Here is a 109,937-nt window from a genome sequence, read left to right as displayed (position 1 = left end):
CAGTAACTGGCGGATCTCCTCCAGCGAAAAACCTGCCGCCTGTGCCCCGGTGATGATCTCCAGGACCCACTCGGTGTCAGGTGCGTAGTCCCGATACCCATTGGCTTTGCGCTCGACGGATCTGATCAGGCCTCTCGCTTCGTAGAAGCGGATGCGTGAAGGCGCCAATCCGCTGATTTTCGCCAGTTCGCCAATTCTCATATTCCCACCCAAAAAAACATTGACCTTGAAGTTGACTTTAAACCTAAAGTTATTTGGCGACCAAGCAGCGCAAGCGTCGCCCCATGACTCAAGAGCTATCTTGCCGAACGCCAACTTTTGACTATCGCCAAACGGCACCGCTATTCGGCATCCAACCAAACCCCCCACCCCATTTGCCAGTAAACTCTCCCCCCTCACGCCGCTCTCCTCTTCCCTGCGGCTCACCTGATTGTTTGCGGAGTTTGCCTTGCGTCTGTTTCACACCTCCGACTGGCACCTGGGGCAGAACCTCCATGGCCAGGAGCGCGATTTCGAGCATGCCTGCTTTCTTGAATGGCTGTTGCGTCAGCTGGCGCTGCACAGCCCTGATGTGCTGCTGATTGCCGGCGATATCTTCGACACGGTCAACCCGCCGGTCAAAGCTCAGGAGCGGCTGTATGACTTTATTGTCAGCGCCCATGAACAGCAGCCCGGCCTGACCATTGTGATGATCGCCGGCAACCATGACTCAGGTTCGCGCATCGAGTTGCCGGCGCCTTTGATGCGGCGTCTGCGCACCCATGCCCTGGGCCGGGTGCTGTGGCTGGATGATGGGCAGTTGGACAGCGAGCGTCTGTTGCTGCCGTTGCCGGATGCCAGCGGCGCGATTGCCGGTTGGTGCCTGGCGCTGCCGTTCCTGCGGCCGGCGGAAGTCACGGGGCCGCACCTGGGCGACGATTACCTGCGGGGCATCGGCCAGGTGCATGAATGGCTGATCGCCGCGGCCAACGCCAAGCGCCAGCCGGGCCAGGCGCTGGTCGCCATCAGCCACGCGCATATGGCCGGTGGCTCGGTATCGGAAGACTCCGAGCGCAGCCTGATCATCGGCAACGCCGAGGCCCTGCCCGCCAGTCTGTTCGGCCCCAGCATCAGTTACGTGGCCCTGGGGCATTTGCACAAGCCGCAGAAGGTCAATGGCGAGGAGCGCATCCGCTACAGCGGCTCACCGATTCCGCTGTCGTTCTCCGAGATCGGCTACCAGCACCAGATCCTCGATATCCAGCTCGACGGCGAGACCCTGGTCAGCGTCGAGCCGCGGCTGATCCCGCGGGCGGTCAACCTGCAACGCCTGGGCCCGGCGCCGCTGGCGGAGATCCTGCTGCAACTGGCCGAGTTGCCGGACATCGACCTGCTGGCCGAAGAACAGCGCCAGCCCTGGCTGGAAGTGCGGGTGCGCCTGGACGAGCCGCAGCCGGACCTGCGCCAGCAAGTGGAAAGCGCCCTGCAGGGCAAGGCCGTGCGCCTGGTGCGCATAGCCGCCGAATACGCCGGCCATGGCGGCCGCGAGGGCGACGACGGCGCCGCGCAACTGGTGGAGCTGGACCAGCTCAGCCCGCAGGACCTGTTCAGCCGCGCCTGGCTGGACAGCTACGGCAGCGAGGTGGACGAACAGACCCTCAAGGACTTCGCGCAACTGCTCCAGGAAGTGCAGCACGAGGAGGAGCAGCCATGAAGATTCTTGCCATCCGCCTGAAGAACCTGGCCTCCCTGGCCGGCCCCTTTGAAATCGACTTCACCGCCGAGCCCCTGGCCAGCGCCGGGCTGTTCGCCATTACCGGGCCCACCGGCGCCGGCAAGAGCACCCTGCTCGACGCCCTGTGCCTGGCGCTGTTCGGCGCGGTGCCGCGGCTGAACAATATCGGCCGCGAAACCAAGGTGCCGGAGGTCGACAGCGAAATGCTCACCAGCGACCCGCGCACCCTGCTGCGCCGCGGCACCGGCAGCGGTTACGCCGAGGTCGACTTCGTCGGCATCGACGGCCATCGCTACCGCGCCCGCTGGGAAACCAACCGCGCCCGGGACAAGGCCAACGGCAAGCTGCAGGCCAGCAAACAGAGCCTGCACGACCTGGACAGCAACCAACTGTTGGCCAGCCAGAAGCGCGACTACGAGCAATTGATCGAAGCCAAGCTGGGGCTCAACTTCGAGCAGTTCACCCGCGCGGTGATGCTGGCCCAGAGCGAGTTCAGCGCCTTTCTCAAGGCCGACGACAAGGAACGCAGCGAGCTGCTGGAAAAGCTCACCAACACCTCGATCTACAGCCAGCTCGGGCGGCGCGCCTACAGCAAAAGCAAGGACGCCGAGGAACAGCACAAGACCCTCAAGGCCCAGGCCAGCGGCATCACCCCGCTGGAGCCCGAGGCCCGCGCCGAACTGGACCAGCGCTTCGATGCCGCCCAGCAGCAGCTCAAGGCCCAGCAGGCGCAGCTCAAGCAGCTGGAGCTGCAACACGGCTGGCTCAAGGAATTGCAGCAGTTGCAAGACCAGCAGCAGAGCGCCGCCGAGCAACTGCAACAGGCGCAAATGGCCTGGGAAGGCCTGGCCAGCGAACGGACCCGGCTGACCCGCCTGGAGCAGCTGGCGCCGCAACGCCATCAGTTCGCCCGGCAGGTGGAACTGAACCAGCAACTGACGCCGTTGCGCGAACAGATCCAGCAACAGCGTCAGCAACAAGGCGCAGAGCAACAACGCCAAAGCGAACTGGAGCAACAACTGAGCACGGCCCAGGCCGCGCTGCTCGGCGCCCAGGAACAGCAAAACACCAGCGCGCCGCTGCTGCGCGAGGCCTTTGCCGAGCAAAGCACCCTCGCCCACCTGGGCAAGACCTGCGGTGAAGCCGGCGCACTCAAGGACAAGCTGCAACTGGCCAGCGAGCAAGGCCAGCAGGCGATCCAGGCCATGCTCGAACAGCAGCGCCTGGTGGGCGAACGCTTGCAGCGGATTGCCGAACAGTTGGAACACAGCGCCCATCTGGCGCCGCTGAGCGATGCCTGGAACGCCTACCGCGATCGCCTGCAACAGCTGATGCTGGCTGGCAACCGGCTGAACAAGGGCCAGGAAGAACTGCCCGGCCTGCAACAACGGGCCGCCAGCGCCGCGCAGCAACTGGCCGCGCAACGCGATGAACTGCAAGTGCTGTACAGCGAAGCCGGCGCCGAGCCCCACGCGGTGGCCGAACAGTTGCAGATCCTCAGCGACCTGCTGCAGGACAACCGCAAGCAACAGCGCGCCTTCGAAGAACTGGCGCGGCTGTGGGCCAGCCAACAGGAGCTGGACAAACGTGGCGCGGAACTGGCAGACAAGCAGCAGGCCGCGGCGCGCCAGCGCGAAGAGCTGAACCGGATCGGCCTGCAGAGCAAGGCCGAACTGACAGTCGCCGAACAGACGCTGACGGTGACCCAGCAACTGCTGGAACGCCAGCGCCTGGCACGCAGTGCCAGTGTCGAAGAGCTGCGCGAACAGTTGCAGGACGATCAGCCCTGCCCGGTCTGCGGCAGCCACGAGCATCCCTACCATCAGCCCGAGGCACTGCTGCAGAGCCTGGGTCGCCACGACGAAAGCGAAGAAGCCAACGCGCGCAAGGCGGTGGATGAACTCAAGGAAAAACTCGCCGAGCTGCGCAGCCAGGTCGGCGGCCTGATCGCCCAGCAGAAGGAATTCCTCCAGCAACAGGAACACCTGGCAAGCCAGCAGCAGGCCCTGGCGCCAAGTATCGAAGCCCATCCGTTGTCGGCGGCGCTGCTCGACCAGGATGCCGGCAAGCGCGATGCCTGGCTGAACCAGCAACTGAGCCAGTTGAACCAGAGCATCCAGCAGGACGAACAGCGCCAAGGCGCCCTGCTGAAACTGCAAAAGGACGCTGGGCGCCTGCAACAGCAACTGCAAGCAGCGATCGAAGCCAGCCACGAGGCCACGCACCACCTGACCCAACAGCAACAGCAGCTGGGCGCGGATCGCCAGCGCCTGGAAGAAGAGCTGTCGGCCTTCGCCACCCTGCTGCCGGCCGATACCCTCGAAGCCCTGCGCAACGACCCGGCCGCGACGTTCATGCAGATCGACCAGCAGGTCATGCAGCGCCTGGAGCAGCTCGACCAGCAGAAGGAAGAAGCGCAAGAGCAGCAACAGCGCCAGCTGGCCCTGGACAAGGAACAGGACCGCCAGCAGACCCGCGCGCAGCAACTGCAAGCCGCCCAGGAACAATTCAATACCCTGGCCGAGCAACAGCAAGCAGCCCGCAGCAAGCTCGCACAACTGCTGGGCGAACACAGCAGTGCCGAGCAGTGGCAGCAGCATCTGGAACAGGCCGTGGAACAGGCGCGCGCCGCCGAGGTGCTGGCCAACCAGCAGTTGCAGGAAGTCCGCCGCCTGCTGGTGCAGCTGGGCGCGGAACTGCAAGGCAAGGAGGAGCGCCTGCTGGCCCTGGAGGCCGAGCAGCAGGAACTGGGCAGCAAGATCGCCGACTGGCGCCAGCAGCACCCGGAGCTGGACGACGGCGCGCTGGAGCAATTGCTCAGCCTCGACGACCAGCAGGTCGCCGCGCTGCGCCAGCAGTTGCAAGAGCGCGAAAAGGCGGTGGAACAGGCCAGGGTCCTGGTCACCGAACGCGAGCAGCGCCTGCACAGCCATCAGGCCCAGCACGACGGCCAGCTCGACGCCGAACAACTGGCCAGTGCCCTGGGCGAGCTGCACAACCAGCTGGCCGCCAGCGAACAGCTGAGCGCCGAACTGCGCGCCCAGCAGACCGAGGACCAGCGTCGGCAAGACGCCAACCAGGCGCTGGGCGAACAGATCGCCCAGGCCTACAGCGAATGGCAGCGCTGGGCGCGGCTCAATGCCTTGATCGGTTCGGCCAGCGGCGACACCTTCCGCAAGATCGCCCAGGCCTACAACCTCGATCTGCTGGTGCATCACGCCAACGCGCAACTGCGCCAACTGGTGCGGCGCTATCGCCTCAAGCGCGGCGGCAGCATGCTCGGCCTGCTGGTGATGGACACGGAAATGGGCGATGAACTGCGCTCGGTGCATTCGCTGTCCGGCGGCGAGACCTTCCTGGTGTCCCTGGCGCTGGCCCTGGGCCTGGCGTCCATGGCTTCCAGCACGCTGAAGATCGAATCGCTGTTTATCGACGAAGGCTTCGGCAGCCTCGATCCGGAATCCCTGCAACTGGCGATGGACGCCCTCGACGGCTTGCAGGCCCAGGGGCGCAAGGTGGCGGTGATTTCCCACGTGCAGGAAATGCACGAACGGATCCCGGTACAGATCCAGGTACGGCGCCAGGGCAACGGCCTGAGTACCCTGGAGGTGAAATGAATACGTTGTATTCGTTCCGCCGCTGCCCCTACGCCATGCGTGCGCGCCTCGCGCTGCGCTACAGCGGGGTGCCGCTGGAGATCGTCGAAGTCAGCCTCAAGGCCAAGCCGGCGGCGATGCTGGCGCTGTCGCCCAAGGGCACGGTGCCGGTGCTCAGCGTTGACGGCCGGGTGATCGACGAAAGCCTGGACATCATGCGCTGGGCCCTGGCCCAGCACGATCCGCAGGACTGGCTCTTGAAGGACGATGGGCCGGCGCAGCACCGGATCGACGCGCTGATCGCGGAAAACGACCAGATGTTCAAGCTGCACCTCAATCGCTACAAATACGCCGAGCGTTATCCCGAGCAGCCGATGGAGCATTACCGCGGCCAGGGAGAAGTATTTCTACAGCAGTTGGATGGACTGTTGAGCCAGCGCGATTACCTGCTGGCGGATCATCCAAGCCTGGCGGACATGGCTCTGGCGCCGTTCGTGCGGCAGTTCGCCCATGTCGACCGCGAGTGGTTTGCGCAGACGCCTTACCGGCATTTGCAGCGCTGGTTGCAGCGGTTCCTGGAGTCGGAGCTGTTCACCCAGGTGATGGCCAAACCGCCCTTGTAGCCGCTGCCGAAGGCTGCGATCGACCGGAACGGGCGTAGCGATCTCCCGACCGCAGGAGGTCCTTCGGACCTATCGCAGCCTGCGGCAGCGGCTACAGGGTTGTTCCTCGAATCAGGCCAGCACACTGCACATCTGCAACGCCGAGCAATCGACGCTGAACGGGCCGAAGAACGCGGCCTTGGGTTTGGCTGGCGGGTTGCCGGCCAACAGGCCCAGGGCCTTGGCGGTTTCGATGTTGTGGGCGATGTTGTGATTGCATTCGATGGCCCGGGCCAGCGAGCCCGCCGAGCCCTGCCCTATCCCCAGCAAGGACGCGCCATTGGTCATGAACGCCAGGACGGCAATGACCCAGAACCTGCGTCCTTTCATAGCAGCGCCACTCCCGCATCCGCAGGGTGTTCGGCGGCTTGCGCGCGGTGCTCGAACTGGATGGCCGGGTAAGCGACCTGGATCGGCGGCTGCACTGCCGACGGGGTCTGGGCCGAGAGGCTGACCAGGAGGACCATGGCCAGGTACAGGCCAATGGCGACATAGGCGCCGCGCTTGGCAGAGGTGAGGATCGAGTGGGCCATGGTGGTCTCCGTGGGCATATTTGCGTGCCCACAGAATCCGTTAAAAGCGCCCGCCGCAGAAACAACCTCGGTGCATAGTCACCATCAGTTGGATTGATCGTGAATCCGCGGCCAATCAATCCTCAAGCAGGGTCAGCATGCGCTCGCGGGAGGTTTCCGGCTCGCCTTCGACGGGCTGGGCAGCCGAAAGAATCGGGGTGGAATAAAGGAACAGAAGAACCACTGCCAGACGCATCGCCATGCTGTCGATCCTTGGAAAGGAGGAGTCAATTAATTAGCGTCAAATTTAAACATATGGCGATATGACATTACCAAGCTAATTTGCCTGGCAAGAGGGAAAACGTCGCATACAGGTGATGCAGGAGCGACATCACTGCCGGTCCGCTGGATGAACGAGTCCATCCAGGGAAGCCAGTGACTTCGCTCCTGCATACCTGGGCGTTGCGGGGAATTTCAGTGTTGGATCTTGTGATCCAGCGCGGCGTAGAAGTTGGCGCTCTGTTGCAGGTATTTCTGGGTGTAGGTGTTGGTCGCGGATTTTTTCTCGCTGATTTCCACGTTGGCGCTGGCTGGCAGGGCCACGGTAGCGGAGATGGCGGAAGCGGCGATCACGGAGAAGAGATTGAAGTTCATTGGGTAACCCTCGTATGCAGTCGGCTTGTTTGCCCGGAAGCCTTGATGCGCCGGGCCGTGAAGCAAAACTACGCCCGAGGGTTGGCGGGTTGAAATCTTTTCCAGCAGTAGCAGATATCAGCGTCATTAATAGAAAGGCTCAGGCCCCGTCAACCGGGGCCTGTGGCTTATTGACGCACCAGGAACTTGATATCGCTGGGTGAATCGAACGGCAGTTTCTGCACGGTCTTACCGAGGAAACCGGTCTTGGCGTCGCGCTCGATCACCACGATTTCGTTGCTCTTCTGGTTGCCGATCAGCACGTACTTGTTGCTCGGATCGAGGCTGAACTCACGAGGGTGATCGCCCTCCACCGAACGGCGCTGGATCTCCTTGAGCTGGCCGGTGGCTTCGTCGATGGCGAACACCAGCAACTGATTGGCCGTGCCGCGGTTGCTCACGTACAGGTACTTGCCGTCTTTCGAGGCATGCAGCGCGCCCGCCGCCTTCTTGTCCTTGCCACCACTGGTCAAGTCGAGGATCTGTTTCTGGCTCAGCTTGCCGTCCTGGTAATCGAACATCACCACCTGGGCGCTCATTTCCAGGGTCAGGTAGGCGTGCTTGCCATCGGCGCTGAACAGCAGGTGGCGTGGGCCGCTGCCCGGCGGCAGCTCGACGAACGCCGGCTCGGCCGCGGTCAGGGGGCGTTCGACGTTGGCCTTGGGGTCGTAGCGGTAGACGAAGATCTTGTCCGCGCCCAGGTCGCTGGCGAACACGAACTGGCCGTCCGGCGACGACACCACCGAATGCACGTGGGCCGCCACCTGGCGCTCGGGGTTGACCCGGCTGCCTGGGTGGCTGCTGAGCTGGACCACCGGCGACAGCTTGCCATCGGCGCTGACCGGCACTACCGCGAGGCTGCCGCCCGGATCTTCGACCACCGAATAGTTGCTGACGAACAGGTAGCGGCCATCGCCGCTCAGGCTCGAATGCGTCGGCTCGTTGCCCAGGCTCTGCACCTGGTTGATCGGGTTCAGCTTGTGGCCCTTGGCTTCGATGCCGAAGCTGCTGACCCGGCCGATCGGGTCGGCTTGCCCCGGCCCGTTCTCGTTGACCACGAACAGCTGCTTCTGGTCCTTGGACAGGGTCAGCCAGGACGGGTTGGCGCTCTTGACCACCTGCAGCGGCTTGGCGTCGATCTTGCCGGTGCGGCCATCGAACTTGAGGCGGTAGATGCCTTCGCTCTGGCCCTGGGTGTAGGAACCGACCAGCAGTTCCTGGGTCTCGACCGGCGCGGCCTGCACGGCCATGGCGCCGACACTGCCAGCCATCAGCAGTGGCCAGAAGTTACGCATCCTCATGTTCATCCTCCTCATCGTTACGGGCACTGAAAGCACTCATGCACACCAGGCGGTGCTCACCGGAATCGCCGACGATGGTCCAGCTCTGCAGGGTATCGTCGAAGGTCGCGGCGTTGACCTGGGCCAGGCTGAAACTCCAGCGCTTGGCCGCGCGGCCGTCCATGCATTCGATCAGCAGCTGTTGGTCATCAAGGGTGAAGTCGAAGGCATGCAGCCCATCGATTTCCAGCATGTCGCAGGCTTGGAGGGCAGTCAGCAAAGTGTCTGTAGCGGCAGTCATGGTCGTCAGTCAGCAATGGAAAGCGGCCATGATAGCGGGTCCAGCGCGGCGCGGCTGTAGTGGCATTGCAAAGTTCGCCATCTACTGCCCCCTGTAGCCGCTGCCGCAGGCTGCGCCAGGGCCGAAGGCCCTCCTGGGCCCGGAAGACCGCTGCGACCGTGCCGGTCGATCGCAGCCTCGCGGGCTCGGCAGCGGCTACAGGCCATGGAGACGGGCAATAAAAAACCGCGACCTGGGTCGCGGTTTTGGTTGATGCCTCGAAGCTTAGTGGGCAAACAGCGAGTTGCCCTTCTGCCCCGCCAGTTTCTCCGGCTTGATCAGGAACCGCGCCAGCGCCGGCAGCAGCCACAGCGCGCCGAACATGTTCCACAGGAGCATGAAGGTCAGCATCAGGCCCATGTCGGCCTGGAACTTGATGGCCGAGAAGATCCAGGTAGCCACGCCGATGGCCAGGCACAGGCCGGTGAACAGCACCGCCTTGCCGGTGGATTTCAGGGTCTGGTAGTAGGCTTCCTGCAACGGCAGGCCGGCACGCAGGAAGCTTTCCAGGCGGCTGTAGATGTAGATCCCGTAGTCCACGCCGATCCCCACCCCGAGCGCCACCACCGGCAAGGTCGCGACCTTGACGCCAATACCCATGAACGCCATCAGCGCGTTACCCAGCACCGAAGTCAGCACCAGCGGCAAGACGATGCACAGGGTTGCCGCCCAGGAGCGGAAGGTGATCATGCACATCACCGCCACGCAGATGTACACCAGCACCAGGATGGTCAGTTCCGAGCGCTTGATCACTTCGTTGGTGGCCGCCTCGATCCCGGCGTTACCCGCCGCCAGCAGGAACTCCAGGCCCTCCTTGTTGTGCTCCTTGGCGAACTCCTGCACCGCATGCACCGCGCGGTCGAGGGTCTCGGCCTTGTGGTCGTTGAGGAAGATCAGCACCGGCGCGAGCGAGCAGTTGTTGTTGTACAGGCCGTCGGCCCGGGCGATGGAGTTGTTCAGCACATCCGGGTTGCGCGACAGGGTTTCCCATTTCAGGTTGCCCTCGTTCATGCCCTTGATCATCTGCTTGGACACGGTCACCAGGGAAATCGCCGACTGCACGCCCTCGGTGTTCTGCATCTTCCACATCAGCTCGTCGATCGGCGCCATGGCTTCGTAGCGCGAGCAGCCTTCGGAGGCGGTCTTGACCATCACCACCAGCACGTCGGAACTGGTGGAGTAGTTGTTGATGATGAAGTTGTTGTCCTTGTTGTAGCGCGAGTCCGGACGCAGTTCCGGCGCGCCCTGGTCGAGGTCGCCGATCTTCAGGTTCTGGCTGTACCAGAGGCCGCCACCGAAGGCCAGCAGGGCCAGGAAGATCGATACCGGGGCGACTTTCGGGCTGGCGAAATTCGACAGCAGGCGCCAGAACGGGTGCTCGCGGGTGGCGTCCTTCTTGCTGCGCTCGATCGCGCGCTTGCTGATGCCGACATAGGAAATCGCCACCGGCAGCAGGATCAGGTTGGTGAACACGATCACCGCCACGCCGATGGACGCGCCGATGGCCAGTTCGCGAATCACCCCGATGTCGATGATCAACAGGGTGATGAAGCCCACGGCGTCGGCGAGGATCGCGATCATCCCCGGCAGGAACAGCTGGCGGAAGGTGCGCCGGGCCGCGGTCAGGGCATTGTCGGCACCGCTGGATTGCAGGGCGATACCGTTAATTTTCTGCACCCCGTGGGAAATACCGATGGCGAAGATCAGGAACGGCACCAGCATCGAATAAGGATCGAGGCCAAAGCCCACGGCATGCATCAGGCCCAGCTGCCAGACCACCGCCACCAGGGTGGTGATGAGCACGGCGATGGTGCTGCGGATGCACCAGGTGAACCAGTACAGCAGCACCAGGGTGATCAGGAAGGCGACGCCGAAGAACATCACCACCATGATCAGGCCGTCGATCAGGTCGCCGACCTTCTTGGCGAAACCGACGATATGAATCTTCACATTGGGGTTCTGCGCCTCGAACTTGTCGCGGATCTTTTCCTCAAGCTCGTGGGAGAACTTCTGGTAGTCCAGGGCCAGCAGCTTGCCCTGGTCCTGCGGGTCCGGGTAGGACTCCAGCAGCGGGATGTCGACGATGCTCGACTTGAAGTCGTTGGCCACCAGGCGCCCGACCTGGCCCGACTTGAGCACGTTGTTGCGCAGCAGGTCGAGGCTGTCGGCCGAGCCGTTGTAGCTCTGCGGGATCACTTCGCCGCCGGCGAAGCCTTCCTCCGTCACTTCGGTCCAGCGCACGCTGGGGCTCCACAGCGACTTGAGGCCCGAGCGGTCGACGCCGGAAATGTAGAACACCTCGTCGTGGATCTGCCGCAGCGTCTCCATGTACTCCTTGGTGAAGATGTCACCGTCCTTGGCTTCCACCGAGATGCGCACGGTGTTGCCCAGGTTCGCCAGGTCGTTGCGATGCTCCATCATCTTCTCGATGAAGGGATGCTCGAGCGGGATCATTTTTTCGAAGCTGGTGGACGGCTTGATCAGCGTGGCCTGCCAGAACAGGAAAACGCTGACCAGCAGGCAGATGACGATCACTGCCGGGCGGTTGTTGAAAATCAGACGCTCGAGAAACGTCGCCTTGTCGGTTTGATGACTGCTCATGGAAGTGTTCCCGCCTTCTTATTATTTGGCCCGGCTTGCTTGCCCTGATTATTTTCCGAGATCGGCGCCATTCGCCGAGGTCGAGCGCACACCGCCCTGCCCCGCCAGAATCAGGTTGCCATTGCCGGCCGCCGTCACCGCTGCCAGGGAGATCCGGTCCGGACGGTTGTAGACGCTGAAGGTCAAGCCGTTGTCGGTGCTGCGCACCACGCTGCCGCCGTTGCCGACGATCACCAGCGAACCGTCGTCCAGCAGCGTGGCGCCGGACAGGCCGAACTCCAGGCTGCCGCGGGCCGCCTTGAGCTCGACCTGCTCCCAGGTGCTGCCGAAATCGGTGGAGCGATAGAGGTTGCCGCGCAAGCCGTAAGCCAGCAGCGTGGCGGGCTGGGCGGTGCCGATCACGCCGAAGAACGAACCTTCATAAGGGCCTTCGAGGCGTTCCCAGGTCTGCCCCCAGTCGGCGGAGCGGAACATGCTGCCCTGTTCGCCAACGATGAACAGGCCGGAATCCTTCACTGCGGCAATGGCGTTGAGGTGGTACTGGTCTTCGTTGTCCAGGCGGTCGCTGGCGTCTTCCCAAGTTTTACCGCCGTCGGTGGTGGCCAGCAGCGCGCCGTAGGCACCCACGGCAAAACCGTTGCTGGTGTCCTGGAACCACAGGTCCAGCAGCGGCGCTTCGCGCTTGAGGTCTTCGAATTGCTTGGTCCAGGTCAGGCCGCCGTCTTCGCTGGCGAGCACCTGGGCATCGTGGCCGACGGCCCAACCGTGCTTGGCGTCGACAAAGTACACCGCGGTCAGCAGCTGCCGGGTCGGTACCTTGGCCTGGGTCCAGGTCTGGCCCTGGTCGTCGGAATAGAGAATGTGCCCGCGATCGCCAACGGCGACCAGGCGCGAACCGGCATGCACGACATCGAGCATCAGGCCCTTGCTGGCCTTGGTCGATTCGGTGGAATAGACAGTGTCCGCCGCGGACGCAGCGGCCTGGACCGGGGCCGGCAACAGGGCGACCCCCAACAGCGAGAGCGCTGTAGCCAGCAACGCAAATCTGCGCAAGGCCGGCGGGCGGCAGGAACTCACACCCATGACAGGCTCACTCATAGACCTTTCCCCCATTTATTATTGTTAGGTCGTTCAACCTTTACAGGGCGCCGTTCGGGGCATGGGATCCAGGACACCGTCCTGAAACCTGCAATCTAGAGCCCCTTCGGAAGCTGACCTATCCTATCGGGCTTTAGAAACGTCTGACAATCGACGCCACGTTATCTTTTGTTAACCACCGTACCCTGCCTGGAACCTGACTGCTCAGTCGATACTGAGGCAACGTACGAAGCGTAGCTGAGGCTGGAACACCAACGCCGCGGACTGCGCCCCTCGATCCCCAAGCATGCCGCGCAAAGACTGATTCAGGCCATGGGCTGCGTCCCCTGGCTTTGGCTATGATTGAGCTGCGTGGTCTGCAAGCCGGACGTCAGGAGTGAGCCATGATTGCCATACGCGAGGCGTGGAAAGCCGGATTGCTGGGACGCGCGCACTGGGCCCGCAACCTGGTGTCCGGGGTGATTGTCGGCGTGGTGGCGCTGCCGTTGGCCATGGCCTTCGCCATCGCCTCCGGGGTCAAGCCTGAACAGGGGATCTACACCGCCATCGTCGGTGGCCTGCTGGTGTCGCTGTTCGGCGGCAGCCGCTTGCAGATCGCCGGGCCCACCGGGGCCTTTATCGTGATTCTGGCCGGTGTCACCGCCAAGTACGGGGTCGACGGCCTGCAACTGGCGACCATGATGGCCGGGATCATCCTGTTCCTGCTGGGCATCAGTCGCCTGGGGGCCCTGATCAAGTTCATCCCGGACCCGGTGATACTCGGCTTTACCGCCGGGATCGGGGTGATCATCTGGGTCAGCCAGTGGAAGGACTTCTTCGGCCTGCCCGCCGTCGGCGGCGAGCACTTTCACCAGAAGCTCTGGCACCTGTTGCAGGCCCTGCCCGACCTGCACCTGGCCACCACCCTGCTGGCCCTGCTCAGCCTGGCGCTGTTGTGGGGCGTGCCCAGGGTCGCGCAACTCAAACGCCTGCCCGCGCCCCTGGTCGCCATGACCCTGGCCACGGCCCTGCAGTCACTGTTCCAATTCGACGGCGTGGCCACCATCGGCAGTGCCTTCGGCGGCATTCCCCAGGGCTTGCCGGCGCTGCAGCTGCCCGAGATCAGCCTGCCCCGGGTGCTGGATCTGATCGGCCCGGCCTTCGCCATCGCCATGCTCGGCGCCATCGAATCGCTGCTCTCGGCGGTGGTGGCCGACGGCATGGCCGGCACCCGCCACGACTCCAACCAGGAACTGATCGGCCAGGGCATCGCCAACCTGGCCACGCCGCTGTTCGGCGGATTCGCCGCCACCGGCGCGATTGCCCGCACCGCGACCAATATCCGCAACGGCGGCAGCAGCCCGCTGGCGGGCATCGTCCACGCGCTGGTCCTGGTGCTGATCATCCTGTTTCTCGCGCCGCTGGCGGCCAATATCCCGCTGTGCGCCCTGGCCGCGATCCTGTTCGTGGTGGCCTACAACATGAGCGAGCTGCACCACTTCAAGCGCATGGTGCAACGGGCGCCCCGGGCGGACGTGGCGATTCTGCTGGCCACCTTTACCCTCACGGTATTCAGCGACCTGGTGATCGCGGTGAATATCGGGGTGATTCTGGCGATGCTGCATTTCCTGCGGCGCATGGCCTCCTCGGTGGAGGTGCAACAGGTGGTGGAACAGGACCTGCAGCACGAGCTGCACGGCAACGGCCAGCTGCATCTGCCACCGGGCGTGCTGATCTACACCATCGAGGGGCCGCTGTTCTTTGGTGCCGCGGAGACTTTCGAGCGGGCGCTGGCGCAGACCCACAGCGACCCGCGGGTGCTGATCATTCGCCTGAGACACGTGCCTTTCATGGACATCACGGGCTTGCAGATGCTGGAGGAAGTGATAGGCCAACTGCACAAGCGCGCGATTGTGGTGAAGCTGTGCGAAGCCAACCTCAAGGTCCACACCAAGCTTGAGCGGGTCGGCATCCTGCACGCCATCGGCTCGCAGAACTATCACCCTGACCTGAGCAGCGCCCTGACCACCACCCTGTAGCCGCTGCCGCAGGCTGCGAACGGCCCGCAGGGACGCAAGAGGCTGGACGGGAGATCGTCAGGCAAGCCCCTGCGGGGCTTTTCGCAGCCTCGCAGGCTCGGCAGCGGCTACAGCTGTCGAGCCTACATAGGCCCAAGCCCGGGGTCAGGCGAGGCTTTTGCTCACGACCTCAAAGACATCGCTGGACAGCTCGCCGGAAGCGCGGATGCGTTCCAGCTCGCTTTTCATCAGCGCCTGGCGGGCGCTGTCGTATTTGCGCCAGCGGGTCAGCGGCGCCAGTTGCCGCGAGGCGATCTGCGGGTTGAAGCCGTTGAGCTGGATCACCAGGTCGGCCAGGAAGCGATAGCCGGAGCCGTCCGCGGCGTGGAAGTTGATCAGGTTCTGGCCAGCGAAGGCGCCGATCAGCGCGCGCACCTTGTTCGGGTTCTTGATGTTGAACGCCGGGTGCTGCATCAGGGCCTTGACCCGCTCCAGCCCGCCCGGCAGCGTGCTGCCGGCCTGGACGCTGAACCACTGGTCCATGACCAGGGCGTTGTCCTTGAAGTGCTCGGCGAACACCGCCAGGGCCTTGGCCTTCTCGGACTCGAACGGCGAGTTGACCAGCACCGCCAGCGCGGTCAGGCGCTCGGTCATGTTGTCGGCGGCGTCGAACTGTTCGATGGCGGCCGCCAGCACTTGCGGTTTCTCGGTGAGCATCAGGTACGACAGCGCGATGTTTTGCAGGGCGCGGCGAGCGAAGTGCGCGGACTCGGCCACATAGTCGGTACTCCGGGAGACCTCGCGATTGTCCTGGTAACGCTTCCACAGCGCGTCGAACAGGCTATCGGCCAATTGCTGGCGAGCGAACTCGCGCGCCGCGTGAATGGCCTCGACATCCGCCACTTCGCTGATTTCGGTCAGGTAGGCCTCGCCCGGCAGCGAAAGCATTTCCGCGACCATGGCCTGGTCCAGGCTGTCATCGGCCAGCAGCGTAGCCAGCGCGGTGACCAGACGCTGGTCCAGCACCAGCGCCTGGCCCTGCTGATGCTGGGCAATCAGGTCTTGCAGCACCTGCACCGCCAGTTGCTGGCCGGCGTCCCAACGGTTGAAACCGTCGCTGTCGTGCTGCATGAGGAACATCAGCTGGTCGCGGTTGTACGGGAAGCTCAGCTTCACCGGCGCCGAGAAACCGCGGAGCAAGGACGGCAATGGCTGTTCGGCGATGTCGACGAAGGTGAAGGTCTGCTCGGCTTCGGTCACCGAGATCACCCGCGAAGTGCCTTGCGCGGCGGCTTCGCCAGCCAGGCGCAGGGCAATGGCCGCGCCCTGGGAGTCCAGCAGGCCCAGCTCGACCGGAATCACGAACGGCAGTTTTTCCACCTTGTCCGGGGTTTGCGGGCAGCTCTGGCGGAAGGTCAGGCTGTAGGTCTTCGCCGCCGCGTCATAGGCCTCGCTGACCGCCAGGCGTGGGGTGCCGGCCTGGCTGTACCAGCGCTTGAACTGGCCCAGGTCGATGCCGTTGGCGTCTTCCATGGCCTTGACGAAATCGTCGCAGGTCACGGCCTGGCCGTCGTGGCGTTCGAAGTACAGGTCGCTGCCCTTGCGGAAGCCTTCGGCGCCCACCAGGGTGCGGATCATGCCGACCACTTCCGAACCCTTCTCGTACACGGTCAGGGTGTAGAAGTTGGAGATCTCGATAAAGCTTTCCGGGCGCACGGCGTGGGCCATGGGGCCGGCGTCTTCGGCGAACTGGTGGGTGCGCAGGTAGGCCACGTCCTGGATGCGCTTGACCGTGCGCGAGTTCATGTCCGAGGAGAAGCCGGCATCGCGAAATACCGTGAAGCCTTCCTTGAGCGACAGCTGGAACCAGTCGCGGCAGGTCACGCGGTTGCCCGACCAGTTGTGGAAGTATTCGTGGGCGACGATCGCCTCGACCCGCTGGTGCGCGGCGTCGGTGGCGGTTTCGGCGCGGGCCAGCACGGCGCTGGAGTTGAAGATGTTGAGGCCCTTGTTCTCCATGGCGCCCATGTTGAAGTCGTTGACCGCGACGATCATGAAGATGTCCAGGTCGTACTCACGGCCGTAGGTCTGTTCGTCCCAGCGCATGGACTTCTTCAGGCTGGTCATGGCGTGCTGGCACTTGTCGATGTTTTCCGGCTCGACGTAGATGCGCAGCGCGACTTCACGCTGGTTCATGGTGGTGAAGCTGTCCTCGACGCACCACAAATCGCCCGCCACCAGGGCGAACAGGTAGGCCGGCTTCATGAACGGGTCTTCCCAGGTCGCCCAGTGCCGGCCGTCTTCGCCCGGCCCGCTGGCGATCGGGTTGCCGTTGGACAACAGCACCGGGTAGCTGTGCTGCTCGGCCACCACGGTGGTGGTGAACTTGCTCATCACATCCGGGCGGTCGAGGTAGTAGGTGATCTTGCGAAAGCCCTCGGCCTCGCACTGGGTGCAGAACATGCCGCCGGACTTGTACAGGCCTTCCAGGGCGGTGTTGCTTTCCGGGTGGATCTTGACGCTGGTGTCGACGGTGAAGGATTCGCTGGTCGGCTGCAGGGTCAGGTGGCTGGCGCTCAGCTGGTAATCCGCGGCCGTCAGCTCGCGATCGCCCAGGGACACCGACAGCAGCTCCAGCTGCTGGCCGTCGAGCACCAGCGGCGGCAGGCCGGCGCCATGCGCCGGGTTGCGGCGCATCACCAGTTGCGCATGGACCAGGCTGTGGTCCTCGAACAACTCGAAGGTCAGGTGCGTTTCGTCGATCAGGTACTCGGGCGCCTGATAGTCCTTCAGGTAAATCATCTTCGGTTGTTCGGTGCGCATGCGGCGAATCCTTCTACTGATGCACGGCGAGCTGGTAGGCCGTGTATTTACGAATATTGATCACGCCGGTATCGAAGATCAGGTATTGGCCCTTGATCCCCAGCAGCGTGCCTTCGGCAATCGGGTTCTTGTCCAGGTTGAAGCTGACGATCTTGGCCGGGTACTGCTTGACCGGGTAGCGGATCTCGATCGGCTCGACATCGCTGACCGGTTGGATCGCCTGCAGGCCGAAGCGTTCCTGCAAGGCGCGCAGGCCCTCGGCGCAGGAAGCGAACAACTGGTCGCGCACTTGCGCCAGGTCCACCGCCTCGGCGTCGCCCTTGAGCAAGGCGCGCCAGTTGGTCTTGTCGGCCACCTGGGTGCGGAACAGGTCCTCGACGAAACCGGACTGCTGGCGGGTCGCCACGCGCATGATCGGCAGCGCCTGGCTGGCGCCCTGGTCGAGCCAGCGGGTCGGCAACTGGGTGGCGCGGGTGATGCCGACCTTGATCCCCGACGAGTTGGCCAGGTACACCACGTGGTCGGTCATGCAGAACCGTTCGCCCCAGGACGGCTCGCGGCAGGTACCGGCGTCGTAGTGGCAGCGTTCCGGGCTCATGATGCAGATATCGCACTGGGCCAGCTTGGTCATGCACGGGTAGCAGTAACCCTGGCTGAAGCTGGTCTTGGTCTTGCGCCCGCAATGGGTGCAGTGGATCGCCCCCAGGTATTCCAGGCGCACGGTGCTGCCGATCAATGGATTGACCGGCACCTCGGTGTCGCCAAGGCGAAAGGCATACTGCACGTCCGCCCCGTCCAGGCGCGCCGACATTTTACTGATGGAGCCACGGCCGATCTCGATCAATGGATGGCATCCGACTTGAACAGGATGTTCGGCACTTCGATCGACTTCGACGCACACTCTTGCGGGCCCATGTAGCCGGTGCGCTGCTCTTCGGGCAGGTTCTGCATTTCCCAGGCGATCATCGCCTGCAGGGACAGCTCGCGCTGCTCGGCGGTGAGCTTGCGGCCATCGGACCATTTGCCGATCTCTACCGCCAGTTTCAGGCTCTGGTAGATGTCCGGGGTGATGTTTTCAATCATTTCAACAAACGACGACATAAGCGGTCTCCAGCATTAGAGGGCCAGTTTACGGCGACTGTACAAGCCGCCCAACAAACCTGTGAGGCATCCGACGAGCAACCCGCCGACGTGGGCGGCGTTGGCGATTTCACCGAAGCCGATCACCGAGATCAGCCCCGACAGACAGATCAGCAACCACACCAGCATCATCGCCAGGACTCCGCGAGGCAGGCGATAGGCCGGGTTGGGCGACAGCAACTGATAGATCCAGCAATGCCCGAGCAGGCCGTACAGCACGCCGGACAAGCCGCCGAACAGGCTCGGCCCGCTGAACAGGTATTGCGCGTAGTTCGACACCAGGCTGAACAGCAGCGTCAGGCCCAGCAGGTTGATGCTGCCCTGGCGCTGTTCGATGCGCCGCCCCAGCTCCCAGTACCACATGCCGTTCATGGCGATGTGCAGGAAGCCGAAGTGGATCAGCATCGGCGTGACCAGGCGCCACCACTGCCCCGCCGCCAGGCTGTCGGCCAGGGGCGTGAACTGGACGTAGTCGCCGACCACGCGAAATTCCAGGAAGGTCAGCCAGCGCAGGGTGCCGAGGTTTTCGCCGAGCAGGGTCAGGGCCCCGACGATCAGGCTCAGCAGCAGGATCAGCGCGGTGGCCGGGCTACGGCGCAGTTGCTCGACGAACCCCGGGCGACGCATGGCGGCGCCGGCCTCGGGGATGTCCAGTTGCTGCTCGGGGTCGCCCGCCGGAAACCGCTCGTACAACGAACGCACATCCTCGCTGATGGCGTCCGGCACCCAGAGCACCTGCTCCCCCGCTTCCTCGCTGACCCGGTGCGGCACCTGCATGCGTTGCAACAGTTTGACGAAGCCACTCAGGTCCACATTCAACGGCAGACGCAATACTGCAACAGCACTCATGGCAAGGACTCCTCCGGCCGCTCGACATAGACCCAGACGAATTTATCCGGGTCCAGGCGGGTTTCCTGGTCCAGGCGATAAGCCACCAGTTTGCCGTAGAGCACCGCGCTGTAATCCAGGCAGGCCAGGTTCGAGCGAATCGGCGCCGGTTTGCCGCTGCGCCAGTAATGGCCGACGAACAGCAGCGGCTCATCGACGCCGTAGCGCAGCAGGTTGTTTTTCTCCGCCGAGGACAGCGGCGTGCGGGCCACCGGCTCGGGCAGCGCATCAGGCTGGAACACGATGTCGCCGTAGGTCTGCGGGTCGTCTTCCCAGAACTTGGTGCGGAAGAACGAACGGGTCAGGCCATCGCCGCTGGTCATGGTCAAGCCATGGGGCAGGCGCATGTCGGTGCCGCGCAGCAGGCGGTCGAACACGTTATTGGCGAAACTGCCGGGGATCGCCGAGGCCTGGAGGAAGTGCTCGTCGATGCAGCCATCGGGGTATTGCGCCCGCAGCGGCTCGATCAGGCCGGCGTCCCAACAGGCATGCACCACGCGAAAACGCCCGGCGTCGACGAACAGCGGCATCTTGTAGAACCAGGCGAGGAAATCGTGCCAGTCGTTGGGGTACTGCTCGAATTGCGCCAGGGTCTCGTTGATCAGGCGGGCGTGGCGCGGCGTGTGTTCGCGCACGAAGTGCCTGCCGCCGCCGGGCGGTGCCGGGGTGACCCAGCCCAGGGCGTTGAACTCATGGTTACCCATGACGCACAGCGCCTGGCCGGCCTCGACCATGTCGTGGACGATGTGCAAGGCTTCGCGGATCCGTGGGCCGCGGTCGATGATGTCGCCGAGGAACACCGCCATGCGCGACGAATGCCGCCAGACGCCGCCCTGCTTGCGATAACCGAGCTTGTCCAGCAGGTGCTCAAGGGTCAGGGCGCAACCGTGCACGTCACCGATCAGGTCGTAGCTACGCGCGGGATCGAGCATCAGTCGCCTCCACCACCCAGTCGACTGCCCCAGCCGAGCTTGGTCCGGCAGACCTCGTAATAGTTGTGGTCCAGCGGGTGGATCAGGCGCAGTTTCTGGGCCTTCTTGCTGACGGTGATGGTGTCACCGGGGGCACAGGTGAAATGGTTCTGCCCGTCGCAGGAAACCTGCGGGTAGATCTGCATATCCTTGGACACGACGATTTTCAGCTCGCTGTTGCCATCGACCACGATCGGCCTTCCCGACAAGGTATGGGGGTACATCGGCACAATCACAATGGCGTCGAGCTTGGGATGCATGATCGGCCCGCCGGCGGACAAGGCGTAGGCGGTGGAGCCGGTCGGCGTGGCGACGATCAGGCCGTCGGCCTTCTGGCTGCAGACGAACTGGCCGTCGATGTAGATCTCGAACTCGATCATCCGCGTCGACTTGCCCGGGTGCAGTACCACATCGTTGAGCGCATCGCCCTGGCCGATGGCTTCGGCGTGGCGCCGTACTTCGGCCTGCAGCAGGAAGCGGTTTTCCACCAGGTAGTGGCCATCGAGGACCTCGGCGACCTTGACTTCCAGCTCGTCCGGACGAATGTCGGTGAGGAAGCCCAGGCTGCCGCGGTTGATCCCCAGCACCGGAATGTTGTGGCGCGCCAGGGCACGGGCCGCGCCCAGCAGGCTGCCGTCGCCGCCGACCACGATCACCATGTCGCAGACTTCGCCCAGCAGCTTGCGCGAGGAGGTCTGCAGGCCGTGGCCGGGCAGGACTTCGGCGATGGTGTCTTCGAGGATCACATGCAGGTGGCGGGCGAGCAGAAACTTTTTCAGTCGGCGAACTGTGTCCAGCACCTGCGAACTGCCCAGGCGACCGATAATGCCGATATTGCGAAATTGCTCCATGGGGCTCCTGCAGGGGTTCTGGGACGGGCAAAGCAGAGATTATGGGCGAAAGCCGGCCATAGACAAAATCCTTTCAGCCTCGACGTTAGGCGCTATGCTCGCAGAATGATCCTGTTTCCCGGCTTGCTCGACCTCCCCCGCCAGTTGCGCCACCCCGAAGTGCGCGACCTGGCCTGGGTCATCCTCGCGCCGCCGATGCTCGACGAGACCCCCTGGCCGCAGCGCCATCCACTGGCCGGCAGCGACTGGGTGCAGGCGCCGCAGCTGCTGGCGCACTGGCTGCGCCAGCTGGACCAGGACGGCCGTGCCCTGCGCCGCTGGCTGGCCCTCGGGCCGACCAAGCGCCTGGGGCTCTACTACGAACGCCTGTGGCAATTTGCCGTACAGCACGCGCCCGGTGTCGAGCTGCTGGCGGCCAACCTGCCGATCCGCCGCGCCGGCCACACCCTGGGCGAACTGGACATGCTGCTGCGCGACCGCGACGGCATCCACCACCTGGAACTGGCGATCAAGCTCTACCTCGGCCCGCAATCGGGCAACGGCGCGGACACCGCGTTATGGCTGGGCCCCGGCTGCCACGACCGCCTGGACCGCAAGCTGGCGCACCTGAACGAACACCAGCTGCCGATCTCCGCCCGGGCCGACAGCCTGGAGGTGCTGGCGGCCATGGATATCCAGGACTTCAGCGCCCACCTGTGGCTCGGCGGCTACCTGCTCTACCCCTGGCCCGGCACCACGCAACCGCCCCGCGGCGCCCACCCGCAGCACCTGCGCGGGCGTTGGCTGCATCAGCGCGACTGGCCGGCCTTTATCGATCAAAGCCCGCCCGGGCGCTGGCAACCCTTGCCGCGCCAGGCCTGGCTGGCGCCAGCGTCCTACCCGGCGGAACAAACCTGGAGCGCTCCACGGCTGCAAGCCTGGCTGGAGGAACTCGACCCGCACGCTCCGGCGCAATTGCTGGTGCGCCTGACGGAAAACCGCGCCGGCGATTGGGAAGAAGCCGAACGCCTGTTTCTGGTGGCGGACCTCTGGCCGAATGTGCCGGGGACGGGTTGAGCCGCCCTCAGAACGTCAGTCCCCTCACATCACCGACAAGCGCACGGCCAGCGCCGCCAGGGTCACCAGCAACACCGGCAGGGTCAGCACGATGCCGACCTTGAAGTAGCGGCCCCAGCCGATATGAATGTTCTTGCGCTCCAGCACATGCAGCCAGAGCAAGGTGGCCAGGCTGCCGATCGGGGTGATCTTCGGCCCCAGGTCGCTGCCGATCACGTTGGCGTAGATCATCGCGTCCTTGACCAGGCCGCTGGCCTGGCTGGCGTCGATGGACAGCGCGCCGATCAACACCGTCGGCAGGTTGTTCATGATCGATGACAAGACCGCGGTCAGCAGCCCGGTGCCCATGGCCGCGCCCCAGATGCCGTAGTCGGCGAAGCGGTCGAGCCAGCCGGCCAGGTGCGTGGTCAGCCCGGCATTACGCAGGCCATACACCACCAGGTACATGCCGAGGGAGAAAATCACGATCTGCCACGGCGCTTCCTTGAGTACTTTGCGGGTGGAAATCTTGTGGCCCCTGGCCGCGATGCCCAGCAGCAGGGCCGCGCACACCGCCGAAATCGCGCTGATGGGAATACCCAGCGGTTCCAGGGCAAAACACCCCAGCAGCAGGATGATCAGCACCCACCAGCCGGCGATAAAGGTGGCCTTGTCGTGGATCGCGCTGGCCGGCTGTGCCAGCTCTTCGGGGTCGTAGGCCTGTGGAATATCGCGGCGGAAGAACCACAGCAACACCGCCAGGGTCGCCGCCACGCTGACCAGGTTCACCGGCAGCATCACCGCGGCGTACTGGTTGAAGCCGATGTTGAAGAAGTCCGCGGAAACGATGTTCACCAGGTTCGACACCACCAGCGGCAGGCTCGCGGTATCGGCGATAAACCCGGCGCCCATGACGAACGCCAGGGTCGCGGCCCGGGAGAAGCGCAACGCCAGCAGCATGGAAATCACGATCGGCGTGAGAATCAGCGCCGCCCCGTCGTTGGCGAACAGCGCCGACACCAGCGCCCCCAGCAACACCATGAAGGCAAACAGCCTGCGTCCGCTGCCCTGCCCCCAGCGCGCGACATGCAAGGCGGCCCAGGCGAAAAACCCGGCCTCGTCGAGCAGCAGGCTGATGATGATCAAGGCGACGAAGGTGCCGGTGGCGTTCCAGATGATCTGCCAGACCACCGGGATATCCGTCAGCTGCACCACCCCGAACAGCAACGCCAGCACCGCGCCGAACACCGCGCTCCAGCCCACGCCGAGGCCCTTGGGCTGCCAGATCACCAGGGTAATGGTCAGCAGGAAAATCAATGAAGCAGTCAGCATGCCGGGCAGCCTTGAGCAGGAAAAGTGAAGGTGATGAGAATTCAGCAGCAGCGCACAGGGCGATCGATCATGGTCTGCAGGCGTTGCAGGTCAGCCTGCAGCCAGGGGCTGTTGGCCTGCAGCGTGTCCTGCAGCAGTGTGGTCACCCAGGGGGCCAACTGCGGGTGCAACCGGTAATAGATCCATTGCCCCTGGCGGCGGTCGGCCAGCAGGCCGCAACTGCGCAACAGCGCCAGGTGCCGGGAGATCTTCGGCTGGCTCTGGCCCAGGGCGGCGGTCAGCTCGCAGACACACAACTCGCCTTCGCGGGTCACGAGCAAGGCGATGCGGCTGCGGGTTTCGTCGGCAAGCGCCTTGAACAGCTCGGCGGGATTGAGAGAGTCGGACACCAGGGCCACTCCAGGCATTGGGAGCGGCGAATATATGAATATTCAGATATGCGGTAAAGCGCTTTTACCATGGCAAGCGGAATATCCATCACCCGCGGGAGCCGGTCGGCCGGCTCCCGCGGTAGCAGGATCAGAGCTTTTTATGCTGCTCGACCCACTGGGCGTAGGCATTGATGAAGTTCTGCAGGAACGGCTTGACCGACTCGGACAGCTTGCCCGCCTCGTCGAAGGCCGAACCGGCGCCGCTCAGGTAGGCTTCCGGCTGCTGCATGCATGGCACATTGAGGAACACCAGGGACTGGCGCAGATGATGGTTGGCGCCAAAACCGCCGATGGCGCCCGGGGATGCGCTGATCACTGCCCCCGGCTTGCCGCTCCAGGCGCTCTTGCCGTAGGGGCGCGACCCCACGTCGATGGCGTTTTTCATCGGCGCGGGAACCGAGCGGTTGTATTCCGGAGTGACGAACAGCACGGCGTCGGCTGCACTCACCTGTTCACGGAAAGTCCTGTAGGCTGCCGGTGGATCCACATCGATGTCTTCGTTGTAAAGCGGCAGATCGCCGATCTCGACAATCTTCAGCCGCAGGTTGACCGGCGCCAGTTCCGCCAGGGCCAGCGCCACTTTCCGGTTGATCGAGGCCTTTCTCAGGCTGCCCACCAGCACTGCAATCGTGTAGACGTTGCTCATAGCGAATTCCCGACTTCTGGTTGAGGAGGCTGGTAGTTATAGATGATCCACCCCGCCCACAGCCACCCGTCAAAGGAAGTTCCGTGAGCTTTTCCAGGCTTCACGCTGCTGTACGCCAACTGCAATCAGGGCCGCGGACTATTTTTTTTCCGCCGCTAAACTTAGTTCGCCCAGGCACGGTCTACAGGACCGCAAATTGAGTGTTTTATCTCCAGAGGCTCTAAAGATGGCAGCAGTACTCGTCGGACAATTTCATGCAAGGGACGCGGAAGGCCGTGTCTATTCGGTGCATGAGTTCCAGGAATCCACCCCCTCGCCAGAGGGCATCGCCGGCTCGGAGCCTGTCACCACCTATCGCCTGGCCATTGGCGATCGCGTCAACAAAATGGACGACAACCAGTTTCTCCTCGTGCAATCGGGCATCACCCTCATTCGCGAACCCGAGACCATCCTTCCTTCATAACGTACCGTTATGAGCAGAAGTCATAGGCGCGGACATGGGTTAGGATTCAGTGTGAATCCCCCACCGGCTGGACATGGACTTCAAGCATGCGTTTACGTCATATCGAAGTGATTCAGGCGCTCCTGCAAACCGGACACCTGGGCACGGCCGCCGAGCTGCTGCAATTGCCGGTGGCCGAGGTGGAAACGATCCTGCGCGACGCCGAAAGCCAATCGGGCTTCATGCTCTTCGCCAGTGTTCGCGGACGCCTGCAAGCCACCCGCGAGGCCCGCGAGCTACAGCCGGCGATCGCCACCCTGTATGACGCCTTCGAACCCGTGCAACGCCTGGCCGACAGCCTGAAGCAATACCAGGCGCCGCCCTTGCGCATCATCGGCACCCCGCCCCTGGCCCAGCAACTGTTGCCGCAGAGCATCGCCGCCCTGCGCCGGCGCTTTCCCGACACCCCGTGCCACCTCGCCAGCCAGGCCACCCGCGACATGGTCAAGAGCCTGTTGCTGCGCGAAGGCGACCTGGGCCTGAGCCTGCACAACCCCGATCACCCCGATATCCAGTGCGTGGCCCTGGCCCAGGGCAAGCTGCAATTGCTGGCGCCCCACGGCTGGCTGCAACCGAAGCAGAAGTACATTTCCCTGCAGGACCTGGCGGGCCAGGCCATGGTCGGCCTCGAAGGCCAGGACCCGCTGAGCGTGGCCCTGGACAGCAAGCTGCAGAACCTGCGCCCGAGCCCGACCATCCACACCCGAGTGCAAACCCACCAGATGATGCGCAGCATGGTCGAGGCCGGCGAAGGCCTGGCGATTGTCGACCCCTTCACCGCCCTCGGGGCGCGTGAGGGCGGGCTGGACGTCTGCCCGCTGTCGCCACCGATCCCGGTCACCCTCTATGCCCTGACCCGCGGCGGCAGTCCATCCTCGCCAACTCTGGAGGCGCTGCTGGAAACTCTCACGGAAAAGGCTGAAGGGATGCTGGCCGGCTAGGTCCCGGCTTGCCGTGCCAGCTCGTCGTTGAACAGCCGATACCAGAAAATCGCCACCTCGGCCGTGGTCGGATCGATCCCGCGGTAACGCAGGTGATCGATGCCGCCCACCACATAACCGCAGCGCTCGTACAAGCGGCAGGCCCCCAGGTTGTTGTTCTGGGTCTCGAGCATGATGCCCGGCAGTTTTTTCTTGCGGCTCCAGAACTGCGCCACATCCAGCAGGGCCTTGGCCACCCCGTGGCGCCGCGCCGGCGCATGCACCGCCAGCTCGTCGATATGGGCGTAACCGTTCCAGTTGGTGCTGACCACCACATGGCCGACCGGTTCGTCATCCAGGTAGGCCATGAACACCGCGCTGTCCGCGGCATCGCGATAGCTGCTGAACTCTTCGGGGTCGATGCCGTAGCACTTGCGGTACGGGGTGATGGGGTGCAACGGCCACTTGGCCACCACCTGCCCGCTCTGTGCCTGGGCATAGGCGCTGACTTCGAAGCTGAAATCGCTGCCCCAGACATACGCGGCGAAACCGTCGTCGGCAACGCGCACCGACAGGCCGGGGTACTTGGGATTGATCATTGGCTGCATAGCGGGAAACGTCCTCAAACCTTGATGCAATCGACGGTGTACTGCCGCCCATTGCCTTCGTCTTCATGCTGCAATCCATGCACATCCGCGACAAAGCCGGGAAAGCTGCTATCGAACGTACGGGCGAAAGCCAGGTAATCGATGATCGAGCGGGTCGACTCGGTGAAGCGCTCGCCCGGCATGATCAGGGGAATACCCGGCGGGTATGGCACCAGCATCACCGCCGCCACCCGCCCGGCGAGGGCATCGATGGACACCGCCTCGACCTCGCCCCGCACCAACTGATCGTAGGCGTCGGCAGGCTTCATCGCCACCTCCGGCAGCACGGTGTACATGCGCTTGAGGTGCTTGGCCGTGGCATTGCTGCGGTAGCAGGCATGCAACTGATCGCACAGATCGCGCAGGCCCATGCCCTGGTAGCGCGCCATGTCCTGCTGGGCGATGCTCGGCAGGCAGGCGGCGAGGCTGACGTTGGCGTCGTAGTTGCGCTTGAACTCCAGCAACTCGGTCAGCAGGGTGCTCCACTTGCCTTTGGTGATGCCCATGGAAAACAGCACCAGGAACGAATACAGGCCGGTTTTTTCCACCACCAGCCCGCGTTCCCAGAGAAACTTGCTGACCACCGCCGCCGGGATCCCGCGCTCGCTCAGGGCACCGCCGGCGGTAAGCCCGGGCATCACCAGGGTGACCTTGATCGGGTCCAGCAGCACATAGTCGTCGGTCACCCCGGCGAACCCGTGCCACTCGCCTTCCGGCTCCAGCAGCCAGTCCGCGGTGCTGACCCGGTCGATGCCTTCCACCCGCTCCGGTTGCCAGATGGAAAACCACCAGTCGTCGGCGGCGATGTGCTGGCGCAGGTTGGCCAGGGCCCGGCGGAAGCTCAGGGCCTCGTCGAACATTTCCTGCAGCAGCGAGCGCCCCGCCGGCCCCTCCATCATCGCCGAGGCCACGTCCAGCGAGGCGATGATGCTGTACTGCGGCGAGGTGGAGATGTGCATCATGAAGGCTTCGTTGAAGCGGTCGCGGTCCAGCTGCCGGGCGCCGCCGTCCTGCACATGGATCATCGAGGCCTGGCTGAAGGCCGCCAGCAGCTTGTGGGTGGAATGGGTGGTGAACACCAGCGGGCTGTCGGCGCTGCGCGAGGTGCCCATGCCGTAACGCCCCTCGAAGAACTCATGGAAGGCCGCGTAGGCGTACCAGGCCTCGTCGAAATGCAGCACCTCGACGCTGTTGCCCAGGCTCTGCTTGATCAGCTCGGCGTTGTAGCAAAGGCCGTCGTAGGTCGAGTTGGTGACCACCGCCAGCTTGACCTTGGGCGGCCGCCCCTGGGTCAGCGGGTTGGCGTCGATCTTGGCCTGGATCGACTCGCGGCTGAATTCGCTCAGGGGGATCGGGCCGATGATCCCCAGTTCGTTGCGCTCCGGGCAGAGGAACAGCGGGATGGCGCCGGTCATGATGATCGAGTGCAGCACCGACTTGTGGCAGTTGCGATCCACCAGCACCAGGTCATCGCGACCGACCATGGAGTGCCAGACGATCTTGTTGGCGGTCGAGGTGCCGTTGATCACGAAGAAGGTGTGGTCGGCGCCGAAATTGCGCGCCGCCCGCGCCTCGGCTTCCGCCAGGGGCCCGGTGTGATCGAGCAGCGAACCCAGCTCCGGGACCGACACCGACAGGTCCGAACGCAGGGTGTTTTCGCCGAAGAACTGGTGGAACGCCTGGCCCACCGGGCTTTTGCGATAGGCCACGCCACCGCCGTGCCCCGGGGTGTGCCAGGAATAGTTGGAGTCCGCCGTATGTTGCACCAGCGCCTTGAAAAATGGCGGCAACAGGCCATCGAGGTAATTGCGCGCCGCCCGCGCCACCTGGCGCGCCAGGAACGGTACGGTGTCTTCGAACAGGTAAAGAATGCCGCGCAGCTGATTGAGCTCGCTCATGGCGTCGGCCGGGGCGTTTTCCAGGGTCACCTGTTCGCCCAGGGCGAAGATCGGCAGGTTCGGCGCGCGCACCCGGGCCAGGCGGATCAGCTCCACCATGTTCTGCAGCAAGTGGGTGTTTTCCCCGGCGCCTTCGGCGGCGATCAGCATGCAGGCCAGACCGTGGTGGGTCGAGGCCACCAGCCGCCCTTCGGCGTAGTCCACCGCGGAAAAGATGCTGAAGCCTTCCTGCTCCAGTTCCCTGGCGATCCCCCGCACCCGGTCGCCGGCGACGGTGTCGGCCTTGATGTCGCGATGCACGATAAGAACGGGGAATTTCAGGTCTTTGTACATGGCACCAGGCATCCTGAGGCGGCGGACAAGGGTCCGCCAATCACCTCAGGGTAGAAGCTCGGGGGCCGGCGCGGAACCCCGTCAACGACCTCCTGTAACAAAAGGTCGCCCACGAACAACTACTGCTGCTGGGCCTTGGCTTCGGCCAGCTGGGTCCAGAGCGCCGGGGCACCGGCGGATTTGGCGATGATCTCGAGACGCACCTGGTGCTCGGCCAGTTCGGCTTCGCTGGCGCGAATGATCCGCCCGCGCTGGCGATCCGCCGACAGACGCCGGATTTCGCTGGCACTGTTGCCCGAACCTTCGCTGCCGTTGCCGTCCGAGGCGTTGCCGGCCAGGGACAGGCTGGTCTGGCCGCCGGTCATGGTCAGGTAGACGTCGGCGAGAATCTCCGAGTCGAGCAAGGCGCCGTGCAGTTCACGGCCGGAGTTGTCGACGTCATAGCGCTTGCACAAGGCATCGAGGCTGTTGCGCTGGCCGGGGTGGCGTTCCCGGGCCATCAACAGGGTGTCGAGGATGGTGCAGTGCTGGGTGATGTCGGCGCGGTCGTGCTGGCCCATCAGGGCGAATTCGTTGTTGATGAAGCCAACGTCGAACGCCGCGTTGTGGATGATCAGCTGCGCGCCCTGGATGAACTCGAAGAACTCGTCGGCGACTTCGGCGAAGCGCGGCTTGCCCACCAGGAACTCGTTGGTGATGCCGTGGACGCCGATCGCGCCCTCGTCGCTCTCGCGATCCGGTTGCAGGTAGACGTGGAAATGCCGACCGGTCAGGCGCCGTCCCATCAACTCGACGCAACCGATTTCAATGATCCGGTGGCCGTCGGTCACCGGCATGCCGGTGGTTTCGGTATCGAGTACAACAGATCTGTTGGCCATCAGGGGTCAGTTCTCAACGGTGGAAGTCTTTCAAGGCGCGGGATTTTAGCACGCTCTCGCGGCATGGCACGCATGGCGGATTCGCCTGGCCCCGGCGTGCGCAGTTTTTAACAATCATTCGCAAAGCTCATGCAGTTCGCCGCGTGGCGGCTTGTTAGGGTGCCCGACGATATTTTCAACGGACCTCGCCCTGTTATGACCCCCTGCAAAACCCGCCTGACCTTGCTGCTCTGCGCCTGCCTGTTCGCCGACATCGGCCAGGCCACCAGCCTGGTGATCAGCACCGACATCACCATGAGCCTGGCCTTGAGCACAACCGAAGGCAGTTCGAAAGCCACCAGCTCCTTCAAGGACGACAAACTCGTGCTCGCCGCCAGGACCGATGCCGCGGCCTTTGTCGCCAGCGCTGGCGAGATCCGCGGCGCCCAGCTGGAAGCGGCCATGCGGCACATTCGCCAGACACTCGGCAACCCACGATACTCCGACCTGCAACTGGCCAGCGCCATCCTTACCCTTTGACCGTCCCGGAACAGGATCACTAATTCACCCCGCGCATTACGCGTTTCTTTAACTGAGCGAGGTCATTGCGCTACCGTACGGCCCACTCAGGCGGGCGGGGGCTGGCCCCCGGCCTTGCGCTCATTTCCAGGAAACCGCCCTCCCATGCTCGAGACTCGACAGATGCTCCCACTGCTGCTGGCCTCGGCCTTCATCAGTGGCTGTTCTTCCCTTCCGGCAACCGACAGCGACGCCGGGCCACGACCGTTGATCGTCGCCCATCGCGCCGGCGCCGCGGACTTTCCCGAGAACACCCTGCTGGCCATCGACAACGCCCTGCGCAACGGCGTCGACATGCTCTGGCTGACGGTGCAACTGAGCCGCGACGGCGTGCCGGTGCTGTATCGACCGGCGGACCTGAGTGCCAATACCCCGGCGTCCGGCGCGGTCAGCGAGAAAACCCTGGCGCAGTTGCAAACACTGAATGCCGGCTGGAACTTCAAGCAGACCGCGGCCGATGGCCAGGTGACCTTTCCCTATCGCTCCCAGGCGGCGACCATCCCCTCATTGCAGCAGGCGCTGGCGGCGATCCCCGGCTCGGTGCCAGTCATTCTCGACATGAAGGCCCTGCCCGCCGCGCCCCAGGCCAAGGCGGTCGCCCAGGTGCTGGAGCAGCTGCATGCCTGGAACCGGGTGCTGATCTACTCCACCGATGCCAGCTACCAGCAGGCGTTCGCGCACTATCCGCAGGCGCGGCTGTTCGAGTCCCGGGACAACACCCGGGATCGACTGGCCAGCGTCGCCCTGGCCCACAGCTGCACGGCACCGCCGGCGCCAGACAGTTGGGTGGCCTTCGAGTACCGGCGCCCGGTGCAGCTGGTCGAGGCCTTCACCCTGGGCGAGGCCCGCTCCAAGGTCGATGCCCGGCTGTGGACGCCCGCCGCGGTGGATTGCTTCCAGTCCCGGGGCAAGGTGCGGATGCTGGCGATCGGGATCAATACGGCCGAGGATTACCAGGCGGCCGCCTGCCTGAAGATGGACGCGGTGCTGGTGGATTCGCCCCGCGCGATGCGGGAAGTGAAGCAGCGGCTCGAACGGCCGCTGCGCTGCAACTGACTACAAGCTCAACGCATCAGGCCTGCTTGTAACCGCGCACCTCGTCGACGCCGCGGTTGGCCAGTTGGTCGGCCCGTTCGTTGCCGTGGTGGCCGGTATGGCCGCGCACCCATTTCCAGGTGACCTGATGGCGGTTGACCTGCTCATCGAGCTGCTGCCACAGGTCGGCGTTTTTCACCGGTTCCTTGGCCGCGGTTTTCCAGCCGCGCTTTTTCCAGTTGGCCATCCACTCGTTGATGCCTTTCATCACGTACTGCGAGTCGGTGACCAGCACCACCTGGCACTCGCGCTTGAGCTCTTCCAGACCGCGGATCGCCGCCATCAGCTCCATGCGGTTGTTGGTGGTGTTGGCCTCGCCACCCCAGAGTTCCTTCTCCACGCCCTTGAACACCAGCAGTGCGCCCCAGCCTCCCGGGCCAGGATTGCCCTTGCAGGCGCCGTCGGTGAAGATTTCTACGCTATCGCTCATGCCAGACTTCCAATCGAAAATACCTGTGGCTTGCCGATCGTCGATCGACAACGCCCAAGCCGGGCAGGTTCGGCCCGGCTGAATTAAAGAGGGGGTTCGCTGTGCCGGCGGTTGACCTTGGCCATCGGCAGCGGCACCAGCTTGCCCATCGGCTCGCGGCGTACCTGGCGCACCGGGCGCAGGCCGACCACTATCTTGCGCGCCACCAGCAGGTAGAAGCCGCCGCCGGACAGTTGCCAGTCCCCGGCCTTGCGCTCCCAGCCGGCCAACCGAGCCTGCCAGGCCGCCGAGGCAAGCGGCGGACGATAGCACCCGAAGCGGCGTTTCTCCAGCGCGAAGCCCAGCAGGTTCAACCAGTCGGCGACCCGCGACGGGGAAATGCAGCGCGCCTTGCGCAAGGCGTCATGGGCGAACGCATGCCGCAGGCCCCAGCTGCTCCAGGGATTGATACCGACGATCAACAGATGCCCGCCCGGTCGCACGGCGCTGGCGGCTTCGCGCAGCAGGCCGTGGGGCGACAGGCAGAAATCCAGGCCGTGCTGCAGCACCACCACATCGGCAGCATGCTCGCTGAGCGGCCAGGCCTGCTCCTCGCAGACGATCTCGACACCGGGCAGCGGCGCGCCCAGGCGGACATTGCGCTGCACCTGGGGCGCCGCCGGCGGGGTTTGCGCCGACGGGCCGTAATGCACCAGGTAGCCGCCGAAGAAGCGCCCCAGCTCGTCGTCGAGCATGCGCCGTTCTTCATCCAGCAGAAATTGCCCCAGTGGCCCGGACAGCCACTCACGGGCGGCACTGATCAGGGCCAGCCAGTCAGGATCGGCCTGAGCGAACGCTTTATCGGTCATTGCATTCTCCAACCCGCCAAGAAGTTCTAAGATGCGCCAATGTTTTCCGCTTGGCGACTCCAACGATGATACAGATCAGTGCCCTGCCCGCGTTCACCGATAACTACATCTGGTTGTTACAGGACCACAGCCATCAGCGTTGCGCAGTGGTCGACCCGGGTGACGCCGCACCGGTGCAGGCCTGGCTCGCCGAGCATCCGGGCTGGGTGCTGAGCGATATCCTGGTGACCCATCACCACCACGACCATGTCGGCGGTGTCGAACAGCTGAAAAAAACCAGCGGCGCCAAGGTCTGGGGCCCGGCCAACGAAAACATCCCGGGGCGCGACGTGGCCCTGAACGACAACGATCGGGCCCGCATCCTTGGCTGGGACTTCGACGTCTACGCGGTGCCCGGGCACACCCTGGGGCATATTGCCTACTACCATCACGGCCTGCTGTTTTGCGGCGACACCCTGTTCGCCGCCGGTTGCGGGCGCCTGTTCGAGGGCACGCCGGAGCAGATGCACCATTCGCTGAGCCGCCTGGCCGCGTTGCCCGCGGACACCCTGGTGTACTGCACTCACGAATACACCTTGAGCAACCTGCGTTTTGCCCAGGCGGTGGAACCGGATAACCCGGACATCGCCGAGCGCCTGCGCAAAGTCAGCGAACTGCGGGAAAACGGCCGCATGACCCTGCCCTCCACCCTGGCCCTGGAAAAGCTCACCAATCCTTTCCTGCGTACCGGTGAAACATCCGTTAAACAAAAAGCGGACGAACGGAATGGCCTCGATAACCGGGCCCAGAGTGCGGTTTTTGCTGCCTTGCGGGCTTGGAAAGATAAGTTCTAAGCAGGTTGCGGGTTGGTACGAAAATTCTGAATGGTTGACCGCACCGGGTGCGCTTTCTAGAATCGCCCGACATTTTTGCCCGGAACTTACTTCCAGCCAATGTCGTCATCTATTCGTAAATCCATCAATTCAGACGCATTGACGCGGTTGGCTCAAGCCATCGCGGTGGCTGTGTCCGCCACCCTGGCGGGCTGCCAAAGCACGAGCCACGTCCCGCAAACCGACGCTTCGCACACCCAGAATTTCAACGCCCGCATCAAGCAGAAACCCATCTGGCTGAATGAAAAACCCAGCCCGCAATTGCCCCAGGACGTCTGGGCGCGCATGCGCGAAGGTTTCCAGTTGCAGGAAGGCATCGGCGTCAACCCGCGCATCGAACAGCAGCGCCTGTGGTTCGCCAGCAACCCCTCGTTTCTCGAGAATGCCAGCGAACGCGGCAGCCTCTATATCCACTACATCGTCGAACGCCTTGAAGAACGCAACATGCCGCTGGAGCTGGCCCTGCTGCCGGTGATCGAGAGCGCCTACAACCCGATGGCCTATTCCCGGGCCGACGCGGTGGGCCTCTGGCAGTTCATCCCGTCCACGGGTCGTTCCTTCAACCTGCGCCAGACCCGCTTCTACGATGGCCGTCGCGATATCACCGCCTCGACCACCGCGGCCATGGATTACCTGACCCGCCTGCACGACATGTTCAACGGCGACTGGCTGCTGGCCCTGGCGGCCTACAACGCTGGCGAAGGCACGGTCAGCCGCGCCATCGAGCGCAACGAGAAGCTCGGCCTGCCCACCGACTACTGGAACCTGCCGCTGCCGTCGGAAACCCAGGCCTACGTGCCCAAGCTGCTGGCCCTGTCCCAGGTGGTGCTGGCGCCGGAAGCCTATGGCGTGAACCTGAACCCGATCGCCAACGAACCCTACTTCCAGGTCGTCGAGATCAACCAGCGCATGGACCTGTCCAAGGTCGCCGCGGTGGCCAATATCGACGAAGACGAGCTGTTCCAGCTCAACCCGGCCTTCAAGCAGCGCACCACCATCGACGGTCCCCAGCATCTGCTGGTGCCGACGTCCAAGGCGCAACTGCTGAGCGCCAGCCTGTCGACCATGAAACCCGAAGAGCTGATCAGCCAGCGTTCGTTCAAGCCGGTGTTCGAGGGTGCCGACAGTCGCGAAATGGCCCAGGCCAAGCGCAACTATCGGGTCAAGCGTGGCGATAACCTGTCGCAGATCGCCAAGGCCAACAAGGTCGACGTCAAGGACCTGCAACGCTGGAACAAACTCAGCGGCAAGCAGCTCAAGGTCGGCCAGACCCTGGTCATGCAGGACACCCGCAAAGCCAAGGGCAGCAGCAAGACCAGCGCCAAGACTTCCGGCAAGAAGACTCTGGTCGCCCGCGCCGACAAGAAGTCGACCCAGTACAAGGTCAAGCAAGGCGATTCGCTGTATATGGTGGCCAAGCGCTTCAACGTCGAGATGCAGCACCTCAAGCGCTGGAATCCCCGCGCCGGCCAGGCCCTCAAGCCAGGCCAGATGCTGACCGTCTACCTGCCTCACTGATCTGCAGCTCCTGGCGCAGGCCCTCCTGCGCCAGCAAGATCGCCGCGACCGTACCGGTCGTTCGCAGCCTGCGGCACCGGCTACGGATTGCGCTGTATCCAGCGGCGACAAGCAAATGTCGTGACCAGCCCGGGGCGGCCTTTTTCCTGTCGATACAAGCTGTTACTGTACGGAGCACAAAGCCCAAGCCGCCTGGATCGGATCTCTGACTTGATGCGTCCCCTCCTCCTGTCCCTAATCAGTCTGGCCTTGAGCTTTCCCGCAAGCGCAACGATCACTGAAAGTCATGGTTACGCGCAGTTCGGCACGCTCAAGTACCCCGCCAAGTTCACCCATTTCGACTGGGTCAATCCCGCCGCGCCCAAAGGCGGGACCTTGCGGGTCATGGCGTTTGGCACCTTCGACACCCTCAACCCCTACACCTTCAAGGGCAGCAGCCCGGTTTCCACGCCCAACTTCCTGCAATACGGGGTCAACGAGCTGAACGAGCCGCTGATGGTCGGCACCGGCCAGTACGCGCCGTCCGGCGACGAGCCGACTTCCAGCTACGGCCTGATCGCCCGCTCCGTCGAATACAGCGAAGACCGCAGCTGGGTGGTGTTCAACCTGCGCCCCGAGGCGCGCTTCCACGATGGCCAGCCGATCACCGCCTACGATGTGGCGTTTTCCTATCGGCTGTTGCTCAAGGAAGGCCACCCGCAATACCGCACCAACCTGCAGGAAGTGCAGCGGATGGACATCCTCGGCCCGCAACGCATTCGCTTTGTCTTCAAGCGCTCCGGCAACCCGCTGCTGATCCTGCGCCTGGGCGAACTGCCGGTGCTGCCGCAGCACTATTGGAAAGATCGCGACTTCAAGGCCACCACCTTCGAGCCGCCTCTGGGCAGCGGCCCCTACCGCATCACCCGGGTGCAACCGGGGCGCTCGCTGCTGTTCGAGCGGGTCAAGGACTACTGGGGCAAGGACCTGCCGGTCAATCGCGGCTTCAACAATTTCAACAAGGTCGCGGTGGAGTTCTACCGCGACAGCGACGTCGCCTTCGAAGCCTTCAAGGCCGGCGAGTTCGACATCTACATCGAACACCAGGCGAAGAACTGGGCCAACGGCTACAACTTTCCCGCGGTCAATCGCGGCGACATCATCAAGGCCCAGGTGGCGCACCAGATCCCGACCCAGACCCAGGGCCTGTTCATGAACAGCCGCCGGGCGATCTTCGCCGAGCGCAAGGTGCGCGAAGCCCTGGGCCTGATGTTCGATTTCGAGTGGACCAACCGCACCCTGTTCAGCGGCGCCTACAAGCGCGCGACCAGCTACTACCCCAACAGCGAGTTCTCCGCCACGGGCCTGCCGGTCGGCCATGAATGGCTGCTGCTCTCGCCCTACCGCGAGCAGTTGCCCGCCAGCCTGTTCACCCAGCCCTTCAGCCTGCCGCAGACCGACGGCCGCGGCATCCCGCGGGCGACCCTGCGCCGGGCCCTGGGCCTGCTCGCCGAAGCTGGCTGGAAGCTCAACGGCCAGCGCCTGCTCGACAGCAACGGGCAGCCGCTGCGCTTCGAGCTGCTGCTGGTCAACCCGAACCTGGAACGGATCCTCCAGCCCTACGTCGAGAACCTGGCCAGCATCGGCATCGACGCGCGCCTGCGCACCGTGGACCGGGCGCAGTACAAGCAGCGCCTGGACCAGTTCGATTTCGACATGATCCTCATGACCCTGAACCAGACCCTGAGCCCGGGCCTGGAGCAATGGCAGTACTTCCACTCCAGCCAGGTCGGGGTCAAGGGCAGCAAGAACTATGCGGGCATCGACAATCCCATCGTCGATCACCTGCTGGAACGCCTGCTCGCCGCGCAGAGCCGCGACGAGCAACTGGCCGCCGGTCGGGCCCTGGATCGGGTGCTGCTGTGGCAGCACTACATCATCCCCAACTGGTACCTCAACTATCATCGCCTGGCGTACCGCAACCGGTTCGCCTTCGTCACCACGCCGCCCTACCAACTGGGCCTGAGCGCCTGGTGGCTGAAGTCTCTGGAGAAAGCCCAATGATGCCCCTGCGTGCCCTGCTCCCGTGGGCCGGCGGCGTGCTGCTGACGGGGATCGCCTGCCTCGCCCAGGCCGCCCCGCAACACGCCCTGACCCTGTACAACGAACCGCCGAAGTACCCGGCGAACTTCAAGCACTTCGCCTACGTCAACCCGGACGCGCCCAAGGGCGGCACCTTCCGCGAGTCCGGCTTCGGCGGCTTCGACAGCCTCAACCCGTTCATCAACAAAGGCGTGCCGGCGGACAATATCGGCCTGATCTACGACACCCTGATGCGCCAGAGCCTGGACGAACCCTTCACCGAGTACGGCCTGATTGCCGGACAGATCGAGAAAGCCCCGGACAACAGCTGGGTGCGTTTCTACCTGCGCCCCGAGGCGCGCTTCCACGACGGCCATCCGATCCGCGCCGAAGACGTGGTGTTCAGCTTCCAGACCCTGATGCAGGCCGGCGCGCCGATGTACCGCGGCTACTACGCCGACGTCGAGGACGTGATCGCCGAAGACCCGCTCAAGGTGCTGTTCAAGTTCAAGCACACCAACAATCGCGAGCTGCCGCTGATTCTCGGGCAGCTATCGATACTGCCCAAGCACTGGTGGGAACACCGCGACTTTTCCAAGGGCAACCTGGAAATCCCCCTCGGCAGCGGCCCGTACAAGGTGGTCGAGGTCAAGGCCGGACGCTCGGTGCGTTATGAGCGGGTCAAGGATTACTGGGGCAAGGACCTGCCGATCAACCGCGGCCAGTTCAACTTCGACGTCATGGCCACCGACTATTACCGCGACAACACCGTGGCCCTGGAAGCCCTCAAGGCCGGCCAGTTCGACTACTGGCTGGAGACCAGCGCGAAAAACTGGGCTAACGCCTACAACATCCCGGCCGTAGCCGAAGGCCGGCTGATCAAGGAACAGATCCCCAACGGCAACCCCACCGGCATGCAGGGCTTCGTCTACAACATCCGCCGCCCGCTGTTCCAGGATGTGCGAGTGCGCAAGGCCCTGAGCCTGCTGCTGGACTTCGAATGGACCAACAAGCAACTGTTCAACGGCGCCTACACCCGCACCCGCAGCTACTTCGAGAACTCGGAAATGGCCGCCACCGGCTTGCCCGACGCCGACGAACTGCAGATTCTCGAACCGCTGCGCGGCAAGATCCCCGACCAGGTCTTCACTGAAGCCTTCCAGCCCTCGGTGTGCGATGGCAGCGGCATGATCCGCGCCCAGCAGCGCCATGCCTACCAGCTGCTGCAGGAAGCCGGCTGGCGCATCGTCGACGACAAGATGGTCGACGCCCAGGGCAAGCCGGTGGTGATCGAGTTCCTGCTGGCCCAGACCGAGTTCGAGCGCGTGCTGCTGCCGTTCAAGCGCAACCTCGCGGACCTGGGGATCGACCTGGTGATCCGCCGGGTCGACGTTTCCCAGTACATCAACCGCCTGCGCTCGCGGGACTTCGACATGGTGGTCGGCGGCTTCCCGCAATCGAGTTCGCCGGGCAACGAGCAGCGCGAATACTGGAAGTCCTCCAGCGCCGACAACCCCGGCAGCCGCAACTTCATCGGCCTCAAGGACCCGACCATCGACGCCCTGGTGGAAGACCTGATCAACGCCGACTCGCGCAAGAGCCTGGTGGCCCATGCCCGCGCCCTCGACCGGGTGCTGCAATGGGGCTACTACGTGATTCCCAACTGGCACATCAAGACCTGGCGCGTGGCCTATTGGGATCACATAGGCCACCCGAGCGTCTCGCCCAAGTACGACGTCGGCATCCAGACCTGGTGGATCAAGCCCGACGCCAAGCCGGCCGTGACCCCGGACACCCACTCGCAGGCCGCCCCCGACGGCGTGGAGCAATAAGATGCTGGCTTACATTCTGCGACGCCTGCTGCTGATCATCCCTACCCTGTTCGGCATCCTGCTGATCAACTTCGTGATCATCCAGGCCGCGCCCGGCGGCCCGGTGGAACAGATGATCGCCAAGCTCGAGGGTTTCGAAGGCGCCACCAGCCGGATCGCCGGCGGCGGCGCCGAAGTCTCGGTGGCCGGGTCCAGCTACCGCGGGGCCCAGGGCCTGGACCCGGCCCTGGTCAAGGAAATCGAGAAGATGTACGGCTTCGACAAGTCGGCGCCGGAACGCCTGTGGATCATGATCAAGAACTACGCGACCCTGGATTTCGGCGACAGCTTCTTTCGCGACGCCAAGGTGGTCGACCTGATCCGCGAAAAGCTCCCGGTGTCGATCTCCCTGGGGCTGTGGAGCACCCTGATCATGTACCTGGTGTCGATCCCCCTGGGGATCGCCAAGGCCACCCGCCACGGCAGCCACTTCGACGTCTGGACCAGCTCGGCGATCATCGTCGGCTACGCGATCCCGGCGTTCCTGTTCGCCATCCTGCTGATCGTGATGTTCGCCGGCGGCAGTTATTTCGACTGGTTCCCGCTGCGCGGCCTGACCTCGAACAACTTCGACCAGCTGAGCTGGGGCGGCAAGATCCTCGACTACTTCTGGCACCTGGCGCTGCCAGTGACCGCCCTGGTGATCGGCAACTTCGCCACCATGACCCTGCTGACCAAGAACAGCTTCCTCGACGAGATCAACAAGCAGTACGTGGTCACCGCCCGGGCCAAGGGCCTGACCAGACGCCGCGTGCTGTACGGCCATGTGTTCCGCAACGCCATGCTGTTGGTGATCGCCGGTTTCCCCTCGGCCTTCATCGGCATCTTCTTTACCGGCTCCTTGCTGGTGGAGGTGATCTTCTCCCTCGACGGCCTGGGCCTGATGAGCTTCGAGGCGGCGATCAACCGCGATTACCCGGTGGTGTTCGGCACCCTGTTCATCTTCACCCTGCTGGGGCTGGTGGTGAAACTGATCGGCGACCTGACCTACACCCTGGTCGACCCACGCATCGACTTCGAAAGCCGGGAGCATTGAGATGAACCTGTCCCCCCTCAATCGCCGGCGCTTCGAACTGTTCAAGGCCAACAAGCGCGGCTGGTGGTCGCTGTGGCTGTTCCTGGTGCTGTTCGGCCTGAGCCTGGGCGCCGAGCTGATCGCCAACGACAAGCCGCTGGTGGTGCACTATGACGACGGCTGGTACTTCCCGGCGCTCAAGCGCTACCCGGAAACCACCTTCGGCGGCGAGTTCCCGCTGGAGGCCAACTACAAGAGCCCATATATCCGCGAACTGCTGGCGGCCAAGGACGCCTGGGTGCTGTGGGCGCCGATCCCGTTCAGCTACCAGAGCATCAACTACGACCTGAAAGTCCCGGCCCCCGCGCCGCCCTCGGCGGACAACCTGCTGGGCACCGACGACCAGGGCCGCGATGTGCTGGCGCGAGTGATCTACGGCTTCCGGGTCTCGGTGCTGTTCGCCCTGACCCTGACCGTGCTCAGTTCGATCATCGGCGTCATCGCCGGGGCGCTGCAGGGCTTCTATGGCGGCTGGGTCGACCTGGCCGGGCAGCGCTTCCTGGAGATCTGGTCCGGGCTGCCGGTGCTCTACCTGCTGATCATCCTCGCCAGCTTCGTGCAGCCGAACTTCTGGTGGCTGCTGGGGATCATGCTGCTGTTCTCCTGGATGAGCCTGGTGGACGTGGTGCGCGCCGAGTTCCTGCGCGGGCGCAACCTGGAATACGTGCGCGCCGCCCGCGCCCTGGGCATGCAGAACGGCGCGATCATGTTCCGCCATATCCTGCCCAACGCCATGGTCTCGACCATGACCTTCATGCCGTTCATCCTCACCGGCGCCATCGGCACCCTGACCGCCCTCGACTTCCTCGGTTTCGGCCTGCCCCCCGGCGCGCCGTCCCTGGGCGAACTGGTGGCCCAGGGCAAATCCAACCTGCAAGCGCCGTGGCTGGGCATCAGCGCCTTTGCCGTGCTGGCGATCATGTTGAGCCTGCTGGTATTTATCGGCGAGTCCGCTCGCGATGCCTTCGACCCGAGGAAATGAGATGAATCAGGACAATCTGATCGAAGTCCGCGACCTCGCCGTCGAATTTGGCGTCGGCGCCCACACGCAACGGGTGGTCGAGGGCATCAGCTTCGATATCAAGCGCGGCGAAACCCTGGCCCTGGTGGGCGAAAGCGGTTCCGGCAAGTCGGTGACCGCGCACTCGATCCTGCGCCTCTTGCCCTACCCGCTGGCCCGCCATCCGTCCGGGACCATCCAGTACGCCGGCCAGGATTTGCTGACCCAGAAAGAAAAAACCATCCGCCATATTCGCGGCAACCGCATCGCCATGATCTTCCAGGAGCCGATGACCTCGCTCAACCCGCTGCACAGCATCGAGAAGCAGATCAACGAGGTGCTGGGCCTGCACAAGGGCCTGATCGGCAAGGTCGCCACCCGGCGCACCCTGGAGCTGCTGGAACTGGTGGGCATCCCCGAGCCGCACAAGCGCCTCAAGGCCCTGCCCCACGAGCTGTCCGGCGGCCAGCGGCAACGGGTGATGATCGCCATGGCCCTGGCCAACGAACCGGAACTGCTGATCGCCGACGAGCCGACCACCGCCCTCGACGTCACCGTGCAACTGAAAATCCTCGAACTGCTCAAGGAGCTGCAAGCGCGCCTGGGCATGGCCTTGCTGCTGATCAGCCACGACCTCAACCTGGTCCGGCGCATCGCTCACCGCGTCTGCGTGATGCAGCGCGGCTGCATCGTCGAACAGGCGTCCTGCGAAGAGCTGTTCCGCGCGCCGCAGCATCCCTACACCCGCGAACTGCTGGCGGCCGAGCCCAGCGGCAAGCCGGCGAGCAATGTGGTCGGCCCGCCGCTGTTGCAGGTCGAGGACCTGAAGGTCTGGTTCCCGATCAAAAAAGGCCTGCTGCGCCACACCGTCGACCATGTGAAGGCGGTGGACGGCATCAACTTCAGCCTGCCCCAGGGCCAGACCCTGGGCATCGTCGGCGAAAGCGGCTCGGGCAAATCCACCCTGGGCCTGGCAATCCTGCGCCTGATCGCCAGCAAGGGCGCTATCCGCTTCGAAGGCCAGCAACTGGACGGCCTGTCGCAGCAGCAGGTGCGGCCGTTGCGCCGGGAGATGCAGGTGGTATTCCAGGACCCCTTTGGCAGCCTCAGCCCGCGCATGTGCGTGAGCCAGATCGTCGGCGAAGGCCTGCGCATCCACAAGATCGGCAGCGCCGCCGAGCAGGAACAGGCAATCATCGAAGCGCTCAAGGAAGTGGGGCTGGATCCGGAAACCCGGCACCGCTACCCCCACGAGTTCTCCGGCGGCCAGCGCCAGCGCATCGCCATCGCCCGCGCCCTGGTGCTCAAGCCGGCGCTGATCCTGCTGGATGAGCCGACCTCGGCCCTCGACCGCACCGTGCAGCGCCAGGTGGTGGAGCTGCTACGCAAGCTGCAGGCCAAGTACAACCTGACCTACCTGTTCATCAGTCACGACCTGGCGGTGGTCAAGGCCCTGAGCCACCAGTTGATGGTGGTCAAGCATGGCCAGGTGGTGGAACAGGGCGACGCGCAAGATATCTTCGCCGCGCCGCAGCATCCCTACACCCGGCAGTTGCTGGAGGCCGCGTTCCTGGTGCCGGCCAGCGAGGCATGAGCGCTCGCTGGCCTGCTGTACCGGCCGGCGAGCGCGGATGCAGCAGTGACCGGCAGGCACCTCAAGGCCGCAACCACCTGGGCCAGGTATCGGCTGCCTAGGCGACGCAGATGCCCGGTACCGCGACCTTCTGGAACAGATGCGGGGAAGCGACCGCCGAGGACGGATAGTGCGAAAGCTTGGCCCTGAACTCCGGATGCACGAAGGCCGCCCGGAAATGCGCGTTGGACTCCCAGACCGCGTAATTGAGATAGGTCGGGCTTTCGCCGATGGCGCGATGCAGCTGGGTGGAAATGAACCCCGGCTGTTGCTTCATAAAACTGGCATCGTCTTGCCAGGCCTGCAGGAAGGTCGGCTCGTCGGCCTGGTCCAGGGTGAAGACGTTGATCAGGATGACCGGCGCGGCTTCGAGCGTAATCTGGCGATCGATCGGAAAGGCGGGGTCCATAGGGCGAATGAGAGACATGGCAGGCTCCAGGTGTGAGGGCTGAATTCGCAATCAAATTGCTATATTGACATCATGATGTCAATATCCCTGAAGAATCATTTTGTCTGGATAACGACGTTATGCACGAACCTGAACCCACCCCCGCCGGGGCTGCCCTGACCGACTTCATTCTGAGTATGTTCCGGGCCAGCAACCTGACGCTGGCCTGGGGCGACCGGATAGTCGCCCCCCTCGGGCTGACCAGCGCCCGCTGGCAGATTCTGGGCGCGATCGTGGCGGCAGAGCGCCCGCAGCCGGTCGCCTGGCTCGCTCGGGACCTGGAGGCCAACCGACAGAATGTCCAGCGCATCGTCAACGATCTGGAGAAGGAAGGACTGGTGACCTTCCAGCCCAACCCGCATCACCGGCGCGCGCAGCTCGTGACGCTGACAGACAAGGGTACGGCAGCCTTCAATGAGGCCATCCGCCTGTACACCCCGCTGGTCAACGATTTGTCGGCCGGACTTGAAGTTGAAGACATTCAAACGGCCCTGCGCGTGATCACCGAGTTGCGAAACAGGCTCCAAGGGCAGGCTGGCACCGAGCAATAACCCGCCGTATTGCGTCTCGGCCCAACATTCACGCCTTGAACAGCGGCCCGCGGCCCGGTCTGCTCATGGTCTGGTCGGCGTCCGCCAGCAAGGTTTCCACATCGACCGGCCGGGCCGGATCGAACTCGATCTGGCCGATGCTGAAGCAGATGTCGTAAATGCACTGCTGGGTGGCGGTGCGCTCGTCGAGGATGGCCTGCAGGCGGGTGATGATCGCCAGCTTTTCCATCCGTTCCGAGCCGGTCAGCAGCACCGCGAAACGCTGGTACTCCAGATGCCCGACCACGTCGCTTTCGCGAAAGGCGATGCGCAGGCCGTCGGCGAAGGTCTTGAGCGCCGCCTCGCCTTCTTCCGACCCGTAAGCGCGGGCGATACGGTAGATATCGTCAAGATCGAACAGCAGCAAGGTCGCCGGGCAGTTCAGGTCCTTGCAGGCCTGCAGCGCATCGCCGGCCAGCACCGCAAAGCCGTGCGAGTTGGGCAGCAGGGTCAGTTTATCGAGGTTGGCTACCTGCACCGCGGCCAGCTCCTGCTCGGCCCGACGGTTCTGATCGCGCAACAGTTGCCGGGACGGGTCGTCCGCCTCCGGGGCTGGCACCGGGTTCGGTGCCTGGACAGGCTTGTCTGGGGAAAACATCGCACACTCCATTGGCGGGTATCACCTATAGAGCTTAGTTGCCGAGGCCTGCGACTGCCCCGCAACCAGCCCTCGCTGGGGGCCCCTGGCGTCAACTTCCGACCGCCGGGCAGGGTCCGCCCGCCTCGGCCCAGAGCTTGAACTGGCTGACGAACACGTCATGGGGCACCGGTACCGGCGCGCGGTTGCCACCGGGGTTCCAGCCCCAGAGCACCAGCTTGTCTTCGCTGACATGCTTGATCAGCGCGGCAAAGTCGCGATCGCCGTTGCTGGCCTTGTCCTTGATCACCTGGCACAGGCGGTCGGCCGGCAAGCCGATCCAGGCCATCTTGTGCGCCGCCGGCGGCAGGCTCCAGTGCGGCGCCCCCGGTGGCATGTGCGGGCCATAGCTGGCCGGCGGGTTGCTTGCGCCATGACAAGTAGAGCACGGCAGCCCCGCCGCGCCCTTGCCGTCCAGGCCACGGACCACGGCCATGGCGTGGGGCGTGCCGGCGTCGAACTGTAAGGGCGCATCCCCGGGAATATGGCAATTCTGGCAGCGCGGGCTCTGGAATACCTTCTGCACCGTCGCGAACGCCGCCAGCGCCGGTTCATCGGCGGCGAACAGGTCCGAGGCATAACCGCCCAGGCCGACCAGGATCAACGAACCGAGGAACAGGTGGCGTTTCATCTCACACCCCCGCCAGTTGCAGCGGCAACTCGCGCAGGCGCTGGCCGGTCAGGGCGAACACCGCGTTGGCCACCGCCGGCGTCGTGGGCGGCACGCCTGCCTCGCCGATACCGCCGGGTTTCTCGCTGCTGGCGACTATGTGCACCTCGACCGCAGGCATCTCGTTCAGGCGCAACACCTGGAAGTCGTGATAGTTGGACTGCACCACCCGGCCGTCCTTGAAGGAAATGCGACTGTGCAGGGCCATGCCCAGGCCGAAGGTGATGCCCGACTCCATCTGCGCGACGATGCTTTGCGGGTTCACCGCGATACCGCAATCCACCGCACAGACCACGCGGTGCACGCGAATCCGCTCGGCCTCCTGGGACACCTCGGCCACCTGCGCCACATAGCTGCCGAAGGACTCATGCACCGCGACGCCCAAGGCATGGCCATTGGGCACGGGCTTGCCCCAGCCGGCCTTCTCCACCGCCAGGTTGAGCACGCCCAGATGCCGTGGGTGATCCTTGAGCAGGGTGCGGCGGTATTCCACCGGGTCCTTGCCCACCGCGGCGGCCATCTCGTCGATCAACGATTCGACGACGAACGCGGTGTGGGTATGGCCCACGGAGCGCATCCACAGCACGGTGATGCCGGTCATCGGCGAATGCAGGTCGACCCGGTGGTTCGGCGTGCCCTTCAGGTAAGGCCCGTCCGCCAGGCCCTCGACCGAGGTGTTGTCGATGCCGTTCTTGACGAAGCTGGCCTCGAACGAGGTGCCGGCCATGATCGACTGCCCCACCAGAACATGCTGCCAGGCCAGCGGCAGGCCCTGGGCGTCCAGGCCGACCTGCGCCTGATGCAGGAAGGCCGAACGGAAGTAGCCGCCGCGCACGTCGTCTTCCCGCGACCAGACGGTTTTCACCGGGGCGGCGGCAGCCTTGGCCACCTCCACCGCTTCGCTGACGAAGTCCGAGGTCGGGTTGGCCCGGCGGCCGAAACCGCCACCCAAAAATTGCGTGTGGATCTGTACCTGTTCCGGCTTGAGCCCGGTGATCTTCGACGCGACCATCTGGTCCAGGGTCTGGAACTGGGTGCCGGTCCAGATCTCGCACTTGTCGGCGCCGATGCGCACCGTGCAGTTGAGCGGCTCCATCGGCGCATGGGCCAGGTACGGCACGCTGTATTCGGCCTTGATCACCTGCGTCGCCTTGGCCATGGTCCCGGCCGCATCGCCGGCCTCGGCGGCCTTGGTCCCGGGGGTCAGCGCCAGTTTGCGAAAGCTCTGCATCAGGCTTTCGCTGCTCATGTTGGCGTTCGGCCCCAGGTCCCATTCGGCCTTGAGCGCATCGCGCCCCTGCTTGGCCGCCCAGTAATGCTCGGCGACCACCGCCACGCCCGTGGGCACCTGGAGCACCTTGATCACCCCGGGCACCGCCAGCGCCGCCTGGGGATCGAACGACTTGAGCGTGCCGCCGAACACCGGCGAACGCAGGACCACGGCGGTCAGCAGGCCGTCGAAATACATGTCCATGCCGAATTGCGCGCGGCCGGTGATTTTCTCCGGGGTGTCCAGGCGCTGGGTCGGCTTGCCGATCAGCCGCCAGTCCTTGGCCTCCTTCAAGCGCAACGAGGCCGGCTCCGGCACCGGTAGCTGCCCGGCGTCGTTGGCCAGGTCGCCGTAGCTCAGGCGCTGGTCGCCGGCCACCACCCAGCCCTGCTCGGTGTGCAGGGTCGAGGGCGCCACCTGCAGGCGCTTGGCCGCCGCCTCGATCAGCATCTGCCGGGCCGCGGCGCCGGCCTGGCGATAGCGGTCGAACTCCATCCAGGTCGAGGTCGAGCCGCCGGTGATCTGCATCCCGCCGAACGCCGGCAAGCCATACACCGCAGCGGCCGGCGCGTGCTCGACGCGAATCTTCGACCAGTCGGCATCCAGCTCCTCGGCGATCAGCATCGACAGCCCGGTCCAGATGCCCTGGCCCATTTCCGAATGGCCGAGCACCACGGTGACCATGCCGTCCGGAGCGATGCGCAAGAACGCATTGGGCACGAATTCTTCGCTCGCCGCCCGGGCAAAACGATTGGCCCCAGGGATGACGAACGCCACCACCAGCCCGCCGCCGAGCAGCGCGCCCCCTTTGAGAAATCCACGACGCGACGCAGTGATCATGCCTTGCCCCTCTTAATGCCGACTCAGCCGATTTCGGCGGCGCGTTTGACCGCCGCGCGGATCCTTGGGTAGGTGCCGCAGCGGCAGATATTGCCGGACAACGCCTGGTCGATATCGCTGTCGGTGGGCGACGGGATCTTCGCCAGCAAGGCCGCGGCCGACATGATCTGCCCGGACTGGCAGTAACCGCACTGCACCACGTCCAGCTCGGCCCAGGCCCGCTGCACCGGGTGCGAGCCGTCCGCCGACAGGCCTTCGATGGTGAGGATTTTCTGCCCGTTGGCCACTGTCGCGGTCGGGGTCACGCAGGAACGCAGCGGCGCGCCGTCGACATGCACGGTGCAGGCGCCGCATTGCGCCATGCCGCAGCCGAACTTGGTACCGGTAAGGTGCGCCACATCGCGCAGCACCCAGAGCAGCGGCATGTCCGCGGGCACCTCGAGCTGCTGGTCCTTGCCATTGATATTGAGTGTCAACATGCGCAACTCCTCAGGCCGAGGGGGGACAGGATTCACGGGATCCTGGAGCGGCGTCGCTGTGGCCGAAGGCCTACGCGCGCCGCGAGGTTTTCCATACAGCTAAGCGCAGTTTGCCGAACAGGCGGGATTCTGCGACCACCGGTCACGCCCAACCGCCCTGGACGGGGCGGCCAGGCCATGAGCGCAGCATCAGAAATCGGTGGAGGCCGACAGCGCCCGCCAGGTCGCGGTTTCCTGCTCGACGTAGGCGTTCTTCGCCGCGATGGCGCCCAGGGTGTCGGTGCCCAGGGGCAGGCGCAGCGGCGGTTGCTTGGCTTCGACCAGGGCGATCATCGCCTGCGCCAGTTTGTCCGGGTCGCCCGGCTGCTGCTGGTTATAGGCCTTGGCTTGCTGGCGTACCTGGCCAACAGTGGCGGTGTAGTCGGCGATCGAGGCCGGCGACTCCAGCAACGAATTGCCATCGAGAAAATCGGTGCGGAAAAAGCCCGGCTCGACCACCGTGACCTTCACGCCCAAAGGCGCCAGCTCGCTGTGCAGGGCCTCGCTCAAGCCTTCGACGGCGAACTTGGTCGAACAGTAGACGCCGTAACCCGGCCCCGACTGATAGCCGCCGATCGACGAGATATTGATCACATGGCCGCTGCGGGCGGCGCGCATGTGCGGCAGCACCCCGCGGGTGACGTTGAGCAGGCCGAACACGTTGGTTTCATAGACCCGGCGGATCTCGTCGCCGCTGGCCTCCTCCACCGCGCCGAGCAGGCCGAAACCGGCGTTGTTGACCAGCACATCGATCCGGCCGAAATGCTCGACGGCCATCTGCGCCACGTCGCGGGCCTGGGCCTCGTCGGTGACATCCAGCTGCGCCGCCAGCAGGCCCGGCTGCACGCCGAAACGCTCGCTGATCGACTGGGCATTGCGTGCGGTGGCCACCACCGCATCGCCATGGGCCAGGGCCGCGGCAGTGATTTTTGCGCCAATGCCACGGGAAGCCCCGGTGATCAGCCAGACACGTTTGAAAGTCGTTTGCGAAGTCATGATCGATACCTTGCGAGAAGTGGGAGAGCACAAGGTACGCAAGCGCATTAGCTGGAAAAATGGCCTTTTGCTACAAGCACTATGAACCTCTCTTTCATAATGGCCTTGCAATGAACCAGGACCCTTTCGACGGCCTGACCGAGTTTCTCGCCGTCGCCGAACACAAGAGCTTCACCCTCGCCGCCAGCCAACTGGGGGTCACCCCGACCGCCGTGAGCCATGCGGTAAAGACCCTGGAGCGGCGCACCGGGGTGCTGCTGTTCCAGCGCACCACCCGCCGCGTGGCCCTGACGGAAGCCGGCAGCAGCCTGTTCATCCGCCTGCGCCCGGCCGCCAGTGAAATCGGCGACGCCCTGGCGGTGCTGGGCAGCTATCGCGACCGGCCGATGGGCACCTTGCGCCTGACCGCGCCACGGCTGTCCGCCAAGCTGCTGATCGAACCCCTGGTCTCGCGCTATCGCGCGGCCTATCCCGAGGTCAGGCTGGAGATTTCCCTGGACGATGCCGCAGTCGACCTGGTCAGCGAGGGCTTCGATGCCGGTATGCGCCTGGGCGAGTCGATCGAAAAGGACATGGTCGCCGTGCGCCTGACCCCGGACCTGCAATGGTCGGTGGTGGGCTCCCCGGACTACTTCGCCCGGGCCGGCAGGCCGCAGACCCCGGAAGAACTGACCCGGCACCAGGGCATCGGCTTTCGCTTCCTCACCTCGGGCACGACCCATCGCTGGGAGTTCCGGCGCAATGGGCGGGATTTCACCGTCGGCGTCGAGGGGGCGCTGGTAGTCAACGATCGGCACTTGCTGGTCGCCATGGCGCGGGGCGGACAGGGGCTGGCCTACGCCTGCGACTTCGAGGTGGCCGACGACCTGGCCAGCGGGCGCCTGGAGTCTGTGCTGCAACCGTTCGTCCCGCTGAGCTCGGGCCTGTATCTGTACTTTCCCAGCCGCACCCAGAGCCAGCCAAAACTGCGCGCCTTCATCGACATGGCCAACGCCTGGGTAGCCGAGCAAGGGCGGCGATCCTGACCCGGATGCGCGGGCTCGATACCGCTCCTCGCCCGGCTGCGCTTTGTCGATCTACGGCAACCCGGGACGACTATCGGCTGACTACGCTTGCTCAAGCGTGAACCACCTGCCGAGGAGAACCGTCATGTCGCACATTCATCGCATCACCCCCTGCCTGTGGTTCGACCACCAGGCCGAAGCCGCCGCCCAGTTCTACTGTTCGATCTTCGAGCACTCGCGCATCACCGCCCTCACCCACTACGGCAAGGCCGGCTTCGAGTTCCACGGCCGCCCCGAAGGCTCGGTGATGACCGTGTCCTTCGAGCTCGACGGGCAGACCTTCACCGGCCTCAACGGCGGCCCGGTGTTCCAGTTCAACGAAGCGGTCTCGCTGCAGGTCAACTGCCAGAACCAGGGCGAAATCGATCATTTCTGGAGCGCCCTGTCCTACGGCAGCGCGCCCGAGGCCCAGCAGTGCGGCTGGCTCAAGGACAAGTTCGGGCTGTCCTGGCAGATCGTGCCTTGCGCGCTCAACCACTGGATGACCGACCCCGACACGGCCAAGTCGCAGCGGGTGATGCAGGCCCTGCTGCAGATGAAAAAACTCGATATCTCCGCGCTGGAACGAGCCTTCGCCGGCGAGAGCTAATACACTCGGTGGCCGACGCTTGCCGATGGGATGCCTTTGATGAAGCCGAGCTTGAGCCACAGCCCCGATACCGCCCCGCAGTTCTGGCGCGATACGGCGCTGCCCTTTATCGAGGCCCGCTCGATCGCCGACGGGCGCAAGGTCTGTTACGCCCGGCATGCCCACGAGCATTTCTCCATCGGCGCCATCACCGCCGGGCACAGCACCTACCTGCACGAGCAGGCGCAATTTCGCATCGGCGCCGGCACCGTGGTGCTGATGAACCCCGGCGAAGTGCACGCCTGCAACCCTATCGACGACCAGCCCTGGTCGTATCTCATGCTCTATGTCGACACCCCCTGGCTGACCGATCTGCAGCATCAACTCGGCTTCAGCCAGGACCTGGGCTTTCGCGCCTTTTCCACGCCCCACAGCGACGACCCCGAACTCTATGCCGGGCTCAACCATTTGTATGAGGTGCTGGTGGACGAACAGGCCGAGACGCTGCACAAGCACAGCGCCGCAGTCGCGTTTTTCAGCGACCTGCAGCAGCGCCTGAACCCGGCAAGCCGACCGCCGCGCGAGAGCAACCAGAAACTGCAACGGGCCGCCGACTACATTCGCCAACACTGCACCCGTTCGCTGAAGCTCGAGGAAATCTGCCAGGCCGCCGAGCTGTCGCCGTCCTACCTGATCCGCGCCTTCAAGCAGCATTACGGTATGACGCCCCACGCCTTCGTGATCAACCAGCGGGTGCAGTTCGCCCAGTCCCGGTTGCGTGACGGCGAGCCGATCGCCGATGTGGCCCTGGAAGCCGGCTTCGCCGACCAGGCGCATTTCCAGCGCGCCTTCAAGCAGCACCTGGCGGCGACGCCGGGGCAATATCGCGGGTGATTGGCAGACCTGACGCCCTCATCGCGAGCAAGCTCGCTCCTACAGAGGACGCGATCTCTGTAGGAGCGAGCTTGCTCGCGATAAAGCCAACGCCGATTCAAGGCAACAACAGATACACCGCGCTCGCCGCCAGCAGCGCCGCCATGCTGCGGTTGAACAGGCGCATGCCCTTCGGGTTGCTCAGGTACTGGCGCAAAAACGTCCCGGCGTAGGCCCAGCAGGCAATCGACAGGTAGCAGATCACGAAGTACACCAACGCGAACTGCCACACCAGCAGCGCCTCGCCATTGGCGGCAAAGGCCCCCATGCCGGCGACGCAGGCCAGCCAGGCCTTGGGGTTGAGCCATTGCATGATCGCGCCATACCAGGCCGACGGCGCCTTGGCCTGGCCATCGCTGTTCAGCCGGCCGTCGTCCATCGCCAGCTTCCAGGCCATGAACAGCAGGAAGGCCACCCCGAACAGCTGGATGCCGCGGGTGAGGAACGGCCACAGCCGCAACAGCTCATGCAGGCCCAGGCCGATCAGCACCAGCAGCAGGACAAAACCCAGGGTCGCGCCACCGACATGCCGCAGGCTGGCGCGAAAGCCGAACTGCGCGCCGGAACTCAGGGCCACGATATTGACCGGGCCGGGGGTAATCGAAGAGGCTAGCGCGAAGGCCGCCATGGAAAACACTACGCTCATCACACACCTTCAAAGAATCAATCGGAGAGTCCGGTGACCAAGGTAAGTGCGCAGGCCGCCCCCTGTATTGAAGAAAAACACCCCCCTCGCGTACGGACGAATCCTATGCCCGATGCCCTCGCCTTCACGCTCACCCTCAGCGCCCGCCCGCGCTACAGCCTTGGCGCCACGCACCACTTCGCGGCCCAGGCTGCGTCGCCCGACGAACCTGCGCGCAGCCTGGAACCATGAGCCAGATCGAACTGCACCCGGTCCAGCGCGACGAGCTGGAATGCCTGGAAAACCTGATGCAGTTCTACCTGTACGAACTCAGCGAATGGCTGCCGATCAAGCTCGGCCGCCACGGCCTGTACGCCATCCAGCCGCAGGCCGAATCCTGGCGCCAGCCCGGCACCCGCCCCTGGCTGCTGCGGGTCGACGGCGAGCTGGCGGGCTTTGCCATCGTCGACGAGCAGGTGCACTTTGCCGAGGTGCAGTACAACCTCGCCTACTTCTTCGTGGTCCGGCGCTTTCGCGGTCGCGGCATCGGCCGGCAGGTGGTGACGCGACTGCTGGAACAGCTGCCCGGGCACTGGCAGATCCTCCACATCGATGACAACCGGCCGGCCCGGGATTTCTGGGCCCGGGTCATTCCCACGCTCGTCGGCGACGCCTACAGCTGTCATCCAATCACGGCAGACGGCTACCCCTGCACCCTGTATAAATTCCACACCCCGACATCGCCCGGGCAATGATCGAGGCCCGAAAAGCCTCGCCCAGCACCCAGGCACCGGCATGCCCCCTGAGCCACGGCAGTCGGCTGATTAACGCAAAATGCCACTCCAGAGCCTTGCGACCGTTGTTTCGCCGAGCTAAAAAAAATATCACGCGTGAGTCATTGAGCCGTAACAAAATCCCCTGTAATGTTCTCACGCGTGATACGTGCACAACGGAGTCACCCCATGAAAAAGACCGTCCCGGCCAGGCAGCCTGCTGACCTACCGGCTTCCTCAGAGAGTCGACAAGGAGAGCGCTCGAAACCTTCCAGCAGTAAGGCCTCCAGCAACAAGGCCCCCAGCAAGGCTTCCGCCAAGAAGCCGTCGAGCTTCTACATGAAGCAGATGCGCGCGGGCCTGAGTGCCGCTGGTTATGTGAAACACGAAACCTGGGTACTTCCGGAAAACCGGAGCGTGCTCAAGCACATTGAGAAGAAGCTGCGCCAACCCCTGATCGGCGGCGCACCGGTATTGGAGAATGACATGATCGCAGGTGAGAACTGGACCATCGACCGCCTCTTCGGCGCCTTGCAGGCCCTGGACGAAGTGACCTCGAACGAAATCGGCCTGAGCCTGATTCAAGGCGCCGAGCCAAGCATCAAGCTGGAAATGCACGACTTCGGCGGCCTGCCGATCTACATCGCGGTGGTCGGCGAGCAGATCATCGTCGACACCGTGCTGGTGGACCTGGAGTCGATCAACGACGTTGCCCGCTTCAATGACGCGGTGCTGCGCAGCCGGGAGATGTTCCCCCTGTCCTCGATCGGCATCGAGTCCATGCCCAACGGCCAGACCGTCTACAACATGTTCGGCGCCCTGAGCGCCAGCTCGAACCTGACCAACGTGGTGACCGAGGTCAAGACCCTGGTGGATAACGTCCAACGCGCCACCGAAGCCTTCGAAAGCTTCTTCAACTGATTGCCGAGAATCCGGAGTACACCTACATGACTCAGTCCATCTGGAACAAACTGTTCACTGCCCTGCGCGGCGGCGCCAACGAAGTCGGCGAAAGCATCGCCGACCAGCAGGCCCTGCGCATCCTCGACCAGGAAATCCGCGACGCCGACAACGCCCTGTCCAACGCCAAGCGCGAGCTGGTCACCATCATGGCCAAGCACAAGCTGTCCACTGAGCGGGTCAGCGAATTCACCGCGAAGATCGCCGACCTGGAATCCAAGGCCCTCGCCTCGCTGCAGGCCAACCGCGAAGACCTGGCCCTGGAAGTCGCCGAAGCCATCTCGACCCTGACCACCGGCCTGGAAGCGGAGCAGAAGCAAGCCAGCGAATTCGGCGCCTACGCCGAGAATATGCGCAAGGACATCGGCAAGGCCGAAGCGCGCATCCGCAGCCTGCGCCAGCAAGTGGACATGGCCAAGGCCCGGGAGAGCGTGCAGAAAGCCCAGGTCAGTGCCTCGATCGCCAGCGGCGGCGCCAACGGCAAGCTGGAAACCGCGGTCAACACCCTCAACCGCCTGCAAGCCAAGCAAGACCAGCGCGCGGCGGAAATGGAAGCCCAGGAGCAACTGGCCGATGCGAGCAACGGCAACGACCTGGAACGCCGCCTGCGCGAAGCCAACATCGTGCCGGACCAGGGCAGCGCCAACGCCATCCTCGAGCGCCTGAAAAAACAGAAGTCGGCCGAGTAAGCCCCCTCCTGTAGCCGCTGCCGCAGGCTGCGTACGACTGCGCAGCAGTCGCAAGGCCAGGCGGCGCGGCACTTCAGAGAGGCTGCGCACTCAGGTTTCGCGTCTGCTGCGTCGGAATGCCGCCCAAGCCGATCACAGGCTTCGCCAGCGGCTACATCCGCGGTGCCCTTTTTCTGGCCTATGGGAGGGCCTCAATGGCCGTTGCAAATGGTTTCAAGACCCTGGCGGGCCTGGCCCTGGTAATGATCGCCGTACAGGTGCTCAACAGCCTGAGCGGCTACAGCCTGAATATCTTCGGCCTGATCCCGCGCACTCTGCAGGGTTTGCCGGGGATACTCGCCTCGCCCTTTCTCCACGGCTCCTTTACCCACCTGACCGCCAACCTGGTGCCCTTCCTGATCCTCGGCGCCATGGTGATCGCCGAAGGCCAGCGGCGCTTCGTGGTGGTCAGCCTGATCATCATCCTGCTCGGCGGCGCGCTGGTCTGGCTGTTCGGCTTCAGGGGCATCCACGTCGGCGCCAGCGCCTGGGTCTTCGGCCTGTGGGCCTACATCCTCACCCGCGCCTGGCTGCTGCGCAGCTGGAGCAGCCTGCTGGCCGCCACGGTGACGATGTTCCTGTATTCCGGCCTGGTCCTGGGGTTCCTGCCACGGGCCGGGGTGTCCTTCGAAGGGCACATCTTTGGCGCCTTCGCGGGGTTTATCGCAGCAAAAGTGCTTTTATCCGGCGCCAAGCCGATGTCTAATGCCGCGCGGCAATGAGCCATGCCTTGCCCGGGCACGGCGCGCTGCATCACGGATAGATCTGCTCATCAGGAAATCAGGGATTCGATGTCGATTTTCATCTTGCTTCGGGTATACGCGGCCACCTTCTTCCAGCGCTTCGGCTGGATGGGCCTGGCCATCGCGCTCGGCGTGCATGCCGCGACCTCCTATCTCGGCCTGGTGGCCTTGGGCGAGCAGCACCTCACCGCGCCCGCGACCTTCATCTATTTCTATTTCACCACCACCCTGACCGTGGGTTATGGCGACCTGTCGCCGCAATCCGCCGCCGGCCGGGTGTTCGTCGCCGTGTGGGTGATGCTCGGCGGCATCGCGCTGCTGACCGCAGCCATCGGCAAGACCACCAGCAGCGTTATGGACCTATGGAGAAAAGGCATGAAAGGCAAAGGCGACTTCACCGGCAAGACCGGGCATACCGTGCTGGTCGGCTGGGAAGGTGCGTCCAGCGAGCGGGTGATCGAATTGCTGCTGCAGGACGAAACCTCCAACGACAACCTGATCGTCATCTGCGACGCCAGCCTCGACGAGAACCCGATGCAGGGCAAGGCCGCCTTCGTCAAGGGCGAAAGCCTGTCGTCCGCGGCCCTGCTGTTGCGTGCCGGGGTGCCCGGCGCCGAACGGGTGCTGGTGCGCACCAGCTCCGACGACCTGACCCTGGCCAGCGTGCTGGCGATCAACCAGCTGCGCCCCAGCGGCCACGTGGTCGCCCACTTCAACGACAGCGAAATTGCCACCCTGGCCGCCTCCTACGCCCCCAAGCTGGAGTGCACCTCGAGCATGGCCATCGAGATGCTGGTGCGCTCCTCCCAGGACCCGGGCTCCTCGGTGGTGATCAACGAACTGCTGTGCGTCGGCCAGGGCGCCACCCAATACGTCATGCGTCTGCCCGAGACTTACGAAGGCCGTTTCGCCGAGCTCTACGTACACCTCAAGGAACGCTACAACGCCACCCTGATCGGCTACCGCGCCCGCGGCGCGCAACACCCGCAGATCAACCCGCACAGCGATACGCGGATCCAGGGCGGCGAACTCTTCTACATCGCTTCCAGCCGCCTCAAGGACATCGACAATGGGATGGTTTAAACGCTTTCTGGGGCTCCAGGCCCCGGCCACCACAAGCTCGAGTTTCGCCACCGGCCCACTGGGCCTGAGCATGGGCGCGGGCATCCGCTTCGATGCCAGCCTCAAACTGCTGCTCGCCGACAACAGCCGCGTGGCGATTCCCGGCGACCAGGCGGTCTACAGCGAAGGCCTGGTGGACCTGGGCCAGTCCGAATGGCTGTCGCGCTACTACCTGGACGACGAAGACTACTGGCTGCAGGTGCACACCAGCGGGGGCATCGACGGCCAGGTCAAATCGATCATCCTGTTCAACTACCTGAGCAACCAGGCCGTCAACAGCGAAGCCGAGCTGCGGCGCCTGGCCGGCCCGAACAGCCTGATCGGCCAGCCCACCTACAGCCTCGACGGCGTCGAGTACCTGCGCGAATGGGGCACCGAAGCCGGACAGACCGAGCTGGTGCCGCTGCGCGAGCAGGTGTCCAAGCCGGACGAGACCTTCGCCTTCGAAAGCCACTCGATGCTGTATGCCCGCGACACCGGCCTGACCAATCGCCGCGAGTTCCTGCTGTTTTCCGTGGAGCAATACGCCGACGGCAGCGTCAGCCTGGTGACCTCACTGGGCATTTCCCTGTACATGACCGACCTGCAAACCCTCTGACAAGGACCAGAACCCATGCTTGAAGCCCTTTCCATCTCCCTGAACAAATTCGCCGTGGTCGGTTTCCTGACCTACATCCTCGGCGCGGCCGTGCTGTTCGCCCTGTTCCAGTTCGTCTACACCCGCCTGACGCCGCACAAGGAGTTCCAGCTGATCCGCGAGGGCAACGTCTCCGCCGCCATCGCCCTGGGCGGCGCCATCATCGGTTTCGCCATCCCGGCGAGCAACGTCATCGCCTACTCCATCAGCCTGCTGGACTTCGCCGTCTGGGCGCTGATCGCCGCCGTGGTGCAACTGCTGGCGTTCCTGATGACCAGCCTGGTGCTCAAGGGCACGTCGCAGCGCATCCGCAACGGCGAAATCGCCGCCGGCATCTATGTCGCCGCCGTGGCCATCAGCGTCGGCCTGCTCAACGCCGCCTGCATGACCCCTTCGCAGAACTGATCGACCGCACGGAGCCCTCGATGAAACGAAGCCAATACGTTCAGCTCTCCCTGGCCGCCTCGGTGGCGCTGGCGATCTCGGGCTGCAACTCGGAGCCGGAGACCCTCGCGGTCCAGCAGAAATTCAACTTCCAGTCGGTGCAGGAATGCGTGGACGGCAAGATCGCCGTGGACGTCTGCTCCGATGCCTATATCAAGGCCATGGCGGAGCACCGCGCCCAGGCGCCGGTCTACGACAACCAGGCCGACTGCGATGCCGACTTCGTCGAAAACTGGTGCCAGGTGGACTCCAGCGGCAAGTTCGTGCCCAAGCTCGGCGGCTTTGAAATCAACGCCCAGGGCGCCTTCACCCGCGAACAGCTGGCGGCAGCCGGGGTCAGCCCCGAGGCTGGCCGCAGCTCGTCGTTCAGCAGCAATGACAGCGGCCTGCTCACCGGCCTGCTGATCGGCAACCTGCTCAGCGGCGGCAACCGCAACTATTACTCCGAGCCGGTCTACCGCTATCGCGACGACCGCGGCAGCTACGCCAACTCGACGCTCAACCAGCGCATCGCCAGCGGCTCGACCTTCTCCAAGTCGCGCCAGGCGCAGTCGGGCAGCGGTTTGCGGACCACCACCCGGCCGATGTCCGTGTCCTCCTCCACCTCCCGCGGCGGCTTCGGCAGCCAGGCCAGCGCCCGCAGCGGCTGGGGCGGCTCCAGCTCCTCGAGCTGGAGTTCGGGACGCTCGAGCAGCTAAGGAGGCGCGCCATGAAGAAGATCCCCTGCAACGAACGCCCGGACTGGCGACAGACCGCGGAAAAACTCGGCTTCCTGTTCCACACCATCGACGGCGAAGCCTACTGGGACGAAAGCGCCTACTACCAGTTCAGCCTCAAGCAGATCGAGGACGACCTGGAAGACCCGACCACCGAGATCCATGAGATGTGCATGGACCTGGTGGACCGGGTGGTGCGCAGCGAGGCCCTGCTCGATCGCCTGAGCATCCCGCCGGCCTTCTACGACATGATCCGCACTTCATGGCTCGACGGTCACCCGCACCTCTACGGCCGCCTGGACTTTTCCTACGGCGGCCAGGGCCCGGCCAAGCTGCTGGAGCTCAACTACGACACCCCCACCAGCCTCTATGAAACCGCGGCATTCCAATGGGGCTGGCTGGAGCAGAACATCGAGCGCGGCCTGCTGCCGCGGCATGCCGACCAGTTCAACAGCATCGACACCCGGCTGCACCAGGCTTTCGCCCAGCTGGGGATCGAGCGTCCGTTCTATTTCGCCTCGATGAAGGATTCGGTGGAGGACCGCGCCACCACCGACTACCTGCGCCTGATCGCGGAAAAGGCCGGCATCGAGTCGCGGCATATCGACGTGGAAGACATCGGCCTCACCGCCGAAGGCCGCTTCGTCGATCTGCAGGACCGCTGGATCCCGCACCTGTTCAAGCTGCACGCCTGGGAGTTCATCTTCCACGAACCCTTCGGCGCGGCGATCGCCGCCAGCGACACGCAGTTCTTCGAGCCGGCGTGGAAATCCATCCTCTCCAACAAGGGCATCCTGCCGCTGCTCTGGGAAGCCCACCCGGGCCACCCGAACCTGCTGGAAACCCACCTGGACCCGCACCCGCAACGCGAGGTGCCCAAGGGCTGGGTGCGCAAGCCGTTCTTTTCCCGCGAAGGCGCCAACATCGAGTTGCGCACCCCGCAGGACGAGGTGGTCAAGGAAGACGGCCCCTACACCGACGCGCCCTACATCCTGCAGTCCTTCGCCCCGCTGCCGCGCTTTGGCGACAGCTACACCCTGATCGGCTCCTGGGTCATCGGCGACCAGGCCGCCGGTATCGGCGTGCGTGAAGACGACAGCCTGATCACCAAGGACTCCAGCCGCTTCCTGCCGCACCTGATCCTCGACTGACGATTCGCCCTATTCGCCGGGGCGCGCAATGCGCCTCGGCCTGTTCCTCAACGGCTACAGCACAATAACTATCTCCAGCATTGTTATGGCCGTCATTCAGAACTGCCTTATATAACTTGCCCATCATTTATCTGAGTTCCGCTACAGACCTTGCTTAAAGCTGAACGAACATATGATTCGTGGCAATTTAATCTTGACTTGACAGGTGGCCCTGAGTAAATTGCGCGGGCCGGCCAAACCGGCCTTTTTTCAACTCACAAAAGAAGCCAATGGACACAGTATCTAGACGCTGTCTGGTCGATGCGCTTGCGCAGGGCTGGGCACTTAACCCAGAACATGACGGGACTCGACTTTTCGGTCGGGTGAGCTGCGCTAGAGCTTGACGCTCCTTCGTAACTTGCCTTCACCGGAGCCAGTCCGGTCGCGAGGCAACTGTTATGAACTTCAAATCCACTGTAATGCCCGGCGTACGCGCCTTTGCATCGACCATGCGGGTCAAGCCCTGCGCTGAGCGCGCAGCCGTTTCCCGGGTCGGTACCCTGTATTCCACCCCCTCCTCGCAAACCCGGCCGCGGGCCAACTGGCGCGTCTGCCCGGTCACCTGCCGGCTCCAGCAACGCTGGAGTTTCGACGACAGCCAGGACCCTCAGAGTCGGAGCCTGGCCGGCCTCCTCATGCAGGCCGGCCTGCTGCTGAGCCTGTCCCGGGACTCGCACTTCTAGTTCAACCGAAGGCACTTTAAAGTCCTTCCTTAACGTTTTCCCTAATAAGGAATTCGGAAACTTTCTATTGCCTGCTTACAACTAAAAGTTGGTGGTCATTGTTATGGACGAAGCCAGTAGTAGGTTCGTCGCCTGTTCATGTTCATTGAATAGGCGGCGAACGTTAAAACCAATAAAACGCAACTACCTGAATCGATCGCTTACTTGCGGCTCGACATACGTTCGCTCGTCTTTGAATAGGTGAGTGGTCTGTGTGTCGTGCCGCAAGCCTGCGGCAGGAGCACACGTAATGACTACGGTAAAAACCCGCACCTCCTCCTCGCAAAACTCCACCCGCGACGACACCCGGCTGTCGATGCGCGCCGCCCGCGAAGCGCAGAACAGCCTTGGCGTGACCCTGGACAACGTCAAGTCGAACGCCAACGGCCTGACCGAGCTCGACGCCGAAGGCCGCCTGCAGCGCGACGGCTTCAACGAAGTGGCCCACGACCGGCCGCCTCATGCCCTGGTGCAATTGCTGCAAGCCTTCAACAACCCGTTCATCTATGTGCTGATGACGCTGACCGCCATCAGCTTCTTCACCGACTTCTGGCTGCCCCTGCAAGCCGGCGAGGAAACCGACCTGACCGGGGTGATCATCGTCCTGGTCATGGTCCTGGCCAGCGGCCTGATGCGTTTCTGGCAGGAATACCGCTCGGCCAAGGCCGCCGAGGCGCTCAAGGCCATGGTGCGGACCACCGCCACCGTGCTGCGCCGCGAGCAGATGGGCATGAAAGCCGCGCTGCGCGAAGTACCGATGCGCGACCTGGTGGTCGGCGACATCGTGCAGCTGTCGGCCGGCGACATGATCCCCGCCGATATCCGCCTGATCGAATCCCGCGACCTGTTCATCAGCCAGGCGGTGCTGACCGGCGAGGCGCTGCCGGTGGAGAAGTACGACACCCTGGGCGCGGTGCAGGAGAAATCCGCCCACCGCACGGCGGCCGACCAGCAGGACCTGCTCGACCTGCCGAACATCTGCTTCATGGGCACCAACGTGGTCAGCGGCACCGCCACCGCGGTGGTAGTGGCCACCGGCGCGCGCACCTACTTCGGCTCCCTGGCGCGCTCCATCGTCGGCTCGCGGACCCAGACCGCCTTCGACCGCGGGGTGAACAGCGTCAGCTGGCTGCTGATCCGCTTCATGCTGGTGATGGTGCCGGTGGTGCTGCTGATCAACGGCTTCACCAAGGGTGACTGGGCCGAAGCCTTCATGTTCGCCCTGGCGGTGGCCGTCGGCCTGACCCCGGAAATGCTGCCGATGATCGTCAGCGCCAACCTGGCCAAGGGCGCCGCAGCCATGGCCAAGCGCAAGGTGGTGGTCAAGCGCCTCAACGCGATCCAGAACTTCGGCGCCATGGACGTGCTGTGCACCGACAAGACCGGCACCCTGACCCAGGACCGGATCATCCTCGAGCACCACGTCGATATCAGCGGCAGCCGCTGCGACCAGGTGCTGCAACTGGCCTGGCTCAACAGCTATCACCAGAGCGGCATGAAGAACCTGATGGACCGCGCGGTGGTGAGCTACGCCGAAAACAACCCGAAGTTCAGCGCGCCCGACGCCTGGAGCAAGGTCGATGAACTGCCGTTCGATTTCGTCCGCCGGCGCCTCTCGGTGATCCTCGCCGACGCCAGCGGCCATCACCTGCTGGTGTGCAAGGGCGCGGTCGAGGAAATGCTCGACACCGCCACCCGGGTGCGCCAGGACGGCGTCACCGTGGCCCTCGACGCCGGGCGCCGGGCGGCGCTGCTGGAGCTGGCCGAGGAATACAACCGCGACGGTTTCCGCGTGCTGCTGGTCGGCACCCGCGACCTGGCGCCGGGGCAGACCCGCCAGCAATACAGCGCCAGCGACGAGCGCGAGCTGATCATCGAAGGCTTCCTGACCTTCCTCGATCCGCCCAAGGAAACCGCCGGCCCGGCCATCGCCGCGCTGCGCGAGAACGGCGTGACGGTGAAGGTGCTGACCGGCGACAACCCGATCGTCACCGCGAAGATCTGCCGCGAAGTCGGCCTGGAAGTCGGCCAGCCGTTGCTCGGACGGGATATCGAGCACATGGACGACGCGGTGCTCGCGCGCCTGGTGGAAGAGCGCACGGTGTTCGCCAAGCTCACCCCGCTGCAGAAATCCCGGGTACTCAAGGCCCTGCAGGCCAACGGGCACACCGTGGGTTTCCTCGGCGACGGCATCAACGACGCCCCGGCGCTGCGCGACGCCGACGTCGGTATCTCGGTGGACAGCGGCACCGACATCGCCAAGGAATCGGCGGACATCATCCTCCTGGAAAAGAGCCTGATGGTGCTCGAAGAAGGGGTGATCAAGGGCCGCGAGACCTTCGGCAACATCATGAAGTACCTGAACATGACCGCCAGTTCCAACTTCGGCAACGTGTTCTCGGTGCTGGTGGCCAGTGCGTTCATTCCGTTCCTGCCGATGCTGGCGATCCACCTGCTGCTGCAGAACCTGATGTACGACATCTCCCAGCTGTCGCTGCCGTGGGACAAGATGGACAAGGAATTCCTGCGCAAGCCACGCAAGTGGGACGCCAAGAACATCGGGCGCTTCATGCTGTGGATCGGGCCGACCTCGTCGATCTTCGACATCACCACCTACGCCCTGATGTGGTTCGTGTTCGCCGCCAACAGCGTGGAAATGGCCGCCCTGTTCCAGTCCGGCTGGTTCATCGAAGGCCTGCTCTCGCAGACCCTGGTGGTGCACATGCTGCGGACCCAGAAGATCCCGTTCATCCAGAGCACCGCGGCGCTGCCGGTGATGCTGATGACCGGCCTGGTGATGGCCCTGGGTATCTACGTGCCGTTCTCGCCGCTGGGTGCAATGGTCGGCCTGGTACCGCTGCCGTGGGAATACTTCCCTTGGCTGGTCGGCACCCTGCTGTGCTACTGCGTCGTCGCCCAGACCATGAAGACCCTCTACATCCGTCGCTTCAAGCAATGGTTCTGAGGAACTGAGCCGGGACCGCGTCATTGGCCGCAGCAAGACATGTTCATGCTCGGCGATGACGCGGTTCTTCCGATAGCCAGTGGCGCGCCAATCGCGGGCAAGTCGGATCGCCGCCCGCTCGCTCCTACGGTTTTGTGCCACCCGGAGAACAACCATGAAACCGATCGCCGAGCTGCTGGCCCGCGGCGAGCGCACCTTGCGCGCCCTGCTGGTGAGCACCCTGGAAGGTATCGCCACCCTGATCACCCTGGTCGGCATCCGCCTGTATGCCAGGGGCCTGTTGAACCGCGTTGCCATTCGCCTGCTGCTGGGCTTTGCCAGCGCCCTTCATCGCCGCTGCATCCGCCTGCTGCGATCCGCCAAGCCATGAAACACACAAGGGAGAGTCCTCATGTCGGGAACTACTCTGCTGATCAACCTCGCTGGCTCCATCGCCCTGCTGCTGTGGGGCACCCAGATGATTTCCTCGGCGCTGCTGCGCGGCTTCGGCACCCAGCTGCGCCAGTGGCTGGGGCAGCACCTGAACAACCGCTGGATGGCCCTGCTGTCCGGCATCGCCATCACCGGGGTCCTGCAAAGCAGCACCGCGGTGAGCCTGATGGCCAGCTCCTTTACCGCCACCGGCACCCTGGGCCTGGCCCCCGCGCTGGCGGTGATGCTCGGGGCCAATATCGGCTCGACCCTGGTGGTGCAACTGCTCAGCGTCGATATCTCGATCCTCACGCCGCTGGTGCTGCTGGCGGGCTTTATCGTGTTCCGCCTGCGCGACGACTCGCGTTTTGAAAGCCTCGGCTGCGCGCTGATCGGCCTGGGGCTGATGCTGCTGGCCCTGCGCATGCTCGGCGGCACCCTGGGCGAAGTGGAAGGCACGCCGGTGTTCGCCGCGCTGATGCGTGGCCTCGACGGCGACCTGCTGATCGCCCTGCTGGCGGCGGCGCTGCTGACCTGGCTGTGCCATTCCAGCGTCGCCGTGGTGCTGCTGGTGGCGTCCCTGGCCGCCACCGGGCTGCTGTCGTCGGTGACCGCCATGGCCCTGGTGCTGGGGATCAATATCGGCGGCGCCCTGCCGTCGCTGTTCAACGCCGATTCCAGCGTCGCCCGGCGCCTGCCCCTGGGCAATCTGCTGGTGCGCCTGTGCGGTGTCGCCGTGCTGCTGCCGTGCCTGCCCTGGATCGCCCAGAGCGCGCCGGTCGCCGCCCTCGATGCCAGCCTGCAAGTGGTGTACCTGCACAGCCTGTTCAACCTGGTGCTGGCCCTGCTGTTCATCGGCCTGACCGGGCCCATGGCGACGCTGCTCAGCCGCCTGCTGCCGGAGCCGCCGCGCGACGTCGACCCGGGCATGCCGCACTACCTGGACGAAGCCGGCCTGGCGGTGGCCAATATCGGCTTGTCCAACGCCGCCCGAGAGGCCCTGCGCCTGGCCGACATGCTGTCGCTGATGCTCGACCGGGTGCTGCGCCTGTTCCAGGCCTCGACCCCGGCCGGTGCCGATGAGGTGCGGCGCATCGACCAGTCGCTGGACCTGCTCAGCGCGGCGATCCGCGCCTACCTGGCGGATATCGGCCAGGACGGCATCAGCGACCAGGACGCCGACCGTGCCCAGGAAATCCTGCTGTTCGTGATCAACCTGGAACACGCCGGCGACATCCTCTCCAGCAGCCTGACCCAACTGGCGGCGCGCCGGCTGCGGCGCGGCGAGCAGTTCTCGGTGTTCGAGCTGGACTGCATCGAGCCCTTGCACCAGGCCGTGGTCGACAGCCTGAGCCTGGCGATCACCGTGTTCCTGCGCGAAGACCTGGCCAACGCCCACCAACTGGTGAACCGCAAGGAACTGGTCAGACGGCTGGAAGCCGACGCCAGCCGCGAGCACTTTCGCAGCCTGCGCGAAGACCGCACGGCCTGGGCCGAGTCCGGCGACATTTTCCAGCGGGTGTTGCGCGATTACCGGCGCGTGCACCACCACATCGCGGCCCTGGCCTATCCGGCGCTGGAGCGGGCCGGCGAGCGCGACCTGGATAACGCCGAACTGGGCGAAATGCTGCTGGACAACCCGTTGAGCATCCAGCCGACGGCGCAGGAGACCGCACGATGCGTGTCCTGATCTGCGCCGGGCGCCACTGCGCCGACGTCCAGCTGTGCCGGCGGGTACTCGACGCCTTTCAGCGCCTGCATGAAGTGCAGGTGCTGATCCACGGCGGCAACCAGTTCCTCGGCGCAGAAATAGAAGACTGGGGCCGGGAAATCGGCGCCGACATCGTGCGTTACCCGGCCAACTGGCAGCTGCACGGCAAGCTCGCCGAACGCCTGCGCAACGCCTTCATGTTGCGCGACAGCCGGCCCGACATGGTGATCGCCCTGCCCGGCGGCGACGACACCGAAGAGCTGGTGGCCCTGGCCAGGGCCGCCGGCATCCAGACCCTGTCAGTGAGCGACTGGCAATGACCCTTTTCCCCATCCCCACTCGACTACGCAGCGGCCCACACAGCGCGGCCGCTGCCCATGCCTTAGCGAGAACCGACATGTCCAAATACAGCCCTTCGCGCCACAACCGCTTCGCCAGCCTCACCCGCGACCTGCCCCCGGCGAAACGGCGCATGCTGCGGCGCAACCTGATGTTCGTCACCATCACCCTGAGCCTGATCGGCCTGCTGACCCTGGTCGCCAAGGCCAACGCCGCGGGCGGCGCCTATGTGGTGGACGACGGCGCGATCAACGCCCCGGGAGAGTGCAACCTGGATATCTGGTACCAGAGCCTGCGTCACCTGGGTTCCAACCATGGCGCGGTGATCTCCCCGGCCTGCACCTTCGCCGGCCTGCCCTGGTTGCAGGTGGGTGCCGCCATTGAGCGCAACCGTGAGGACGGCCACGGCGAAACCCAACTGAGCCCGCAACTCAAGGCGCAACTGTGGAACCGCGAAGACCTGGGCCTGCAACTGGCGCTGGCGACGTCCGCGCATTTCGCCCTCAACCGCAACCACTCGTTCGACGGTGGCGACATCAGTCTGCCCCTGACTTATCAGCCCCTGGACAGCCTGCGCCTGAACCTCAACGCCGGCTGGGCCCACGCCTATGACGACGGCCAGCAGAACCACCGCTGGACCTGGGGCGGCGGCTTCGAATACGACCTGGGCGAACGCCTGACCCTGGTCGCCGAGCGTTACGGCCAGCGCGGCGGCGAGCAGGCCTGGCAAGCCGGGCCACGGCTGCACCTGGGGGCGAACCTGGACCTCGACCTGGTGCTCGGTGGCCAGTTGAACGAAGGCCGCGACCGCTGGCTGACCGGCGGCGCGACCTTGAGGTTCTAGAGGCTGTTTCAGAAAGGTCGCGCCAGGGACAACGCGGTGTGCCTGACACACCGCCTCGCGAGCAAGCTGCGCTCCTACAGGATCGGCGCCTGCCGCGAGTCCGCGCTCGCCGCAACGCCTGTAGGAGCCAGCTTGCTGGCGATAGGCGCAGCGCGCCGGCAGGTCAGACTAATGCAGACTCAGCGGATATCGCTGCGCCGATACAGGCTCAGGCCCAGCGCCAGCACCGCGAGCATGCCGGCGCAGCTGCGGTTGATCCACAGCATCGCCCGCGCGGAGAAGGTGCGCATGGCATAGCGCCCGCCAAAGGCGTAGGTCGCCATCATCACGCAATTGATCGCCGTGCTGACCAGCGCCAGGATCAGGTACTGCTGCGCCACCGGCTGGTCGGGGCGCACGAACTGCGGCAGGAAGGCCGAGAAAAACAGCAACCCCTTGGGGTTCGACAGCCCCACCAGCAATGAGCGCATGAACGCCCCGCGCCCGCTGCTGGCAGCGCCGCTGCTCTGCGCGGCCAGCGCCGTTGTCGGCGCCTTCCACAGCACCCACGCCAGGTACAACAGGTACGCCGCACCGCCCCACTTGACGATGGAAAACAGCTGCTCGGAGGCTTGCAGCAACGCCCCCAGGCCGCAGCCCACCGCACCGATCAGCAGCAGGTCGGACAGCATCGCGCCAGCCATGCCGCAACCGGCGATGCGCATGCCATGGGTGGCACCGTTATTGAGCGCCAGCAGCATCGACGGCCCCGGGGTCATCATCACCGCGCTGACGGTGACGACGTACAAAAACAATGTGGTGGCGTCCATCCGAACCCTCCGTAAAACCACAGGTACAACAGGTCGGCCAGCATACACCAGGCATTTTCAGGCCGGCAGTGACGCGCCCCAGTCCGCCACCTGGCGGGCGCTGATGCTGACGCCGCCGCACACCACGATCACCACGTCCCGCGCCGCGGCGATGGCCGGGTGATCGAGGTAGGCCACCGCCAGCGAGACGCCGCAGGCCGGCTCCACCAACTGGCGCAGATCGTCGGCATAACGCACCACGCCGAGGATCGCCTCGGCATCCGACAACACCAGCGACTGATGGGCAAAAGCCTGGATCTGCTGCAACGGCCAGGCCGCCACCTGGGCCGCGCCGAGGGAACTGGCGACGGTGTCGATCTTCGCCAATTTGACCGGGTGCCCGGCCGCCAGCCCCGCGGCAAAGGAAGCGCTGCCGGTGGTTTCACAGGCGATGATCCGGCAGTCCTGGCACTGGTGGCGCAGCAGGCCGGTGAGGATGCCGGCCAGCAAGCCTCCGCCGCCCACCGACGTCACTATCGTGTCGACCTGCGGACAGTCTTCGAGGATTTCATCGACCATGCTGCTGTGCCCTTGCCACAGCACCGGGTGGTCGAAGGCCGGCACGTATTCGCTGTCGGCAGCGCTGCTCAGTTGCAGCGCGCGTTCGTTGGCCTGGTCCCAGACCTGGCCATGCACCAGCACCTCGGCGCCGGTCCGGGCGATGCGTTCGCGGGTGATTTGCGAGGTGGTCTGCGGCACCACGATGCAGGCTTGCAGGCCAAGGCTGGCCGCCGCCATCGCCGTGGCCAGCCCGGCATTGCCGCCGGACGGACAGACCACGCGGCGCTTGCCCTGCCGCGCCGCCTGGGTACAGAGCAGGCCCAGGCCGCGCATCTTGAACGAGCCACTGGGTTGCAGGTTTTCCAGCTTGAGCCAGATACGCCGGGTGGCCGTGGACAACCCGGAATGCAGGATCAGGGGGGTGCGGATATGCAGCATCATGGACTCCTTGGATGAAGACGGGCGTCTTGCAACCCTAGATGCTCAGGCCAGCCTATGCCGCCTCCCCCTGGCCGCTCGCCGGTCAGCGAATCGGCGGTATGCGGATATCGCCTTGGCGGCACTGGGTGCGCACGCCCTTGCCACAGGCGCCGAACCCCAGGTTCTTGTCCAGGCAGACCCGCACTTCGGAGAGTTCCGGGCCGCTGCACAACACCGCTACGCCTTTCTCCGGAATGCCCGGGTTGGCCTGGCGGAACAATTGCTCGATCTCCCGGGCCTCGAAGTAATGCACGGTGGTCGAAGGTTCCAGCACCTCGGGAATCTTCACCTTGCCCAGGGCCTGGTCGGAGGTCTCCAGGTAGCCCATGGCGCCCAGCCCGCTGCAGGTGCCGTGCTTGCTCCATTCGTGCTCCATCAGCTTGGCGGTGGGGAACAGGGTCAGGCCCTTGGCCCGCTCTTCGGCGTTCAACTGCGTCAAGGGCGGGCAGGACTGCGGCCAGCCACCCTTGGCGTATTGCGGCCACAGGCCGTGCAGGACAAAACCGTAACCCTTGCCGGAGCACTGCTCGTTTTCCGGATGGGTCAGGCAAAAGGTCGGCGACCAGGACAGCGACAGCAGGTAGTAGTCGAACACCCCGGCGACCGAGTCGCGCTGCTGTCGCGCCTCCCGTGCCTGGCTGACCCCGACGGTGCAGATCATCAGCGCGGCCAGTGCCGCGGTTGCAAACAGTTTTCTCATAGACCCTCTCCTTGGGATGGGGCAGTGGGTGAACGGCCCCGTAGTGACCTGGCCGGTAGCGGCCAGACACCCTTCTTGGCACGGGGCTGTTGCAGGAAGATGACAGGCCGCCTCCCCCACGGGAGAAGCCGGCCGATACTAGCGAAGCGTTGTAGCAGACAGATCGGGTTGGCGCCATGGCCGACAGATTACGAACCGGTCATGGACTCGCGGTGAATACTAGCCTCTGTAGGAGCGAAGCTTGCTCGCGAGGCGTCGTATCAGGCACACCGCGTTACCCCAATCGCCGGCAATCGAGCGTCGACCGGCCGCTCCTACAGAAGCATCTGCGGGGTGAACGAAATAACGACCATCGGCGCCAAGTGCGCAAGATCGTTCAAGCCATTTCCGTCGCGGGCTGGCACAGTCGGTTCCCGTTCCTTGATTGCAGGCTGTCATGTCCAGCGTTCTTCTTCCCCGCACCGCGTTCCTGCGCGGCGCCGTTGCCATCCTGCCGCTGTCCCTGGCCACCGCGCCCTGGGGGCTGCTGGCGGGTTCCATGGCCATCGAGGCCAACCTCACGCCCCTGCAAGGCCAGGGCTTGTCGAGCATCGTCTTCGCCGGCGCCGCGCAACTGGTGGCGATCGGCATGCTCAAGGGCGGCGCGGGGATTTTCTCGATCCTGCTCACCACCCTGCTGCTGACCTCCCAGCACCTGCTGTACGGCATGAGCATGCGTTCGGTGATTTCGCCGCTACCAGGACGCTGGCGGGTCGGCCTGGGGTTCCTGCTCACCGATGAGCTGTTTGCCCTGACCAGCCAGCACGACAAGCAGCAGTTCGACCGCTGGTACGCCCTCGGCGTGGGCCTGACCTTCTACATCGCCTGGAACCTGTTCACCCTGGCCGGCATCGTCCTCGGGCGCGCTATTCCCGGGCTCGAACACCTGGGCCTGGACTTCTCCATCGCCGCCACCTTTATCGCCCTGATCACGCCGCTGGTGCGCAACGTGCCGACCGTGGTCTGCGTGGCCGTATCGCTGTTCTGCTCGGTACTGTTCAGCTACTGGCAATGGGGCTCGGCCCTGGTGCTGTCGGGCCTGATGGGCATGACCGCGGGTTTTCTCTGCAACAAGTTCTACCGGGAGCGCACATGATGGTCTGGGCAGTGATTTTCGGCATGGGCTTGCTGGTATTTCTCAACCGCTATGTGTTTCTCGAACCGCGCCTGCCGGTACGCCTGAGCAGCAACGCCCGGCAATTCCTCGGTTTCGCCGTACCGGGCATGCTCACCGCGATCTGCGGACCGATCGTGTTCATGCCCGAGCACCAGCTGAACCTGGCCTACGACAACCCGTACCTGATCAGCTCGCTGGTGGCCATCGTGCTGGTGATCTACACCCGCAACACCCTGGTCAGCATGCTGCTGAGCATGGCGTTCTTTTTCCTGCTGCGGTGGTGGTTGTAGGGACTCGCGGTGTGCCTGACGCATCGCTTCGCGCGCAAGCTGCGCTCCTACGGAAGCGGAAGCCGGCGTCCGCCGCCGCTTCGGCTTCTGTAGCGATGGCGGCGACGCGGTGTAACTGAACACACCGCCTCGCAAACCACCGACCGCTGACTCCCCCATTTAAGACGCCTTGGCTTCGCGCAACAGCTGCTGGATCACCTGCTCCTGCGTCTCGTAACTGCCTTCGCCGAAGTGGCTGTAGCGCACCTGGCCGCGGGCGTCGACAAAATAGTGGGCCGGCCAGTACTGGTTGTCGAAGGCACGCCAGATCGCGTAGTTGTTGTCGATGGCCACCGGGTAGCCGATGTCCAGCTTGCGCACCTGGGCCTTGACGTTGTCGATGACCTTTTCAAAGGCGTATTCCGGGGTGTGCACGCCGATCACCACCAGCCCGTCCTTGGCGTACTTTTTCGCCCAGGCGTTCACATACGGCAGGCTGCGCTTGCAGTTGATGCAGTCGTAGGTCCAGAAGTCCACCAGCACCACCTTGCCGCGCAAGGCCTCGGCGTCCAGCGGCGGCGAATTCAACCATTGCACCGCGCCACTCAGCGAAGGCATCGGGCCCTTGCTCGGCAGCGTCTCGGCGGGTGCCGCGCCAGCCTTGTCGATCAGGTAGTCCAGGGCCTTGGGCACGCTCTTCAGCAGGCCTTGCTCGAGGGCCGCGCCGCCTTGGGACGAGGTGCTGGCCAGCAGGCGGTCGTCCACCCCGCTGCCGATCGCCACGGCCGCCAGCAACGCCAGGTAACCGGCGGCGCGGCGCAGCCAGGCGGTGGCCGGCAGGGACGGCCTGAGCCGGTTGACCAGCCCTCTTCCGGCAAAGATCAGCACCCCCAGGGACAGGGCACTGCCCAGGCCGTAGGCCAGCAGCAACAGGCTGGTCTGGGCGCTCGCCCCTTGCAGCATGGCGCCGGTCAGGATCACCCCGAGAATCGGCCCGGCACAGGGCGCCCAGAGCAGACCGGTGGCCACCCCCAGCAACAGCGCCGCCAAGGGCCCGGAGAACTTGCGCGCCCGATCGAGGCGCAGGCTGTCCAGGCGATTGCCCAGGTTGACCCAGGGCCGCGCCAGCCAGTTGCCGAAGCGGGTAAAGATCAGCGACAGCGCGAACAGCCCCAGCACAATCAGCGCCAGCTGGCGCCCGATGCCGTTGGCCCGGACGATCCAGTCGCTGCCGACCACCGCCAGGCTCGACACCAGGGCAAAGGTCAGCGCCATGCCGCCGAGGGTCAGCAGCACCGAGCCGCGCGAGCGGTCGGCCCGGGCGAACAGGAACGGCACCACCGGAAGGATGCAGGGGCTGAGGATGGTCAGGACCCCGCCGAGAAACGCTATGAGCAACATGGCATCACCTGTGATCGGTCAATGTCCCGCCCGCCATCGATGGCGGGCGTATCCAGGGGTGGCAGGCCGGGTTCAGGCCTGATTGTCGGCGCGCATCCCTTGCGGGGTGCGCTCGTAGCCGCCTTCGGCGAGCAACGGCGCCGCTCGCTCTGGCTGGCCGCCCTGGCTCAAGGGCGCGAGCTGGAAGCAGGTCGTGCAGGACGCATCGGCGGCGCTGGCATCCACGGCCACGCCGGCCAGGGCCAAGGTCAGGGAAAGCAGGCAGGTTTTCAGGGTGTTCATGGGCTGATCCTCATGTTCAACAGGGACTACATGACAAGTGAGTGCACTCAGTTGCCGTCGTTACAGTTGTTGGCGAACTTGCGGTAATCCAGGGCCTGGGTGCGGCCCTGGGAATCGAGGTAAGTCATGCGGGCATTGACCACGCCGCAGCTCGGCTCGGCGTCTTCGGTCATCGACAAGACTTTCTGGATATCCAGTTGGGTGCCATAGCTGTAGGTCCGGGCCTGTACCGTGCCTTCGGCGCGGGCCGACAGGGTGCAGATATTCAGGGCGGCGAACAGGCAGGCGGCGTAGAGGGCAGTGCGTTGCATGATGGTTTCCTCGGGCGACAATGGGTTTTGGCAGCGAGGCCAGTGGCTGTGCCTCGATGGAGCCCATTGAATGCGCGCAAGGTATCGCGCCTGTGTCGGCAAACCGCCCTTGCGGTGTCCCTGCGTATCCACGCCGCCGGGGGATACACAGCGATACAAAGGCGTCGGAAAAACCCTGTTTTGCATCGCCGTGTATTCAGCCAGACGCCAGATACACTGCAATACAAAGCGCCGCAGGCAGGCCCGCCCGGGCCCTATAGACTAGGCAGCACGACCCTATACAGAGGCAGCCCCATGGATCATGTCGATCACGTATTGATAGTCGATGACGACCGCGAGATCAGAGAGCTGGTAGGCAACTACCTGAAAAAGAACGGCCTGCGCACCACGGTAGTGGCTGACGGCAGGCAGATGCGCAGCTTCCTGGAAACCACCCCGGTGGACCTGATCGTGCTCGACATCATGCTGCCCGGCGACGACGGCCTGCTGCTGTGCCGCGAGCTGCGCGCCGGCAAGCACAAGGCCACGCCGGTGCTGATGCTCACCGCGCGCAACGACGAGACCGACCGCATCATCGGCCTGGAGATGGGCGCCGACGACTACCTGGTCAAGCCCTTCGCCGCCCGCGAGCTGCTGGCGCGGATCAATGCCGTGCTGCGTCGCACGCGCATGCTGCCGCCGAACCTGGTGGTCACCGAGAGCGGCCGCCTGCTGGGCTTCGGCCGCTGGCGCCTGGACACCACCGCGCGCCACCTGCTGGACCAGGACGGCACCCTGGTCGCCCTGAGCGGCGCCGAATACCGGCTGCTGCGGGTGTTCCTCGACCACCCGCAACGGGTGCTCAACCGCGACCAGTTGCTCAACCTGACCCAGGGCCGCGACGCCGACCTGTTCGACCGCTCCATCGACCTGCTGGTCAGCCGCCTGCGCCAGCGCCTGCTGGACGACGCCCGCGAACCGGCCTACATCAAGACCGTGCGCAGCGAGGGTTATGTGTTCTCGCTGCCGGTGGAGATCCTCGAGGCCGCGTCATGAAGCTTGCGTTGCACTGGCCGCGCACCCTCGCCTCGCGACTGTCGCTGATTTTCCTGATCGGCCTGGCACTGGCCCAGGGCCTGTCGTTCGCTGCGCAGTCCTACGAGCGCTACCAGAGCGCGAAGATGACCATGCTCGGCAACCTGGAAAGCGACGTCGCCACCTCCATCGCCATCCTCGACCGCCTGCCCGCCGCCGAGCGCCCCGCCTGGCTGCCGCGCCTGCAGCGGCGCAACTATGGCTACCTGCTCAATGCCGGCGAACCCGGCCAGCCCATGGACAGCGCCGATGTACCGGTCTCGGTGAACTCGATCAAGAGCGCCATTGGCAGCGACTACCGCCTGACATTCAACACCATCCCCGGACCGCGCCAGCATTATCAGGCCCACCTGCAACTGGCCGACGGCAGCCCGCTGACCATCGACGTGCGCCCGGCGCTGACGCCGATGTCGCCCTGGCTGCCGGCGGTGCTGTTGGGGCAGTTGCTGGTGCTGATCCTCTGCGCCTGGCTGGCAGTACGTATCGCCGTGCGCCCGCTGACCCGGCTGGCCCAGGCGGTGGACAGCCTCGACCCCAACACCCACGGCGTGCACCTGGACGAAAAAGGCCCGATCGAAGTGGTGCACGCGGCCAAGGCCTTCAATGCCCTGCAGGCGCGGATCGGCGCCTACCTCAAGGAACGCATGCAACTGCTGGCGGCGATCTCCCATGACCTGCAGACGCCGATCACCCGCATGAAACTGCGCGCCGAGTTCATGGACGATTCCGCCGAGAAGGACAAGCTGTGGAACGACCTGAGCGAAATGGAGCATCTGGTGCGCGAAGGCGTGGCCTATGCCCGCAGCATCCATGGCGCCACCGAGGCCAGTTGCCGCATCGACCTGGACGCGTTTCTCGACAGCCTGGTGTTCGACTACCAGGACACCGGCCAGGACGTCGAGCTGGCCGGCAAGAACGGCGCACTGATCGACACCCGCCCCCACGCCCTGCGCCGGGTGCTGGTGAACCTGGTGGACAACGCGCTGAAGTTCTCTGGCGCGGCGCGGATCGAGGTCCAGGCCGAAGCGGGCGATCGCCTGTCGGTCAAGGTCCTGGACCGCGGCCCGGGGATCAGCGAAGAGCAACTGGCCGAAGTGCTCAAGCCGTTCTATCGGGTGGAAAGCTCGCGCAATCGCGACACCGGCGGCACCGGCCTGGGGCTGGCCATCGCCCAGCAACTGGCGGTGGCCCTGGGTGGTTCGCTGCGCCTGAGCAATCGCCAGGGCGGCGGCCTGTGCGCGGAGCTGATCCTGGTCAGCAACAAGGCCAGCCTCTGAGCGCCTCGCTACACAGGCATACATAACCGCCCCTTGCCGACACAGCCGATATACACGGCCTTGCAAAACTCCTGGGACGCGCCGCAACAGCGGCGCCCAACCTCAAGGAGCCTCTCATGCCCACTCAAACCCTCCCCTTGCGTTTCCACGGCTGGCGGCTGTTCAGCCTGCTGGCCGCCGCCGTGCTGCTGATGACCGCGCTGATCCTGCTGCTCGGGCCGGACCTGGTCGAAGCCACCCGCAGCGCCATTCGCGCCACCGCACGCTCGTCCTTCGTGCTGTTTCTGCTGGCCTTCACTGCTTCGGCATTCGCCGTGCTGCTGCCCTCTCCCCTGAGCCAGACGCTGGTGCGCGAGCGCCGTTTCATCGGCCTGGCGTTCGCCTTCTCGCACCTGGTCCACGCGTTGCTGATCTACAGCTACGGGCAACTGAACCCGGAGTTCTGGCCCGGCCGCAGCCCCCTGGGCAACCTGCCCGGGTCCGTGGGTTACCTGTTTATCCTGCTGCTGACCCTGACCTCGTTCAAAGGCCCGGCCTCGCTGCTCAGCCGTGTCGCCTGGAAACGCCTGCACACCACCGGCATGTGGGTGATCGCAACGATATTCGCCTACTCCAACTTCAAACGCATTCCGCTGAGCGCCTGGTACCTGCTGCCCTTCGCCATCACCTGCTCGGCCATGGCGATCAACCTGCTGGGCAAGCTGGCCCAGGCCAACAAACGCCGGCAACGCCAGGCCCTGAGCCCGCGCTGAATTCAACCGCCCTGTAGGCGCTGCGATCGACGCCGCAGGCGGCGCCGCTTTTGTAATGCCCCCCACTTTGCACAGGAGATCCACCCCATGATCCTCACGCTTTCATCCGCCCTCGGCGGGCTGCAACGCCAGCTCAATCGCCTGTCCCCCTGGGTTGCGCTCCTCAGCCTGCGCCTGTTGCTGGCCTGGGAGTTCTTCGAGTCGGGCCTGGAAAAATGGCGCGGGGAAAACTGGTTCCAGCAGATCCAGTCCGCCTTCCCCTTTCCCTTCGACCAGTTGCCGGCGAGCCTGAACTGGCAGCTGTCGATGTGGGCCGAGCTGCTGTGCGCCCTGGCGCTGCTGCTGGGCCTGGGCACCCGCTGCGCCGCGCTGGTGCTGATTGTGGTCACGGTAGTCGCCACCGCCGCCGTGCACTGGCCGGCCGACTGGTCGAGCCTCAGTGAACTGGCCCAGGGTTACGCCATCAGCAACAAGGGCCACGGCAACTTCAAACTGCCGGTGATCTACCTGGCGGCGCTGCTGCCCCTGCTGTTCCAGGGCCCGGGCAAGCTCAGCCTGGATGCATTGATCGGACGCCTGCGCCACGGACGCTGATACCTCGGGGCAGAAAAAAGCCGCAGCTTGAGCTGCGGCTTTGGTGTTTCTGCGGAGTGGAAAGTTCGATAACAGACGCATATCCCTGTAGCCGCTGGCGCAGCCTGCGATCGGCTGCGCAGCAGACGCGAACCCAGGCAACGCGGTGTGCCAGGGAGAACGTGCAATCGGGTTTTACGACGGCTACGCCGCCGAGCGCAGGCTGCGCCAGCGGCTACATCGGGCCAATAACGGCTGGAGCCGGCATCTGTTCAAGCACGTATCGGATTGAACCGCCGATCGCTGCAAAGCAGCCGCAGCTGGCGCCGCGGCTTTGGCGTTTCTACGGCGGAAGTTCGATAACAGACGCATATCCCCGTAGCCGCTGGCGCAGCCTGCGCTCGGCTGCGCAGCAGACGCGAACCCAGGCAACGCGGTGTGCCAGGGACAACGTGCAATCGGGTTTTACGACGGCTACGCCGCCGAGCGCAGGCTGCGCCAGCGGCTACATCGGGCCGATAACACCTTGGTCGTGCAGCTGTCGCAGCAGGCTCTGGCCATTGGCGAGAAAGGTGTCGAGGTCGTCGATGCCCGCTTCCAGGGCCAGGCCTTGCAACTGGTCGCGACCGTGGAGTTGGGGGAACGCCTCGATACGCTCCAGCAGGCGCCAGGCCAGCGGGCTGAGTTCGCAGAAGCGCACCCGGTAGTCGGCATCGCGGCGGATCAGCAGCAAAGTCGGCTCAGCCCCGGGTTCGCTGGGACGCCAGGTCGGGCCCAGGCGCTGCACCGGCCAAGCGTAGGCCAGCGGCCAGGCCAGGGACGACAGGCGCAAGGGCTGGGTCAGCAGCCGTCGCGGGTCGCTGGCCGGCAGCGGTTCGGCCTCGGTCTGTTGCAGGGCCATTTCGATCCACTCGTAATGGCTCAGTTCGACCATGAAGGCCGGCCAACTGCCGTCCTGCAAACCGGCGGGCGTGGAAGCCATCCAGGCCACGAACTCGCCGGCGATCTCGCCGAACTTTGGCGTGGCACAGCGGTGCTCACGCAGGAAAACCCGCAGCAGCCGGCGCCATTCCGTCTCGCCGAGCACCGAACGCAGTACCGGAAAAGTACCGCTGAGCAACGACCGCAGGTTGTCGAACACCAGCTCGCGGTAAATCTCCACCCGCGCGCGGTCCATCCCGGCGGGCGGCGCCCGGTGCTCGGGGTCGCGCAGGTAGGCGGTCAGGGCCTGTTGCTGGGCGTCGAGGGCGATCATCGGCTTATCCATGGGCCAGCCTCCCCTGGGCCTGACAGGCGCTGGCCTGCAATTGGCGGATGCTGTCCAGCTCGCCCAGCAGCTCGGCGAATGGCGGGAAGTTGAAGTCCCGTTCCAGTAGCGTCGCCTGCACGCCGAACAACTCATAGGCCCGCGCCAGCAGCCCCCAGACTACCGGCTTGACCGGCGCGCCGTGGGTATCAATTTTCAGGCTTTCCGACTCGTCGTAATGCCCGGCCACATGCATCGCCACCACCCGCTCGGGCGGCAGGCCGGCAAGAAAGGCCTGGGGCTCGAACCCGTGGTTCACCGAGTTGACGTAGAGGTTGTTGACGTCCAGCAACAGATCGCAATCGGCTTCGGCCAGCACCGCGTTGGTGAAGGCCAGCTCGTCCATGTCCTGGCGCGGCGCGGCGTAGTACGAGACGTTCTCCACCGCCAGGCGCCGGCCCAGCACCTCCTGGGCCTGGCGGATGCGCGCCGCGACATGGCGCACCGCCTCTTCGGTGAACGGCAGCGGCAGCAGGTCGTAGAGGTGCCCGTCGTCGCCGCAGTAGCTCAGGTGTTCGCTGTACAGCGGCACATTAAAACGGTCGAGAAACTGCCGCACTTCCCGCAGGAACCCCAGGTCCAGCGGTGCCGGGCCGCCGAGGGACAACGACAGCCCGTGGCAGCTCAGCGGGTAACGCTCGGCCAGGACGCGCAACGCGGCGCCATGGGCACCGCCGATGCCGATCCAGTTTTCCGGCGCCAGTTCCAGAAAGTCAAAAGCGCCCGCAGGCGCCGTATGCAATGAGTCGAGCAAGGCTCGACGCAAGCCAAGCCCCACGGTTGCCGAAACGGGCAGCCGCGGAGCCTGGACAGATAACACGCTGTGAGAGGGTTGCATGGGCCAGTCTCCTGGTTGCCCCGGAAAAAACCGGGGGGCACCCGGGTGCCCCCCGCCACCGCCGATCAGGACTCGATCGCCGCACCGCACTTGCCTTCGCCACATTTGCCTTCGGCCGAACCGGCCTTGGCCGCCAGGTATTGCTTGGCCTCGCTCAGGCTGATGGCGCCATCGTGGTTGGCGTCGATCTTGTCGAACTCGGCGGCGCGCTCGGGGGCGGCGGCGATGAACTCCTCGCGGGAGACCTTGCCGTCGTGGTTAGTGTCGGTCTTGGCGAACTTGTCTTCGCCGCACTTGCCTTCGGTGGAGGTCTTGACCCCGTCGGCCGCGGCCAGGGTGTAGCCCTGGGACAGCTCGGTCATGCTCAGCGCCGAAGCGGCGGTGGACAGGCCCAGGCCGCCGACCAGTGCCAGGCCGAGCGCCACGTTGGAAACATTGGAGAGTTTGAACATGCTGATACCCCTTCGATGGATTGATTAACGGTTCCCGCCACCGACACCGAGAAGCTCGGTGCTGGCGGGTGGGCGTAGTTAATCCTCGGGGTGTATCCGGGTTGTGTGCGCAACCGGCGCCAGGACAAGCAGGTGTATCAGCACCGGGCCGATACACACTCCGATACAAGGCCGTCGGCCAGCCGGCCGGTTGAGCCCTGGCTCAACTGGCCGAAGTGCAACGCGGGATGTCCTGCAGCGAACGGTAGACCGGCAGGCCCAATTGCTCGCCCATGGCGACCAGGGCATCGGCACGGGCGCAGGCCCCGCCGATCCGCAGCAGCGCGTCGCAACGTTGCAACTGCTGCCGCGCACGCGCCTGGAACTCGTCGGCAGCGCTCGAAGCGTCCGCCGCCAACCCCAGCCACTGGCCGAACACGGGGCTGTGCCCGGCCTCGAACAACTGCGCGGCCCAGTCATCCAGGCTGGCGACCTGCTGCGCCAGCGCCGCCGCATCGTCGGTGGCCGAGTACCGGGGCGCGGCCACCAGGATCGTCAGGCGGCGCGGCGGCATCAGGCGCAGTTCCAGGTATTGCAGGAGCATGATGGTCTTGCCGTCGACGATCTCGCCGCTGCGCAACATGTCCAGCGCCTGCTGGTAACCCAGCTCCAGCACCTCGATGTCCTCGCCCTCTTCCTCCAGGCCGCCACCGTCGCCGATACGGTCGTCGGGGGAGTATTCGCCGATGAAAAAGTGGATGCGCTCGGTGACCGAGCCGGGGCTCATGAAGGCTTCATAGACCTTCTCCACCGCGCCGACGCGGTAGCCGGTTTCCTCTTCGGCTTCCAGGCGGATGCGTTCTTCCGGGCTGGCATTGTCCAGCAGGCCGGCGGCGGTCTCGATCAGGTAGCCGCTGTGCTCGTTGACGTAGGTCGGCATGCGGAACTGGCGGATCAGCAGCACCGTGCGCCGCTCGCGGTTGTACAGCAGGATGGTGGCGCCATTGCCGCGGTCGTAGACCTCGCGGGTCTGCGCCTGCCAGCTGCCGTCGCGGCGTTGCAGGTCGAAGCTGTATTTCTTCAGCAGGTACCAGTTGTCGGAGAGCATCTCCTCGGCAGTGATGCGCACGGGTGCGGCTTGCATGATCTTCCCCCTTGGCAATGGGCCGACATTCAACACGAGTGATGCACCAGATGTCGATCCCAACCCAGGCCGACCGTTGGCAGGCACCGGCCTGAACCTGCGCACAGCCCGGGCAGAAACGACAACGCCCCTCATGGGAGGGGCGTTGGCGATGACGCATTAAGTTCGCTTACACCTGGATCAGGTTGGCGATCTTCACGTCCGGATCGACATCGGCTTCGTAGTCGACGCCGTCGATCTCGAAGCCGAACAGGCGCAGGAATTCCTGCTTGTAGCCGGTGAAGTCGGTCAGCTGGTAGAGGTTTTCGCTGGTGACTTCATCCCACAGCTGCTTCACGCGGTCCTGGACGGCAGGTTCCAGTTCCTTGTAGTCGGCACGCAGGCGGCCTTCCTGGTCGATGATCGGGTTCGGGTTGTACAGGCTGTCCTTGTACAGACCGTAGACCTGCTCGATGCAGCCTTCGTGACTGCCCTGCTCTTTCATGACCTTGAACAGCAGCGACAGGTACAGCGGCATGATCGGGATCGCCGAGCTGGCCTGGGTCACCACGGCCTTGAGCACCGATACCCGCGCGTCGCCGCCCAGGTCCGACAGTTCCTTGCGGATGCCGATGACTTTCTGGTCCAGGTCCTTCTTGGCTTCGCCGATGGAACCGTTCCAGTAGATGTCGTGGGTCAGCTTCTCGCCCAGGTAGGTGAAGGCGGTGGTTTTAGCGCCTTCGGCCAGCACGCCGGCTTCGTGCAGCGCGTCGATCCACATCTGCCAGTCTTCGCCGCCCATCACGGCCACGGTGCCGTCGATTTCTTCCTGGGTGGCTGGCTGCAGGGTGGTTTCCTTAACGATTTCCTTGTCGGTGTCGACACCGCGCAGGGTCACCGATTTGCCCAGCGGCTTGAGGGTCGAGCTCAGGACTTCGCCGGTTTTCGGGTGGGTACGGCGCGGAGCGGCCAGGCTGTAGACCACCAGGTCGATCTTGCCCAGGTCGCGCTTGATGGTTTCGATGGTCTGGCGCTTGACTTCGTCGGAGAAGGCGTCGCCGTTGATGCTCTTGGCGTACAGGCCTTTTTCTTCGGCGAACTTGTGGAAGGCCGCGGTGTTGTACCAGCCGGCGGTGCCGAGCTTGCCGTCAACGCTGCCGCGCTCGAAGAACACACCCAGGGTGTTGGCGCCGCAACCGAAGGCGGCGGTGATACGTGCGGCCAGGCCGTAGCCGGTGGAAGCGCCGAGCACCAGTACGTTCTTTGGCCCAGCGTCGATGGTGCCTTGTTCGGTGACGTAGTCGATCTGTTGCTTGACGTTGGCTTCGCAACCGACCGGGTGGGTCGTCACACAGATAAAGCCGCGAACGCGGGGTTTGATGACCATACACAATCTCCCAATTTCAATATGCCAAGAGCCAATACGGGCTGCAGCAGCGTCACTTGTTCAAGTCGTAGACGCTCGGAACGTCCTCGCGTCACGCCTTGGGTTTTCAATGAGTGCAGATTTGCCCGCCAGCATAAGTTCATTCCGGGGTTTGGGCCAGAAAACGCTGAGATTGCTCCATGGCCTGTACAGCCTGGGAAAAGCGGCGGTCATTTGTTCAAGCGGTGGGCATCGTAGGCATCCAGGGCCTGATAGGCGGTATAGGTCGCCTGCGCCGCGACCAGACCGGCCAGGCCGAAGGTGGGCACCAGGCCGAACTGGCCAAAGCCCTGGGGAATCGGAATGGCCTTGGCGATGGCATCCGCCAGCACTTCCCCCGCCACCGTGGTCGGCGCCATGCCGTGACCGCCAAACCCCACGGCATGCCACACGCCGTTATCGTCCCGGCCGATCTGCGCCATCTGCTGGCGGCCGTAGCTCATCAGCCCGCCCCAGGAATACTCGATCTCGACGTCGGCCAGTTGCGGGTAGACCGTGATCAGGTCGGCTTTGAGCAAGCCGGCGATCGCCTGCGGGCCCCGATTGAGGATGGAAATACGCCCACCCCAGAGGATCCGGCTGTCCGCCAGCGGGCGGTAATAGTCGAAGGCAAAGCGGGTGTCGTAAATGGCCGACTCGCAGTTGATCGCTTCCTGCAAACGCTCGCCCAGGGGTTCGGTCGCCACCACATAGGTGGCAATCGGCAGCGTCGCTCGCTCCACCGGCCGGTACAGCCCACGGGCGTAACCACCCGCGGCGAACACCACCTGTTCGGCCAGGACTTCGCCGCCCGCGGTCCTGACCAGGTACTTGCCGCCCTGCCGCTCGATCGCCAGGGCCGCGGAGTGTTCGTGGATATCGATGCCATGCCCCGCCACAGCCGCCGCCACGCCATAGACATACTTGAGCGGGTGGAAGTGAAAGGCATTGCTCTCGAACAAGGCGCCGAAATAGCGCTCGGTCTTGAGCTTTTCGCGCAACTCGCCTGGCGCCACATACTGCCAGTCGACGCCGTAGACCTCCTTCATCAGTTGCCGAGGCTTTTCCAGGCGCGCCGGGTCGTTGAACCAGTTGGCCAGCAGCACGCCCCTGTCGGTCAGGTCGCACTGGATACCGTATTGCCGGACGCGCTGGCGGATCAGGTCGACCGCGTCGATGGTCAGCCGGTAGAGCCGCCGCGCTTCCTCCCGGCCCAGGGTCTTGAGCAGCTCGGCATTGCCCAGGCAGTAGCCGCCGAATACAAAACCGCCGTTGCGCCCCGAGGCGCCGTGCCCCACGGTGTGGGACTCCAGCACCACCACGTCGGTCACCCCGCGTTCGGCCAAACCCAGCGCCGTGGAAAGCCCGGCCAGCCCGCCGCCCAGAATGCACACCCGGGTCTCCACCCGGCCGCCGAGCGCCGGATAAGCGGTCTTTTCAACCGTGGCCTGGTAATAACTTTCGAGAAAATCCTGACTCATCACTTGGCTCCGACCTGGGTCATTCGCACAGGAAGACCCGCATTCTCATTCATAGCCGATTCCAGCGGCGGGCAAGTCTCGGACTTGTTGCGAATCATCGAAAAGCTCATGTCATCGAACCGAACGAACCTGGAACCACTGATGACTTTGTGCGCCAGCCAGATCGCCAGGAACAGCACCAGGCCAATATAGGTGGCGCTCAGCCCGGCCCAATCGATCGAGTCGCCGAGCAGGGCTTGATAGTTCTGCCCCAGGGTGACGAACAGGCACAGGACAAAGGCGAAAATCGGCCCGAACGGAAAGAACCGCGACACATAAGGCAAGTTGCCCAGGTCATGGCCCTGGCGCACATAACCGCGACGAAACCGATAGTGGCTGACCGCAATGCCCAGCCAGGCGATAAAGCCGAGCATGCCCGAGGTGTTGAGCAACCAGTTATAGATCTGCCCCGGGCTGAAGATGAAGGTCAGGAAGCACAAGGCCGCCACCGTGGCCGTGGCCAGCAGCGCCCACCGCGGGGTGCCGGATGCGCTCAAACGGGCGAAGATCGCCGGCGCCTTGCCCTCCAGGGCCAGGCTGTAGAGCATCCGCGAGGAGGCGTACATGCCGGAGTTCCCGGCGGACAGCACCGAGGTCAGGATCACCGCGTTCATCACCACGGCCGCGCCGAGCATGTCGGCCCGTTCGAAGATCAGGGTGAAGGGGCTGACACGGATATCGGACACCCCATTCCTCAACAGGCTCGGGTCGTTGTAAGGAATCAACAGGCCGATGATCAGGATGGTCAGCACGTAGAACAGCAGGATCCGCCAGAAGATCTGCCGCACCGCGCGCGGCACGTTTTTCCCGGGGTCCCGGGTCTCTCCGGCGGCGATGCCGACGAACTCGGTGCCCTGGAACGAAAACCCCACGATCATCGCCACCCCGACCAGGGCCCCCAGGCCGCCGACAATCGGCGCATCGCCAATCGACCAGAGCCTGGGGCCGGCATTTTCGCCGCCGCTGAGAATGCCGAACAACATCAGAATGCCCACCGTGACAAATAGCAGGATAGTGATGACTTTAATCAGGGCAAACCAATATTCGGACTCACCGAACAAGCGCACCGAGGCCATATTAAGTGCGGTGATGATCAATAGAAAACCCGCACTCCAGATATACCCCGGCACCTCCGGAAACCAATAAGCCATGATGATCTGCGCGGCCACCAGATCGACCGCAATGGTCACCGCCCAGGCATACCAGTAGTTCCAGCCCAGGGCGAAGCCGAAACTTTCATCGACATACTTCGAGGCATAAGTCGAGAACGAACCGGTGACCGGCATGCAGGACGCCAGTTCACCGAGGCTGGTCATCAGGAAGAACACCATGGCGCCGATGACCACAAAGGCCAGCAGCGCGCCGCCCGGCCCGGACTGGGCAATGGTCGAGCCCGAGGCGACGAACAGCCCGGTACCGATGCTGCCGCCAATGGCGATCATGCTCAGGTGCCGGGGCGTCAGGGTTCTTTTCAGTCCGCCGGCGCTTTTCTCGCTGTGAAAATCGCCGGTCAGGTCGCACGCACCCGGCACTTTTGTGGAGTCTGTCATGGATCACCTTTTTATTATATTTAAGCCACCGATGAGTTAACTCACGCGGTATGGCAGTGTCCCTGGAGTGTTTTTCCTCCCCACTAAAGCCCACAAAAATACCGCTGACAAATGATTTTCCCGAATCACATCAGTCCCATACGGAATACGCCAACAGTTACAAAACCCAATAAGCAGAAACACTAAATACCCACAACTAAACATCTAACAAACCGTCAGGTTTAATTGGTTTTCCACGGCATAAAACAGAAAATCCCTACATGCTAACAACTTGACTTAAAGAACAGAGTGTTTGAATGCCCACGCCCATGCCTGGCCCCGGGAAATGCCCGCAGCGGCCCTGGAAAGAAGGAAAAGAGAGGGTCGTGCACAGGCCCGTCGCGGTCCACTTCGCGTCCGCCTGGAGGGCGGCGCTGCCCCCCATCGACCGGCCGGCTAACTCTGCCAGCCCACAAACCACTGCCCGAACGCCCGGGCCGGCAATGGCGAGGAAAACAGCTGGCCCTGCCCCACGTCATAGCCCCGCGCCTGCAGGATGTCGCGCTGCGCGGGGTGTTCGATGCCCTCGGCGATGACCCGCAGGGACAGGCCCTTGCCGATGCCGATGACCGCCTCGCTCAAGGCGCGGCAGGAGGCGTCGTGCTCCAGCTCCTCGACGAAGCTCTGGTCCAGCTTCAGCTCGTTGATCGGCAAGCGCCGCAGATAGCCCAGGCTGGAATAGCCCGCGCCAAAGTTGTCGATGGCCAGGCGCACGCCCAGGGTATGCAGGTCCTGGAGGGTCTGTTCGGTGGTCGGGCTGCTGCACAGGAAAACGCCCTCCGTGACCTCCACGCACAGGTCCGCCGGCTGCAGGCCGCAACGCTGCAACTGGCGGGCGATCAGAGCCGCCAGGTTGAGGTTGTGGAAGTTGATCGGCGACAGGTTGACCGAGATGGACGGCACCCGGATTCCCGATCGACGCCAGCGCGCCAGTTGCTCGCAGGCTTCGCACAGCACCCACTGGCTGAGGTAGTTGATCAACCCGCACTCCTCGGCCAGCGCGATGAATTGCCCGGGCGCGATAGTGCCCAGGCTTGGATGCTCCCAGCGCGCCAGCGCCTCGACCCCGACCAGGCCGTTGCTGTGCAAGTCGATCTGCGGTTGATAGACCAGATGCAGGCCGTCGCTGGTCAGGGCCTGACGCAGCGCCGTCTCCAGCTGCAGGCGCTGCTGGGCGAGCTGGTCCATCTCCTCGAGGAAGAACCTGAAACCGCCGCGCTCGGTACGCTTGGCCTGGTACATGGCGATATCGGCGCAATGCAGCAGGCTTTCCATATCCTGGCCGTCGCTGGGGTACAGGCTGACGCCGACACTGGCCGAAGGCACCACGGCGGTCCCGGCAATATCGGCCGGGGCGCCCAGGGTCGGCATCAGGCGTTCGAGAAAGGTCGTGACCCGGCTGGCGTTCATCCGGGGCAGCACCAGCACGAACTCGTCGCTCGACAGCCGGCCGACGATGTCCGACTCGCGCAGCACGCTGCGCAGCCGTTGCGCCATGAGCTGCAGCAGCTCGTCGCCCGAGGCATGCCCCAGGGCCTCGTTGACCTGTTTGAAGCGGTCCAGGTCGACATACAACACCGCCAGTTCGCCCTGCTCCAGGGCCACCTCGGCAATGCTGCGGTTGGCCTCGGCCAGCAGGGAACTGCGATTGGGCAAGCCGGTCAGGGCATCGGACAAGGCCATGTGGCGGATCGACTGGCGCGCCTCCTCGCGCTCCAGGGCCAGCATGCACAGGTGGGTCCCGGTCATGATCAGATGGGCATGGGTGGTATCGGGCTTGCGGCTCTCGCGAAAGTACAGGGCAAAGGTCGCGCGCACCCTGCCGGCGCTGTTGCGCAGCGGGATCGACCAACAGGCCCGCACCCCGGCCTGCTGCGCCAGCAAACGGTAATCGGCCCACAGCGGATCGGTGTCGATATCGGTGACCAGCACCGGCTCGCCACGAAAGGCCGCGGTGCCACAGGAGCCGGCGGCGGGCCCGATCGGCAGCCCCTCCATGGCTTGGGAGTAGTCGGCCGGCAGGCCGGGACTGGCCAACGGGTGCAGCAACCCCTGCGGGTCCACGCCGAGGATCGAGACGATGACCTCCGGCGCCAGGCGCTCGATCTCCTGGCACAGCAGCGTCAACACGCGTGCCAGGGGCTGCTCTTGCAACAAGGCGCCGATGACCTTGTCCTGCAGCACTTCGGGCAGCCTGGAACGGGTGATGTCGGTGAACACGATGACGATGTTGCCGATCCGCCCGCGGGCGTCGAACACCGGCGCCGAGCAGACCTGCACCCACAGCCGCTGGCCGTTGCGCTTGCTGATCAGGCCGCAGGCTTCATGGGGCTGGCCACTGAGGATGCTCTCCAGTTGCAGCTCGTCGGCCCGGGCCTGCCCCGGGGTATCGGCGACGAAGAACACCTGCGGCGAGCGCTCCAGCAATTCCTCGCGGGAATACCCCAGCAAGCGCACCAGCCCGTCGTTGATGTAGATCAGCCGGCCGTCGGCGTCGACGATGCAGGTGGCCGAGCTGCTGGCATTGACCGACATCGACAGCAAGCGCTGCTCGATATCCTTCAGCCGCGTCTGGGTCACGTCCTTGAAAAAGGCGGCATACAAAATGCGCCCCTGCAGGGTGATCTTCGAGATCGCCATCGCGCCCCAGCGCTCTTCGCCATCCTTGCGCGTGATGCAGACATCGCGGCTGGTGCCGATGATCTTGTTGACCCCGGTCTCGCCGTCGTTTCGCGAGCGGATGGGGATCGGCACCAGCGTGCTGACGTCGCTGCCCAGCACCTCGCACCGTGGACAGCCCCAGAAACGTTCGGCCGCCGCGTTGAAGAACACCACCTGGTTGCGATCGTCGATGATCACCACGGCATCGTTGGCCTGTTCCAGGGTCTGCACGAAAAAGTCCGCCGCCTCTTCTCCGGTCGTTGACCCGACACTCATATCCATGGCCGCCACTGCATGCATGCCTTCACTGTCATCGTCCCTGATCACCGTGAAGCGCCATTAACCGCCCTCGAACTGGAGGGGCCCGTCCTCGAAGCAACACCCGACACGGCTCAGCAAGGCTGAGAAATACGTTTTTACCCGGGCGAGCAGGACATCAGGCCATAGGCGTGGACATGGATCTTTTAGGCCATCGACCTGAGATTAGAGAATAGCCGCGAAGTGACAGGGCCATGGAAAACCGTGCGAACGCCGGTCAGCCCGCCGGCCCTCGCCAAGGCCATGCAATCCGTAGTGTCCGCTTGTGGAGGGCACTTTAGTCACCGGGTTGTTCGATGTGCCAGATTTCAGGGCTTCACGAAGAGCCAGACCTGTTCATGAGACCACTGGACAGCAGATGAACTGCAACTGATGGACGCTCGACGGTTGCTGCCAGAATGCAGAAAAGGGGGCGGACGGCTTATAGGGTTATTTCGCCGAGCTATTTCAAGATTTTTTGCCGCTCGTGTTTTCGGTATGGGTGAAGTAGGGATTGTGGTTGGACCGTTTCCGGGATCGCTAAAAAGGATGTCGAGCCACACAGAAAAACATCAGGCTATTTGCGCAAACCGTCAGAAATGAAAGCCCATGCCTGGCAGCTTTCAAGAGCGGATATTTCCAATATCAACTCCCGAAAATGCCGATCGTTTAGCAGCTTACAATGAGTACCCAAACCGTCAGTGTCACCGCACAGCATAAGGACATCCCTTGCGAAGATTACTCCTCAGTAACAAAAAACTCCGAGGCATCCCCCGCCGTCTCCGCGCATTGGAGTACTGGGCCGCGGGCTTTAGCGGTGAGTTCTATCCTCACATTGATGAACGCCAGCGCTACACGCACTGGAAAATTCCAGTGCTCAATACCCTCGTTGAAGGTCCGCAGGCACGTATCGAATTGCAGGCGTTTTGCGTTCAGCAACTGCTCGAAGCAGCGAACCATCTTTCCCGCGCTGCGGATCGCAGCCAGGGCTACTACCGCGTCGCCTGCCTACTGGTATGGCCCTGGCTGCACCAAAGTGAAGTAACGGTGTTCTATGACCGTGAGTACTACCTGAGTTTTCTGGGGCAGCATAATTCGCTCGCTCCAATAAGCCTGAGCCACAAGCTTGCCCTGGATATACCCGAGTCATTCATCGAGCATGGGCATGATGTAACTCAAAGCGATGATGAGGTTGAAGTTCAGTGGTGGTGTATTGGGGAGCGTGCCTGATCAACGAAGTTCAGGAACAGGCCCTGGGTTGATAGTTGACCACTAGGCTAATAGCCAGCCTCAAATTGCTGAAAGCCCACGCGTTTGATGTAAATCCAAAAGTCATCCCCTGGCTCATGCAACGCCATGCAGACGCTGTGACTCATACACAGGTCGTCTTCATCGACCAGGGTTCGACCCCAATCAAAATCCGGGTTCTTGGAAATGGTATAGCCGGGGTAAGGTGAGTCGAGATCGAAGTGGATCGAGCACACATACAACGGAGACTCCCACGGCATATGAGTCTCATAAAGCCGCATCAACTCGGGCCTCTGCGTTTTACAGTGCTGCTCGGCAAACTTTAGGGCTTGGGGCAAATCAGTCCACGCGGCATTAACCACATGTTGCGCTTCGATAAACCTGGCATGGGGTAGCTCATCATCGTCATGTTGGACGTAAATTAACCGGCTCCCAAACTGGAACTCGCATTGCCAGACACCCGAGGGAATACGCCAATGGCCGATCATGGATTCGTTCAGTAGATTGATGTCCATTGCGGTCTACGCAGTTGGGGGGCTCAGGTTACCTGTCGGGCGTCTCTGAGAACACCTGTCCCTTAGAGCTGTCCGCCCAACATCCACAAGATCTGACCTGCAGAAATGGATCAAGGGCTGCAACTTTTCTAAGGGCTGCTCTCGGCCATAAGCAGCCGCTCGAAAGGTTAGCTTCCAGCCAGAAGCAAGCCTGTCACAAGATACTTTTTCCGATTTAAAACGGATGTTATAGACGAGCATATGCGAAGCATCGCTACTGAAAGCGGTGTAGCTGCTTAGCTATAAATTTTGGGAGCACCTATCTAGGTTGGTGATGACCTAAGCATGGCGCCAGGTAGGCATCGCTCATAATCCTAGAAACTCGCAGGGGAGAAGTTTTACCGGTCGTTTCAACTACATCGTGCGCGCCTTGACGGAAAGACAGGTAGATGCCAACTTAACATCAAAGTGAAAGGTCAAGGAGTGACGCGTGAAGATCACTATCAACGTGTTCCTGCTCAAAGAAGGGCGAACCTCCCTAGACGCACTTTCCGATGAGGTCAACTTGCGACCTATCGCTTTCTCACTGGGCGAGGTTGAGTGTCTCTTTTACTATCAGAAAAAACCCTCCCATCCGAAATGGACGCAACTGTTCGGCGCCATCCCAGAAGTGGCTGGTCTGGACCTTACCGGCAGATCGCTCAAAGCCCTCCTCGTCTTGACAGTCAACAGCAGAGTCTTTTGCTTCACTTTTGGCCACGCTAGGCACCTAATCGATCAACTGGCTGTTGAACGTTATTTCGGACTGCGCACGGCGCTTAGCTTGACTGATCCACTACTGATTAAGTCCGTCGAAAAGTCCAATATTGATCGCACACCGCTGCGCTCAAAGGCGCAGTCATCTAGGCTGCTGTCGATATCGGAGTTCGATTTTAAGTTCGACTCGGAGATTCTGAAATCGCTAACTGGCATCGTTGAGAACGACCAGGACGAGGGCGAGTACGTTAGCGGCTCTGACTCATTGGCGTTGCATTCCGATGTAAAACTCGAAGACCTCCCAGAGATCGCGCTTCGGCTTCTGACAGCGTACGAAGACGAGCATTGCAAGGAAAAATACCCTTGGATGGACTTCATCGTCCCAGTACGCGACTCTACTCTAATGGGGCAGCTGGATGGTCTTCTAGTGGATGCGATAAATACGGAGCAGTTCGACCGTGTCCGCGCGGCGTCACCCGAGCTACTTGGCAACAACATTAGCGGCTTCGGCTATGTAAAACACAGCGCCCGATCTCGCAACGGCCCGACGATTACATTCGATTTGGATCTGCGGCAGGCGCTACTCGCCAAACGCCTCCTGCGAGGTGTCACTCGCCAGGCGCTAGCGTCCGAACGTATCTACCTTTACGGTACAGATGAGCAACGACTTGCTGCGTGGCCTCTCTATGCGTGCCTTGAGGCGGAGATCGAACACGAAAGAAAAATCTATTTACTCAGCGAGGGTGATTGGTACCAGATTGACCGCGATTACACCGAGCAAGTGAACCGCTTTTTTGAAGCTGCAGTTCCCTGCAACCTGGTCTTTCCCCCGTACGGCACCGACCACGAGGGCGCTTACCTTAGACGCATCGCAGACAACATAAATTTTTATCTGCTGGATCAAAAGTTGGTGAGGTTGGCGGGTGCTGGTGGTCCCTTCGAATTTTGTGACCTTCTCACGCCGGACTATCACATCATCCACGTCAAGAAATATTCATCTTCGAGCGTGCTGAGCCATCTCTTTTCCCAAGCCTATGTATCTGCTGAAGCTCTGATCAACACCTCCGATGTCGTTACTCAAGTGAACGCCCATCTGGCGGAGTTAGGTAATTTTCAGTTCGCCTTCAACCCTGCCACGCAACCGCGTAACAGAATCGTGTTCGCTATCATGCAACCCAACGAGACGTTACACATGCCATTTTTTTCGAAAGTGAACTTCCGGCAGTTCGCACAACGGCTTGGTGCTATGGGTTATCAGGTTGAGGTTTGCAGAATCGGTAATTGACCTATTTGGCCGTGGCCAATTAGACCGGCCAGCCCATTTCAATGGGCGAGCAGTAATTCCCTTGGCCGAAAGGTCGTCGATTCTCAACGCCACACATATATGGACTCAGCATATCTCCCACGCCATCGAGAAGGAATTCTGTAATGAAAAGCATTCTCCCAAGAGTGTCCGCTCTGGGTGCTACCTCTCCCAACCGCTGGAGAAAGGCCAGAACCGGAAGCTCAGCAACATGAAACTCGCTGGAAAGCAGTGGATGCTCGCCCCAAAATGTCTTTTCAAGCATTTCTTTCTTACGTGGCAAACGTTCAAATAAAAAGCTACTATCAAGGCCGTTTGCTATCACGCCAGTGGTAGCCTTTAATTTATCTGAGGTCATGATGATATCAGAACTGCAACTGCAGAATTTCAAATCCATAAACATGGAAGATCCAATTCATTTAAACAACTTTTCATTGCTATGCGGATCTAATAGTAGTGGGAAGAGCTCATTGATACAGTCGATATTAATGCTCGCCCAGTCGTTTTCAAATAGGCTTCTTGACAACAATGTTGTCCTCAATGGTCATTTGTGTCGCCTAGGTTCCTATCAGGATATTCGAAGCCATACAGCAGCGGACGAAGACGAAGTATGCATAAAGTTTAGAATGCCACTTGAAAGGAATTATGGCGTTGACGATATAAGAATTAAAGAAATAAACTGTGAGATTTCTTTCGGAAAGCGTGAAAGGCGTAGCAGCCCAGAGGATGACTACCATCCTGCGATCATACGAGCCTCATATGAGATCGTTAGTGAAAATCAACTGGGACAAAAAGCCGTAGATTTAGTATCAATTCGCCAGCCAATGGAAGAAGACCTAATAAGCGCGAAAGGGTATTTTCCTTATCATGTCGTAGAAGCTTTTATTACTTCTCGCGCTGAAAGATTAAATAAAGAGTATCCAGGATTCAAAGTAATTGGTGCTTCCAAGTCTGGAATTATGCCTACAAGCTTTATTATAGAGTACGATTACACCCAAAAACTAAGTCATTATGTCATTGGGCTCCTAACAAGTGACGGGGACAAAAGGAAAAGGCTCCCCGACATGGAGGGGGATGATGGCGACATACTTTTGCCAAACTGTTTCTTTACTTGTCTCGAAAGCGTAATTGAGCGCGAGCGCGAGTATCTTAAGGCGCATATTGAAATTCCACTAGAGATTATGGAGCTTGTAAGAAAAGATAGCAGTCTGCGGAAGCTGTCGGAGAATGAAGTCAAAAGCGTGATGGTTAACGCTAATTTTTCGCTAGATAGCGATTTGATCAGCGCGGCATTTCGAGATTTTAGTCTTATTAGAATGCGTGACTGGAAGCTTTTTATTAACGCCTTAGACGACCAAGTAAAGAAAAGTCTAATAACACTGATAGACAAGTATCGAGTGGATTTGCAAGAGGCATGGCGACTTGGTTCGGAAACTGACACTCGAAGAACTACTTACAATTCGAGAATCTTCTCAGAAGCGACGGACGTTCTAACTCAATACTTTACCCGCAATGTTAAATACCTAGGGCCATTAAGGAATGAGCCTCAATCGGTATATGCATCTTTAGGATATGACGAACCCAGCAGCGTGGGCTTGAAGGGTGAATATACTGCTGCCGCTCTACATATCAACAGAAATCGTACAATATCTTACTTGTCGCCCGTCCAAGAAGGGATTCACGGCTTCTCTTATGTCAAAAATGTGTGCCTATTAAAAGATGCGTGTCAAGACTGGTTGTCTTATTTAGGAGTGGTAGAGAGATTTCACACTCGTGACAAAGGGAAGCAAGGGTATGAACTTTATGTAACAGTAGCAGATGGTGAGAAGTGGCAAGATTTAACTCACGTCGGGGTTGGTGTGAGTCAGGTGCTCCCTATAGTGCTTATGTTTCTGCTTTCTTCACCAGACGATATTTTGATTTTTGAGCAGCCCGAGTTGCACTTGCACCCAAAAGTCCAGTCAAGATTATGCGATCTTTTTATTACAATGGCCGCCGCTGGCCGTCAATGTATTATCGAGACTCATAGCGAATATATGATCAATCGCTTGAGGTTGCGAATTGCTCAGTCTGAAGGGCCCGAAATTAATAAAACTACGTCGGTGTATTTCATTGGTAAAGAACGAGGCATATCACATTTCGAAAGCATAGACATCAATGACTACGGGTCAATATCTAAATGGCCGAAAGACTTTTTTGATCAAACTGATCGTGAAATTGAAACGATAATGATGGCTGCTGCTCGCAAGAAAAAAATGGGAGGGTAATAGCATGATGCAGGCAATTATCAAGTATGAATATTTGCTCTCCCCTGCATTCGGTAGTGATGCAGATATGCTTCGCCTTTCCTCTGAGTTAGAAATGCTATCTGAGCATATAGCCGCGGACCTCGAAGCCCCTATGATCGAAGAGGATACACTCAATCGGATGATTGAAGCGGGGCTATATCCGAGTACTGATCTCTTTCAGGAACGCTTATCAAAACTTCCCAAGGATTTTCCTTATTGCGCGCACGACATCGTGCACATAGTGAATCGTATAGTTCAACGAGGTCGCTGCGCATCGAATATCGCGTCCACACTCGACGTGGAATGGCAGGAAAAGAGTTTGTCGCCTGTCTTTGTAAATTTGTTAGAGCACAGGGCTTGCGAGATGACTGCGCTATATGAAAACATCTCAATATCTAATGCTTTAGAAAACCAAAGCTATTCTACTTTATATTATTGCCACAGAAATATTAATGCCTTCCAAAAAGTTTCATTCCAAGGTATTGCATCAGATATTTATCCTGACATTGGATATGACCTACCACTAAACGTTCAAGCAGATGCAAGGATCTTCCACAGTTACAAGAAATTTTTATCTGAAAAAGATGGCTTATTGCTTTTTTCCAATTCTAATGAGAGCAATCTGAAGCAAGCTTTTTATGTTGGCGCTCTCAATCTAGAATCTATTAGTGGTGGAATGTTGAATTCAAAGCCATGGATGGACTTTGACATAGGTTCATCTTTTTATCAGTCCTTGGTGGAAAATGAATGCGCCCCTGGGATGAGGTTTGGTTCAGTGCTTTTTGATACAATTGTTCATCTGCTGTCTGGAAACCCGAAGTCAAGTTTAGATATCTTTACCAAAATTAAAGACTCTGACGAACCCAGAATGCATGGCAAACTTACCGCCTATCGTACACATGTAACAAAAGGCGGTCGTGGATTGCGCTTGATGTTCTGGCAGGCAGCTTCTGGAGTTATTATATTTGCCAATGTTGGAAATAAATTTGAGCTCGAAATAATGAAGCCGTGATTTTGTAATTATAAATTCTTCTTTAATAGTTAACTTTTTAGCGAAATCGTTGGATACCGTTCCTGGCCAAAGTTGGTGCTCAGGAACGTCCGCTTTTGGCCGTTAACGGTCATTCACAACCGCCCCCGCTTTTGCCACAAGGCCAACGCCCTCACACTCCAGGAGAGGCGCAGGGTTCCAACGCCGCCACGGCCTTTCCTACTCTGCAAAGGTTCCTGTTTGTACCTCGCCACTGCGAATGTAGTGGGCAATCAACACCCCACCAGGAGTACTCGTTGAGTTCACCAAAGTGAAAGCCGAAGCTTGTGCATGGTCGTCGAACAACCGCTTGCCACGTCCCAACACAATGGGATGGATCATCAGCCGAAGCTCATCCACCAACCCAGCGGCAAGCAGTTGGCGCACCAGATCGCCGCTGCCCTGGGTCAACAGGTGGGCACCGTCCTGCTGCTTGAGGGTATGTATGGCGTCGGCAAGGTTTCCTTGCAGCGCATGGCTGTTGTGCCAATCAAGCGTATCGGGGCGGTGGGTGGCCACGTGCTTGGGCACGCGGTTGAACAGGTCGGCGATGGCGCTGTTGTTTGAGCCGGCCTGTATGTGCGGCCAATAGCCCGCGAATATGTCGTAGGTGCGGCGCCCCAGCAGCAAGTCGAACGGCTGGGAGAACAGGTCCTGTATGGCCCGGCCGAAGGCCTCATCGGCGTAGGGCACTATCCAGCCACCGAAGCGGAATTCGCCGCTAGCATCTTCTTCGGGCCCGCCGGGTGCTTGAATGACGTTATCCAGACTCATGAAAGCGGCAACGATAAGCTTGCGCATGGTCTTCTCCTGGTTCGTCTGCGTAAAAGTGCTCAGGCAGGGAACGTCGACGGTCATTGCGACCCATCGGCTTCGTTCCCTGAAAGATAGTCGAACCAGACTCCGGGAAATCGACAGTGCGGTGCCGGGGTGACCGCCATAAAAAACGCCGTTTCCCTGCCAATAAGAAACGGCGCCCGCCCCAACATCCCCTACCTGTTAAACCTACAACCCCTCCTCCTCTCTTAGCCCCAACCCCACATCGTCGATCACCGCTTTACCCATCTCCGCCAGAAAGTGCGCGGCCCAGGCGTAACGTTCGCCCTGCTCTTCCATGGCGGCATCGAGGGCGAGTTTTTTGGCGTAGTACAGCAGGGTCGACGCATGCTCCAGGGCTTGGTGCAGAGGCACGTCGGCGTTGACGCGGAACAGGGTTTGCTCGGCATCGCCGCAAGGGCCGAAGGTGACGAAGCCGAGGGTTTTGACCGGGGTGGAGGTGCTCATAGCCTACCTCCCTTTCCTCTTGGAAAGCGGGAGTAATTGGGCAGGGAAAGGAGATTAGAAAAACAGCGATCTGCAAGTGTTTTGCCAGCGCGCATGATTGAACTCCATATCGTTGCGCCTGTATCAAAGTCGGGCGACCAAACCCGATCACTGCGTTTGCAGCGACGATCAAAGGCTAGTCTCGAGCTCTATACAGGGCAACGACAAAGGCGTGGCAGTTTATGTCTAACCCCAGCGTCTTGGAAATATCTGGAATGCGGTCACTCAGGGCGGGCTGCGCTCTGCGCGGGGTATCGAGGAGCCGGCCTATCCGGTCATGGTCGCAACTGGAAACACAGTCATGCAGCCGTTCACGCGAGACTGTCAGGTTCAACGCTGGAAAAACGCCAGATCAATGCCTCTCCAGCCCGGTGAACCTCTTCCTTCCACCGGTCATGGCATGGGGAGCACCGCTCTGGCGTGCCTCTCGTGACCGGATGTTGGAGGCAAACCGCACGATACATCTGGAAGCCTGGCGCCGCTCAAAGCGTGCGCGTGCGCAACGGAAATCCGTACGACTCGAAAAGATCCCAGACGTCCTCGCGATCGAAGAGCCGCCACCCCAGTGTGGTGAAGCGGATCAGGTCATCTTCGCTGGGAAAGGAGTAGTAGGCCCCTGCAGATGGATCCTGAGGCGCCCCCGTCATGGACTCGCCGCGCTCCAGGCGTCTGATTGCGTCCAGGATGAGGCCCGCGCCTGGTTGATAAAGGGAAAGGATGTGCCACAGCAAGGAGCGCTCCTTTTCGACCGCCACCCGCGCCGTCTCAATGATGCGCCCCACATCTATGCCGGGACTGTCGATCCAATGGAGCGTACAGCCGATCTCCGGGTCACCATTGAGCAGCGCCCGGAACGTCGCGAGAACGCCTCGATAGTGAGGCAAGAGGCCAGAGTGAAGGTTGAGGACGCCGCGTGACGGAATGACCAACGCTTCATGGGAGAGGATTTGACCAAAGCGGATTGAGACAAACAGATCCGCTCCCGCCTCCTGCAGCATTTGCAGGCCCGCCGGATCCCGCAAGCTGGGCAATACCCGCACAGGTACCCCAAAGCGTTGCTGCAGTTCTGCAAAACCGAATCGATGCCCGCTGCCGACCTGGTCGCTCGATCCGCTCAACCCCGGAGCCAAGGCATTGAAGAGGTCCTGCTCGATCAATGCGAGTTGCCCGAGCATGCGGGGTACCTGCCTGCCCGTTCCCACTCTCTCCGAGAGGAATATCCCCACTGTGCTCTCGTGAATCTCGGGCAACAGGAAGTTGAGAGTGAGGTTGCTCTCCACATCTCGGTTCACCAAAAAAGCGATACGCAACTTCAGACCTCCAACAGACCAACCTTGAGAGGCAGCGACGGTCAATTAAACCCAAGCGGATCGATCCCATTCCCATTGCTTTTCCACGACGCAAGGACGCAAAGCCCGATCTGCTCAATCAATTTCGGCATCAGGCCTAGCATAGTTGCTCTTTTGTCGTCGCTACGTCCCCGGGCAGCTCCCGACCGATTCGGTGCCCCAGCAGCAACTGCGAGAACAGGTCCTGGATGGCCCGGCCGAAGGGAACGCCGACGATCATTGCGATCCATCGGCTTCATTCCCTGAAAGATAGTCGAACCAGACTTTGGGAAATCGACAGTGTGGTGCCGGGGTGACCGCCCTAAAAAACGCCGTTTCCCTGCCACCCAGAAACGGCGCCCTACCCGACATCTCCCTACCTGTTAAACCTGCAACACCTCCTCTTCCCTCAGCCCCAACCCCACATCATCGATCACCGCCTTGCCCATCTCCGCCAGAAAGTGCGCGGCCCAGGCGTAACGCTCGCCCTGCTCTTCCATCGCCGCATCCAGGGCGAGTTTCTTGGCGTAGTACAGCAGGGTCGAAGCGTGTTCCAGGGCTTGGTGGCCGAAGCCGATAGCGAGTTGCCGCTGACCAAGGCGTAGGTCAGGCAGATAGCAACGGCCATCAACGAAGTCTTACCAGACGACCTCGATATGTTTATTGGTGTGGTGGCGTAGCTCCACCCATCATCCGTGTCCCTTGCTGACCCGTTGAAGAGCGAAACAGGAGGTTCTGATCGTTCTTATTCGCCCCCTGCGGTGCATAAGGACTTTTAGTACGGAGGTTTGGGAAAGCTCTGATATTTACGACTTTTCTGCATTGATAGGGTCGGTGCCTGAATTTTTCAGACACTCAGGATGTACTCATGGCCTATGTCATCAGGGAAGGAGACCCGACCACGACCGGTGGAAAGGTTATCGCAGGTTCATCAACGACCATCGTTGAGTACCGCAAAGTTGCACGCATCACCGACCCAGTGTGGTGCCCGGTGTGCCAGTCGGTGGGGTATATCGCGGAGGGCCATAACACATGGCTGGATAACCAACAGGCTATCGCGGTGGAAGGGTGCGCCGTTCAGTGTGGCTGCCCTGTAGGTTCTAACCGTCTTGTCGCCACTCAATCTTCTGTCCTCTCGGATAATCAGCCAGCGGTTCCTGTTCCCGTCGCCTTGGTGCCGCAAGTTGTGGCGAATACCCATCAATGGGCCGAAGCGATCAGGCGGGGATATTCGCAAAACCAATTCGCAGATTCGCTGCCGCGCGATCAGGTGAAGGGGCTGGCGCCCATCAGCGAAACGGCGCTGTCAGCGCCCGCCCGGTTGTCGCAACAAGGCGTAGAGCCGGGCTTTTATATCGTTCAGTCCCCGATGAGCCGTGCAGCCCTCGAAGTGGTGCTTTTCGGTCGGCCCGACGCGGCCCTCCTGGAGAAATTTCGTCGGCTCAACCCCCAACTGACGGACACCGCCAAACCCGGCCACATGGTGGTCCTCAGCCATCCTGAAAACCATCAGTGCAGCCGTGAAGAAGCACTGCTGATGGACGCAGCGCAAAAGGTCAGCGCCGCGTTGGACACCCTCACGGCCGAGGAGGCGGCCTTTATGGTCCAGTACCGGCAGCAGATCGAGTCCGTTCTGTCTTATGGCTCAACCAACCTTGGGGTCGCGACCGCTGCCGCCGGCAATCATCTGGACGGTATTAAAAGAACCTTGCAGGCCATCGAATCCCTCCACCAAACCTACTTCCTGCGGGATGGGCATCTACGCAGCGTCCAGTTCTTCGCCGAACGGCGGGCACTGCTCGCCCGGCTGGACGCAAACCTCACCGCCATCACGAAAATGAGCATCGCCTTTCCCGACCACCCGGACCTGAAAACCGCACTGGGGATTTCCAGCCGCAGCCTGGTCCATCATTGGACCAAAGCGGGAGCAGTGGGGCAGATACCGGGGTATGCGACGCATATCGAGGGCGTGTCGAAGGCTTCCAAGGTGCTCAAGTATGGTGGCTGGATTGGCACGGCTTTGGGCGGTGGCGCGTCTTATGTGAAGGTTCAGGATGTTTGTTCTGCGGGGAATAAAGAGGCCTGTGAAAAAGTGAGGTTTACAGAGACCGGAAGCTTTGCAGGTGGTGTTGGTCTTGGAATGCTAGCCGGAGCGATATTGAGCAGCAGCGGAGCTACAGCAATTTGTGTCGCCGTCGGAGTGCCAACTGCAGGAACAGGTAGCCTTGTATGCGGATTAGTCGTTGCAGGCATAACCTCTTATGCTGCAGGGAAGGTGGGAGAGAAAGCGGGCGAAGTGGTGGGGGATATAATCTATGAGGTTAATAATTGAGTCTGCTTAGTATGGTGTCAGTCGTATTGGCATTTTCGTTTGTCGGGATACTCGCTGCCATATTTATTCTGATGGGTGTTTTTTTGTATCTCGGATATACGCGCATGGGAGAAGTTTTAGCTTGCCTTGAGGGCTGTTACGCCATACAGCAAAGGAAGTTCCTCATGTATGGCGGGCCATGGGGGCGAATTATGCTCATGGCCTCAATTGCGGGAATCGTGACATTTCCCGGGATCTATCTTAAATACGGTGGAGTTAGCAAGTCTGACTTAGATAATTTCCCATTTGCTCTGAAGCGAAAGCTGATCTTGTTGCATATCTTGAGCATTATTCTATTAGTGAGCGGGTTATTGGTCGGCGGAGCAGTGATAGTAACTTGGCATTATGCAAAAGGTAGTCTTTAAGGAGCTGATTTCGGAAATAATCTGCGACGCCTTTGTCGTTGCCCCGTATCGAGCCCAGAGCTAGCCTTTGATCGTCGCTGCAAACGCAGTGATCGGGCTTGGTAACCCGTTTTGATACAGGCGCAACGATATGGAGTTCAATCATGTGCGCCGACAAGTCGTCCGCAGGTTGCGGTTTTTCTAATCTCCTTTTCCTGCTCAATTACGTCTGCTTCCCAAGAGCAAACGGAGGTGCGCTATGAGCACCTCCACCCCGGTCAAAACCCTCGGTTTCGTCACCTTCAGCCCTTGCGGCGACGGCGAGCAAACCCTGTTCCGCGTCAACGCCGACGTGCCTCTGCACCAAGCTCCTCCAGCTCTATATTTCCATTACGGCCTGTTCAAATTCAGATGGGACTTTCAGCTTGTACTGCACTGGTCGCAACTGGAAACACAAACGCCTCAGCACTCAACTCAGGTTGCAAGTGAGTTGGAAGATGTAGCCTGGATCGTAAAACGCCCTACCGACGAGTTTCTCAATGGCAGATAACTGGCCACAACTGAGGGTGTAACCCTCGTCACCTCGCTGAGGAGACGACCACTCCATAATCTCAGCCAGATGAGCATCGCACCTGTGCGGGAGGTCTATCTCAAAAGCTAAAAATTCGGTTTCTTTATCGAAAGCTTCAACGGCATATCTCACGGTTCGACCTCGCGGGCTTTAACCATGCCCTCCCCCGAAGCCTCAACCCCAATAAAAATATCAAGATCATCCGGAATGGATTCATTGATCAAAACAGCGACCTGCCGAGCCTGCTCCGCCGTCAACAACCACTCCCCTCTTGCCATTGCGTTGAGGCTTTTATGGCCCAGCAAGAATACAATCTGCTGCTCAAATTCAGGTGAGACTTTCAACTGGTACTTCAACAAATCGTCGTCATCGTCCCCAGATAAAAAGCCAGTAAGACAGAGGTACATAGGCGATATCCCAATTTCATATTGACCGGTGTTCTGCCAGGCATCGCCCCAGCATCGGCGCTACGCAATGACACCAATAAAAGAATCGAGGTGATCGGGTAAAGACTCTTTGATGGCTGCGGCTATCTGTCTGACCTGCTCCTTGGTGAGCGGCAACTCGCCATCGGCTTCGGCCGCCAAGCTCTGCCAACCCAATATTTCCATTACGGTCTGCTCACATTCAGATGAGACTTTCAGCTTGTACTGCAATGAGTCGTCGTTAGCTTCGTCAGGTAGAAAGCCTGTGATGCGCAAGTACATAAAACTCCTCTTCATTTGAGTGTGGTTCTTCCCTGCGCAGAGCGCCCTACTCATAAAACGTTCCTGAGCTATCGCCTCAACATTGATGCCTCAACACCAATAAACATATCAAGGTCGTCAGGTAAGACTTCGTTGATGGCCGTTGCTATCTGCCTGACCTGCTCCTTGGTGAGCAGTAGCTCACCATCGGCTTCAGTTGCCAAGCTCCGCCAGCCCAATATTTCCATTACGGCCAGTTCAAACTCAGACGAGACGTCCAACTCGTACTGCAATGAACTGTCGTTAGCTTCATCAGGTAGAAAGCCAGTGATGCATAGGTACATAAAAACTCCTTTTCAGCAGGCCGTCTCCGCTTCCACATCGTCCATAAAAAAGCCCCCATCAGGATGGGGGCAAGTTTGGTTGCAGTTGGCAACGGAACGTTACGCTAAGTGGCTAGAGCCGGGTTGTAGGAAGATTCTGAAATTGCTCGGCGCTGCTGCGCTACACGACATGCTCCGGCGGACTCAACCGCCCATCCAGCGCAAAGCGCTCCTGCAACACCAGCTCATACAACCCCGTGGCCAGCAAGGGGTTGATCAGCAGGTTCCAGCTATGGCGCGACACGCTGGAGGGGATCAGCACGAAGGGATGCTGCTCCAGCAGGCTGGCGCCGAAGGCTTGTTGGCTGTGGCTGGGGGTGCCGGGGATCAGCCAGTTGGGGTTGGGGATGTCTTCGGGGTGGACGGTGTGGACCCGCGACGGGTCCAGCACCCGGGCCGCGGTCAGGGTGTGGGGCAGGCAGTCGAGGGCCTTGAAGCCCTTGTGCACCGCCACTTCCAGGATCGCGGTCGAGGCATCCAGGCTGGCGTACACCACTTGCACCCCCTTGGGGTTCCAGCGCCCGCCACTGCCTTCGGCGCCAATGCCGCTGTTCCAGGTCGAGGCATGCCGGGCCTGGTCGAGGCGCCAGAAATGCAAGGCCGGGGCCAGGGGGTCGGTGAGCATCAGTAGACCCCGAACTCGAGCCGGTGCAGAAAGTCCGTCACCAGCTCATAGCCCACCGGGTTGGCCAGCAGGTCGATGGGGACTTCGCCATCCAGGCCCAGCGCCGGCTGGGTCATCCAGTCTTCGGCCAGCGCCCGGGAGCCCAGCACCGCCTCGGCCTTTTCCAGCACTTGCGCGTAGTGCAAGGCGCGGGCGCTCTGTTCGGGGGTCAGGGCCTGCTCCTGGTTCTTCAGGCGCCGCGCCAGGGTGCGCTCGGAAAACCCGACGATCTTCGCCAGCACGTTGTAGCGCTTGAAGGCCTCGACCGACTCCACCAGCTCGATCACCGCACCCAGGGAGAATCCCAGCTGGGTGGCCCTGAACACCGCCATCGGGTCATCGGCGTCAGTGCCCGGCAGCAGCCCGCGCACCATGGGCGAAGGCAGCGCATAGACCGCCGCCTCTTCGCGCAGCAGGTTGGCCTTGGGGCCGCGAATGCGGCTGGCGGAGGGCTTGCGTGGTTCGACCTTGGCGATGGCCTTGGGCACACTGCCCTTGGCCTTCTCAGCCTCGGCCGAAGGTTTCACGGTGGCGGTTTTCTTGGCGGCGGCGGTCATGATCATCTCCCTGCCGGATGACAGATGGCATTCACTCTAATGCCATTTGGCAAAAGAAAGAACCGCCAGCTTACCAACGGTCGTCAGGCCCCGGTGACGCTTCGCCGGCATGAGCCACGGCGCGGCTCAGCCATGCGCCCTCTCCAACGCCCCCTCGATATTCTCGGTGGCAACCGCAGTGCCCTCCAGCCACAGGCTGTTGTCGGCCAGGCGAATGCTCAGGCGGAGCGCCTCACGCTCTCCGGGATACTTGCGCAACAGCAGCTCCACCGCCGCCGTCGATGGCGAACAGGACACCAGGTCCCACGGCCCGCCACTCAGGTCCAGCAGCACCCGGCCATCGCGAGCATCCACCACCCTGGGTGCGTACACCCAATGGCTCATGCGCATTTCATGGGGCTCGACGCTGATCGTCAGGTGTTCATAACGTCTGGGGTCCATGACCGCTCCTTGGTAACTGCTTGCCGGTCGATAGCCGTCACGCGCAATGCAGGAATATCGCGTCATCGTTCATCGCGCGCAAGCTGCGCTCCTACAGAAGCAGAGCCATGCGGCCCTATACGGGTTCTCGTCCACGCCTCGCGGATTCGCTACTATGTCCGCCAGTTACCTGCCTTCTGCCCAGCCACTGCGGAGCCTCAATGCCCAACCCCAAGGACATCGCCAGCGATAGCGGCGCCCCGATGATTCCCGAGCAGCGTCGCGAGCTGATCCTGCGCCAGTTGCGCAAGCACCAGGTGTTGAGCGTGCATCAGTTGATGGAGATGTTCGACTGCTCGCACATGACGGTGCGTCGCGACATTGCCCTGCTGGAGCAGGAAGGCCGGGCCTATTCGGTGACCGGTGGGGTGCGTATCGCCAGCCAGTTGCACAGCGAGCCGAGCCACCAGAGCAAGGCAGTGGTCGAGCTGCCGCAGAAGCAGGCCATGGCCCGGCTGGCGGCGCGTTTACTGCACGCGGACATGACGGTGTACCTGGACGCCGGCACCAGCACCCTGGAGATCGTGCCGTACATCAAGGCGCTGTCGGGCATGACCGTGGTGACCAATGACTTCGGCATCGTCCAGGCGCTGATGGAGGCGCCGCAGGTGACGGTGATCCACACCGGCGGCCAGCTCGACCACGACAACCATTCCTGCGTCGGCGGGCTGGCGGTGGCGACTCTGCGTCAGGTGGTGACCGACATCGCCTTCATGTCCACCAGCTCCTGGGACCTGCGCCGCGGCATCACTACGCCGTCGGCGTTGAAGGTCGAGGTCAAGCAGGTGGCGATGCAGTCGGCGTCCCAGGTGGTGCTGGTGGCCAGCAGTTCGAAGTACGGCACCTTCAGCATGTACCGCATCGCCGGGCTGGAGCAGTTCGACGTGATCATCAGCGACGACGACCTGGCCCAGGCCGCGGCGGACGGGATTCGCAAGCAAGGCGTGGAATTGCTGCTGCCCTCCGACTCGCAAGCGGTTGCAGCGAAAGACTGACAGCCGCTGCGCGGGTGCCGCTCACCGGTGCTGCTTTCTGAACCACAGCACGCAGGCGATATCCCGCAGGTCTTCGCTCAAGCCGTCGAGGGCGACCCGGGTGGTGCGGCGAATGCGCCGCAGCCACTCCACCACCGCGCACAGGCTGGCGAAAAAGAACAACAGCACGAACAACTGGCGCAGGCCAAAGCCCTGGTCCAGCCCTTGGGCGCGGAAGTGGTTCCACAGCCAGAGGCCGCAGGCGGCGCTCAGCACCACCAGCAGCACGCTGGCGATATTGATCCACTGACCAAGAATGGTGGTGCGCCGGGCACGGCGGTATTCGCGCTCGATGCGCTCCAGGGTCACGGTGGGGATCTGTTCCCAATGCAGATCGCGCGGGCGACAAGGCGCGTCGTCCAGGCCCGACTGATCGACGAATATCGACTTTTCCATGCTCACCGCTCCCATTGATGGCACCAGTGATGGCCCTGGCGACAGGGAGCCAATGTACCCGCAGCTGGGGAGCGAAGGCCGACACCTCCAGAAATGTTCAGATTCCCGCAGAATCGCGGCTTTCGGGCGGCGCGCGCTACCCCGTGGCGCCGCCCTGCCCGCCCCTCAGAAGGCTTTCCAGTCCCGCAGCCATTGCAGGCCGGCCGAGGTATCGCCGCGCGGCCGGTACTCGCAACCGACCCAGCCGTCGTAGCCCAGCTGGTCCATCAGCGCGAACAGGTAGGGGTAGTTCAGCTCGCCCAGGTCCGGCTCGTGGCGGTCCGGCACGCCGGCGATCTGGATATGGCCGATGCCGTCGAAGTCGCGACGCAGCTTGGTCGCCAGGTCGCCCTCGACGATCTGGCAGTGGTAGCAGTCGAACTGCACCTTGAGGTTGCTCGCGCCGACTTCCTTGCAGATCGCCTGGGCCTGGTCCTGGCGGTTGAGGAAGAAGCCCGGCATGTCGCGGGTGTTGATCGGCTCCAGCAGCACGGTGACCCCGGCCTTGGCCGCCTGGGCGGTGGCGTAGCCCAGGTTCTCCAGGTACACCGCGTGATGGCGTTCGCGCAGCTCTTCCGAGGGCAGCAGGCCGGCCATTACATGGATGCGCGAGTTGCCCAGCACCGCGGCGTACTCCAGGGCGCGGTCGAAGCCGGCGCGGAACTCCGCCTCGCGCCCCGGCAGGGTCGCGGTGCCCCGCTCGCCCGCCGCCCAGTCGCCGGGCGGCGCGTTGAACAGCGCCTGGACCAGGCCGTTGTCGCTCAGGCGCTGCTTGAGTTCCTGGGGGCTGTAGTCGTAGGGGAACAGGTATTCCACCGCTTCGAAACCGTCGGCCGCCGCGGCGGCGAAACGCTCGAGAAACCCGTGTTGCGGGTAGAGCATGCTTAGGTTGGCAGCAAAACGAGGCATGTTGGCTCCTAAAAACGGCTCAGACAAAAGGCCAGATCAGCAAGGTAATACAGAAACCCAGGGTACCGAGCAACGTAGTGATGACGGTCCAGGTGCGCAGGCCGTCGGCCACGTTGAGCCCGGCGAGCTTGGTGAAGATCCAGTAGCCGGCGTCGTTGATATGCGACATCGCCAGCCCGCCACCGCCCATGGCCAGGCACAGCAGCGCCATGTGGTTGGGGGTCAGGTCAAGGGTGGCGATCAGCGGGCTGATGATCCCGGCGGTGGTCACCAGGGCCACGGTGGTCGAACCCTGCACCGCGCGCAGCAGCATGGTCAGCAAAAAGCCCAGGGCCAGCACCGGCAAGCCGGTGGTGCGCAGCAGGTCGGAGACCACCGCGCCGATCCCGGTGTCCACCAGCACCTTGCCGAACACCCCGCCTGCCCCGGCGATCAGGATCACCATGGCCACGCCCGGCAAGGCCGAGCCGATCACGTCCGACACCTGGTTGCGGCTCCAGCCTCGGCGCGAACCCAGCAGCCAGGCGCACAGTAAGGTGTCGATCAGCAGCGCCACAAGCGGCGCGCCGAGTACGGTCATGACACCGCGCAAGGTCGATTCGGCCGGCAGCAGCGAGGTGGCCAGGGTACCCAGCAGGATCAGCACGATCGGCAGCAGGATCAGGCTGACGATCAGGGCGAAACCGGGCGCGGGTGCTGGCGGCAGCTTGGCGACTATGGCGCTGGTGGACTCTTCCAGGCCCATGTGGGACACGGCCACCGCGGCCTGTTGCGGGTCCTTGGCATTGCCGTTGGTCCAGGCCTGCAGGTCCTCGTTGGTCACGTGGGGGCCATAGACTTCGGCGCGGATATCGTCGGTCATCGGGTAGAAGCGCCGGGTCATGCGCCCGGCCACGCGGTAGCCGACGTAGCACAGGAAGGCGGTGATCGGCAGGCCGAACATCAGCACCCGGCCCAGGTCGGCGCCCAGCTGGCTGGCCGCGGCCACGGCGCCCGGATGGGGCGGCAGGAACGCGTGCACGGTGAGCAGCGCCGCGCACATCGGCAAGGCGAACACCAGCAGCGGCTTGCGCGCCCGGCGAGCGACGCCATAGGCCAGCGGCATAAGGATGATCACCCCGACTTCGAAGAACACCGGCACGCCGATGATGAACCCGGCGATGGTCAGCGCCAGCGGCGTGCGGCGGTTGCCGAAACGCTCGATCAGGGTCTTGGCCAGGGCCTCGGCGCCGCCGGACAGCTCGATGATCCGCCCGATCATGGCGCCGAGGGCGATGATGATCGCGATATGGCCGAGGGTCTTGCCCATGCCGCCTTCGATGGTCGCCACCAGGTCGGCCGGTTTCACCCCGGCCACCAGCGCCACCAGGATGCTCACCAGCATCAGCGCGACAAAGGGCTGGAACTTGTACTTGAGCACCAGGAACAGCAGCAGCGCGATGCCCGCGCCGGCCGTCAACATCAGGATAAGCGGGCTCATTGCGCGGCCCCTCCCTCATAAGAGAAAGAAGCGCCGGTGAAGCCAAAACAGCTGCAGTCAGGGAACGTCATGCGGGGATGTCCTGTTGTTATTGTTTTTTAAAGGCAAGCCGGGGCCGTCGAGAGCCTGAGGACGACTCCCGGGCGGTGCTTGCAATGTCGGTTTACAGTTTCGAGTTGCAGCAGCGCGCTACCTACCAATGCACGCCGAAGGTCTCGCGCAGCTCATCCAGGGCTGCCTGATCCAGCGGCGCAGGCTTGGGATTGCTCATCAGCCAGAGTCGCGCGGTTTCTTCCAGTTCTTCCAGGGCGTAGCTGGCCTTGGCCACCGAGCTTTCCCAGACCACCGGCCCCAGGCGTTCGAGCATCACCCCGCGCACGCTGTTGGCCAGTTGCGCCACCTGCTGGGCGACCTTGGGCGAACCCGGGCGCTGGTAGCCGATCAGCGGGATGTGCCCGACCTTCATCACCTGGTACGGCGTCAGCGGCGGCAGGATGTCGTCCGGCTGCCATACCCCGGCCAGGGTCAACGCCACCAGGTGGGTGGAATGGGTGTGCACCACGCCGCCGACGCTCGGGTTGCGGTCATAGACCTGGCGATGCAGGGCCAGGGTCTTGGACGGCTTGTTGCCGGACACCCACTCCCCCGCCAGGTTGACCTTGGCGATGGCCGCCGGATCGAGGCGGCCGAGGCAGACGTCGGTCGGGGTGATCAGCCAGCCATCGTCGAGGCGCGCACTGATATTGCCGGCGCTGCCCACGGTGTAGCCGCGCTGGTAGAGGCTGCGGCCGACGTCGCAGATTTCTTCGCGCAGGGCCTGTTCCTTGCTTGCCGCGGCGCTCATCGGCCACCTCCGGCCAGTTGCTTGAGGGCCTTGACGAAGAAGTCGCGGCTGCCGAAGTTGCCGGACTTCAAAGCCAGTGCCAGCGGTTCGCTGGAGTTGCTGAGGGTGGCCGGCACGCCCGGGTCGATCTGCGCGCCGATCTGCAACAGGTTGACCCCCAGCGCCTTGACCACCGCGCCGGAGGTTTCGCCACCGGCAATCACAAAACGGCGTACGCCGTTCTGGCGCAGGCCCGCGGCGATCTCGCCCAGGGCGTTCTCCACCAGCGCGCCGGCGCGTTCGACGCCGAGCTGCTGTTGCACCGCCTTGACCTCGGCCGGGGTGCTGGTGGCGTAAATCAGTACGGTTTCGTCGCTGTCGCGGGCAAAGGCCAGGGCGTTTTCCACCACCGGCTCGCCGGCGGCCAGGGCCATGGGGTCGATGCGCAGGGCCGGACGGTCGGCCTCCAGCCAGGCCGCGACCTGGCCAATGGTGGCCACCGAGGCGCTGCCGGCCAGCACCACTTCGCCGCCTGCAACGGTCGGCAGCGACGCCGCGTCGAAGTCGCGCAGTTTGCCGGCGCGGCGGAAGTTGCCCGGCAGGCCCAGGGCCAGGCCGGAACCGCCAGTGAGCAGCGGCAGGTCGGCGCAGGCGCTGCCCAGGGTGTAGAGGTCCTGGTCGGACAGCGCGTCGGCGATGGCCATGCCGACGCCCTGCGCGCGCAGTTCGGCGATCTTCGCCCGCACCGCCTCGACGCCCCCGGCGATGCTGTCGTAGCGCAGCAGGCCGACTTTCAGTTGGGTCTGGGCCTGCAGCACGCGCACCAGGTTGGCGTCGGTCATCGGCGTCAGCGGGTGATGCTGCATGCCCGACTCGCTGAGCAACTGGTCCTGGACGAACAGGTGGCCGCGGAAAATGGTCCGGCCGTTTTCCGGGAACGCCGGGCACGCCAGGGTGAAATCACTGTTCAGGGCCTTGAGCAGGGCCTCGCTGACCTGGCCGATATTGCCGGCGGCGGTGGAATCGAAGGTCGAGCAGTACTTGAAGAAGATCTGCTCGCAGCCCTGCTCGCGCAGCCAGTCCAGGGCCGCGAGGGATTCCTCGACCGCCTCGGCCACCGGCGTGGTGCGCGACTTGAGGGCGATGACGATGGCGTCGGCATCCAGCCCGGCCGCCACTTCGCGGCTGGGGATGCCGATGCTTTGCACCGTGCGCATGCCGCCGCGCACCAGCATGTTGGCAAGGTCAGTGGCGCCGGTGAAATCGTCGGCGATGCAGCCCAGCAACGGGCGTGCGGTGGAATGGGTCATGGAGCGTTCCTCAGACAGGCTCGGGCTTGGCGGTCGGCAGGTCGATGCCCGGGAAAATCTTGATCACCGCCGAGTCGTCCTCGCGGCCGAAACCAGCGCTGGAGGCCTGCATGAACATCTGATGCGCAGTGGCCGACAGCGGTAGCGGGAATTTGCTGGCACGGGCGGTATCCAGCACCAGGCCCAGGTCCTTGACGAAGATGTCCACCGCCGACAGCGGTGTGTAGTCGGCCTTGAGGATGTGCGGCACGCGGTTCTCGAACATCCAGGAGTTGCCGGCGCTGTGGGTGATCACTTCGTACAGGGCGTCAGCGTCCACCCCTTCACGCAGGCCCAGGGCCATGGCTTCGGCGGACGCGGCGATGTGTACCCCGGCCAGCAGCTGGTTGATGATCTTGACCTTGGAACCCAGGCCATGGGCGTCGCCCAGGCGATAGACCTTGCCCGCCATGCCGGCAAGGATCGCTTCAGCCTTGGCGTAGGCGGCAGCCGGGCCGGAGGTCATCATGGTCATCTCGCCGGCGGCGGCCTTGGCCGCGCCGCCGGAGATCGGCGCATCGAGGTACAGCAGGCCCTGTTCGGCCAGGCGCTCGCCCAGCTCCACGGCGTAGGTCGGCGCCACGGTGGCGCAACCGATCACCAGGCTGCCGGCACCCAAGGCCGACACGGCGCCCTCTCCACCGAACAGCACGGTTTCGGTCTGCTCGGCGTTGACTACTACGGTGATGATCACATCGCAGGCCTCGGCCATCCGCGCCGGCGACGCACAGGCCACCCCGCCTTCGCTGGCGAACTGTTGGGTGACCGCTTCACGCACGTCACAGGCATGCACCTTGAAACCCGCACGCAGCAGCGAGCGGGCAATGCCCAGGCCCATCGCGCCCAGGCCGACAACACCGACATTCTTGTTATTCATGGGGTACTCCAGGGGTGACAGCAGCCTGGTCCACGCCGGCAAGGCGCGGGCGGCGGGCCGCAGGATGAATGGGAGCACGGGCGGCGGGGGCGACAGGGTCGCCTGGCGGGTGAATCGAGACCTTGTCGGACATCGAGGGCCGTCCTGTGATTTGTTGTTATCAGGTTGTGGCCGATCATCTACCAATGAACAGATTA

111 protein-coding genes and 1 pseudogene (1 of these 112 only partly in view) are annotated in these 109,937 nt (G+C 63.1%); 49 read left to right on the top strand and 63 right to left on the bottom strand.

What is annotated here, in order from left to right:
* A protein-coding gene (locus AC3RCP_RS14655; RefSeq protein ID WP_101339425.1) for a MerR family transcriptional regulator crosses the window boundary here: on the bottom strand, window positions 1-201 show its 5' portion. 249 nt of this gene lie to the left of the window's left edge; the window shows 201 of its 450 coding nt (coding positions 1-201); it begins with the start codon at window positions 199-201; its stop codon lies off the left edge, out of view.
* Between the two features lie 247 nt (window positions 202-448).
* Between AC3RCP_RS14655 and AC3RCP_RS14650 the strand changes: the two genes are divergently transcribed.
* From AC3RCP_RS14650 to AC3RCP_RS14640, 3 genes are read left to right on the top strand one after another with little or no spacing between them, the layout of a single operon-like run.
* Window positions 449-1,693, top strand: a complete 1,245-nt coding sequence (locus AC3RCP_RS14650) for an exonuclease SbcCD subunit D C-terminal domain-containing protein (RefSeq protein ID WP_062825713.1) — start codon at window positions 449-451, stop codon at window positions 1,691-1,693.
* Window positions 1,690-5,331: an AAA family ATPase gene (locus AC3RCP_RS14645; protein WP_492570171.1), complete on the top strand. Its 3,642-nt coding sequence runs from the start codon at window positions 1,690-1,692 to the stop codon at window positions 5,329-5,331. The genes AC3RCP_RS14650 and AC3RCP_RS14645 overlap by 4 nt, the downstream gene beginning before the upstream one ends.
* The gene (locus AC3RCP_RS14640) at window positions 5,328-5,933 is read left to right on the top strand and encodes a glutathione S-transferase (RefSeq protein WP_101337791.1); all 606 of its coding nucleotides are present in this window, start codon (window positions 5,328-5,330) and stop codon (window positions 5,931-5,933) included. The genes AC3RCP_RS14645 and AC3RCP_RS14640 overlap by 4 nt, the downstream gene beginning before the upstream one ends.
* Window positions 5,934-6,044: 111 nt before the next feature.
* Here the strand turns inward: AC3RCP_RS14640 and AC3RCP_RS14635 are convergent, their stop codons facing one another.
* The 8 genes from AC3RCP_RS14635 to AC3RCP_RS14600 form a co-directional block, all read right to left on the bottom strand.
* The gene (locus AC3RCP_RS14635) at window positions 6,045-6,302 is read right to left on the bottom strand and encodes a hypothetical protein (protein ID WP_009043616.1); all 258 of its coding nucleotides are present in this window, start codon (window positions 6,300-6,302) and stop codon (window positions 6,045-6,047) included.
* Complete coding sequence (locus AC3RCP_RS14630; RefSeq protein WP_007923224.1) at window positions 6,299-6,505, bottom strand: hypothetical protein; 207 nt, start codon at window positions 6,503-6,505, stop codon at window positions 6,299-6,301. The genes AC3RCP_RS14635 and AC3RCP_RS14630 overlap by 4 nt, the downstream gene beginning before the upstream one ends.
* 115 nt (window positions 6,506-6,620) lie before the next feature.
* Window positions 6,621-6,746, bottom strand: coding sequence for a hypothetical protein (locus AC3RCP_RS14625; protein WP_007923222.1), 126 nt, complete (start codon window positions 6,744-6,746; stop codon window positions 6,621-6,623).
* 212 nt (window positions 6,747-6,958) lie between these two features.
* On the bottom strand, window positions 6,959-7,138 hold the full coding sequence (locus AC3RCP_RS14620) for a hypothetical protein (protein ID WP_007923220.1): 180 nt from the start codon (window positions 7,136-7,138) through the stop codon (window positions 6,959-6,961).
* A gap of 167 nt (window positions 7,139-7,305) precedes the next feature.
* Complete coding sequence (locus AC3RCP_RS14615) at window positions 7,306-8,478, bottom strand: lactonase family protein (protein ID WP_101337790.1); 1,173 nt, start codon at window positions 8,476-8,478, stop codon at window positions 7,306-7,308.
* Window positions 8,465-8,758: a DUF5629 family protein gene (locus AC3RCP_RS14610; protein WP_016704661.1), complete on the bottom strand. Its 294-nt coding sequence runs from the start codon at window positions 8,756-8,758 to the stop codon at window positions 8,465-8,467. The genes AC3RCP_RS14615 and AC3RCP_RS14610 overlap by 14 nt, the downstream gene beginning before the upstream one ends.
* Window positions 8,759-9,022: 264 nt before the next feature.
* Window positions 9,023-11,398: an efflux RND transporter permease subunit gene (locus tag AC3RCP_RS14605; RefSeq protein ID WP_253363909.1), complete on the bottom strand. Its 2,376-nt coding sequence runs from the start codon at window positions 11,396-11,398 to the stop codon at window positions 9,023-9,025.
* A 48-nt stretch (window positions 11,399-11,446) separates the two neighbouring features.
* Complete coding sequence (locus tag AC3RCP_RS14600) at window positions 11,447-12,496, bottom strand: WD40/YVTN/BNR-like repeat-containing protein (protein ID WP_492570167.1); 1,050 nt, start codon at window positions 12,494-12,496, stop codon at window positions 11,447-11,449.
* Between the two features lie 383 nt (window positions 12,497-12,879).
* Here AC3RCP_RS14600 and AC3RCP_RS14595 point away from each other — a divergent pair, with 383 nt between their 5' ends.
* Window positions 12,880-14,514: a SulP family inorganic anion transporter gene (locus AC3RCP_RS14595; protein WP_124320656.1), complete on the top strand. Its 1,635-nt coding sequence runs from the start codon at window positions 12,880-12,882 to the stop codon at window positions 14,512-14,514.
* A gap of 144 nt (window positions 14,515-14,658) precedes the next feature.
* Here AC3RCP_RS14595 and pepN read toward each other — a convergent pair whose 3' ends face one another.
* The 6 genes from pepN to AC3RCP_RS14565 are packed head-to-tail and all read right to left on the bottom strand — an operon-like array spanning window position 14,659 to window position 21,166.
* On the bottom strand, window positions 14,659-17,316 hold the full coding sequence (gene pepN / locus AC3RCP_RS14590; protein ID WP_492570165.1) for an aminopeptidase N: 2,658 nt from the start codon (window positions 17,314-17,316) through the stop codon (window positions 14,659-14,661).
* Window positions 17,317-17,329: 13 nt separating this feature from the next.
* Window positions 17,330-18,160, bottom strand: coding sequence for a DUF2797 domain-containing protein (locus AC3RCP_RS14585; RefSeq protein WP_009043607.1), 831 nt, complete (start codon window positions 18,158-18,160; stop codon window positions 17,330-17,332).
* Window positions 18,157-18,417, bottom strand: a complete 261-nt coding sequence (locus AC3RCP_RS14580) for a YeaC family protein (RefSeq protein WP_007920905.1) — start codon at window positions 18,415-18,417, stop codon at window positions 18,157-18,159. The genes AC3RCP_RS14585 and AC3RCP_RS14580 overlap by 4 nt, the downstream gene beginning before the upstream one ends.
* A 15-nt stretch (window positions 18,418-18,432) precedes the next feature.
* On the bottom strand, window positions 18,433-19,305 hold the full coding sequence (locus tag AC3RCP_RS14575) for a rhomboid family intramembrane serine protease (RefSeq protein ID WP_492570163.1): 873 nt from the start codon (window positions 19,303-19,305) through the stop codon (window positions 18,433-18,435).
* Window positions 19,302-20,279: a metallophosphoesterase gene (locus AC3RCP_RS14570; protein ID WP_492570476.1), complete on the bottom strand. Its 978-nt coding sequence runs from the start codon at window positions 20,277-20,279 to the stop codon at window positions 19,302-19,304. The genes AC3RCP_RS14575 and AC3RCP_RS14570 overlap by 4 nt, the downstream gene beginning before the upstream one ends.
* Window positions 20,276-21,166 carry an NAD(+) kinase gene (locus AC3RCP_RS14565; protein WP_007920913.1) on the bottom strand — a complete coding sequence of 297 codons (891 nt, stop codon included), beginning with the start codon at window positions 21,164-21,166 and terminating at the stop codon, window positions 20,276-20,278. The genes AC3RCP_RS14570 and AC3RCP_RS14565 overlap by 4 nt, the downstream gene beginning before the upstream one ends.
* Before the next feature lie 105 nt (window positions 21,167-21,271).
* On the opposite strand from AC3RCP_RS14565, the gene AC3RCP_RS14560 reads away from it, so the two are divergent.
* A complete protein-coding gene (locus AC3RCP_RS14560; protein ID WP_101337787.1) occupies window positions 21,272-22,222 on the top strand; it encodes a DUF1853 family protein in 951 nt (316 codons plus the stop codon).
* A 24-nt stretch (window positions 22,223-22,246) separates the two neighbouring features.
* On the opposite strand, the gene AC3RCP_RS14555 is transcribed toward AC3RCP_RS14560, so the two are convergent.
* The 3 genes from AC3RCP_RS14555 to AC3RCP_RS14545 all read right to left on the bottom strand — a co-directional run bounded on the left by AC3RCP_RS14555 (window position 22,247) and on the right by AC3RCP_RS14545 (window position 24,610).
* Window positions 22,247-23,533 carry an arsenic transporter gene (locus AC3RCP_RS14555; protein WP_101337786.1) on the bottom strand — a complete coding sequence of 429 codons (1,287 nt, stop codon included), beginning with the start codon at window positions 23,531-23,533 and terminating at the stop codon, window positions 22,247-22,249.
* Between the two features lie 41 nt (window positions 23,534-23,574).
* Window positions 23,575-23,922 (bottom strand): metalloregulator ArsR/SmtB family transcription factor, encoded by a 348-nt coding sequence (locus AC3RCP_RS14550; protein WP_037033643.1) that lies wholly within the window; start codon window positions 23,920-23,922, stop codon window positions 23,575-23,577.
* A 130-nt stretch (window positions 23,923-24,052) separates the two neighbouring features.
* Entirely contained in the window at window positions 24,053-24,610 is a 558-nt protein-coding gene (locus tag AC3RCP_RS14545) for an NADPH-dependent FMN reductase (protein ID WP_492570160.1), read from the bottom strand.
* A gap of 226 nt (window positions 24,611-24,836) precedes the next feature.
* On the opposite strand from AC3RCP_RS14545, the gene AC3RCP_RS14540 reads away from it, so the two are divergent.
* Complete coding sequence (locus AC3RCP_RS14540) at window positions 24,837-25,073, top strand: hypothetical protein (protein WP_025809195.1); 237 nt, start codon at window positions 24,837-24,839, stop codon at window positions 25,071-25,073.
* An 86-nt stretch (window positions 25,074-25,159) separates the two neighbouring features.
* Complete coding sequence (locus AC3RCP_RS14535; RefSeq protein ID WP_007920927.1) at window positions 25,160-26,053, top strand: LysR substrate-binding domain-containing protein; 894 nt, start codon at window positions 25,160-25,162, stop codon at window positions 26,051-26,053.
* Here the strand turns inward: AC3RCP_RS14535 and AC3RCP_RS14530 are convergent.
* The 3 genes from AC3RCP_RS14530 to dnaQ form a co-directional block, all read right to left on the bottom strand.
* The gene (locus AC3RCP_RS14530) at window positions 26,050-26,640 is read right to left on the bottom strand and encodes a GNAT family N-acetyltransferase (RefSeq protein WP_062825699.1); all 591 of its coding nucleotides are present in this window, start codon (window positions 26,638-26,640) and stop codon (window positions 26,050-26,052) included. The genes AC3RCP_RS14535 and AC3RCP_RS14530 overlap by 4 nt on opposite strands.
* A 14-nt stretch (window positions 26,641-26,654) precedes the next feature.
* Window positions 26,655-28,910 (bottom strand): Orn/Lys/Arg family decarboxylase, encoded by a 2,256-nt coding sequence (locus tag AC3RCP_RS14525; protein ID WP_009043597.1) that lies wholly within the window; start codon window positions 28,908-28,910, stop codon window positions 26,655-26,657.
* Window positions 28,911-29,029: 119 nt separating this feature from the next.
* Window positions 29,030-29,788 (bottom strand): DNA polymerase III subunit epsilon, encoded by a 759-nt coding sequence (gene dnaQ, locus AC3RCP_RS14520; RefSeq protein ID WP_101337784.1) that lies wholly within the window; start codon window positions 29,786-29,788, stop codon window positions 29,030-29,032.
* Window positions 29,789-29,983: 195 nt separating this feature from the next.
* Between dnaQ and AC3RCP_RS14515 the strand changes: the two genes are divergently transcribed.
* Complete coding sequence (locus tag AC3RCP_RS14515; protein ID WP_007920935.1) at window positions 29,984-30,307, top strand: DUF2388 domain-containing protein; 324 nt, start codon at window positions 29,984-29,986, stop codon at window positions 30,305-30,307.
* Window positions 30,308-30,451: 144 nt separating this feature from the next.
* Window positions 30,452-31,402, top strand: coding sequence for a glycerophosphodiester phosphodiesterase family protein (locus AC3RCP_RS14510; RefSeq protein WP_492570157.1), 951 nt, complete (start codon window positions 30,452-30,454; stop codon window positions 31,400-31,402).
* Window positions 31,403-31,418: 16 nt separating this feature from the next.
* Here AC3RCP_RS14510 and rnhA read toward each other — a convergent pair whose 3' ends face one another.
* Together rnhA and AC3RCP_RS14500 are read right to left on the bottom strand one after the other, a co-directional pair.
* Complete coding sequence (gene rnhA, locus AC3RCP_RS14505; RefSeq protein ID WP_007920943.1) at window positions 31,419-31,871, bottom strand: ribonuclease HI; 453 nt, start codon at window positions 31,869-31,871, stop codon at window positions 31,419-31,421.
* A gap of 83 nt (window positions 31,872-31,954) precedes the next feature.
* Window positions 31,955-32,719, bottom strand: a complete 765-nt coding sequence (locus tag AC3RCP_RS14500; protein WP_007920945.1) for a class I SAM-dependent methyltransferase — start codon at window positions 32,717-32,719, stop codon at window positions 31,955-31,957.
* A gap of 65 nt (window positions 32,720-32,784) precedes the next feature.
* Between AC3RCP_RS14500 and gloB the strand changes: the two genes are divergently transcribed.
* The 7 genes from gloB to AC3RCP_RS14465 all read left to right on the top strand — a co-directional run bounded on the left by gloB (window position 32,785) and on the right by AC3RCP_RS14465 (window position 42,710).
* A complete protein-coding gene (gloB, locus tag AC3RCP_RS14495) occupies window positions 32,785-33,552 on the top strand; it encodes a hydroxyacylglutathione hydrolase (RefSeq protein WP_101337782.1) in 768 nt (255 codons plus the stop codon).
* 99 nt (window positions 33,553-33,651) lie between these two features.
* Window positions 33,652-35,109 carry a transglycosylase SLT domain-containing protein gene (locus tag AC3RCP_RS14490; protein ID WP_101337781.1) on the top strand — a complete coding sequence of 486 codons (1,458 nt, stop codon included), beginning with the start codon at window positions 33,652-33,654 and terminating at the stop codon, window positions 35,107-35,109.
* 213 nt (window positions 35,110-35,322) lie between these two features.
* On the top strand, window positions 35,323-37,152 hold the full coding sequence (locus tag AC3RCP_RS14485) for an extracellular solute-binding protein (protein ID WP_492570154.1): 1,830 nt from the start codon (window positions 35,323-35,325) through the stop codon (window positions 37,150-37,152).
* Window positions 37,149-39,002: an extracellular solute-binding protein gene (locus tag AC3RCP_RS14480; protein ID WP_492570152.1), complete on the top strand. Its 1,854-nt coding sequence runs from the start codon at window positions 37,149-37,151 to the stop codon at window positions 39,000-39,002. Before AC3RCP_RS14485 ends, AC3RCP_RS14480 begins: the two co-directional genes overlap by 4 nt.
* Before the next feature lies 1 nt (window position 39,003).
* Complete coding sequence (locus AC3RCP_RS14475; RefSeq protein WP_007920957.1) at window positions 39,004-40,077, top strand: microcin C ABC transporter permease YejB; 1,074 nt, start codon at window positions 39,004-39,006, stop codon at window positions 40,075-40,077.
* A 1-nt stretch (window position 40,078) separates the two neighbouring features.
* The gene (locus AC3RCP_RS14470) at window positions 40,079-41,098 is read left to right on the top strand and encodes an ABC transporter permease (protein ID WP_101337778.1); all 1,020 of its coding nucleotides are present in this window, start codon (window positions 40,079-40,081) and stop codon (window positions 41,096-41,098) included.
* 1 nt (window position 41,099) lies between these two features.
* Entirely contained in the window at window positions 41,100-42,710 is a 1,611-nt protein-coding gene (locus AC3RCP_RS14465) for an ABC transporter ATP-binding protein (RefSeq protein WP_492570151.1), read from the top strand.
* A 97-nt stretch (window positions 42,711-42,807) separates the two neighbouring features.
* Here the strand turns inward: AC3RCP_RS14465 and AC3RCP_RS14460 are convergent, their stop codons facing one another.
* Window positions 42,808-43,176: an antibiotic biosynthesis monooxygenase family protein gene (locus tag AC3RCP_RS14460; RefSeq protein ID WP_007920961.1), complete on the bottom strand. Its 369-nt coding sequence runs from the start codon at window positions 43,174-43,176 to the stop codon at window positions 42,808-42,810.
* Between the two features lie 101 nt (window positions 43,177-43,277).
* Here AC3RCP_RS14460 and AC3RCP_RS14455 point away from each other — a divergent pair, with 101 nt between their 5' ends.
* Window positions 43,278-43,748, top strand: a complete 471-nt coding sequence (locus tag AC3RCP_RS14455; protein ID WP_087092849.1) for a MarR family winged helix-turn-helix transcriptional regulator — start codon at window positions 43,278-43,280, stop codon at window positions 43,746-43,748.
* A gap of 28 nt (window positions 43,749-43,776) precedes the next feature.
* Here AC3RCP_RS14455 and AC3RCP_RS14450 read toward each other — a convergent pair whose 3' ends face one another.
* From AC3RCP_RS14450 to AC3RCP_RS14430, 5 genes are all read right to left on the bottom strand, one after another.
* Window positions 43,777-44,385 (bottom strand): GGDEF domain-containing protein, encoded by a 609-nt coding sequence (locus tag AC3RCP_RS14450; protein WP_492570150.1) that lies wholly within the window; start codon window positions 44,383-44,385, stop codon window positions 43,777-43,779.
* Window positions 44,386-44,476: 91 nt separating this feature from the next.
* Window positions 44,477-45,055, bottom strand: coding sequence for a hypothetical protein (locus AC3RCP_RS14445; protein ID WP_492570148.1), 579 nt, complete (start codon window positions 45,053-45,055; stop codon window positions 44,477-44,479).
* Window position 45,056: 1 nt separating this feature from the next.
* Window positions 45,057-47,204 carry a xanthine dehydrogenase family protein molybdopterin-binding subunit gene (locus AC3RCP_RS14440; protein ID WP_492570146.1) on the bottom strand — a complete coding sequence of 716 codons (2,148 nt, stop codon included), beginning with the start codon at window positions 47,202-47,204 and terminating at the stop codon, window positions 45,057-45,059.
* 23 nt (window positions 47,205-47,227) lie between these two features.
* Entirely contained in the window at window positions 47,228-47,683 is a 456-nt protein-coding gene (locus AC3RCP_RS14435) for a (2Fe-2S)-binding protein (protein WP_101337773.1), read from the bottom strand.
* A 189-nt stretch (window positions 47,684-47,872) separates the two neighbouring features.
* Window positions 47,873-48,718 (bottom strand): oxidoreductase, encoded by an 846-nt coding sequence (locus tag AC3RCP_RS14430; RefSeq protein ID WP_101337772.1) that lies wholly within the window; start codon window positions 48,716-48,718, stop codon window positions 47,873-47,875.
* Window positions 48,719-48,828: 110 nt separating this feature from the next.
* Here AC3RCP_RS14430 and AC3RCP_RS14425 point away from each other — a divergent pair, with 110 nt between their 5' ends.
* The 3 genes from AC3RCP_RS14425 (at window position 48,829) to AC3RCP_RS14415 (ending at window position 51,244) form a co-directional block, all read left to right on the top strand.
* Complete coding sequence (locus tag AC3RCP_RS14425) at window positions 48,829-49,743, top strand: LysR family transcriptional regulator (protein ID WP_492570144.1); 915 nt, start codon at window positions 48,829-48,831, stop codon at window positions 49,741-49,743.
* A gap of 124 nt (window positions 49,744-49,867) precedes the next feature.
* The gene (locus AC3RCP_RS14420; RefSeq protein WP_492570143.1) at window positions 49,868-50,371 is read left to right on the top strand and encodes a VOC family protein; all 504 of its coding nucleotides are present in this window, start codon (window positions 49,868-49,870) and stop codon (window positions 50,369-50,371) included.
* A gap of 39 nt (window positions 50,372-50,410) precedes the next feature.
* On the top strand, window positions 50,411-51,244 hold the full coding sequence (locus AC3RCP_RS14415; RefSeq protein WP_492570141.1) for an AraC family ligand binding domain-containing protein: 834 nt from the start codon (window positions 50,411-50,413) through the stop codon (window positions 51,242-51,244).
* Between the two features lie 97 nt (window positions 51,245-51,341).
* On the opposite strand, the gene AC3RCP_RS14410 is transcribed toward AC3RCP_RS14415, so the two are convergent.
* On the bottom strand, window positions 51,342-51,929 hold the full coding sequence (locus AC3RCP_RS14410) for a LysE family translocator (protein ID WP_101337768.1): 588 nt from the start codon (window positions 51,927-51,929) through the stop codon (window positions 51,342-51,344).
* Between the two features lie 227 nt (window positions 51,930-52,156).
* On the opposite strand from AC3RCP_RS14410, the gene AC3RCP_RS14405 reads away from it, so the two are divergent.
* From AC3RCP_RS14405 to AC3RCP_RS14335, 15 genes are all read left to right on the top strand, one after another.
* The gene (locus tag AC3RCP_RS14405) at window positions 52,157-52,663 is read left to right on the top strand and encodes a GNAT family N-acetyltransferase (protein ID WP_492570139.1); all 507 of its coding nucleotides are present in this window, start codon (window positions 52,157-52,159) and stop codon (window positions 52,661-52,663) included.
* 207 nt (window positions 52,664-52,870) lie between these two features.
* On the top strand, window positions 52,871-53,602 hold the full coding sequence (locus AC3RCP_RS14400; protein ID WP_492570137.1) for a YjfI family protein: 732 nt from the start codon (window positions 52,871-52,873) through the stop codon (window positions 53,600-53,602).
* A gap of 26 nt (window positions 53,603-53,628) precedes the next feature.
* Window positions 53,629-54,330, top strand: a complete 702-nt coding sequence (locus AC3RCP_RS14395; RefSeq protein WP_053260905.1) for a PspA/IM30 family protein — start codon at window positions 53,629-53,631, stop codon at window positions 54,328-54,330.
* Window positions 54,331-54,524: 194 nt separating this feature from the next.
* Window positions 54,525-55,091, top strand: coding sequence for a rhomboid family intramembrane serine protease (locus AC3RCP_RS14390; protein ID WP_492570135.1), 567 nt, complete (start codon window positions 54,525-54,527; stop codon window positions 55,089-55,091).
* Window positions 55,092-55,160: 69 nt separating this feature from the next.
* Window positions 55,161-56,195: a potassium channel family protein gene (locus AC3RCP_RS14385; protein ID WP_087092836.1), complete on the top strand. Its 1,035-nt coding sequence runs from the start codon at window positions 55,161-55,163 to the stop codon at window positions 56,193-56,195.
* Window positions 56,182-56,832, top strand: a complete 651-nt coding sequence (locus AC3RCP_RS14380; protein WP_053260903.1) for a DUF2491 family protein — start codon at window positions 56,182-56,184, stop codon at window positions 56,830-56,832. The genes AC3RCP_RS14385 and AC3RCP_RS14380 overlap by 14 nt, the downstream gene beginning before the upstream one ends.
* Before the next feature lie 15 nt (window positions 56,833-56,847).
* Window positions 56,848-57,276, top strand: a complete 429-nt coding sequence (locus AC3RCP_RS14375) for a DUF350 domain-containing protein (RefSeq protein WP_009043573.1) — start codon at window positions 56,848-56,850, stop codon at window positions 57,274-57,276.
* Between the two features lie 20 nt (window positions 57,277-57,296).
* Window positions 57,297-58,013 (top strand): DUF1190 domain-containing protein, encoded by a 717-nt coding sequence (locus AC3RCP_RS14370; protein ID WP_101337766.1) that lies wholly within the window; start codon window positions 57,297-57,299, stop codon window positions 58,011-58,013.
* An 11-nt stretch (window positions 58,014-58,024) separates the two neighbouring features.
* Complete coding sequence (locus tag AC3RCP_RS14365) at window positions 58,025-59,182, top strand: glutathionylspermidine synthase family protein (protein ID WP_492570132.1); 1,158 nt, start codon at window positions 58,025-58,027, stop codon at window positions 59,180-59,182.
* Between the two features lie 437 nt (window positions 59,183-59,619).
* Window positions 59,620-59,904, top strand: a complete 285-nt coding sequence (locus AC3RCP_RS14360) for a hypothetical protein (RefSeq protein ID WP_007920982.1) — start codon at window positions 59,620-59,622, stop codon at window positions 59,902-59,904.
* A gap of 289 nt (window positions 59,905-60,193) precedes the next feature.
* Window positions 60,194-62,908, top strand: coding sequence for a magnesium-translocating P-type ATPase (gene mgtA / locus AC3RCP_RS14355; RefSeq protein WP_492570130.1), 2,715 nt, complete (start codon window positions 60,194-60,196; stop codon window positions 62,906-62,908).
* 154 nt (window positions 62,909-63,062) lie between these two features.
* Window positions 63,063-63,278, top strand: a complete 216-nt coding sequence (locus AC3RCP_RS14350; protein WP_492570129.1) for a hypothetical protein — start codon at window positions 63,063-63,065, stop codon at window positions 63,276-63,278.
* A gap of 21 nt (window positions 63,279-63,299) precedes the next feature.
* Entirely contained in the window at window positions 63,300-65,009 is a 1,710-nt protein-coding gene (locus AC3RCP_RS14345; protein ID WP_492570127.1) for a Na/Pi cotransporter family protein, read from the top strand.
* Window positions 64,997-65,350 (top strand): DUF2493 domain-containing protein, encoded by a 354-nt coding sequence (locus AC3RCP_RS14340; RefSeq protein ID WP_274306634.1) that lies wholly within the window; start codon window positions 64,997-64,999, stop codon window positions 65,348-65,350. Before AC3RCP_RS14345 ends, AC3RCP_RS14340 begins: the two co-directional genes overlap by 13 nt.
* Before the next feature lie 77 nt (window positions 65,351-65,427).
* Window positions 65,428-66,213, top strand: a complete 786-nt coding sequence (locus AC3RCP_RS14335; RefSeq protein ID WP_492570125.1) for a PA4824 family protein — start codon at window positions 65,428-65,430, stop codon at window positions 66,211-66,213.
* A 179-nt stretch (window positions 66,214-66,392) separates the two neighbouring features.
* Here AC3RCP_RS14335 and AC3RCP_RS14330 read toward each other — a convergent pair whose 3' ends face one another.
* The 3 genes from AC3RCP_RS14330 to AC3RCP_RS14320 all read right to left on the bottom strand — a co-directional run bounded on the left by AC3RCP_RS14330 (window position 66,393) and on the right by AC3RCP_RS14320 (window position 68,742).
* Entirely contained in the window at window positions 66,393-67,022 is a 630-nt protein-coding gene (locus AC3RCP_RS14330) for a LysE family translocator (RefSeq protein WP_007920992.1), read from the bottom strand.
* A 57-nt stretch (window positions 67,023-67,079) separates the two neighbouring features.
* Window positions 67,080-68,000: a pyridoxal-phosphate dependent enzyme gene (locus AC3RCP_RS14325; protein WP_492570123.1), complete on the bottom strand. Its 921-nt coding sequence runs from the start codon at window positions 67,998-68,000 to the stop codon at window positions 67,080-67,082.
* Window positions 68,001-68,085: 85 nt separating this feature from the next.
* Window positions 68,086-68,742 (bottom strand): ribonuclease T2 family protein, encoded by a 657-nt coding sequence (locus AC3RCP_RS14320; protein ID WP_009043564.1) that lies wholly within the window; start codon window positions 68,740-68,742, stop codon window positions 68,086-68,088.
* Between the two features lie 436 nt (window positions 68,743-69,178).
* On the opposite strand from AC3RCP_RS14320, the gene AC3RCP_RS14315 reads away from it, so the two are divergent.
* On the top strand, window positions 69,179-69,877 hold the full coding sequence (locus AC3RCP_RS14315) for an AzlC family ABC transporter permease (RefSeq protein ID WP_492570121.1): 699 nt from the start codon (window positions 69,179-69,181) through the stop codon (window positions 69,875-69,877).
* Window positions 69,877-70,188, top strand: coding sequence for an AzlD domain-containing protein (locus AC3RCP_RS14310; protein WP_009043562.1), 312 nt, complete (start codon window positions 69,877-69,879; stop codon window positions 70,186-70,188). The genes AC3RCP_RS14315 and AC3RCP_RS14310 overlap by 1 nt, the downstream gene beginning before the upstream one ends.
* Before the next feature lie 159 nt (window positions 70,189-70,347).
* Here the strand turns inward: AC3RCP_RS14310 and AC3RCP_RS14305 are convergent, their stop codons facing one another.
* From AC3RCP_RS14305 to AC3RCP_RS14295, 3 genes are all read right to left on the bottom strand, one after another.
* Complete coding sequence (locus AC3RCP_RS14305; protein ID WP_492570119.1) at window positions 70,348-71,568, bottom strand: cytochrome c biogenesis protein DipZ; 1,221 nt, start codon at window positions 71,566-71,568, stop codon at window positions 70,348-70,350.
* 72 nt (window positions 71,569-71,640) lie between these two features.
* Window positions 71,641-71,850, bottom strand: coding sequence for a hypothetical protein (locus AC3RCP_RS14300; RefSeq protein ID WP_101337756.1), 210 nt, complete (start codon window positions 71,848-71,850; stop codon window positions 71,641-71,643).
* A 47-nt stretch (window positions 71,851-71,897) separates the two neighbouring features.
* Window positions 71,898-72,161 carry a DUF2790 domain-containing protein gene (locus AC3RCP_RS14295; protein ID WP_101337755.1) on the bottom strand — a complete coding sequence of 88 codons (264 nt, stop codon included), beginning with the start codon at window positions 72,159-72,161 and terminating at the stop codon, window positions 71,898-71,900.
* Window positions 72,162-72,455: 294 nt separating this feature from the next.
* On the opposite strand from AC3RCP_RS14295, the gene AC3RCP_RS14290 reads away from it, so the two are divergent.
* From AC3RCP_RS14290 to AC3RCP_RS14275, 4 genes are all read left to right on the top strand, one after another.
* A complete protein-coding gene (locus AC3RCP_RS14290) occupies window positions 72,456-73,196 on the top strand; it encodes a response regulator (RefSeq protein WP_023968023.1) in 741 nt (246 codons plus the stop codon).
* Complete coding sequence (locus tag AC3RCP_RS14285) at window positions 73,193-74,512, top strand: ATP-binding protein (RefSeq protein ID WP_492570116.1); 1,320 nt, start codon at window positions 73,193-73,195, stop codon at window positions 74,510-74,512. Before AC3RCP_RS14290 ends, AC3RCP_RS14285 begins: the two co-directional genes overlap by 4 nt.
* Window positions 74,513-74,628: 116 nt before the next feature.
* Window positions 74,629-75,264, top strand: coding sequence for a hypothetical protein (locus AC3RCP_RS14280; RefSeq protein ID WP_492570114.1), 636 nt, complete (start codon window positions 74,629-74,631; stop codon window positions 75,262-75,264).
* Between the two features lie 87 nt (window positions 75,265-75,351).
* Window positions 75,352-75,858 (top strand): HvfX family Cu-binding RiPP maturation protein, encoded by a 507-nt coding sequence (locus AC3RCP_RS14275; RefSeq protein WP_274306626.1) that lies wholly within the window; start codon window positions 75,352-75,354, stop codon window positions 75,856-75,858.
* A 484-nt stretch (window positions 75,859-76,342) separates the two neighbouring features.
* Here AC3RCP_RS14275 and AC3RCP_RS14270 read toward each other — a convergent pair whose 3' ends face one another.
* The 8 genes from AC3RCP_RS14270 to AC3RCP_RS14235 form a co-directional block, all read right to left on the bottom strand.
* The gene (locus AC3RCP_RS14270; protein ID WP_492570112.1) at window positions 76,343-77,104 is read right to left on the bottom strand and encodes an HvfC family RiPP maturation protein; all 762 of its coding nucleotides are present in this window, start codon (window positions 77,102-77,104) and stop codon (window positions 76,343-76,345) included.
* A complete protein-coding gene (locus tag AC3RCP_RS14265) occupies window positions 77,097-77,981 on the bottom strand; it encodes an HvfB family MNIO-type RiPP peptide maturase (RefSeq protein ID WP_492570111.1) in 885 nt (294 codons plus the stop codon). Before AC3RCP_RS14265 ends, AC3RCP_RS14270 begins: the two co-directional genes overlap by 8 nt.
* A gap of 65 nt (window positions 77,982-78,046) precedes the next feature.
* Window positions 78,047-78,433, bottom strand: a complete 387-nt coding sequence (locus tag AC3RCP_RS14260; protein WP_009048660.1) for an EF-hand domain-containing protein — start codon at window positions 78,431-78,433, stop codon at window positions 78,047-78,049.
* A gap of 202 nt (window positions 78,434-78,635) precedes the next feature.
* The gene (gene nudK / locus AC3RCP_RS14255; RefSeq protein ID WP_492570110.1) at window positions 78,636-79,556 is read right to left on the bottom strand and encodes a GDP-mannose pyrophosphatase NudK; all 921 of its coding nucleotides are present in this window, start codon (window positions 79,554-79,556) and stop codon (window positions 78,636-78,638) included.
* Window positions 79,557-79,725: 169 nt separating this feature from the next.
* Entirely contained in the window at window positions 79,726-80,922 is a 1,197-nt protein-coding gene (gene fabV / locus AC3RCP_RS14250; protein WP_007921004.1) for an enoyl-ACP reductase FabV, read from the bottom strand.
* Between the two features lie 209 nt (window positions 80,923-81,131).
* Window positions 81,132-82,421 (bottom strand): NAD(P)/FAD-dependent oxidoreductase, encoded by a 1,290-nt coding sequence (locus tag AC3RCP_RS14245; RefSeq protein WP_492570108.1) that lies wholly within the window; start codon window positions 82,419-82,421, stop codon window positions 81,132-81,134.
* The gene (locus tag AC3RCP_RS14240) at window positions 82,421-84,010 is read right to left on the bottom strand and encodes an amino acid permease (RefSeq protein WP_492570106.1); all 1,590 of its coding nucleotides are present in this window, start codon (window positions 84,008-84,010) and stop codon (window positions 82,421-82,423) included. Before AC3RCP_RS14240 ends, AC3RCP_RS14245 begins: the two co-directional genes overlap by 1 nt.
* A 435-nt stretch (window positions 84,011-84,445) precedes the next feature.
* Entirely contained in the window at window positions 84,446-87,037 is a 2,592-nt protein-coding gene (locus AC3RCP_RS14235; protein WP_492570105.1) for an EAL domain-containing protein, read from the bottom strand.
* Between the two features lie 699 nt (window positions 87,038-87,736).
* Between AC3RCP_RS14235 and AC3RCP_RS14230 the strand changes: the two genes are divergently transcribed.
* Window positions 87,737-88,237, top strand: a complete 501-nt coding sequence (locus AC3RCP_RS14230; RefSeq protein WP_028682184.1) for a DUF3916 domain-containing protein — start codon at window positions 87,737-87,739, stop codon at window positions 88,235-88,237.
* 47 nt (window positions 88,238-88,284) lie between these two features.
* Here the strand turns inward: AC3RCP_RS14230 and AC3RCP_RS14225 are convergent, their stop codons facing one another.
* Window positions 88,285-88,770 (bottom strand): hypothetical protein, encoded by a 486-nt coding sequence (locus AC3RCP_RS14225; RefSeq protein ID WP_492570103.1) that lies wholly within the window; start codon window positions 88,768-88,770, stop codon window positions 88,285-88,287.
* Window positions 88,771-89,239: 469 nt separating this feature from the next.
* Here AC3RCP_RS14225 and AC3RCP_RS14220 point away from each other — a divergent pair, with 469 nt between their 5' ends.
* Window positions 89,240-90,790, top strand: coding sequence for a TIGR04141 family sporadically distributed protein (locus AC3RCP_RS14220; RefSeq protein WP_492570101.1), 1,551 nt, complete (start codon window positions 89,240-89,242; stop codon window positions 90,788-90,790).
* 19 nt (window positions 90,791-90,809) lie between these two features.
* On the opposite strand, the gene AC3RCP_RS14215 is transcribed toward AC3RCP_RS14220, so the two are convergent.
* Window positions 90,810-91,211, bottom strand: coding sequence for a hypothetical protein (locus tag AC3RCP_RS14215; RefSeq protein WP_492570481.1), 402 nt, complete (start codon window positions 91,209-91,211; stop codon window positions 90,810-90,812).
* On the opposite strand from AC3RCP_RS14215, the pseudogene AC3RCP_RS14210 reads away from it, so the two are divergent.
* From AC3RCP_RS14210 to AC3RCP_RS14200, 3 genes and pseudogenes are all read left to right on the top strand, one after another.
* Window positions 91,165-91,290: pseudogene (locus AC3RCP_RS14210) on the top strand (AAA family ATPase); the annotation flags it as partial. The gene AC3RCP_RS14215 and the pseudogene AC3RCP_RS14210 sit on opposite strands and share 47 nt — an antisense overlap.
* Before the next feature lie 6 nt (window positions 91,291-91,296).
* Window positions 91,297-93,075, top strand: coding sequence for an AAA family ATPase (locus AC3RCP_RS14205; protein ID WP_492570475.1), 1,779 nt, complete (start codon window positions 91,297-91,299; stop codon window positions 93,073-93,075).
* A 4-nt stretch (window positions 93,076-93,079) separates the two neighbouring features.
* Window positions 93,080-94,108 carry a hypothetical protein gene (locus AC3RCP_RS14200; RefSeq protein WP_492570099.1) on the top strand — a complete coding sequence of 343 codons (1,029 nt, stop codon included), beginning with the start codon at window positions 93,080-93,082 and terminating at the stop codon, window positions 94,106-94,108.
* 198 nt (window positions 94,109-94,306) lie between these two features.
* Here the strand turns inward: AC3RCP_RS14200 and AC3RCP_RS14195 are convergent, their stop codons facing one another.
* From AC3RCP_RS14195 to AC3RCP_RS14180, 4 genes are all read right to left on the bottom strand, one after another.
* Window positions 94,307-94,927, bottom strand: a complete 621-nt coding sequence (locus AC3RCP_RS14195) for a dihydrofolate reductase family protein (protein ID WP_492570097.1) — start codon at window positions 94,925-94,927, stop codon at window positions 94,307-94,309.
* A 204-nt stretch (window positions 94,928-95,131) separates the two neighbouring features.
* Entirely contained in the window at window positions 95,132-95,410 is a 279-nt protein-coding gene (locus AC3RCP_RS14190; protein WP_492570096.1) for a DUF3077 domain-containing protein, read from the bottom strand.
* Window positions 95,411-95,931: 521 nt separating this feature from the next.
* Complete coding sequence (locus AC3RCP_RS14185; protein WP_492570094.1) at window positions 95,932-96,759, bottom strand: formyl transferase; 828 nt, start codon at window positions 96,757-96,759, stop codon at window positions 95,932-95,934.
* A 401-nt stretch (window positions 96,760-97,160) separates the two neighbouring features.
* On the bottom strand, window positions 97,161-97,391 hold the full coding sequence (locus tag AC3RCP_RS14180; RefSeq protein ID WP_492570474.1) for a DUF3077 domain-containing protein: 231 nt from the start codon (window positions 97,389-97,391) through the stop codon (window positions 97,161-97,163).
* Between the two features lie 254 nt (window positions 97,392-97,645).
* Here AC3RCP_RS14180 and AC3RCP_RS14175 point away from each other — a divergent pair, with 254 nt between their 5' ends.
* Both AC3RCP_RS14175 and AC3RCP_RS14170 read left to right on the top strand, forming a co-directional pair.
* A complete protein-coding gene (locus AC3RCP_RS14175; RefSeq protein WP_492570092.1) occupies window positions 97,646-99,109 on the top strand; it encodes a PAAR domain-containing protein in 1,464 nt (487 codons plus the stop codon).
* A gap of 642 nt (window positions 99,110-99,751) precedes the next feature.
* The gene (locus AC3RCP_RS14170; protein ID WP_492570090.1) at window positions 99,752-100,042 is read left to right on the top strand and encodes a DUF3077 domain-containing protein; all 291 of its coding nucleotides are present in this window, start codon (window positions 99,752-99,754) and stop codon (window positions 100,040-100,042) included.
* On the opposite strand, the gene AC3RCP_RS14165 is transcribed toward AC3RCP_RS14170, so the two are convergent.
* From AC3RCP_RS14165 to AC3RCP_RS14135, 7 genes are all read right to left on the bottom strand, one after another.
* Window positions 99,962-100,195, bottom strand: coding sequence for a DUF7683 domain-containing protein (locus tag AC3RCP_RS14165; protein WP_492570089.1), 234 nt, complete (start codon window positions 100,193-100,195; stop codon window positions 99,962-99,964). The genes AC3RCP_RS14170 and AC3RCP_RS14165 overlap by 81 nt on opposite strands.
* Window positions 100,192-100,470: a pyocin S6 family toxin immunity protein gene (locus AC3RCP_RS14160; protein WP_492570087.1), complete on the bottom strand. Its 279-nt coding sequence runs from the start codon at window positions 100,468-100,470 to the stop codon at window positions 100,192-100,194. Before AC3RCP_RS14160 ends, AC3RCP_RS14165 begins: the two co-directional genes overlap by 4 nt.
* 60 nt (window positions 100,471-100,530) lie before the next feature.
* Complete coding sequence (locus AC3RCP_RS14155) at window positions 100,531-100,770, bottom strand: pyocin S6 family toxin immunity protein (RefSeq protein WP_492570085.1); 240 nt, start codon at window positions 100,768-100,770, stop codon at window positions 100,531-100,533.
* 68 nt (window positions 100,771-100,838) lie between these two features.
* Window positions 100,839-101,093: a pyocin S6 family toxin immunity protein gene (locus tag AC3RCP_RS14150; protein ID WP_492570083.1), complete on the bottom strand. Its 255-nt coding sequence runs from the start codon at window positions 101,091-101,093 to the stop codon at window positions 100,839-100,841.
* A 160-nt stretch (window positions 101,094-101,253) separates the two neighbouring features.
* Window positions 101,254-101,757, bottom strand: coding sequence for an RES family NAD+ phosphorylase (locus AC3RCP_RS14145; RefSeq protein ID WP_101337728.1), 504 nt, complete (start codon window positions 101,755-101,757; stop codon window positions 101,254-101,256).
* On the bottom strand, window positions 101,757-102,353 hold the full coding sequence (locus AC3RCP_RS14140) for an Xre family toxin-antitoxin system antitoxin (RefSeq protein WP_492570081.1): 597 nt from the start codon (window positions 102,351-102,353) through the stop codon (window positions 101,757-101,759). The genes AC3RCP_RS14145 and AC3RCP_RS14140 overlap by 1 nt, the downstream gene beginning before the upstream one ends.
* 126 nt (window positions 102,354-102,479) lie before the next feature.
* Window positions 102,480-102,794 carry a hypothetical protein gene (locus tag AC3RCP_RS14135; protein ID WP_101337727.1) on the bottom strand — a complete coding sequence of 105 codons (315 nt, stop codon included), beginning with the start codon at window positions 102,792-102,794 and terminating at the stop codon, window positions 102,480-102,482.
* A gap of 200 nt (window positions 102,795-102,994) precedes the next feature.
* On the opposite strand from AC3RCP_RS14135, the gene AC3RCP_RS14130 reads away from it, so the two are divergent.
* Entirely contained in the window at window positions 102,995-103,828 is an 834-nt protein-coding gene (locus AC3RCP_RS14130; RefSeq protein WP_007931857.1) for a DeoR/GlpR family DNA-binding transcription regulator, read from the top strand.
* A gap of 21 nt (window positions 103,829-103,849) precedes the next feature.
* On the opposite strand, the gene AC3RCP_RS14125 is transcribed toward AC3RCP_RS14130, so the two are convergent.
* From AC3RCP_RS14125 to ltnD, 6 genes are all read right to left on the bottom strand, one after another.
* On the bottom strand, window positions 103,850-104,263 hold the full coding sequence (locus AC3RCP_RS14125; protein WP_016704586.1) for a hypothetical protein: 414 nt from the start codon (window positions 104,261-104,263) through the stop codon (window positions 103,850-103,852).
* Between the two features lie 165 nt (window positions 104,264-104,428).
* Window positions 104,429-105,211, bottom strand: coding sequence for a 2-oxo-tetronate isomerase (otnI, locus tag AC3RCP_RS14120; protein WP_492570079.1), 783 nt, complete (start codon window positions 105,209-105,211; stop codon window positions 104,429-104,431).
* A gap of 19 nt (window positions 105,212-105,230) precedes the next feature.
* On the bottom strand, window positions 105,231-106,691 hold the full coding sequence (locus tag AC3RCP_RS14115) for a GntT/GntP/DsdX family permease (RefSeq protein WP_492570078.1): 1,461 nt from the start codon (window positions 106,689-106,691) through the stop codon (window positions 105,231-105,233).
* Window positions 106,692-106,884: 193 nt separating this feature from the next.
* Window positions 106,885-107,535, bottom strand: coding sequence for a 3-oxo-tetronate 4-phosphate decarboxylase (gene otnC, locus AC3RCP_RS14110; protein WP_492570076.1), 651 nt, complete (start codon window positions 107,533-107,535; stop codon window positions 106,885-106,887).
* Window positions 107,532-108,824: a 3-oxo-tetronate kinase gene (gene otnK / locus AC3RCP_RS14105; protein WP_492570074.1), complete on the bottom strand. Its 1,293-nt coding sequence runs from the start codon at window positions 108,822-108,824 to the stop codon at window positions 107,532-107,534. The genes otnC and otnK overlap by 4 nt, the downstream gene beginning before the upstream one ends.
* Window positions 108,825-108,834: 10 nt before the next feature.
* Entirely contained in the window at window positions 108,835-109,740 is a 906-nt protein-coding gene (ltnD, locus tag AC3RCP_RS14100; RefSeq protein ID WP_007931868.1) for an L-threonate dehydrogenase, read from the bottom strand.
* Between the last annotated feature and the right edge of the window lie 197 nt (window positions 109,741-109,937).

The organism is Pseudomonas sp. GW822-FHT05A08 (assembly GCF_058800485.1).
This window is presented reverse-complemented; position numbering and strand designations above follow the sequence as displayed.

What these genes read in the sequence shown, in the direction of transcription:
- nudK (WP_492570110.1), bottom strand. Translation starts at nt 79,556, where the DNA reads ATGCAAGCCGCACCCGTGCGCATCACTGCCGAGGAGATGCTCTCCGAC.
- AC3RCP_RS14375 (WP_009043573.1), top strand. Translation starts at nt 56,848, where the DNA reads ATGCTTGAAGCCCTTTCCATCTCCCTGAACAAATTCGCCGTGGTCGGT.
- AC3RCP_RS14480 (WP_492570152.1), top strand. Translation starts at nt 37,149, where the DNA reads ATGATGCCCCTGCGTGCCCTGCTCCCGTGGGCCGGCGGCGTGCTGCTG.
- AC3RCP_RS14560 (WP_101337787.1), top strand. Translation starts at nt 21,272, where the DNA reads ATGATCCTGTTTCCCGGCTTGCTCGACCTCCCCCGCCAGTTGCGCCAC.
- AC3RCP_RS14530 (WP_062825699.1), bottom strand. Translation starts at nt 26,640, where the DNA reads ATGCAGCCAATGATCAATCCCAAGTACCCCGGCCTGTCGGTGCGCGTT.
- AC3RCP_RS14535 (WP_007920927.1), top strand. Translation starts at nt 25,160, where the DNA reads ATGCGTTTACGTCATATCGAAGTGATTCAGGCGCTCCTGCAAACCGGA.
- AC3RCP_RS14330 (WP_007920992.1), bottom strand. Translation starts at nt 67,022, where the DNA reads ATGGACGCCACCACATTGTTTTTGTACGTCGTCACCGTCAGCGCGGTG.
- AC3RCP_RS14620 (WP_007923220.1), bottom strand. Translation starts at nt 7,138, where the DNA reads ATGAACTTCAATCTCTTCTCCGTGATCGCCGCTTCCGCCATCTCCGCT.
- AC3RCP_RS14640 (WP_101337791.1), top strand. Translation starts at nt 5,328, where the DNA reads ATGAATACGTTGTATTCGTTCCGCCGCTGCCCCTACGCCATGCGTGCG.
- AC3RCP_RS14285 (WP_492570116.1), top strand. Translation starts at nt 73,193, where the DNA reads ATGAAGCTTGCGTTGCACTGGCCGCGCACCCTCGCCTCGCGACTGTCG.
- fabV (WP_007921004.1), bottom strand. Translation starts at nt 80,922, where the DNA reads ATGGTCATCAAACCCCGCGTTCGCGGCTTTATCTGTGTGACGACCCAC.
- AC3RCP_RS14390 (WP_492570135.1), top strand. Translation starts at nt 54,525, where the DNA reads ATGGCCGTTGCAAATGGTTTCAAGACCCTGGCGGGCCTGGCCCTGGTA.
- AC3RCP_RS14270 (WP_492570112.1), bottom strand. Translation starts at nt 77,104, where the DNA reads ATGGATAAGCCGATGATCGCCCTCGACGCCCAGCAACAGGCCCTGACC.
- AC3RCP_RS14205 (WP_492570475.1), top strand. Translation starts at nt 91,297, where the DNA reads ATGCTCGCCCAGTCGTTTTCAAATAGGCTTCTTGACAACAATGTTGTC.
- AC3RCP_RS14385 (WP_087092836.1), top strand. Translation starts at nt 55,161, where the DNA reads ATGTCGATTTTCATCTTGCTTCGGGTATACGCGGCCACCTTCTTCCAG.
- AC3RCP_RS14245 (WP_492570108.1), bottom strand. Translation starts at nt 82,421, where the DNA reads ATGAGTCAGGATTTTCTCGAAAGTTATTACCAGGCCACGGTTGAAAAG.
- AC3RCP_RS14350 (WP_492570129.1), top strand. Translation starts at nt 63,063, where the DNA reads ATGAAACCGATCGCCGAGCTGCTGGCCCGCGGCGAGCGCACCTTGCGC.
- AC3RCP_RS14215 (WP_492570481.1), bottom strand. Translation starts at nt 91,211, where the DNA reads ATGTTTATGGATTTGAAATTCTGCAGTTGCAGTTCTGATATCATCATG.
- AC3RCP_RS14190 (WP_492570096.1), bottom strand. Translation starts at nt 95,410, where the DNA reads ATGAGCACCTCCACCCCGGTCAAAACCCTCGGCTTCGTCACCTTCGGC.
- AC3RCP_RS14410 (WP_101337768.1), bottom strand. Translation starts at nt 51,929, where the DNA reads ATGAGCGTAGTGTTTTCCATGGCGGCCTTCGCGCTAGCCTCTTCGATT.
- AC3RCP_RS14635 (WP_009043616.1), bottom strand. Translation starts at nt 6,302, where the DNA reads ATGAAAGGACGCAGGTTCTGGGTCATTGCCGTCCTGGCGTTCATGACC.
- AC3RCP_RS14280 (WP_492570114.1), top strand. Translation starts at nt 74,629, where the DNA reads ATGCCCACTCAAACCCTCCCCTTGCGTTTCCACGGCTGGCGGCTGTTC.
- AC3RCP_RS14260 (WP_009048660.1), bottom strand. Translation starts at nt 78,433, where the DNA reads ATGTTCAAACTCTCCAATGTTTCCAACGTGGCGCTCGGCCTGGCACTG.
- AC3RCP_RS14290 (WP_023968023.1), top strand. Translation starts at nt 72,456, where the DNA reads ATGGATCATGTCGATCACGTATTGATAGTCGATGACGACCGCGAGATC.
- AC3RCP_RS14515 (WP_007920935.1), top strand. Translation starts at nt 29,984, where the DNA reads ATGACCCCCTGCAAAACCCGCCTGACCTTGCTGCTCTGCGCCTGCCTG.
- AC3RCP_RS14485 (WP_492570154.1), top strand. Translation starts at nt 35,323, where the DNA reads ATGCGTCCCCTCCTCCTGTCCCTAATCAGTCTGGCCTTGAGCTTTCCC.
- AC3RCP_RS14295 (WP_101337755.1), bottom strand. Translation starts at nt 72,161, where the DNA reads ATGCAACGCACTGCCCTCTACGCCGCCTGCCTGTTCGCCGCCCTGAAT.
- AC3RCP_RS14155 (WP_492570085.1), bottom strand. Translation starts at nt 100,770, where the DNA reads ATGTACTTGCGCATCACAGGCTTTCTACCTGACGAAGCTAACGACGAC.
- AC3RCP_RS14400 (WP_492570137.1), top strand. Translation starts at nt 52,871, where the DNA reads ATGAAAAAGACCGTCCCGGCCAGGCAGCCTGCTGACCTACCGGCTTCC.
- AC3RCP_RS14500 (WP_007920945.1), bottom strand. Translation starts at nt 32,719, where the DNA reads ATGACCGATAAAGCGTTCGCTCAGGCCGATCCTGACTGGCTGGCCCTG.
- AC3RCP_RS14345 (WP_492570127.1), top strand. Translation starts at nt 63,300, where the DNA reads ATGTCGGGAACTACTCTGCTGATCAACCTCGCTGGCTCCATCGCCCTG.
- AC3RCP_RS14580 (WP_007920905.1), bottom strand. Translation starts at nt 18,417, where the DNA reads ATGTCGTCGTTTGTTGAAATGATTGAAAACATCACCCCGGACATCTAC.
- AC3RCP_RS14340 (WP_274306634.1), top strand. Translation starts at nt 64,997, where the DNA reads ATGCGTGTCCTGATCTGCGCCGGGCGCCACTGCGCCGACGTCCAGCTG.
- otnI (WP_492570079.1), bottom strand. Translation starts at nt 105,211, where the DNA reads ATGCCTCGTTTTGCTGCCAACCTAAGCATGCTCTACCCGCAACACGGG.
- AC3RCP_RS14455 (WP_087092849.1), top strand. Translation starts at nt 43,278, where the DNA reads ATGCACGAACCTGAACCCACCCCCGCCGGGGCTGCCCTGACCGACTTC.
- AC3RCP_RS14240 (WP_492570106.1), bottom strand. Translation starts at nt 84,010, where the DNA reads ATGACAGACTCCACAAAAGTGCCGGGTGCGTGCGACCTGACCGGCGAT.
- AC3RCP_RS14265 (WP_492570111.1), bottom strand. Translation starts at nt 77,981, where the DNA reads ATGCAACCCTCTCACAGCGTGTTATCTGTCCAGGCTCCGCGGCTGCCC.
- AC3RCP_RS14425 (WP_492570144.1), top strand. Translation starts at nt 48,829, where the DNA reads ATGAACCAGGACCCTTTCGACGGCCTGACCGAGTTTCTCGCCGTCGCC.
- AC3RCP_RS14130 (WP_007931857.1), top strand. Translation starts at nt 102,995, where the DNA reads ATGCCCAACCCCAAGGACATCGCCAGCGATAGCGGCGCCCCGATGATT.
- AC3RCP_RS14630 (WP_007923224.1), bottom strand. Translation starts at nt 6,505, where the DNA reads ATGGCCCACTCGATCCTCACCTCTGCCAAGCGCGGCGCCTATGTCGCC.
- AC3RCP_RS14150 (WP_492570083.1), bottom strand. Translation starts at nt 101,093, where the DNA reads ATGTACCTATGCATCACTGGCTTTCTACCTGATGAAGCTAACGACAGT.
- AC3RCP_RS14475 (WP_007920957.1), top strand. Translation starts at nt 39,004, where the DNA reads ATGCTGGCTTACATTCTGCGACGCCTGCTGCTGATCATCCCTACCCTG.
- AC3RCP_RS14380 (WP_053260903.1), top strand. Translation starts at nt 56,182, where the DNA reads ATGGGATGGTTTAAACGCTTTCTGGGGCTCCAGGCCCCGGCCACCACA.
- AC3RCP_RS14510 (WP_492570157.1), top strand. Translation starts at nt 30,452, where the DNA reads ATGCTCGAGACTCGACAGATGCTCCCACTGCTGCTGGCCTCGGCCTTC.
- AC3RCP_RS14225 (WP_492570103.1), bottom strand. Translation starts at nt 88,770, where the DNA reads ATGGACATCAATCTACTGAACGAATCCATGATCGGCCATTGGCGTATT.
- gloB (WP_101337782.1), top strand. Translation starts at nt 32,785, where the DNA reads ATGATACAGATCAGTGCCCTGCCCGCGTTCACCGATAACTACATCTGG.
- ltnD (WP_007931868.1), bottom strand. Translation starts at nt 109,740, where the DNA reads ATGAATAACAAGAATGTCGGTGTTGTCGGCCTGGGCGCGATGGGCCTG.
- AC3RCP_RS14555 (WP_101337786.1), bottom strand. Translation starts at nt 23,533, where the DNA reads ATGCTGACTGCTTCATTGATTTTCCTGCTGACCATTACCCTGGTGATC.
- AC3RCP_RS14125 (WP_016704586.1), bottom strand. Translation starts at nt 104,263, where the DNA reads ATGGAAAAGTCGATATTCGTCGATCAGTCGGGCCTGGACGACGCGCCT.
- AC3RCP_RS14420 (WP_492570143.1), top strand. Translation starts at nt 49,868, where the DNA reads ATGTCGCACATTCATCGCATCACCCCCTGCCTGTGGTTCGACCACCAG.
- AC3RCP_RS14395 (WP_053260905.1), top strand. Translation starts at nt 53,629, where the DNA reads ATGACTCAGTCCATCTGGAACAAACTGTTCACTGCCCTGCGCGGCGGC.
- AC3RCP_RS14310 (WP_009043562.1), top strand. Translation starts at nt 69,877, where the DNA reads ATGGTCTGGGCAGTGATTTTCGGCATGGGCTTGCTGGTATTTCTCAAC.
- AC3RCP_RS14445 (WP_492570148.1), bottom strand. Translation starts at nt 45,055, where the DNA reads ATGAAACGCCACCTGTTCCTCGGTTCGTTGATCCTGGTCGGCCTGGGC.
- AC3RCP_RS14275 (WP_274306626.1), top strand. Translation starts at nt 75,352, where the DNA reads ATGATCCTCACGCTTTCATCCGCCCTCGGCGGGCTGCAACGCCAGCTC.
- otnK (WP_492570074.1), bottom strand. Translation starts at nt 108,824, where the DNA reads ATGACCCATTCCACCGCACGCCCGTTGCTGGGCTGCATCGCCGACGAT.
- AC3RCP_RS14320 (WP_009043564.1), bottom strand. Translation starts at nt 68,742, where the DNA reads ATGAGAAAACTGTTTGCAACCGCGGCACTGGCCGCGCTGATGATCTGC.
- AC3RCP_RS14315 (WP_492570121.1), top strand. Translation starts at nt 69,179, where the DNA reads ATGTCCAGCGTTCTTCTTCCCCGCACCGCGTTCCTGCGCGGCGCCGTT.
- dnaQ (WP_101337784.1), bottom strand. Translation starts at nt 29,788, where the DNA reads ATGGCCAACAGATCTGTTGTACTCGATACCGAAACCACCGGCATGCCG.
- AC3RCP_RS14625 (WP_007923222.1), bottom strand. Translation starts at nt 6,746, where the DNA reads ATGGCGATGCGTCTGGCAGTGGTTCTTCTGTTCCTTTATTCCACCCCG.
- AC3RCP_RS14430 (WP_101337772.1), bottom strand. Translation starts at nt 48,718, where the DNA reads ATGACTTCGCAAACGACTTTCAAACGTGTCTGGCTGATCACCGGGGCT.
- AC3RCP_RS14450 (WP_492570150.1), bottom strand. Translation starts at nt 44,385, where the DNA reads ATGTTTTCCCCAGACAAGCCTGTCCAGGCACCGAACCCGGTGCCAGCC.
- AC3RCP_RS14565 (WP_007920913.1), bottom strand. Translation starts at nt 21,166, where the DNA reads ATGGAGCAATTTCGCAATATCGGCATTATCGGTCGCCTGGGCAGTTCG.
- AC3RCP_RS14325 (WP_492570123.1), bottom strand. Translation starts at nt 68,000, where the DNA reads ATGCTGCATATCCGCACCCCCCTGATCCTGCATTCCGGGTTGTCCACG.
- AC3RCP_RS14415 (WP_492570141.1), top strand. Translation starts at nt 50,411, where the DNA reads ATGAAGCCGAGCTTGAGCCACAGCCCCGATACCGCCCCGCAGTTCTGG.
- AC3RCP_RS14615 (WP_101337790.1), bottom strand. Translation starts at nt 8,478, where the DNA reads ATGAGGATGCGTAACTTCTGGCCACTGCTGATGGCTGGCAGTGTCGGC.
- AC3RCP_RS14575 (WP_492570163.1), bottom strand. Translation starts at nt 19,305, where the DNA reads ATGAGTGCTGTTGCAGTATTGCGTCTGCCGTTGAATGTGGACCTGAGT.
- AC3RCP_RS14145 (WP_101337728.1), bottom strand. Translation starts at nt 101,757, where the DNA reads ATGCTCACCGACCCCCTGGCCCCGGCCTTGCATTTCTGGCGCCTCGAC.
- AC3RCP_RS14525 (WP_009043597.1), bottom strand. Translation starts at nt 28,910, where the DNA reads ATGTACAAAGACCTGAAATTCCCCGTTCTTATCGTGCATCGCGACATC.
- AC3RCP_RS14645 (WP_492570171.1), top strand. Translation starts at nt 1,690, where the DNA reads ATGAAGATTCTTGCCATCCGCCTGAAGAACCTGGCCTCCCTGGCCGGC.
- AC3RCP_RS14605 (WP_253363909.1), bottom strand. Translation starts at nt 11,398, where the DNA reads ATGAGCAGTCATCAAACCGACAAGGCGACGTTTCTCGAGCGTCTGATT.
- AC3RCP_RS14360 (WP_007920982.1), top strand. Translation starts at nt 59,620, where the DNA reads ATGAACTTCAAATCCACTGTAATGCCCGGCGTACGCGCCTTTGCATCG.
- AC3RCP_RS14435 (WP_101337773.1), bottom strand. Translation starts at nt 47,683, where the DNA reads ATGTTGACACTCAATATCAATGGCAAGGACCAGCAGCTCGAGGTGCCC.
- mgtA (WP_492570130.1), top strand. Translation starts at nt 60,194, where the DNA reads ATGACTACGGTAAAAACCCGCACCTCCTCCTCGCAAAACTCCACCCGC.
- AC3RCP_RS14135 (WP_101337727.1), bottom strand. Translation starts at nt 102,794, where the DNA reads ATGGACCCCAGACGTTATGAACACCTGACGATCAGCGTCGAGCCCCAT.
- AC3RCP_RS14370 (WP_101337766.1), top strand. Translation starts at nt 57,297, where the DNA reads ATGAAACGAAGCCAATACGTTCAGCTCTCCCTGGCCGCCTCGGTGGCG.
- AC3RCP_RS14405 (WP_492570139.1), top strand. Translation starts at nt 52,157, where the DNA reads ATGAGCCAGATCGAACTGCACCCGGTCCAGCGCGACGAGCTGGAATGC.
- rnhA (WP_007920943.1), bottom strand. Translation starts at nt 31,871, where the DNA reads ATGAGCGATAGCGTAGAAATCTTCACCGACGGCGCCTGCAAGGGCAAT.
- AC3RCP_RS14490 (WP_101337781.1), top strand. Translation starts at nt 33,652, where the DNA reads ATGTCGTCATCTATTCGTAAATCCATCAATTCAGACGCATTGACGCGG.
- AC3RCP_RS14465 (WP_492570151.1), top strand. Translation starts at nt 41,100, where the DNA reads ATGAATCAGGACAATCTGATCGAAGTCCGCGACCTCGCCGTCGAATTT.
- AC3RCP_RS14365 (WP_492570132.1), top strand. Translation starts at nt 58,025, where the DNA reads ATGAAGAAGATCCCCTGCAACGAACGCCCGGACTGGCGACAGACCGCG.
- AC3RCP_RS14300 (WP_101337756.1), bottom strand. Translation starts at nt 71,850, where the DNA reads ATGAACACCCTGAAAACCTGCCTGCTTTCCCTGACCTTGGCCCTGGCC.
- AC3RCP_RS14610 (WP_016704661.1), bottom strand. Translation starts at nt 8,758, where the DNA reads ATGACTGCCGCTACAGACACTTTGCTGACTGCCCTCCAAGCCTGCGAC.
- AC3RCP_RS14160 (WP_492570087.1), bottom strand. Translation starts at nt 100,470, where the DNA reads ATGTACCTCTGTCTTACTGGCTTTTTATCTGGGGACGATGACGACGAT.
- AC3RCP_RS14115 (WP_492570078.1), bottom strand. Translation starts at nt 106,691, where the DNA reads ATGAGCCCGCTTATCCTGATGTTGACGGCCGGCGCGGGCATCGCGCTG.
- AC3RCP_RS14335 (WP_492570125.1), top strand. Translation starts at nt 65,428, where the DNA reads ATGTCCAAATACAGCCCTTCGCGCCACAACCGCTTCGCCAGCCTCACC.
- AC3RCP_RS14140 (WP_492570081.1), bottom strand. Translation starts at nt 102,353, where the DNA reads ATGACCGCCGCCGCCAAGAAAACCGCCACCGTGAAACCTTCGGCCGAG.
- AC3RCP_RS14195 (WP_492570097.1), bottom strand. Translation starts at nt 94,927, where the DNA reads ATGCGCAAGCTTATCGTTGCCGCTTTCATGAGTCTGGATAACGTCATT.
- AC3RCP_RS14470 (WP_101337778.1), top strand. Translation starts at nt 40,079, where the DNA reads ATGAACCTGTCCCCCCTCAATCGCCGGCGCTTCGAACTGTTCAAGGCC.
- AC3RCP_RS14200 (WP_492570099.1), top strand. Translation starts at nt 93,080, where the DNA reads ATGATGCAGGCAATTATCAAGTATGAATATTTGCTCTCCCCTGCATTC.
- AC3RCP_RS14305 (WP_492570119.1), bottom strand. Translation starts at nt 71,568, where the DNA reads ATGTTGCTCATAGCGTTTCTCGGCGGGGTCCTGACCATCCTCAGCCCC.
- AC3RCP_RS14595 (WP_124320656.1), top strand. Translation starts at nt 12,880, where the DNA reads ATGATTGCCATACGCGAGGCGTGGAAAGCCGGATTGCTGGGACGCGCG.
- AC3RCP_RS14440 (WP_492570146.1), bottom strand. Translation starts at nt 47,204, where the DNA reads ATGATCACTGCGTCGCGTCGTGGATTTCTCAAAGGGGGCGCGCTGCTC.
- otnC (WP_492570076.1), bottom strand. Translation starts at nt 107,535, where the DNA reads ATGAGCGCCGCGGCAAGCAAGGAACAGGCCCTGCGCGAAGAAATCTGC.
- AC3RCP_RS14540 (WP_025809195.1), top strand. Translation starts at nt 24,837, where the DNA reads ATGGCAGCAGTACTCGTCGGACAATTTCATGCAAGGGACGCGGAAGGC.
- AC3RCP_RS14460 (WP_007920961.1), bottom strand. Translation starts at nt 43,176, where the DNA reads ATGTCTCTCATTCGCCCTATGGACCCCGCCTTTCCGATCGATCGCCAG.
- AC3RCP_RS14545 (WP_492570160.1), bottom strand. Translation starts at nt 24,610, where the DNA reads ATGAGCAACGTCTACACGATTGCAGTGCTGGTGGGCAGCCTGAGAAAG.
- AC3RCP_RS14170 (WP_492570090.1), top strand. Translation starts at nt 99,752, where the DNA reads ATGAGCACCTCCACCCCGGTCAAAACCCTCGGTTTCGTCACCTTCAGC.
- pepN (WP_492570165.1), bottom strand. Translation starts at nt 17,316, where the DNA reads ATGCGCACCGAACAACCGAAGATGATTTACCTGAAGGACTATCAGGCG.
- AC3RCP_RS14175 (WP_492570092.1), top strand. Translation starts at nt 97,646, where the DNA reads ATGGCCTATGTCATCAGGGAAGGAGACCCGACCACGACCGGTGGAAAG.
- AC3RCP_RS14600 (WP_492570167.1), bottom strand. Translation starts at nt 12,496, where the DNA reads ATGAGTGAGCCTGTCATGGGTGTGAGTTCCTGCCGCCCGCCGGCCTTG.